At 58.1% G+C, this 112716-nt stretch carries 115 protein-coding genes (2 of these 115 only partly in view); 49 read left to right on the forward strand and 66 right to left on the reverse strand.

What is annotated here, in order from left to right; translation table 11 throughout:
- A protein-coding gene (gene accC / locus ACR0L9_RS12785) for an acetyl-CoA carboxylase biotin carboxylase subunit (RefSeq protein ID WP_170397180.1) crosses the window boundary here: on the forward strand, positions 1-219 show its end. Its footprint begins 1128 nt before the window's first position; only the last 219 of its 1347 coding nucleotides appear in the window; its start codon lies beyond the left edge, outside the window; it ends in the stop codon at positions 217-219.
- A gap of 51 nt (positions 220-270) precedes the next feature.
- Complete coding sequence (aat, locus tag ACR0L9_RS12790; RefSeq protein WP_480895809.1) at positions 271-903, forward strand: leucyl/phenylalanyl-tRNA--protein transferase; 633 nt, start codon at positions 271-273, stop codon at positions 901-903.
- Here aat and ACR0L9_RS12795 read toward each other — a convergent pair.
- From ACR0L9_RS12795 to ACR0L9_RS12820, 6 genes are all read right to left on the reverse strand, one after another.
- Positions 867-1226 carry a DUF2155 domain-containing protein gene (locus ACR0L9_RS12795; RefSeq protein ID WP_170424191.1) on the reverse strand — a complete coding sequence of 120 codons (360 nt, stop codon included), beginning with the start codon at positions 1224-1226 and terminating at the stop codon, positions 867-869. The genes aat and ACR0L9_RS12795 overlap by 37 nt on opposite strands.
- Entirely contained in the window at positions 1223-1675 is a 453-nt protein-coding gene (gene mlaD / locus ACR0L9_RS12800) for an outer membrane lipid asymmetry maintenance protein MlaD (RefSeq protein WP_480895810.1), read from the reverse strand. Before mlaD ends, ACR0L9_RS12795 begins: the two co-directional genes overlap by 4 nt.
- A 10-nt stretch (positions 1676-1685) precedes the next feature.
- Complete coding sequence (locus ACR0L9_RS12805) at positions 1686-2069, reverse strand: NADH:ubiquinone oxidoreductase subunit NDUFA12 (RefSeq protein ID WP_010443266.1); 384 nt, start codon at positions 2067-2069, stop codon at positions 1686-1688.
- A gap of 79 nt (positions 2070-2148) precedes the next feature.
- Positions 2149-2511 (reverse strand): RidA family protein, encoded by a 363-nt coding sequence (locus ACR0L9_RS12810; RefSeq protein ID WP_170397754.1) that lies wholly within the window; start codon positions 2509-2511, stop codon positions 2149-2151.
- A gap of 62 nt (positions 2512-2573) precedes the next feature.
- Complete coding sequence (gene clpX, locus ACR0L9_RS12815) at positions 2574-3839, reverse strand: ATP-dependent Clp protease ATP-binding subunit ClpX (RefSeq protein WP_170397188.1); 1266 nt, start codon at positions 3837-3839, stop codon at positions 2574-2576.
- 136 nt (positions 3840-3975) lie between these two features.
- The gene (locus tag ACR0L9_RS12820) at positions 3976-4608 is read right to left on the reverse strand and encodes an ATP-dependent Clp protease proteolytic subunit (protein ID WP_170564807.1); all 633 of its coding nucleotides are present in this window, start codon (positions 4606-4608) and stop codon (positions 3976-3978) included.
- A gap of 309 nt (positions 4609-4917) precedes the next feature.
- Between ACR0L9_RS12820 and ACR0L9_RS12825 the strand changes: the two genes are divergently transcribed.
- The 3 genes from ACR0L9_RS12825 (at position 4918) to ACR0L9_RS12835 (ending at position 6753) form a co-directional block, all read left to right on the forward strand.
- Positions 4918-5259: an ArsR/SmtB family transcription factor gene (locus ACR0L9_RS12825; protein ID WP_170397190.1), complete on the forward strand. Its 342-nt coding sequence runs from the start codon at positions 4918-4920 to the stop codon at positions 5257-5259.
- Between the two features lie 99 nt (positions 5260-5358).
- Positions 5359-5496 (forward strand): entericidin A/B family lipoprotein, encoded by a 138-nt coding sequence (locus ACR0L9_RS12830; RefSeq protein WP_010443271.1) that lies wholly within the window; start codon positions 5359-5361, stop codon positions 5494-5496.
- Between the two features lie 828 nt (positions 5497-6324).
- Positions 6325-6753 (forward strand): hypothetical protein, encoded by a 429-nt coding sequence (locus tag ACR0L9_RS12835; RefSeq protein ID WP_480895811.1) that lies wholly within the window; start codon positions 6325-6327, stop codon positions 6751-6753.
- Positions 6754-6835: 82 nt separating this feature from the next.
- Here the strand turns inward: ACR0L9_RS12835 and ACR0L9_RS12840 are convergent, their stop codons facing one another.
- The 4 genes from ACR0L9_RS12840 to ACR0L9_RS12855 all read right to left on the reverse strand — a co-directional run bounded on the left by ACR0L9_RS12840 (position 6836) and on the right by ACR0L9_RS12855 (position 11608).
- A complete protein-coding gene (locus ACR0L9_RS12840; protein WP_480895812.1) occupies positions 6836-7285 on the reverse strand; it encodes a hypothetical protein in 450 nt (149 codons plus the stop codon).
- 886 nt (positions 7286-8171) lie between these two features.
- Positions 8172-9074 (reverse strand): DUF2971 domain-containing protein, encoded by a 903-nt coding sequence (locus ACR0L9_RS12845; protein ID WP_170466101.1) that lies wholly within the window; start codon positions 9072-9074, stop codon positions 8172-8174.
- Between the two features lie 92 nt (positions 9075-9166).
- Positions 9167-10966 (reverse strand): translation elongation factor 4, encoded by a 1800-nt coding sequence (lepA, locus tag ACR0L9_RS12850; RefSeq protein ID WP_170424201.1) that lies wholly within the window; start codon positions 10964-10966, stop codon positions 9167-9169.
- An 87-nt stretch (positions 10967-11053) separates the two neighbouring features.
- Positions 11054-11608, reverse strand: coding sequence for an RNA ligase family protein (locus ACR0L9_RS12855; RefSeq protein ID WP_480453898.1), 555 nt, complete (start codon positions 11606-11608; stop codon positions 11054-11056).
- Between the two features lie 244 nt (positions 11609-11852).
- Here ACR0L9_RS12855 and ACR0L9_RS12860 point away from each other — a divergent pair, with 244 nt between their 5' ends.
- Together ACR0L9_RS12860 and ACR0L9_RS12865 are read left to right on the forward strand one after the other, a co-directional pair.
- Positions 11853-12161: a hypothetical protein gene (locus tag ACR0L9_RS12860; protein WP_170404173.1), complete on the forward strand. Its 309-nt coding sequence runs from the start codon at positions 11853-11855 to the stop codon at positions 12159-12161.
- Positions 12162-12226: 65 nt separating this feature from the next.
- Positions 12227-13168: a LysR family transcriptional regulator gene (locus tag ACR0L9_RS12865; protein WP_170404783.1), complete on the forward strand. Its 942-nt coding sequence runs from the start codon at positions 12227-12229 to the stop codon at positions 13166-13168.
- Positions 13169-13274: 106 nt separating this feature from the next.
- On the opposite strand, the gene ACR0L9_RS12870 is transcribed toward ACR0L9_RS12865, so the two are convergent.
- Both ACR0L9_RS12870 and ACR0L9_RS12875 read right to left on the reverse strand, forming a co-directional pair.
- Positions 13275-14141 carry an FkbM family methyltransferase gene (locus ACR0L9_RS12870; protein WP_480895813.1) on the reverse strand — a complete coding sequence of 289 codons (867 nt, stop codon included), beginning with the start codon at positions 14139-14141 and terminating at the stop codon, positions 13275-13277.
- 357 nt (positions 14142-14498) lie between these two features.
- Positions 14499-14948: a low molecular weight protein-tyrosine-phosphatase gene (locus ACR0L9_RS12875; RefSeq protein ID WP_170612177.1), complete on the reverse strand. Its 450-nt coding sequence runs from the start codon at positions 14946-14948 to the stop codon at positions 14499-14501.
- Between the two features lie 28 nt (positions 14949-14976).
- Here ACR0L9_RS12875 and ACR0L9_RS12880 point away from each other — a divergent pair, with 28 nt between their 5' ends.
- Positions 14977-15675 carry an NAD-dependent deacylase gene (locus tag ACR0L9_RS12880; protein WP_480895900.1) on the forward strand — a complete coding sequence of 233 codons (699 nt, stop codon included), beginning with the start codon at positions 14977-14979 and terminating at the stop codon, positions 15673-15675.
- A gap of 61 nt (positions 15676-15736) precedes the next feature.
- Entirely contained in the window at positions 15737-16345 is a 609-nt protein-coding gene (locus ACR0L9_RS12885; RefSeq protein ID WP_170397206.1) for an HdeD family acid-resistance protein, read from the forward strand.
- 68 nt (positions 16346-16413) lie between these two features.
- On the opposite strand, the gene ACR0L9_RS12890 is transcribed toward ACR0L9_RS12885, so the two are convergent.
- The 5 genes from ACR0L9_RS12890 to meaB form a co-directional block, all read right to left on the reverse strand.
- Positions 16414-16878: a copper chaperone PCu(A)C gene (locus ACR0L9_RS12890; protein ID WP_170397208.1), complete on the reverse strand. Its 465-nt coding sequence runs from the start codon at positions 16876-16878 to the stop codon at positions 16414-16416.
- 45 nt (positions 16879-16923) lie between these two features.
- Positions 16924-17274, reverse strand: a complete 351-nt coding sequence (locus ACR0L9_RS12895; protein WP_480895814.1) for a hypothetical protein — start codon at positions 17272-17274, stop codon at positions 16924-16926.
- 405 nt (positions 17275-17679) lie between these two features.
- Positions 17680-17967 carry a 50S ribosomal protein L28 gene (gene rpmB, locus ACR0L9_RS12900; RefSeq protein ID WP_008756960.1) on the reverse strand — a complete coding sequence of 96 codons (288 nt, stop codon included), beginning with the start codon at positions 17965-17967 and terminating at the stop codon, positions 17680-17682.
- Positions 17968-18086: 119 nt separating this feature from the next.
- Positions 18087-19280: a Hint domain-containing protein gene (locus tag ACR0L9_RS12905; RefSeq protein ID WP_480895816.1), complete on the reverse strand. Its 1194-nt coding sequence runs from the start codon at positions 19278-19280 to the stop codon at positions 18087-18089.
- Positions 19281-19450: 170 nt separating this feature from the next.
- Positions 19451-20428 carry a methylmalonyl Co-A mutase-associated GTPase MeaB gene (gene meaB, locus ACR0L9_RS12910; protein WP_170404199.1) on the reverse strand — a complete coding sequence of 326 codons (978 nt, stop codon included), beginning with the start codon at positions 20426-20428 and terminating at the stop codon, positions 19451-19453.
- Positions 20429-20548: 120 nt separating this feature from the next.
- Here meaB and hrpB point away from each other — a divergent pair, with 120 nt between their 5' ends.
- The 3 genes from hrpB (at position 20549) to ACR0L9_RS12925 (ending at position 25208) form a co-directional block, all read left to right on the forward strand.
- Entirely contained in the window at positions 20549-22987 is a 2439-nt protein-coding gene (gene hrpB / locus ACR0L9_RS12915; protein ID WP_480895817.1) for an ATP-dependent helicase HrpB, read from the forward strand.
- A gap of 194 nt (positions 22988-23181) precedes the next feature.
- A complete protein-coding gene (locus ACR0L9_RS12920; protein WP_170511319.1) occupies positions 23182-23640 on the forward strand; it encodes an NUDIX hydrolase in 459 nt (152 codons plus the stop codon).
- 89 nt (positions 23641-23729) lie between these two features.
- Positions 23730-25208, forward strand: a complete 1479-nt coding sequence (locus ACR0L9_RS12925; RefSeq protein ID WP_170397220.1) for an inorganic phosphate transporter — start codon at positions 23730-23732, stop codon at positions 25206-25208.
- Between the two features lie 61 nt (positions 25209-25269).
- Here ACR0L9_RS12925 and ACR0L9_RS12930 read toward each other — a convergent pair whose 3' ends face one another.
- On the reverse strand, positions 25270-26244 hold the full coding sequence (locus ACR0L9_RS12930) for a 2-dehydropantoate 2-reductase (protein WP_480895818.1): 975 nt from the start codon (positions 26242-26244) through the stop codon (positions 25270-25272).
- A 65-nt stretch (positions 26245-26309) separates the two neighbouring features.
- Positions 26310-27275, reverse strand: coding sequence for a pirin family protein (locus ACR0L9_RS12935; protein WP_170424227.1), 966 nt, complete (start codon positions 27273-27275; stop codon positions 26310-26312).
- A gap of 256 nt (positions 27276-27531) precedes the next feature.
- Between ACR0L9_RS12935 and ACR0L9_RS12940 the strand changes: the two genes are divergently transcribed.
- Entirely contained in the window at positions 27532-28020 is a 489-nt protein-coding gene (locus tag ACR0L9_RS12940; protein WP_170397223.1) for a peptidase associated/transthyretin-like domain-containing protein, read from the forward strand.
- Positions 28021-28026: 6 nt separating this feature from the next.
- On the forward strand, positions 28027-28623 hold the full coding sequence (locus ACR0L9_RS12945; protein WP_480503800.1) for a ferric reductase-like transmembrane domain-containing protein: 597 nt from the start codon (positions 28027-28029) through the stop codon (positions 28621-28623).
- A 27-nt stretch (positions 28624-28650) separates the two neighbouring features.
- Here ACR0L9_RS12945 and ACR0L9_RS12950 read toward each other — a convergent pair whose 3' ends face one another.
- From ACR0L9_RS12950 to ACR0L9_RS12960, 3 genes are read right to left on the reverse strand one after another with little or no spacing between them, the layout of a single operon-like run.
- Entirely contained in the window at positions 28651-28995 is a 345-nt protein-coding gene (locus ACR0L9_RS12950) for a 5-carboxymethyl-2-hydroxymuconate Delta-isomerase (RefSeq protein WP_480895819.1), read from the reverse strand.
- Between the two features lie 56 nt (positions 28996-29051).
- Positions 29052-29978 (reverse strand): ornithine carbamoyltransferase, encoded by a 927-nt coding sequence (gene argF / locus ACR0L9_RS12955; RefSeq protein ID WP_170404219.1) that lies wholly within the window; start codon positions 29976-29978, stop codon positions 29052-29054.
- Positions 29979-30005: 27 nt separating this feature from the next.
- Positions 30006-31193, reverse strand: coding sequence for an aspartate aminotransferase family protein (locus ACR0L9_RS12960; RefSeq protein ID WP_170404221.1), 1188 nt, complete (start codon positions 31191-31193; stop codon positions 30006-30008).
- Positions 31194-31487: 294 nt separating this feature from the next.
- Here ACR0L9_RS12960 and ACR0L9_RS12965 point away from each other — a divergent pair, with 294 nt between their 5' ends.
- Positions 31488-32378 (forward strand): DMT family transporter, encoded by an 891-nt coding sequence (locus tag ACR0L9_RS12965; RefSeq protein WP_480895820.1) that lies wholly within the window; start codon positions 31488-31490, stop codon positions 32376-32378.
- Here ACR0L9_RS12965 and ACR0L9_RS12970 read toward each other — a convergent pair.
- The gene (locus ACR0L9_RS12970; RefSeq protein ID WP_170397238.1) at positions 32360-33163 is read right to left on the reverse strand and encodes an ABC transporter permease; all 804 of its coding nucleotides are present in this window, start codon (positions 33161-33163) and stop codon (positions 32360-32362) included. The two genes, ACR0L9_RS12965 and ACR0L9_RS12970, sit on opposite strands and share 19 nt — an antisense overlap.
- A 126-nt stretch (positions 33164-33289) precedes the next feature.
- On the opposite strand from ACR0L9_RS12970, the gene ACR0L9_RS12975 reads away from it, so the two are divergent.
- Entirely contained in the window at positions 33290-33859 is a 570-nt protein-coding gene (locus tag ACR0L9_RS12975) for a GcrA family cell cycle regulator (protein ID WP_170397240.1), read from the forward strand.
- Positions 33860-34073: 214 nt separating this feature from the next.
- Here ACR0L9_RS12975 and ACR0L9_RS12980 read toward each other — a convergent pair whose 3' ends face one another.
- The 3 genes from ACR0L9_RS12980 to ACR0L9_RS12990 form a co-directional block, all read right to left on the reverse strand.
- Positions 34074-34970, reverse strand: a complete 897-nt coding sequence (locus ACR0L9_RS12980) for a hypothetical protein (protein ID WP_170799870.1) — start codon at positions 34968-34970, stop codon at positions 34074-34076.
- A gap of 175 nt (positions 34971-35145) precedes the next feature.
- Positions 35146-36222, reverse strand: a complete 1077-nt coding sequence (locus ACR0L9_RS12985; RefSeq protein WP_480895821.1) for a DUF2235 domain-containing protein — start codon at positions 36220-36222, stop codon at positions 35146-35148.
- A complete protein-coding gene (locus tag ACR0L9_RS12990; RefSeq protein WP_480895822.1) occupies positions 36200-38491 on the reverse strand; it encodes a xanthine dehydrogenase family protein molybdopterin-binding subunit in 2292 nt (763 codons plus the stop codon). Before ACR0L9_RS12990 ends, ACR0L9_RS12985 begins: the two co-directional genes overlap by 23 nt.
- 177 nt (positions 38492-38668) lie before the next feature.
- On the opposite strand from ACR0L9_RS12990, the gene ACR0L9_RS12995 reads away from it, so the two are divergent.
- The 4 genes from ACR0L9_RS12995 (at position 38669) to ACR0L9_RS13010 (ending at position 44502) form a co-directional block, all read left to right on the forward strand.
- Positions 38669-39568, forward strand: a complete 900-nt coding sequence (locus ACR0L9_RS12995; RefSeq protein ID WP_170404230.1) for a phytanoyl-CoA dioxygenase family protein — start codon at positions 38669-38671, stop codon at positions 39566-39568.
- 93 nt (positions 39569-39661) lie between these two features.
- Positions 39662-42823 (forward strand): valine--tRNA ligase, encoded by a 3162-nt coding sequence (locus ACR0L9_RS13000; protein ID WP_480895823.1) that lies wholly within the window; start codon positions 39662-39664, stop codon positions 42821-42823.
- A gap of 146 nt (positions 42824-42969) precedes the next feature.
- Positions 42970-44130, forward strand: a complete 1161-nt coding sequence (locus ACR0L9_RS13005; protein ID WP_480895824.1) for a benzoate/H(+) symporter BenE family transporter — start codon at positions 42970-42972, stop codon at positions 44128-44130.
- Between the two features lie 39 nt (positions 44131-44169).
- A complete protein-coding gene (locus tag ACR0L9_RS13010) occupies positions 44170-44502 on the forward strand; it encodes a DnaJ family domain-containing protein (RefSeq protein ID WP_170424253.1) in 333 nt (110 codons plus the stop codon).
- On the opposite strand, the gene ACR0L9_RS13015 is transcribed toward ACR0L9_RS13010, so the two are convergent.
- Positions 44503-45285: a crotonase/enoyl-CoA hydratase family protein gene (locus tag ACR0L9_RS13015; RefSeq protein WP_170424255.1), complete on the reverse strand. Its 783-nt coding sequence runs from the start codon at positions 45283-45285 to the stop codon at positions 44503-44505.
- Between the two features lie 149 nt (positions 45286-45434).
- On the opposite strand from ACR0L9_RS13015, the gene ACR0L9_RS13020 reads away from it, so the two are divergent.
- Complete coding sequence (locus tag ACR0L9_RS13020; protein WP_170818062.1) at positions 45435-46535, forward strand: pyridoxal phosphate-dependent aminotransferase; 1101 nt, start codon at positions 45435-45437, stop codon at positions 46533-46535.
- Positions 46536-46625: 90 nt separating this feature from the next.
- Here ACR0L9_RS13020 and ACR0L9_RS13025 read toward each other — a convergent pair whose 3' ends face one another.
- The 6 genes from ACR0L9_RS13025 to ACR0L9_RS13050 form a co-directional block, all read right to left on the reverse strand.
- A complete protein-coding gene (locus ACR0L9_RS13025; RefSeq protein WP_480895825.1) occupies positions 46626-47816 on the reverse strand; it encodes a pyridoxal-phosphate-dependent aminotransferase family protein in 1191 nt (396 codons plus the stop codon).
- 51 nt (positions 47817-47867) lie between these two features.
- Entirely contained in the window at positions 47868-48500 is a 633-nt protein-coding gene (gene eda, locus ACR0L9_RS13030; RefSeq protein ID WP_223117696.1) for a bifunctional 4-hydroxy-2-oxoglutarate aldolase/2-dehydro-3-deoxy-phosphogluconate aldolase, read from the reverse strand.
- 4 nt (positions 48501-48504) lie between these two features.
- Positions 48505-50310 carry a phosphogluconate dehydratase gene (edd, locus tag ACR0L9_RS13035; RefSeq protein ID WP_480895826.1) on the reverse strand — a complete coding sequence of 602 codons (1806 nt, stop codon included), beginning with the start codon at positions 50308-50310 and terminating at the stop codon, positions 48505-48507.
- Between the two features lie 2 nt (positions 50311-50312).
- Positions 50313-51758: a glucose-6-phosphate dehydrogenase gene (gene zwf, locus ACR0L9_RS13040; RefSeq protein WP_480895827.1), complete on the reverse strand. Its 1446-nt coding sequence runs from the start codon at positions 51756-51758 to the stop codon at positions 50313-50315.
- Between the two features lie 165 nt (positions 51759-51923).
- Entirely contained in the window at positions 51924-54167 is a 2244-nt protein-coding gene (gene ptsP / locus ACR0L9_RS13045) for a phosphoenolpyruvate--protein phosphotransferase (RefSeq protein WP_170397273.1), read from the reverse strand.
- Between the two features lie 45 nt (positions 54168-54212).
- Positions 54213-55451, reverse strand: a complete 1239-nt coding sequence (locus ACR0L9_RS13050) for an aspartate kinase (RefSeq protein WP_170397275.1) — start codon at positions 55449-55451, stop codon at positions 54213-54215.
- A gap of 155 nt (positions 55452-55606) precedes the next feature.
- Between ACR0L9_RS13050 and ACR0L9_RS13055 the strand changes: the two genes are divergently transcribed.
- Positions 55607-55963, forward strand: a complete 357-nt coding sequence (locus tag ACR0L9_RS13055; RefSeq protein ID WP_170397277.1) for a hypothetical protein — start codon at positions 55607-55609, stop codon at positions 55961-55963.
- Here ACR0L9_RS13055 and ACR0L9_RS13060 read toward each other — a convergent pair.
- From ACR0L9_RS13060 to ACR0L9_RS13080, 5 genes are all read right to left on the reverse strand, one after another.
- A complete protein-coding gene (locus ACR0L9_RS13060; RefSeq protein WP_480895828.1) occupies positions 55957-56595 on the reverse strand; it encodes an SDR family NAD(P)-dependent oxidoreductase in 639 nt (212 codons plus the stop codon). The genes ACR0L9_RS13055 and ACR0L9_RS13060 overlap by 7 nt on opposite strands.
- A 3-nt stretch (positions 56596-56598) precedes the next feature.
- Positions 56599-57054, reverse strand: coding sequence for a DUF1178 family protein (locus tag ACR0L9_RS13065; protein ID WP_170564749.1), 456 nt, complete (start codon positions 57052-57054; stop codon positions 56599-56601).
- A gap of 71 nt (positions 57055-57125) precedes the next feature.
- Positions 57126-57611 (reverse strand): NUDIX hydrolase, encoded by a 486-nt coding sequence (locus ACR0L9_RS13070; RefSeq protein WP_480895829.1) that lies wholly within the window; start codon positions 57609-57611, stop codon positions 57126-57128.
- 80 nt (positions 57612-57691) lie between these two features.
- Complete coding sequence (locus ACR0L9_RS13075) at positions 57692-58459, reverse strand: EcsC family protein (RefSeq protein WP_170397285.1); 768 nt, start codon at positions 58457-58459, stop codon at positions 57692-57694.
- Positions 58460-58512: 53 nt separating this feature from the next.
- Positions 58513-59007 carry a GNAT family N-acetyltransferase gene (locus tag ACR0L9_RS13080; protein ID WP_170397287.1) on the reverse strand — a complete coding sequence of 165 codons (495 nt, stop codon included), beginning with the start codon at positions 59005-59007 and terminating at the stop codon, positions 58513-58515.
- Positions 59008-59079: 72 nt separating this feature from the next.
- On the opposite strand from ACR0L9_RS13080, the gene ACR0L9_RS13085 reads away from it, so the two are divergent.
- Together ACR0L9_RS13085 and ACR0L9_RS13090 are read left to right on the forward strand one after the other, a co-directional pair.
- Positions 59080-59685, forward strand: a complete 606-nt coding sequence (locus ACR0L9_RS13085; protein ID WP_170511439.1) for a flavin reductase family protein — start codon at positions 59080-59082, stop codon at positions 59683-59685.
- On the forward strand, positions 59685-60329 hold the full coding sequence (locus ACR0L9_RS13090; RefSeq protein ID WP_480895830.1) for a CatB-related O-acetyltransferase: 645 nt from the start codon (positions 59685-59687) through the stop codon (positions 60327-60329). The genes ACR0L9_RS13085 and ACR0L9_RS13090 overlap by 1 nt, the downstream gene beginning before the upstream one ends.
- Before the next feature lie 30 nt (positions 60330-60359).
- Here the strand turns inward: ACR0L9_RS13090 and ACR0L9_RS13095 are convergent, their stop codons facing one another.
- Positions 60360-61994, reverse strand: coding sequence for a SulP family inorganic anion transporter (locus tag ACR0L9_RS13095; protein ID WP_170818066.1), 1635 nt, complete (start codon positions 61992-61994; stop codon positions 60360-60362).
- Positions 61995-62199: 205 nt separating this feature from the next.
- Between ACR0L9_RS13095 and ACR0L9_RS13100 the strand changes: the two genes are divergently transcribed.
- Entirely contained in the window at positions 62200-63072 is an 873-nt protein-coding gene (locus ACR0L9_RS13100; protein ID WP_480895831.1) for an S-methyl-5'-thioadenosine phosphorylase, read from the forward strand.
- 2 nt (positions 63073-63074) lie between these two features.
- Here the strand turns inward: ACR0L9_RS13100 and ACR0L9_RS13105 are convergent, their stop codons facing one another.
- Positions 63075-63932 carry an alpha/beta hydrolase gene (locus ACR0L9_RS13105; RefSeq protein WP_480570857.1) on the reverse strand — a complete coding sequence of 286 codons (858 nt, stop codon included), beginning with the start codon at positions 63930-63932 and terminating at the stop codon, positions 63075-63077.
- Positions 63933-64216: 284 nt separating this feature from the next.
- Here ACR0L9_RS13105 and ACR0L9_RS13110 point away from each other — a divergent pair, with 284 nt between their 5' ends.
- Positions 64217-64846: a LysE family translocator gene (locus ACR0L9_RS13110; protein WP_170397298.1), complete on the forward strand. Its 630-nt coding sequence runs from the start codon at positions 64217-64219 to the stop codon at positions 64844-64846.
- Positions 64847-64848: 2 nt separating this feature from the next.
- Here the strand turns inward: ACR0L9_RS13110 and ACR0L9_RS13115 are convergent, their stop codons facing one another.
- Complete coding sequence (locus tag ACR0L9_RS13115) at positions 64849-65022, reverse strand: hypothetical protein (RefSeq protein ID WP_170397300.1); 174 nt, start codon at positions 65020-65022, stop codon at positions 64849-64851.
- 107 nt (positions 65023-65129) lie between these two features.
- Between ACR0L9_RS13115 and ACR0L9_RS13120 the strand changes: the two genes are divergently transcribed.
- The 3 genes from ACR0L9_RS13120 to ACR0L9_RS13130 all read left to right on the forward strand — a co-directional run bounded on the left by ACR0L9_RS13120 (position 65130) and on the right by ACR0L9_RS13130 (position 66540).
- Complete coding sequence (locus ACR0L9_RS13120; RefSeq protein ID WP_255612018.1) at positions 65130-65264, forward strand: hypothetical protein; 135 nt, start codon at positions 65130-65132, stop codon at positions 65262-65264.
- An 82-nt stretch (positions 65265-65346) separates the two neighbouring features.
- A complete protein-coding gene (locus ACR0L9_RS13125; RefSeq protein WP_010441681.1) occupies positions 65347-65886 on the forward strand; it encodes an adenine phosphoribosyltransferase in 540 nt (179 codons plus the stop codon).
- Between the two features lie 171 nt (positions 65887-66057).
- Positions 66058-66540: a fasciclin domain-containing protein gene (locus ACR0L9_RS13130; RefSeq protein ID WP_170424274.1), complete on the forward strand. Its 483-nt coding sequence runs from the start codon at positions 66058-66060 to the stop codon at positions 66538-66540.
- A gap of 39 nt (positions 66541-66579) precedes the next feature.
- Here ACR0L9_RS13130 and ACR0L9_RS13135 read toward each other — a convergent pair whose 3' ends face one another.
- The 11 genes from ACR0L9_RS13135 to coxB form a co-directional block, all read right to left on the reverse strand.
- Positions 66580-67992, reverse strand: coding sequence for an FAD-binding oxidoreductase (locus ACR0L9_RS13135; RefSeq protein WP_480895832.1), 1413 nt, complete (start codon positions 67990-67992; stop codon positions 66580-66582).
- Positions 67993-68030: 38 nt separating this feature from the next.
- Positions 68031-68822, reverse strand: a complete 792-nt coding sequence (locus ACR0L9_RS13140; RefSeq protein WP_255612132.1) for an MBL fold metallo-hydrolase — start codon at positions 68820-68822, stop codon at positions 68031-68033.
- 128 nt (positions 68823-68950) lie between these two features.
- Positions 68951-69535, reverse strand: a complete 585-nt coding sequence (locus ACR0L9_RS13145; protein ID WP_170397308.1) for a GNAT family N-acetyltransferase — start codon at positions 69533-69535, stop codon at positions 68951-68953.
- Positions 69535-70797, reverse strand: a complete 1263-nt coding sequence (locus ACR0L9_RS13150) for a M16 family metallopeptidase (protein WP_170626462.1) — start codon at positions 70795-70797, stop codon at positions 69535-69537. Before ACR0L9_RS13150 ends, ACR0L9_RS13145 begins: the two co-directional genes overlap by 1 nt.
- Complete coding sequence (gene thrC, locus ACR0L9_RS13155; protein WP_170397312.1) at positions 70794-72182, reverse strand: threonine synthase; 1389 nt, start codon at positions 72180-72182, stop codon at positions 70794-70796. Before thrC ends, ACR0L9_RS13150 begins: the two co-directional genes overlap by 4 nt.
- Complete coding sequence (locus ACR0L9_RS13160; RefSeq protein WP_480895833.1) at positions 72179-72856, reverse strand: SURF1 family protein; 678 nt, start codon at positions 72854-72856, stop codon at positions 72179-72181. The genes thrC and ACR0L9_RS13160 overlap by 4 nt, the downstream gene beginning before the upstream one ends.
- A gap of 156 nt (positions 72857-73012) precedes the next feature.
- Complete coding sequence (locus ACR0L9_RS13165) at positions 73013-73828, reverse strand: cytochrome c oxidase subunit 3 (RefSeq protein ID WP_170612133.1); 816 nt, start codon at positions 73826-73828, stop codon at positions 73013-73015.
- Between the two features lie 22 nt (positions 73829-73850).
- On the reverse strand, positions 73851-74426 hold the full coding sequence (locus tag ACR0L9_RS13170; RefSeq protein ID WP_170397318.1) for a cytochrome c oxidase assembly protein: 576 nt from the start codon (positions 74424-74426) through the stop codon (positions 73851-73853).
- Entirely contained in the window at positions 74426-74587 is a 162-nt protein-coding gene (locus tag ACR0L9_RS13175; protein ID WP_170397320.1) for a hypothetical protein, read from the reverse strand. The genes ACR0L9_RS13170 and ACR0L9_RS13175 overlap by 1 nt, the downstream gene beginning before the upstream one ends.
- Positions 74584-75540, reverse strand: a complete 957-nt coding sequence (gene cyoE, locus ACR0L9_RS13180) for a heme o synthase (protein ID WP_170612131.1) — start codon at positions 75538-75540, stop codon at positions 74584-74586. The genes ACR0L9_RS13175 and cyoE overlap by 4 nt, the downstream gene beginning before the upstream one ends.
- Before the next feature lie 74 nt (positions 75541-75614).
- A complete protein-coding gene (gene coxB / locus ACR0L9_RS13185; RefSeq protein ID WP_170397324.1) occupies positions 75615-76526 on the reverse strand; it encodes a cytochrome c oxidase subunit II in 912 nt (303 codons plus the stop codon).
- Positions 76527-76702: 176 nt separating this feature from the next.
- Here coxB and tldD point away from each other — a divergent pair, with 176 nt between their 5' ends.
- The 5 genes from tldD to ACR0L9_RS13210 all read left to right on the forward strand — a co-directional run bounded on the left by tldD (position 76703) and on the right by ACR0L9_RS13210 (position 83718).
- Positions 76703-78124, forward strand: coding sequence for a metalloprotease TldD (gene tldD / locus ACR0L9_RS13190; protein ID WP_170612129.1), 1422 nt, complete (start codon positions 76703-76705; stop codon positions 78122-78124).
- 240 nt (positions 78125-78364) lie between these two features.
- Complete coding sequence (dprA, locus tag ACR0L9_RS13195; protein ID WP_480895834.1) at positions 78365-79501, forward strand: DNA-processing protein DprA; 1137 nt, start codon at positions 78365-78367, stop codon at positions 79499-79501.
- Between the two features lie 169 nt (positions 79502-79670).
- Positions 79671-82295 carry a type I DNA topoisomerase gene (gene topA / locus ACR0L9_RS13200; protein ID WP_480895835.1) on the forward strand — a complete coding sequence of 875 codons (2625 nt, stop codon included), beginning with the start codon at positions 79671-79673 and terminating at the stop codon, positions 82293-82295.
- 92 nt (positions 82296-82387) lie between these two features.
- Positions 82388-83092 (forward strand): CoA transferase subunit A, encoded by a 705-nt coding sequence (locus tag ACR0L9_RS13205; protein WP_480758474.1) that lies wholly within the window; start codon positions 82388-82390, stop codon positions 83090-83092.
- Positions 83092-83718, forward strand: a complete 627-nt coding sequence (locus ACR0L9_RS13210; protein WP_170397333.1) for a 3-oxoacid CoA-transferase subunit B — start codon at positions 83092-83094, stop codon at positions 83716-83718. Before ACR0L9_RS13205 ends, ACR0L9_RS13210 begins: the two co-directional genes overlap by 1 nt.
- A gap of 45 nt (positions 83719-83763) precedes the next feature.
- Here the strand turns inward: ACR0L9_RS13210 and ACR0L9_RS13215 are convergent, their stop codons facing one another.
- Positions 83764-84630, reverse strand: a complete 867-nt coding sequence (locus ACR0L9_RS13215; protein WP_480758472.1) for a lytic transglycosylase domain-containing protein — start codon at positions 84628-84630, stop codon at positions 83764-83766.
- Between the two features lie 352 nt (positions 84631-84982).
- Between ACR0L9_RS13215 and ACR0L9_RS13220 the strand changes: the two genes are divergently transcribed.
- From ACR0L9_RS13220 to pdeM, 15 genes are all read left to right on the forward strand, one after another.
- Positions 84983-85180, forward strand: a complete 198-nt coding sequence (locus tag ACR0L9_RS13220; protein WP_480570881.1) for a hypothetical protein — start codon at positions 84983-84985, stop codon at positions 85178-85180.
- A gap of 94 nt (positions 85181-85274) precedes the next feature.
- Positions 85275-85457, forward strand: coding sequence for a hypothetical protein (locus ACR0L9_RS13225; protein WP_480570884.1), 183 nt, complete (start codon positions 85275-85277; stop codon positions 85455-85457).
- A gap of 166 nt (positions 85458-85623) precedes the next feature.
- Positions 85624-86505: a Flp pilus assembly protein CpaB gene (gene cpaB / locus ACR0L9_RS13230; RefSeq protein WP_170424295.1), complete on the forward strand. Its 882-nt coding sequence runs from the start codon at positions 85624-85626 to the stop codon at positions 86503-86505.
- A 196-nt stretch (positions 86506-86701) separates the two neighbouring features.
- On the forward strand, positions 86702-88108 hold the full coding sequence (locus tag ACR0L9_RS13235) for a type II and III secretion system protein family protein (protein WP_170397343.1): 1407 nt from the start codon (positions 86702-86704) through the stop codon (positions 88106-88108).
- Between the two features lie 17 nt (positions 88109-88125).
- On the forward strand, positions 88126-88752 hold the full coding sequence (locus ACR0L9_RS13240; protein ID WP_480570887.1) for an OmpA family protein: 627 nt from the start codon (positions 88126-88128) through the stop codon (positions 88750-88752).
- A gap of 201 nt (positions 88753-88953) precedes the next feature.
- Positions 88954-90186: an AAA family ATPase gene (locus ACR0L9_RS13245; RefSeq protein ID WP_170397347.1), complete on the forward strand. Its 1233-nt coding sequence runs from the start codon at positions 88954-88956 to the stop codon at positions 90184-90186.
- A 17-nt stretch (positions 90187-90203) separates the two neighbouring features.
- Positions 90204-91643, forward strand: a complete 1440-nt coding sequence (locus ACR0L9_RS13250; RefSeq protein WP_480895836.1) for a TadA family conjugal transfer-associated ATPase — start codon at positions 90204-90206, stop codon at positions 91641-91643.
- Between the two features lie 12 nt (positions 91644-91655).
- A complete protein-coding gene (locus ACR0L9_RS13255) occupies positions 91656-92624 on the forward strand; it encodes a type II secretion system F family protein (protein WP_480895837.1) in 969 nt (322 codons plus the stop codon).
- Positions 92625-92635: 11 nt separating this feature from the next.
- Positions 92636-93613: a type II secretion system F family protein gene (locus ACR0L9_RS13260; protein WP_170397360.1), complete on the forward strand. Its 978-nt coding sequence runs from the start codon at positions 92636-92638 to the stop codon at positions 93611-93613.
- 52 nt (positions 93614-93665) lie between these two features.
- A complete protein-coding gene (locus ACR0L9_RS13265; protein ID WP_370644360.1) occupies positions 93666-94208 on the forward strand; it encodes a tetratricopeptide repeat protein in 543 nt (180 codons plus the stop codon).
- 30 nt (positions 94209-94238) lie between these two features.
- Entirely contained in the window at positions 94239-95090 is an 852-nt protein-coding gene (locus tag ACR0L9_RS13270) for a tetratricopeptide repeat protein (protein ID WP_170397362.1), read from the forward strand.
- A gap of 3 nt (positions 95091-95093) precedes the next feature.
- Positions 95094-95639 (forward strand): prepilin peptidase, encoded by a 546-nt coding sequence (locus ACR0L9_RS13275; RefSeq protein ID WP_170564705.1) that lies wholly within the window; start codon positions 95094-95096, stop codon positions 95637-95639.
- 116 nt (positions 95640-95755) lie between these two features.
- The gene (locus ACR0L9_RS13280) at positions 95756-97063 is read left to right on the forward strand and encodes an ATPase (protein WP_170397365.1); all 1308 of its coding nucleotides are present in this window, start codon (positions 95756-95758) and stop codon (positions 97061-97063) included.
- Between the two features lie 49 nt (positions 97064-97112).
- Positions 97113-99524, forward strand: a complete 2412-nt coding sequence (locus tag ACR0L9_RS13285; RefSeq protein ID WP_480895838.1) for a ligase-associated DNA damage response DEXH box helicase — start codon at positions 97113-97115, stop codon at positions 99522-99524.
- A gap of 40 nt (positions 99525-99564) precedes the next feature.
- On the forward strand, positions 99565-100227 hold the full coding sequence (gene pdeM, locus ACR0L9_RS13290; protein ID WP_170596986.1) for a ligase-associated DNA damage response endonuclease PdeM: 663 nt from the start codon (positions 99565-99567) through the stop codon (positions 100225-100227).
- Positions 100228-100230: 3 nt separating this feature from the next.
- Here the strand turns inward: pdeM and ACR0L9_RS13295 are convergent, their stop codons facing one another.
- The 13 genes from ACR0L9_RS13295 to tolQ all read right to left on the reverse strand — a co-directional run.
- Positions 100231-100860 (reverse strand): LytTR family DNA-binding domain-containing protein, encoded by a 630-nt coding sequence (locus tag ACR0L9_RS13295; protein ID WP_480459686.1) that lies wholly within the window; start codon positions 100858-100860, stop codon positions 100231-100233.
- A 329-nt stretch (positions 100861-101189) separates the two neighbouring features.
- On the reverse strand, positions 101190-102080 hold the full coding sequence (gene folD / locus ACR0L9_RS13300) for a bifunctional methylenetetrahydrofolate dehydrogenase/methenyltetrahydrofolate cyclohydrolase FolD (RefSeq protein WP_480895839.1): 891 nt from the start codon (positions 102078-102080) through the stop codon (positions 101190-101192).
- 53 nt (positions 102081-102133) lie between these two features.
- Positions 102134-102439: a chorismate mutase gene (locus ACR0L9_RS13305; RefSeq protein WP_170404363.1), complete on the reverse strand. Its 306-nt coding sequence runs from the start codon at positions 102437-102439 to the stop codon at positions 102134-102136.
- Between the two features lie 57 nt (positions 102440-102496).
- Positions 102497-104173, reverse strand: coding sequence for a formate--tetrahydrofolate ligase (locus tag ACR0L9_RS13310; protein ID WP_170397376.1), 1677 nt, complete (start codon positions 104171-104173; stop codon positions 102497-102499).
- Positions 104174-104339: 166 nt separating this feature from the next.
- A complete protein-coding gene (locus ACR0L9_RS13315) occupies positions 104340-104915 on the reverse strand; it encodes an MOSC domain-containing protein (RefSeq protein ID WP_480895840.1) in 576 nt (191 codons plus the stop codon).
- 95 nt (positions 104916-105010) lie between these two features.
- Positions 105011-106927, reverse strand: a complete 1917-nt coding sequence (gene ftsH / locus ACR0L9_RS13320; protein WP_170424311.1) for an ATP-dependent zinc metalloprotease FtsH — start codon at positions 106925-106927, stop codon at positions 105011-105013.
- Positions 106928-107004: 77 nt separating this feature from the next.
- Positions 107005-108258: a tRNA lysidine(34) synthetase TilS gene (gene tilS / locus ACR0L9_RS13325; protein ID WP_480895841.1), complete on the reverse strand. Its 1254-nt coding sequence runs from the start codon at positions 108256-108258 to the stop codon at positions 107005-107007.
- Positions 108255-109085: a tol-pal system protein YbgF gene (ybgF, locus tag ACR0L9_RS13330; RefSeq protein ID WP_170404791.1), complete on the reverse strand. Its 831-nt coding sequence runs from the start codon at positions 109083-109085 to the stop codon at positions 108255-108257. The genes tilS and ybgF overlap by 4 nt, the downstream gene beginning before the upstream one ends.
- A gap of 4 nt (positions 109086-109089) precedes the next feature.
- The gene (gene pal / locus ACR0L9_RS13335; protein WP_170397385.1) at positions 109090-109593 is read right to left on the reverse strand and encodes a peptidoglycan-associated lipoprotein Pal; all 504 of its coding nucleotides are present in this window, start codon (positions 109591-109593) and stop codon (positions 109090-109092) included.
- 86 nt (positions 109594-109679) lie between these two features.
- The gene (gene tolB, locus ACR0L9_RS13340) at positions 109680-110999 is read right to left on the reverse strand and encodes a Tol-Pal system beta propeller repeat protein TolB (RefSeq protein ID WP_480587074.1); all 1320 of its coding nucleotides are present in this window, start codon (positions 110997-110999) and stop codon (positions 109680-109682) included.
- Positions 110996-112099, reverse strand: coding sequence for an energy transducer TonB (locus ACR0L9_RS13345; RefSeq protein ID WP_480895842.1), 1104 nt, complete (start codon positions 112097-112099; stop codon positions 110996-110998). Before ACR0L9_RS13345 ends, tolB begins: the two co-directional genes overlap by 4 nt.
- 15 nt (positions 112100-112114) lie before the next feature.
- The gene (gene tolR, locus ACR0L9_RS13350) at positions 112115-112585 is read right to left on the reverse strand and encodes a protein TolR (protein WP_170424320.1); all 471 of its coding nucleotides are present in this window, start codon (positions 112583-112585) and stop codon (positions 112115-112117) included.
- Between the two features lie 2 nt (positions 112586-112587).
- Positions 112588-112716, reverse strand: the end of a protein-coding gene (gene tolQ, locus ACR0L9_RS13355; RefSeq protein ID WP_170397391.1) for a protein TolQ. The gene runs 567 nt beyond the window's last position; 129 of the gene's 696 nt are visible here — the last part of the coding sequence; the start codon falls outside the window, past its right edge — the gene reads right to left on this strand; it ends in the stop codon at positions 112588-112590.

Raw genomic sequence — 112716 nt, forward strand, 5'->3', positions numbered from 1 at the left:
CCGCCATATTACGACTCGTTGATCGCCAAACTGATCGTTCAGGGCCGTGACCGGGCTGAAGCTTTGGCCCGTCTGGAACGTGCTTTGGGCGAGTTGATCGTCGACGGTATCGACACCACCGTGCCGCTGTTCCACGCCCTGCTGCAGGAACCCGACCTGCACAGCGGCGAGTACAACATCCACTGGCTGGAGCACTGGCTTGCGGAGAACATGGCCTAATCTGACCAAAGGGCCGAAGGATAACCCCCCTTCGGCCCCGAGGCACCCGGCATGAGCCTTTCCCCTGAACTTCTGCTCCATGGCTATTCCATCGGCATTTTTCCGATGGCTGAGCATCGCGACGACCCCGAGTTGTTCTGGGTCGACCCGAAGTTTCGCGGCGTGTTCCCGCTGGATGGGTTCCACATCTCCCGCAGCCTAGCGCGGCGTATCCGGACCTGTGGGTTTTCGGTAAGCATCAATCGCGATTTTGCGGGCGTCGTGGATGGCTGCGCCGACCGATCGGATACCTGGATCAATCCCGAACTGCGCCGTCTGTATCAGGAACTAAACCGGACCGGCCGCGCGCATTCCCTCGAAGTCTGGGACGGCGCTTCACTGATTGGCGGCGTTTACGGTGTAGTCCTCGGCGCGGCCTTTTTTGGCGAAAGCATGTTCTCGCGTCGCACGGACGCATCGAAGATTGCACTTGCCTATCTGGTGGATCGACTGCGCCAAACCGGGTTCACGCTGTTCGATACGCAGTTTCTGACGGCGCATCTGGCCTCGTTAGGCGCGATTGAGATCCCGCGTGCGGTTTATCATAGCGAATTGAAACAAGCGCTTGACCTGAAAGCAGATTTCACCGCTGATCTGCAGCAGACCCCTCAGGGTGTGATACATCGGATCACCCAGACATCGTAGCGGGCGTGATCCAACGCGTTCAGCGCGGGTGAGGTCGCAATCATCCAGCCATCAAACAGCTGCTGCGCCTTACCCTGCTCCCAGATGGTCAGATAGGCAAAGGCGTCACCTGTCGGGTTTTCGGCTGGATAGCGACAATCACCCAGCGCGACATCCAGACCAAAGACCGACGTGGTCTCGCCGTTCTGCATTTCGATGTCCACCGTCTGCCCGCTGACCTTGTCCAACCCGCGCAACATTGCGCCAGGGCCGGATTCGACCTTTTGCTGCGCAGCAGCTCCGGTTGCGGTGACTATCAGAGCCACCAGTGCAGGGCGGATCATTCGCTTCCGTCCCCGGCCACGAATTTGACCAGCAACGAGATCAGGCTGACCGCGCCTTGCGTATCGGTAATCTCATCACCCGCCTCAAAATAGAACGGGGAACCGCCCGGCATAACCTCAACAAAGTTGCCACCCAGCAAGCCTTCGGAAGAAATCACAACGGCGCTGTCGTCTGGAATAAGAATACCATCTGCCACGGAAAACTGAGTATCCGCGCGGTACGTGTCCGAGTTCAGCGTAACGCCCGTCACAGTCCCGATCTTGACGCCGGCAAGGCGGACATCGGTGCCGACGCCGACACCTTCCAGCGAGCGGAAAGACGCGCCCAGCTCGTATCCTGCGCCGGATTGAGACAGGCCTGTGGATTGGCTGGCGTAAACACCGAACGCAATGGCGCAGGCCAGCACGGCACCGCCGACGATAACTTCGGTCTTCGTATGATTAGACATCTGGCCTCGCTTATTCCGGGCTCCACGCCTCGTAATCGCTACGTTCAACCGGATCGGCACGACGCAGAGAACCGGCAGGTGCATAGGCCAGCGCGGTGCCGGTCAGATTCTCCTGATGCGGTTTTTCCCAGGACTTGTGCGCCAGAGGTTTATCGGTTGGCGGTTCATCCCATGTGCGGTGCAGCCAGCCATGCCAATCGGGATCGATCCGGCTGGCCTCGGCTTCGCCATTGAAAATCACCCAGCGCTTGCTGTCGTCGGCATTGCGATAGAACACGTTGCCCTCGTCGTCCTCACCGACCTTGATCCCCTTGCGCGCAGTGTAGAACTGCGTGTTCAGGGTGGCCCCGTTCCACCAGGTCACGGCCCGCAAAAGACTGTTCAGGATTCCCATCGGCTGCCTCCGGCATTTCTGTCCCCGAAGATATGGACCAAAGGCACGCTAAGGTCCAGTACTGCCAGCGCTACCTGCGTCATTCCGGCAGGATAGCGGTGACTTCAATTTCAATCCGGTATTTCGGATCGATCAATCCACATTCGATCATCGTCGCTGCAGGAGGGTTCGCACCAAAGGTTTCGGCCAGAATGGGCCAGCAAGGTTCAAATTCGGTTCGATCCGGCAGCATATAAGTGATGCGCACGACATCAGAGAATGAAGCACCCGCCTCGGCCAGCGCGTTTTCGATGATAGACAGCGCCGAGCGGCATTGCTCCACGACCGTTTCACCTTGCCCAACAGTTCCCGCAACATGAACCCAACCACCCGCGACAACCGCGCGGCAATAGCCAACCTTGGCTTCAAACTCACCACCCGAAGAGATACGTCTTACTGTCATCGTGTCCTCAAACGAAAACGGCGCGGACATTGCCGCGCCGTGTGTGCATTAATCTATGCGGTTCAACCCGCCGAAGCCGATTCCGCCGCGTCTGCGTAGATGATCAAAGGCTGAGAGTCCGACGTCACAGCCTCTTCGTTGACCACAACTTCGGTCACGTTCTTCATGCCCGGCAGTTCGAACATTGTATCCAGCAGGATGTCTTCCAGGATAGAACGCAGACCACGTGCACCGGTTTTACGCTCGATCGCTTTCTTGGCGATCGCCTTCAGCGCATCATCAGTAAAGGCCAGTTCCGCATCTTCCAACTCAAACAACCGCTGGTATTGCTTGACCAGAGCGTTCTTCGGGCTGGTCAGGATGGTGACCAAAGCGTCTTCGTCCAGATCTTCCAGCGTCGCCAGAACCGGCAGTCGGCCGACGAATTCGGGGATCAGGCCAAATTTCAGCAGGTCTTCGGGTTCCAGATCCTTGAAGATCTCGCCCACGCCGCGCTCGTCATTGTCACGCACGTCGGCACCAAAGCCCATGGCCGAGCCTTTGCCACGCTGTGCAATGATCTTGTCTAGTCCGGCGAATGCACCGCCACAGATGAACAGGATGTTCGTGGTATCCACCTGCAGGAATTCCTGCTGCGGATGTTTGCGCCCACCCTGCGGCGGAACGCTGGCCACGGTGCCTTCCATCAGTTTCAGCAGGGCCTGCTGAACGCCCTCGCCCGATACGTCGCGGGTGATCGAAGGGTTTTCAGACTTGCGGGTGATCTTATCGACCTCGTCAATATAGACGATGCCGCGCTGTGCGCGTTCGACATTGTATTCGCTGGCCTGCAGCAGTTTGAGGATGATGTTTTCAACATCTTCACCCACATAACCGGCTTCGGTAAGCGTGGTCGCGTCCGCCATCGTAAACGGCACGTCCAGAATCCGCGCCAGCGTTTGCGCCAGCAGGGTTTTGCCGCAGCCGGTGGGGCCAATCAGCAAGATGTTGGATTTTGCCAGTTCTATATCGCTGCCCGCTTTCTGGGCATGATTGAGACGCTTGTAGTGGTTATGTACCGCAACCGACAGCACCCGCTTGGCGGTGGCCTGACCGATCACATAGTCATCCAGCACTTCGCAGATATCCTTGGGTGTTGGCACACCGTCCGAGGATTTCAGACCGCTGGCCTTGGTTTCCTCGCGAATGATATCCATGCACAGCTCGACACACTCATCGCAGATGAACACGGTCGGGCCTGCGATCAGCTTACGCACCTCATGCTGGCTTTTGCCGCAAAAGCTGCAATAGAGCGTGTTCTTGCCGTCACCGCCTGAATTCGTCGCCATGCTTTACCCCTCGGGCTCCGTCTCAGCGGCCCCTCTCAAGGACCGCGCTTGCCGTATATGCCTGCAGCTTAGGCCAGCGTTCTGGCAGCTACAATCTCAAAATCATCCCTCACGCCGGACGCGCGCGGATTTGAACCTAGGCCTCTTCACCATCCATCTTGGCGCGGTTCTCGACGATCTCGTCGATATGGCCCCAATCCTTGGCCTCTTCCGGGCTCATGAAGTTGTCACGATCCAGCGCCTTTTCAACCGCCTTTTTGGTCTGCCCGGTATGGCGCACATAGATGTCATACAGGCGATCTTTCAGCTTTTGCGTCTCGGCCGCGTGGATCATGATGTCGCTCGCCTGGCCCTGATAACCGCCGCTGGGCTGGTGCACCATGATCCGGCTGTTAGGCAGCGAAAAGCGCATTCCCTTCTCGCCCCCGGCCAGCAGAACCGAACCCATCGACGCCGCCTGACCGATCACCAATGTGGAACATTTCGGCTTGATATACTGCATTGTGTCGTAAATCGACAAACCACTGGTGACCACGCCACCGGGAGAGTTGATGTAGATCGAGATTTCCTTGTTCGGATTTTCCGCCTCAAGGTGCAGCAGCTGAGCGACCACCAAATGGCTCATACCGTCATGGATGGGGCCGTTGATGAAAATGATCCGCTCTTTCAGAAGGCGCGAGAAGATGTCGTATGCGCGCTCGCCTCGGCTGGTCTGCTCGACGACCATGGGGACGAGTGTGTTCATATATGTATCAACTGGATCGAACATTCGGAACCTGCCTGTTTTGCGATGGATCGGGACATTACCCGAAGAGTAGTTACCCGAGTCTTAGTGCCGCCACAGGGGGGCTGCAAGGGGGGCCGAACGTTCCCACGAATTCCGTCTACCTGCACGACCCGAATGCACACGCCGCTACAGGTCGGTTGACGGATTGCGCGGAAACGTGCTGGTTACATCACGCTATTTTGATCCATGCATATGGAAATACATGCCTGGAAATTGTACCAAGAGTTCTCGCTGCGGATGCGGCGCCGGTCAGGCGTCGGGATTCGGCGGCACTAACGAGGGAATACGATCATGGCTTTTCCGCAAATGACCGAGGATATGTCACCCGGCGACCTTGACCGGATGGTTGAAAACGCAACGCGCGCGTCGAACTTTCTGAAAGCCATAAGCCACGAAGGGCGTTTGATGATCCTGTGTCACCTCGTCTCGGGCGAGAAATCCGTTACTGAACTGGAACAATTGCTATCGGCCCGCCAAGCCGCCGTTTCTCAGCAACTGTCGCGGCTCAGACTTGAGGGGCTGGTTGTTCCTCGTCGCGAAGGCAAGGCGATATATTACCGGCTGGCAGATGATCGACCAGCCCGAATACTGGAAGTGGTGTACGAACTGTTTTGCGCTCAGGATGCGACCTGAGCCTAGTTTTTAGCCCTTCGAAATCGGCCATGCAAAACCTGTAGCTATGGCCCGGGAAAGCTGCTAGTCAATTCGAAACAAGCACTTATGGAGCAACCGATGATCCGCGCAATTCTGATTGGCCTGGCCCTGTTCACCTTGACCGCATGCGAAACCGCAAAGGGCGCTGGCAAAGATATCGAAAACGCCGGAGATGCCATCCAGAACGCGGCCGAGGACGTGCAGGAAAACATCTGATCGTGACGGGATGTTGCGTTCAGGCAACGCTTACCCGCAATATGTAGTTGCCACGCCGACTCAACCCGAGTAGTGTGCCGGTACAGGTGCATAGACGCGGCATTGCATTTCTGACACTTTGACGGGGTTCTTTTGCGCAAGCGAAAGAACCCCGTTCTGGTCCGGAGGGTGGTGCGTGGTAGCCTGTATGAACCTTGGGTTCTCAAAAAGGAAAAGGCGTCAGGTGCTCAGACGCGGTCTTTGCATGCATCCTTGCGGACACTCCTGACGCCTTGCCGGTCCGTTCCGCCCGAGGGGCTTCCCGGTCCAGTTGCCTCGGCCCCCGAAGGGACTTTGGCCACTGCCACACGCGCTATGTCGCGTCGCAGTCCGCGCGGACCTTCTGAGAGGCTGAGCATTTAACCCGAACCGAAGCCCAGACCACTTGCTCCACCACCGGTAAGCCATTGCAACTAAAAACAAATCCTAAAATCCGCCTTCGTTGCTGTGGCCCCCCTGGCCCTTGCGTCCCGCCCCTGTTCCGAAGATCAGAAGCAGTAACCAGACTGTTACATCAGCGTCATGATCCGGCAAGAAAATAGCACTGCAGCATAAAAATTAAACGGGGATAAGCTGTTGATATCCGCCGGGAGAGCCATGTGGATAACCCGAGAATTCGCGTCATCGCGCAGGCTTGGGGATGGAAAAAGTCAAATATGGATCGCCGACCAGAATTCGCTTGGTTTCTGCACCTGCGAAGGTCCCGTGCGCTGAATTAGGGGGGTATTGTCCGAGTTGTACAACACTCAAGCCCCCAATCTTTCGAATCGTACAACCGGAGATTCGCCTATGCGCCTGACCATTTCTCAAGCCCGCGCCCGTTTGGGCGAACTGGCCACCTTGTCGCAAGACCCCCGGCAAGTGATCGTGCTGACCCGTTATGACAAACCGATCGCCGCACTGGTGTCGATGAACGAGGCGCAGCGGATTTGGGAGTTACTGGATGATGACACCATCGGACGCAAACACCCGCTCAGCGGGGTGCGAGGATGGTGGTCGAAGGGGCGTGGTATTCCGGGGATGGAACCTGGGCCGGACGGTTCTTACCTCACCGCGCGCGACGCCGCGCTGAAGGTCCGCGAGATCCAGATGACCCGTGCCGAGGAACGCCGCATTCTCAAGCGCGGGGGTCTGGACCCTGTCGCGGGCGGCGAGATCGCCGCCCGGCCCGTCGCCTCCCTGTGGAGACAGTTGTTTATGAGAAGCGCTCCGACCTGACCGGGGTACCTACTACTCCTGCCGCAGTCACAAATCTCAGCGGCATTAACCCCCTTTAACATCCGATCGGGCCGGAAACGCTTCAGTTCACCTGACGTTCCAGAACTGTGCTGTAGGTCGTTCCGTTCCGCAGGCTACGGAAATCGGCAAAGATCTTGCCGTCCTCGTACCGCGCATCGATCAACGCATTGGCGCCAATCACCAGCGGGGAAGTTTCAACGATGCCGATCGAGCCAGACCCATCGAGGCTGATGGTTCCAGTGGCCTCGTATTCATTCCATTCAGTGTCGCCATCCCGACGCCACTTGCTGGGCCCCCAGAAGACATTGTCTTCCTGCATCTGGACGTCGAGCATCCATTCGGCCTGATTAAAGCGGGGCTGATCACCTTTGTAATAATGGCTGGGCTGCACGGTCGTATAACTCCCCAACCACGTGCCGCGCAGGTCCGGCGTAGTGTCGGCCAATGCAGCGGTTCCGAGGGTGAGGCTGGTGGCCAGAGCGGCGGCTCCGGCAGTCATGTATCTGGTCATGGGCTTTCCTCCTGAATGCGACCCTTTAGGGTTCGAAAGCGAACATCCTTGCTGTGGCCTACAGATTGGGAGGGGGTGCGCCGGTTACAACTTACCTAAGGGAAACTTCATAAAGCGTTTAGACTGGCGTTAGATGGCGCAGCAGACGGAGCCCCCGTAGGGCGGGCTTCAGCCCGCCACCCCCGAATCCCACGGTGTTCAAGTGATGGGTGTAAACACCCCCCCCACGTAGGGTGGGCTTCCAACCCACCAAACCATCCGACCCATGCGCGTTGGATCTGGTCGAGCGAATGGCGGGCTGAAGCCCGCCCTACAATACTATCTGAATCTTCTGATCAGATAAATTCCTATGGGGTAACCTGTATAAACAACCCATACAAAAAACACCCAGCCACCAATCCAGACGGAGGTGAACCCGTCCTCTGCAAAATGGCTTTCGACCCAAGTCAAAAGGTGACCCAAGAGAAAGTAAGATAACACCGTGAGAGCGATTGTCCTGATGGGCCAACGATACAAGATGGTTCGAAAATTCAACGTCATAGCAAAAATCTAGTTGAGCAACGCAGGGTTTACCAGACGTTCGATCAACAGAACTGAGGGCAGCGCCGGCCCGAGGGGGTGAGGCCCGTCTTAGAAACGGTCCGGTGGACCGTTTCAGGGCCGAACGGGCGGAGCCCCGGGGCGCAAACGCGCCTTCAACGATTGATCTAAAAAGATGAGGGCAGCGCCGGCCCGAGGGGAGGCGCAAACGCGCCGCCCCATGGGGGCGGGTCGGCGCGGCCCGGCGGTGCTGCCGGGCGGGTGAGTTGAAAGAAGATTCGACTTTTAGCTTCATTGTTAGGATTGAAGCCACGGGAGGTCGAGCAGTGATCGAAGTTCAGCTTAATTAACTTGCAAACTCTAATCCATATGAATGCGCCGAGAGCTTCAATTCGCGTATCGCAAAAGCACTTCCCAAGGTCTCAGAAACAAGTTCTTTGAGTTGCTGACCAGCATTGATGCCAAATACCACCGACTTAAGATAATATGGCCCGACAGAGTAATACCCGGGACCATCTGTAAGCGGCCGAATAGACCTCCACTCGTTCTCATGCTGCCATTCTTTAGATTTAGCTAGCACTAGGGCATCGGTCATTTTTTGTTCTTCTTCACCGGAAGCCGTTAGCTCCCTCGACCTCGGCAGGTTGTCTTTGCGACTACTCCTAACCATCCAACGAATTGCTTCCACCGTCGAAATATTTGGACGATCAGCCAAGTATTTAACCTCACCTATAGTTCTTTTTGCGTCACTCAGTTTCTCTTGCGCGCAAGCAAATTCATAGCAGAAAGATTGGTGAGAAGAGGAATAGTAGGCCCACATCAAAGTGCTTTTTGGGTTATCCGTGAAACAGCAAATTACCTGTCGCTTTCGAGAATCCTCAAGTGTTTTTGGGACACTGGAATTTAGTCTATCCGGATCAAAAAATTGTTCTCTAAACCGTTTTACCGGAATGCTGAGCTTTTTTGCGGCCTGTTTGAAGTCAGTGCCTGAAAACCCGACATAACTACCATATTCTCTTTGAAATGCATTCAACGCTCTTTTCACTTCGGCACGGCTGGATTCCACAATAGCCGGATATGTATCGAGTGGATCATTTTGATCGCTCAATCGCGAAAACCAAACGCTACCCTCTTTTGCAGCGCTCAGTTCACTGATTAACCTTTGCCTCTTAGAGTGGTCTTGCAAGTCGTGATTAGTGTAACCTCGGTGGCGGTAGATCAGTTCTGGCACACAACGTCTTTTTTTCATTAATCTCCAAAACCAATTCCAAAGCAGATACAATTTATTAGGATCCCGCTTGACGGAACTAAAGGCCTTCTCTTACCCCCAGTTAAGCTGACCTAAGAATCCATCTTCAACGCTGAAATAAACGCCTCCTGAGGGATATCGACCTTCCCGAACTGACGCATCTTTTTCTTACCGGCCTTCTGCTTATCCAGCAGTTTGCGTTTCCGCGTGGCGTCGCCTCCGTAGCATTTGGCGGTCACGTCCTTGCGCAAGGCCGAGAGGGTCTCGCGGGCGATGACCTTGCCTCCGATGGCGGCCTGGATCGGGATTTTGAACATGTGGCGCGGGATCAGGTCCTTGAGCTTTTCGCACATCGCCCGGCCCCGCATCTCGGCCCGGTCGCGGTGAACCATGGTCGACAGCGCGTCAACGGGTTCGTCATTCACCAGCACCGACATCTTGACCAGATTGTCCTCGGTATAGCCTGTCATCTGGTAGTCGAACGAGGCATAGCCCTTGGTCACCGATTTCAGGCGGTCGTAGAAGTCAAAGACGACCTCGTTCAGCGGCAGGTCATAGACGACCATGGCGCGGGTGCCCGCATATGTCAGGTCCAGCTGGATGCCACGGCGGTCCTGGCAGAGTTTCAGCACGTCGCCGAGGTATTCGTCGGGCACCAGAATGGTCGCCTTGATGCGCGGTTCCTCGATATGGTCGACCTTTGACGGGTCGGGCATGTCGGCGGGGTTGTGCAGCTCGATCATCTCGCCGTCTTTCATGTAGACGTGATAGATCACCGACGGCGCGGTGGTGATCAGCTCGATATCGTATTCGCGTTCGATGCGGTCGCGGATGACCTCAAGGTGCAACAGGCCAAGGAAGCCGCAGCGGAAGCCAAAGCCCAACGCGGCCGAGGTCTCCATTTCAAAGCTGAAGCTGGCGTCGTTCAGGGCCAATTTGTCGATCGCATCGCGCAGGTCTTCGAATTCGGAGCTGTCAACGGGGAAGAGGCCGCAGAACACCACCGGCTGCGCGGGTTTGAAGCCTGTCAGAGCCTCTTCGGTGCCGTTGCGGTCATTGGTGATAGTGTCGCCGACGCGGGTGTCGCGGACCTGCTTGATCGAAGCGGTGAGAAAGCCGATTTCACCGGGGCCAAGCGAGTCGACCATCTCCATCTCGGGCCGGAAGACACCAACGCGGTCGACATGGTGCAGGGTGTTGTTCGACATGAACTTGACCCGCATCCCCTTTTTCAGCGTGCCGTCCATGATGCGGACCAGAACGATGACGCCGAGATAGGCGTCGTACCAGGAATCCACCAGCATCGCCTTGAGCGGCGCGTCCAAGTTGCCTTGCGGCGCGGGCAGCTGCTGCACAATGGCCTCAAGTGTTTCGTGGATGCCCTGCCCCGTCTTGGCACTGACCTGAATGGCGTCGGTCGCGTCGATGCCGATCACATCCTCGATCTGTTCGGCCACGCGGTCACAATCGGACGCGGGCAGGTCGATCTTGTTCAGCACCGGCACGATTTCGTGGTCGGCGTCGATGGCCTGATACACATTCGCCAGCGTCTGCGCCTCAACCCCCTGGGTCGAGTCGACAACCAACAGCGACCCCTCGACCGCACGCATGGAGCGGCTGACCTCATAGGCAAAGTCCACGTGGCCGGGGGTGTCGATCAGGTTCAGCACATATTGCTCGCCATTGTCGGCGGTATAGTCGATGCGAACCGTGTTGGCCTTGATGGTGATGCCGCGTTCACGCTCGATATCCATGCTGTCGAGCAGCTGTTCCTTCATGTCGCGATCCTTAACCGTTCCGGTCTCTTGGATGAGCCGGTCAGCAAGGGTGGATTTGCCATGGTCGATATGCGCGACGATGGAGAAATTGCGGATATGAGCGAGGTCTGTCATGGGTTGGGGATATGCGTCGGAAATGGGCTGTGGTCAAGGTGGGACGAAGCCCCAGCGAAACCCTTTGATTGCGAGGCCTCTGACCGTTCAGAGCAACCTGTTTTTGACCAACTCCGCGTTCATCCAATGCGTATCACTCTGCACGTGACCCTCGCGCACGTATTTCGCGTGGTGAGTGGGCATGTCTTCTTCGTTAAACGCTGCAGTTGTGCGAACGACAAAACCCTCCTGAGTATCCAGATCCAGGCCCGCGATCACATCTGCCAGAACCTTAACAGAGAACCGTCCGCGATAGAGTTCGGGAACGGCAGCAATCCCCAGCTCGAGAAAGCGTGAAAGCGTCGCGTCCCACGATTGCACGCGCTTTGCCTTGATCCAGGCGAAGCCCAGGAAATAAGTCGGCAACGCCGAGTACGCTATCGAGTGGCGCGCAAACAGATATTCACCGACTATGCGCTCATCTTCGTCAAGCTGTGGCGAAATTCCGGTAGCGAAGGCCTTCATCCAATCTCGGGACGGGTGGTAACGCGCGTCAATACTGCGGGGGTGGCAGCCCTGACTATGAATCGTTGTATTCTCACCGTCCAGTTTTTCGGTGAAGACGACCTCATCAGCCGAAGCCAGTTTATCAACGCTGGACATGATCTTATCATCGCTGGTCGCCCCGGGAGACTCCGGCAGATGGAAGTGCGCCCGTATTTCTTAAGCATAGTGGTCTCATGAAAGAGATTTAAACAATGTCTGGCCAGAAAACGCGACATCCCAGCCGCGTGCAATCACTTTTTCGAGCCACCCAATTGATCCCGAATCCACTTTGATTCATACTCCGCCGCAGACCGAGAGGGGCATAAGACCCGTCCGGGCAGGCAAAAAACGAGGCTCGAGTATGAAACAGTTCCTCTTAATCGCATTTTGTGCGGCATCGCTGACGTCGGTGGCCCACACAGTGGACGCGGCGCAGATCAAGCGGGCGTGTCTGGCATCAGACCGTGAAGCGGCGACGCGGGCGCGGTGCCGGTGTATTCAGCGCGTGGCGGATCAGGCGCTGACGCGTAGTGATCAGAAGACCGTCGCCAAGTGGTTCACCAACCCGCATCAGGCGCAGGAGTTGAAGATGTCGCAGACCGCGCGCGATGATGCGCTGTGGGATCGGTATCAGAACTTTGGCCAGATGGCGCAAGCGATCTGCAACTGAGCCCTGTCAATCCTTGACCTGATGCCCGCTGCGCCTCAGAAATGGCGCAGCGAAAGGTATGTGCGATGGTGATGAAAGGGCTGACCCTGCGGGGCCTTGAGGTGTTCGAGGCGCTGGCACGGACCGGATCGGTGGCGCAGGCGGCCGAGATCACGGGGCTCAGCCAGCCCTCGGTTTCCCAGCAATTGCGCAATCTGGAAAAGGCTTTGGGCACCGATCTGGTGGATCACGGGCGGCGACCGATGCGACTGACGCAGGCCGGCCGCAGTTTCCTGGCGCGGGCCGAGGCAGTGCTGGCCGAGTTGCAGATGGCGCAAGGCGAACTGGCGGTGATGGATCTGGGGCATCTGACCACCCTGTCCATCGGCTTGATCGACGATTTCGACAACGACCTGACGCCGCGATTGGCGACGTTGCTGGCCGACAGTCTGACCCGGTCGAAATTCAAGCTGATCACGCTGCCCAGTCTGGACCTGTTTGCCGAGCTGGAAGCGCAGCGCCTGCACATGGCGGTCTCGGCCCATTCTGGCGAGGTGCTGGAGGGCGTGGTCGAATATCCGCTGGTGCAGGATCCGTTCATTCTGGTCGCGCCTAAGGGCGTTGCGCAACCAGTGCAGGATCTGCCCTTTCTGCGCTATGCCCGCGAGCAATTGATCAGCCGTCAGATCGAAAGCCATCTGGCCCGGCAGCAGCTGGAGTTCGAGGAACGGTTCGAAATCGGCTCACACCTCGCGCTGATGGCGATGGTTGCGCGCGGCCTCGGCTGGGCGATTACCACGCCGCTGGGCTATATGCGCGCCGCCCGCTTCCACGACGGGATGGAGGCGCACCCTGCCCCGTTCGGTGAATTCGCACGCACCATTTCCTTGTTTACACGGACCGACTGGTCCGATCAGGTACCGCAGGAAGTGGCCGACATGATCCGACGTCTGATGCGCAGCCAGATCGTTGATCCAGCGATTGCGCAATTGCCGTGGTTAGCTGGTCAGTTGAAGGTGGTGGGGTGAACCGGAAAGTGAGCATCCAGGCTCTTTTATTTGAGCCATTCGTGATCCGTCCTGCAAACCAAAAGACGTTTAATGAGCGTTAGTATGTCCGGAATAAAGGCTGTTCTTACCTGCTGAATTCAGCTTCTACTAACGCCTCGTAGGCGTCCAGTTCAGCCTCTTTGACAACGTCGCGATCAGCCAGCACTTCCAGAGCCATAAGTGCGACATCGGGGCTTTGAAACACTGCGTCCGCCAGGATCGCAAGATGTTTCAAGCTTTCTGTCGGTATGTCCTCAAGTGCGAAGAACCTTTTCAGGAACACAGCGTCGCCATCAATGGCCTGATTGCGCATAGCGCGCATCTTCAGGCGGGACGAGGCACGGGTCTTGACCGCCATAGACTTTAGAAAAAGAAACTTGTGGAAATGAAATCCCTGCGCAGACAACTCGCTCATTTGTGAGTCAAGCAGTGGCTGACCCTTGTAAAGCGGAACCATGGCGATTTCAGATATCACAGCGACCGCATTCTTGAGTTTTTCGCGCGCATTCCTGAATACGTCCAATTCTCCGCCCTGCACGTCAATCTTCAGCAGATCGAACTCTGGCAGCTCTTTCAGGTCGTCCAGCCGATGGGTGGTTATTGGTACAACTTCTTCGACCCGCATTTGCCTGGGCCACCTTCCCATAACTCTGATGAAGTCGGGGTTGGGCTCGAATAGCGAAGTGAAGCCACTTCCCTTGCAAACATGAAGGCGCTCACTTCCTCCTCTGCCGATCGCATAAGGAAGATAGGTTTCATTTTCTCCTCCCTCTTCAGAGAGCCGTGCAAATGCATCTTGCTGTGGTTCGAAACCCCAGACATCGCATATGCGGTTCTTCAGGAGGGTTGAATATGGGGTAGCGCCAAGAGGATTGGCACCCACATCCACCACCCGCGTCAGTCTTTCCGGTGACAGAACTTCGTGCAGGAACAGTGCGCGCTCGTCATTCATTTTTTGTCACTAACCTTTGGGGTATTCAGCTGGTTAATCGTGCCTGTGATCATATGTCTAACTCAGTTGGATTAACGGGCGGCAGTCGCTCTTGGAGCTTGGAGATTTATGTGTGCTGATGACAGCCTCATGCGTGCATCAGGAATTTGTATCATTCCATCAAATGACCATTGGGGATCGGATTACTATTCCATGCACTTAATGCGACTATCTGCATAGGCACAAGGGTATGCGCTTAGAAGGCGGATGGTTTGACCCCTGTCGCTGATTGCGATGCAGCCTGCGGAGGCCGAATAAACGTTGGTTTTGGGCTCAAACATGCTGTCGCTCTGGATTGATTGAATACGCAAGGCAAAACTACCACTGAGCCCGTACATGCGCATCCAGCCCCGCCACGGCCTCTTCGATCAGGTCCAGAACGCCGTCGAAATCCCGGGTGTAGTACGGGTCAGGCACATGGTCGGCACCGGTATGGGGGGCGAAATCGGTCAACAGGCGGACCGGGGTGTCGTTGCCGTCCGGGCGCAAATCTTCGATGTTCGCGATGTTTTCTGCGTCCATTCCGATGATCAGGTCGAAGTGGTTGAAATCCTCGGCCACGAACTGGCGCGCGCGTAGGTCGCTGAGATCGATATCACGCGCGCGGGCGGCCTTTTGCATCGGGCCATAAGGCGGGCTGCCAATATGCCAGCCCGAGGTTCCGGCGCTGTCGGTGATATGCCCCGGCGCCCGGGCGCGGAACACACCCTCGGCAGCGGGTGAGCGGCAGATATTGCCCAGGCAGACGAAAAGGATACGGTGTGTCATGGGAACGGGTGTAACGCGTGAGGCGGGTATGGAAAAGATCGTCATTCTGACCGGGGCCGGGATTTCCGCCGAAAGCGGATTGGGCACGTTCCGCGATGAAGGGGGCCTGTGGGCGCAGCACCGGATCGAGGATGTGGCCACGCCCGAGGGCTTTGCCCGCAATCCGTCGCTGGTGCATCAGTTTTACAATGCCCGCCGAGTACAGGCCGCCATGGCGCAACCCAACGCGGCGCATCAGGCGCTGGCCCGGTTGCAGCAGGGCTGGCCTGGAGAGGTGATCCTTGTCACCCAGAATGTCGACAGCCTGCACGAGGCAGGAGGGGCCGCGCATGTGATCCATATGCATGGCACCTTGGCTGGGGCTTTGTGTGAGGCGTGCGGATATCGTTGGGCTTCGCCACCCGAAATGGATGTGGGTGAGCCCTGCCCGTCCTGTCACCAGCCCTCGGCTCGGCCCGACGTGGTATGGTTCGGCGAGATGCCATATTTCATGGATGAGATCTACGACCATCTGATGGAAGCATCGCTGTTCGCCTCGATCGGCACCTCGGGGCAGGTTTATCCGGCGGCAGGGTTTGTACAAGAGGCGCGGGCCGTGGGCGCGCGGACGATCGAATTGAACCTTGAGCCATCCGCCGGAATTTTTGATGAAACCCGGCTGGGGCCAGCCTCAGAGGCAGTACCGCGCTGGGTCGATGAGCTGTTGGCGCGAGGCAGCACGCGATAGGGGCAGACAGCGGCGCGTCTTCCCGTCTATGGTGCAGAAAACGCAAACCCGAGTGAGTGACATGACCGATCTACCGCCCAAAGACGGAGAAATCCTTGACGACAGCAGTATCGACGCGCGCGATACGTTAAGTACCAATCTGGCCAGCCTGTGGTGGACCTTTCTGCTGCGTGGAATTCTCGCAGGTCTGATCGGGATTGCAGCGCTGTTCTGGCCGACCAGCAGCATCTCATTACTGCTGCGATTGGTAGGGGCGCTGCTGATTCTGGATGGCGCGCTGACCTGGCTGGGTTTTGGGCGGCGCGGGCTGATCGGAGGCGTCGGGATCGGTGCCGCGCTGATCGGTTTGGTGTTGCTGATCTGGCCACAGGGCGTGGCCTGGCTGGCCTTCACCCTCATGGGGGCGATGGCGCTGTTCGTTGCGATCGGCTCGTTCATGGCGCTGCCGCAAATGCATCCACAAGACCCCGAGCGCGCAACGGTGCGTAATTCAGGTATCTTCGCACTCATCGTCGGGCTGGTGCTGATCTTCTGGCCCGGCAGCGGCATGGTGGCGTTGGGCTGGGCAATTGCCTTCTTCGCGCTGACCTCGGCGGTGGTGATGTTCTTTCTGGCGGCACGGTTCAAAAAAGCGGGCGATCGATTGGAGATGAAAACCGTCAACAGATGACGCAACAGGCCGGGCATTGCCCGGCCTGACGTATGGATGATGGCTGTACCACAGCCTGAAGACAGGCGTTAGTTCGAATGGCCGCCTTTGTCCTGGCGCTCAAGATCGACCGGGATCTCGACCGCGACCTCTCCGGCGTTTTCGAAGATCAGTGTGACGGGAACGCTCCCTCCCTGTTCGAAGGGCGCTGTCAGGCCCATGAACATGACGTGATCACCGCCGCGTTTCAGCATGTGGGTTTCGCCCGCCGGAATGGCGAAGCCTTCCTTCACATGCACCATCTTGGCGACACCGTTTTCGTCAACCTTATGAGTGTGCAGTTCCACTCGGGCAGCCGCATCCGAGGTCACGCCGATCAGGCGGTCATCGGTATCGCCTTGATTCTGGATCATCATGAAGGCGGCACCCGCCTTCGCGGTTTTGCCCGAAGACCGTGCATAAGGGTCTTCGACCGAGATGGTATCGGCAGCCAGCGCCGCACCGGTCAGCGAAAAGGTAGTCAGGACTGCAAGCAGGCTGGATTTGAGGGTCATTATGCCTCTCCTTGGTAACTGTCTGATAGAGTTTGGAAACTGGAATCAGGCAGAAACCGGCGGGGCACGAGCTGGGTGTCGCGGCAGCGGCGCGGCAATCAGATGCTGGGAAAGGAGCGACGGCGCGGGGAGCGCGCGCGGCGGGGCCGGAGGTACGGCAACCGAGGCTTCATGGATCGCGCCCAGCAGGTTGAGCGCATAGTCAGGGCAGTATTGCGGTGCGCGGGTCGGTTGGCCGTCTTCGTCCATATAGACGACGACCGGTCCGCTGCCGGTGCACAAAACCATCTGCCCGACCGCGCGCTCCATACCCCGCGACGCGGCCAGTCCCTGCCCGGTGAGGATCACCATCAAGGACAGCGTATAAGGCAGAAATGTGCGGAAAAAGCCTGTCATGTCAGCTTGGTATATACGCCGCCCACTGAACCGGCTTCAAGCGCAAAGCAGTGGCTGAGACAGTATGGCCTAGCTCAGCTTTTCGGCGGCCTGAACGCCTCGGCATTCATCCCCGTATGCAGTCGGTTTACCCGGCGCTGCATCCGGGTGCAGCGGATCACAGCTTTTGCAATTGATCGTGGCAGTAAAAACAGAAAATTCTTTGCTTTGAGTGACATGGTAACCCCCTCAACATGAATATGCATAAACATATGCGATATTCAGCAGGCGTTCTGTGAACAACGTCACGAAGCGGGGCGTTTTATTACCATTTCAGAGACAATCATTCGCACAGGGGCAGCGAATTCAAAAAAGAAAAGCCCCACACCGCAGGGTGCAGGGCTGAATTCTTGCGTGAGAAAGCGCTTAGGCCGAGGCTTGCGCCTTGGCGATTTCTTTCTTCACTTTCAGGGCGTTCGCCGACAGCTCGTCATCCTTGGCTTTGGCCAGGAACGCGTCCAGACCACCGCGGTGGTCGACCGAGCGCAGGGCAGCTGCCGAGATGCGCAGCTTGACGCCACGACCCAGAGTTTCCGACTGCAGGGTAACGTCGTTCAGGTTGGGCAGAAAACGGCGACGAGTTCTGTTTTTGGCGTGGCTGACATTGTTGCCAGTCATCGGGCCTTTTCCGGTCAGTTCGCAACGGCGCGACATGGTTTCTTCCTTTGTTTCTGGAGGCCGGGTACAAGACCCGCGGCCAAATCACAAGGGGCGCAACCCGAAGTCGCGCCCGAAAACTGGTTGGATGCGTTTAGTGGGAATCGCGCGAAGGGTCAAGACGGCTGCGGCGAAATCTTTGCACCCGAGTTGAATTCATTTGAGGTCAAGATCGGGGACATCCGCAACAGCGGCTTGTTATTCTTCAAATGCCGTGTGATCAACTGCGCTTGCAGCCGCCCGCCGGGGATCATGCGGGCCGGGTCGGCGCGGTAGGCAAGGTCTGTCAGTTCGGGAAAAATCTCGAATATCTCGCGACGCGACGCGGCGCTCAGCATTTTCAGCGCTTCGGGGCCGGTATAGAGGCTTTCGGTTGGCGCATCCTCGGCAAAGATCACCTGATGGCGGTCGAACAGAAGGTGGTAATACTCGACGCTTTCCACGCTTTCATCAACGTAGATATCCGGCATTGCGGTGAGTTTGATGGCCGGAATCAGAACCTCGGTCGTGCCGAACATGCGTTGGGCGATCTTTGAGTGCACCAGCATCCGATGCTGGCGCGAGACCAGCAGATCGCGATGCGGCAGCCCCTCACCCAATGCCCCTGCAAGGATACGCACAGGCCAGAGTCTGGGGTTGGCTTCAAGCTGGAAGCGATCAAATTCACGCCGCCCGATCCAACGGATCGGGTGCAGGCCCTGCCCCAGCGTGGGGATCAGGTCACCGGTGCACAGCGACTGGATGGGGGTCTGGCCCTGCTGCGTCGTGATCAATGTATCGCGCGTGAAACAGGGCATACCCGACCCGTTCTCGAACGCTGAATACGTGACGGTGATGCCTGAAGGCAGGGTAAATGTGCCGCTAGAGACTGAATAACCAACCCCGTCTTCGACCGTAATCACCCCGAAAGTATCGTCCGTGATAACAGTGCCCTCAGGGAGGTTCAGCGTGTCGGTTCCGCTGCCGCCGCGAATGTCACCCGACACCGTGGTGCTGGTGAAATTCAGCGTGTCATTACCGGCACCAAGCCGGATATCGCCGACGGTTGACCCGCTGATATCAACCGTATCCGCATCGGACCCGCTAGCGATGCGCCCGCCAACCGTGCTGTTGGTGACAATGATCGTGTCGGTGCCTGCATTGCCCAGGACATTGTTGGCAATGGTGCTATTGGTGATGGTGATATCGTCATCGCCGCCACGGCCACGGATACCGGTCACCGGAGGCGTCGCCGGGTTTCCGTTCAGAGTACCGTTGTCATTTGTGACATCGATATCGTCGTCGCCGTTGGTACCATTGATATTGGGCATTCTGACGTGTCCCGTTCCTCGGAGAATCCGGGCACGATCCGAGCTGACCAAGCCCTTTCTCAACCCGGTTCAAACGCAGTGACTTACACTCAAACACAACAATATATGTAGCTTTAATACACGATTAGCGGTCAGCGCACCAGCCGCGCACGCATCATAACGCCAGAGCGTTACGCGTCGGACAGCCCGGAGAGGATTTGTTCGGCCGCCGCCGATGGGCTGAGGTGGCCCGCACTGACCTGAGCGCCAAGATCGCTCATCCGACTGCGCATCTGTGGCGTTTCGAGACGCGCAAGCAATGCGTGGCGTACCTCTTGCTCGAACCAGTATTGTGCCTGTGTGGCGCGGTTCGATACCCAATGCCCGGCTTCGCGCCGCCAGGTTGTCAGGGCCTGCATCTCGTCCCAGGCCTGTTCCAGCCCATGCTCTTCAACCGCTGAAACGGTCATGGCCTTGGGAAACCCTTCGGGGTCCTGCGGGCGTTTGCGCAGCAGACGCAGCGCGCCCGCGTAATCGGCGCAGGTGCGGGTGGCAGTCGCTTTCAGGTCGCCATCGGCCTTGTTGATCAGGATCATGTCGGCCATCTCCATGATGCCGCGCTTGACGCCCTGCAACTCATCTCCGCCCGCCGGGGCCAGCAGCAGCAGGAACAGGTCAGACATCTCGGCCACAACGGTTTCCGATTGGCCCACACCCACGGTTTCAATCAGCACGACGTCAAAACCAGCCGCCTCACAAAGTGCAATCGCTTCGCGTGTGCGGCGCGCCACGCCACCAAGATGGCTCTGGCTGGGGGACGGGCGGATAAAGGCGTCTTTCTCGCGGCTCAGTCTTTCCATGCGGGTCTTATCGCCCAGGATCGAGCCCCCCGAACGGGCCGAGCTGGGGTCAACTGCAAGAACCGCAACACGCAGCCCCTGCCCCGTCAGCATCATGCCGAAGCTTTCGATAAAGGTCGATTTGCCCACACCCGGCGTGCCCGACAGGCCGATCCGCAACGCCTGGCGTCCGGCGCCGCTCAATTGATCCAGCAGCGCGGTTGCCTGCGCTCGATGATCTTCACGCCCGCTTTCGACCAGTGTGATCGCACGGGCCAATGCCCTGCGCTCTCCGTTCAAGATCCTGTCGCCAAGCTCGGCAATGTTCATCGGTAAGTCCCCGGCTGGAATTTGCCCTAGATGAGGGGGGATGACCCGGTTTGTCCAGCCCCAACCGGAGCCCAGTTTGGCGACGCTGGACCTTGGCCGAGGCTTTGGCGATAAGGCGATATGACCCGGTTGCCCATTGATGACGCCATTCCCGATCTTCTGAACGCCTTGCGAACGCATGGGCGCGCGGTGCTGCAGGCGCCGCCGGGTGCGGGCAAGACAACCCGCGTGCCGCTTGAGATGCTGCAGGCCGGTCTGTGCGAGGGCCGGATCGTCATGCTGGAACCCCGGCGGCTGGCCGCCCGTGCCGCCGCCGAACGCATGGCCGAGACGCTGGGTGAACCCGTGGGCCAGACCGTGGGCTATCGTGTCCGTGGAGACGTGAAAGTTTCAAAGGCGACGCGCATCGAGGTTGTGACCGAAGGTATCCTGACACGGATGCTGCAATCCGAACCCGATCTGCCCCGCGTGGGTGCGGTGATATTCGATGAATTCCACGAACGGTCCCTGAACGCCGATCTTGGGCTTGCACTGTGCCTTGAAGTGACTGGAGCGTTGCGCGATGACCTGATCTTGCTGGCGATGTCCGCGACGCTGGATGCTGAACCGGTGGGCCAGCTGATGAACGCGCCTCTGGTGACATCCGAAGGGCGCAGCTATCCGGTCGAGACCCGCTGGTTGGACCGGCCTTTGGGGCCGCAGGCGCGACGACTGGATGCGCTGATCGATCTGGTGGTGCGAGCCGAACGGGAAACCAAAGGGGGCATGCTGGTGTTCCTGCCCGGTGAAGGTGAAATTCGGCGGGCCGAGGCGGCTTTGGCCAGCCGTCTACCCGACACCTGTTCAGTGCGGCCTTTGTTCGGAGCACTGCCCTTTGCCGCCCAGCGCGCGGCGATTGCGCCGGTTAAGCAAGGTCGCAAGGTGGTTCTGGCGACGTCGATTGCCGAAACCTCGTTGACTATTCCCGAAATCCGAGTGGTGGTCGATATGGGGCAAGCCCGGCGGGCGCGGTTCGATCCCGGATCAGGCATGTCGCGGCTGGTGACCGAGCGGGTGACGCGGGCCGAAGCGACGCAGCGCACAGGCCGTGCGGGGCGTGTGGCCGAAGGTGTCTGCTATCGGTTGTGGTCCAAGGGCGAAGAAGGTGCACTGGTCGCCTACCCGCCTGCCGAAATCGAGGCTGCCGATCTGACCGGGCTGGCGTTAGAATTGTCGCTCTGGGGCGCAGAACCGGGTGATCTTGCATTTCTGACCGCGCCGCCCGAAGGCACGCTGGCTGAGGCGCGCGCGTTGCTGGCGATGCTGGGTGCCCTGGATGGCAAAGGTAGGATCACCGAACATGGGCGGGCGCTGGCGGCGCTGCCGCTGCATCCTCGGCTGGGGCACATGCTGCTGCACGCGGGACCTGAGGCCGCGACACTGGCGGCGCTGATGGCGGAACGCGATCCGCTGCGGGGCGCGCCGGTCGATCTGTCTTTGAGGCTTGAGGTGCTGCGGGACGTGCGCGCGTTTCAGCGCAATCGGGTCTGGCAGGTCAACATGGGCGCGCTGGATCGGATCAAGGGCGAAGCAAAACGGTTGCGCGCGCAATCTAAGGATGCGGGCGGTCTGAGCCCGGCAGCGATGGCGGCGCTGGCCTATCCCGATCGCATCGGACAGCGACGCAAGGGAGATGTCCCGCGTTATGTCCTGTCGGGTGGCAAAGGCGTCGTGCTGGAAGCCGGTGATACGTTGGCGGGTGCACCCTATCTTGTGGTGACGGATACGGATGGGAACCCGCGTGAAGCGCGCGTGCGCATGGCAGCGCAGATTTCCGATGGAGAAATTCGCGATCTATTCGGCGATCAGATCGCGTGGGTCGACAGCTGCGACTGGTCGAAACGCGAACGCCGTGTGGTGGCGCGCAGGCAAGAGCGGTTCGGAGCGATCACGCTGGACGACCGCATCTGGAAAGATGTCCCCGGGGATGCATTGGCGCAGGCGATGTTGGACGGGGTGCGCGATCTGGGTGTGCGGCTGACCGGGGCCGCAGCGCGATTGGCCGCTCGGGTCGAGTTGATCCGCGCGGAAGGCGCTGATCTGCCGGACTTCTCGGAAACCGGGCTGATGGATACGCTGGAAGACTGGCTGCTGCCGATGCTCTCGGGCGTGCGCAATGCCGATGACTGGAAGCGGTTCGACCTGCTGCCCGCGCTGCGTGACCGGCTGGACTGGGACCAGATGCATGAACTGGATCGGCGGGCGCCGGGCTCGTTTGTGACTCCGTTGGGCCGCAAGCTGCCAATTGACTATGGCGGTGCGGTGCCCGAAATCTCGGTTCGGCTACAAGAGGTATTCGGCGTTACGCAACATCCGGTGGTTGGGGGCGAGCCTTTGAAGATCACGCTGCTGTCACCGGCCCAGCGACCGATCCAGATCACCCGTGACCTGCCCGGATTCTGGGCCGGGTCTTATGCGGATGTGCGCAAGGACATGCGGGCGCAGTACCCAAAACATCCCTGGCCCGAAGATCCAACTCAGGCGGATCCGACGCTGCGCGCGAAGCGGCGCAAAGGCTGAGTTGATCAGGTGGGCGTTGATAAGCCTCATTGGCGGAAACAGTGCAAAGCGCACAAATTGCTGCAAAAATACACGAAACACTGAAAGTTCAGGCCATATTTTGCGGTTATCCGAGGGCGGTATTGTTAACTCAGCAATACATGATTATGTAACTTCTTCGAATTACAAAAAGAATACGCCCGAGCAGGCCTGACATGACGACATGGATACGCAACATCTGGGAAGAGGTCGCGCGACCGCTGATCCAGCGCCCAAGCCGGGTGCAGGTTGCTGCGTTGTGCACCCGCAAGGCAGGTCCCGGTGACGACGTTCTGTTGATCACCAGTCGGGGCACCGGACGCTGGATTATCCCCAAAGGCTGGCCCATTGATGGGCTCAACGGGCCGGAAACCGCATTGCGGGAAGCCTGGGAAGAGGCTGGAGTGCGCGCGACTGAGGTGCAGAAAGATCCCGTTGGTCATTACTCTTACGACAAAAGGTTGGATGACGGCACGGCGTTGCCGGTTATCACCAGCGTTTATCGGATCGAGGTGACCGGACTGGCGGATGTATTCCCGGAATCCGATCAGCGTAAGCGCTGCTGGGTGTCCCCGAAGGTGGCCGCCGAACGCGTGCAAGAGCCGGAATTGCGCGACTTGCTACTGCAATTGTAACAATATTGTAAAAAACTGATGACAAAGGTTGCCGCGCCCATTGGAACCGTTTAGCGGCGGGCATCATTCAAAACAGCCGTTGTGAACCGATGTCAGACCACCCCACCAAAGCCCGTTGGCACGCACTGGACCGTGACCTACAGCGTATCTCGCGCGTTGAGCACGCCAATGCCCAAGTATCGCGTCCTCTGTTGGCCCCCGGAATTGCACTGGCCTTTATCGCGCTGGCAGGTTTGGCTGCGGCGCTTCTGTTCGGACGGGCCGATGGTGGCGTGATCGTTGTCGCAGCTGCGGCATTCGGCGCTTACATGGCGATCAATATCGGTGCCAACGACGTGGCCAACAATATGGGCCCGGCAGTGGGGGCCAATGCTCTGACCATGGGCGGAGCCATCCTGATTGCCGCCATCGCAGAAAGCGCAGGCGCATTGCTGGCAGGGGGGGATGTGGTTTCGACCATCTCTAAGGGCATCATCGATCCGATGTCGGTGCAGAACAGCAATGTGTTCATCTGGGCGATGATGGCGGCCCTGATATCGTCCGCACTGTGGGTCAATCTGGCTACCTGGGTCGGGGCACCGGTTTCGACCACGCATTCGGTGGTCGGCGGCGTGATGGGTGCCGGCATTGCTGCGGCGGGCCTAAGTGCGGTGAGCTGGGGCACGATGAGCGCGATTGCCGCCAGTTGGGTGATCTCACCCGTTTTGGGCGGGATGATTGCAGCCGCCTTTCTGGCATTGATCAAACACAAGATCCAGTATCAGGACGACAAGATCGCGGCAGCGCGGCGCTGGGTGCCCATTCTGGTTGCCGTGATGGCAGGGGCGTTTGCCACCTACTTGTCGGTCAAAGGCCTGAAGCGGATCGTCAAAATTGATCTTCAATTTGCCCTTTTGATCGGCCTGACCTTTGGCGGCCTGGTCTGGGCTGCGACGGTACCGTGGGTCAAGCGCAAGTCTGAAGGGTTGGAGAACCGGACCCGGTCGTTGAAGACGTTGTTTGGCCTGCCTCTGGTGATTTCGGCCACATTTCTGAGCTTTGCGCATGGGGCCAATGATGTGGCCAATGCGGTGGGTCCACTGGCGGCGATCGTGCATGCGGCCGAGTTCGGAGATTTTGCCACGAAAGTCTCGATCCCGACATGGGTCATGGTGATCGGCGCGTTTGGCATCTCGTTCGGCCTATTCCTGTTCGGTCCCAAGCTGATCCGTATGGTCGGCAGCCAGATCACCAAGCTGAACCCGATGCGGGCGTTCTGTGTCGCGCTATCGGCGGCGATCACGGTCATCGTCGCCAGTTGGCTGGGTCTGCCGGTCAGTTCGACTCATATCGCGGTTGGGGCCGTCTTTGGTGTTGGCTTCTATCGGGAGTGGCATGCAGAACGGCGGTGGAAATACTCGAACCGCCAGCGACCGGCAGAGCTGCGACTGGCGCGCGAGGAACGGCGGCGGCGCAAGCTGGTGCGGCGGTCGCATTTCATGACCATCGTGGCGGCCTGGGTGATCACGGTACCGGCAGCGGCAGTGATGTCGGCGCTAATTTTCTGGGTTTTGACTGCGTTCGCTTGATCGGATTTTGCGAGGCTCTGCCTCGCGCTCCGAGGTATTTTGGGCCAGATGAAGAGACGGATCAGGTTATGATCTGGTCGACTGTGAGCGGCGTGTCCGGTGATTGGTGGATGAGTTGAGAGACTCGGCTATTGATCGGGGTTGGGATCGCGTACTGTTGGCCGAGTTTGATGATTTCGCCCTGTAGACTGTCGATTTCGGTCGGGCGACTCGCCGTCAGATCATAAGCCATCGAGGTGCGCGCGTTTGGGTCGATGGTCAGCATTTTTGCCGCAATTCGTGTAAAAATTGGCGTTGGCAGACGTAGAATGTGCGGTGTCATCCATGCGGGTAGTGGCGTTGTGGAGGTGGCCTCGATCTCGGCGACTTTCAAAACACGCTGCGCCTCGGCCATCTGATCAGCCATCAGGCGACGCCAGTTTCGGTCGAGCAGTTGGTTTTGCAAGGTCAGGCCGGACAATGCGTTCAATGCATTGTTGAGGTTGATCACCAGCTTACCCCATTGCACTGCCTCGATCTGGTCGCTTTCGCTGACGGGTAGATCTGGGGCGCTTAGGCGTTCAGCCAGAGACCGGGAGCCACGCTCGATGACGATCTCGCCCGATGTGGCGCGGTGATAGGTTGCCGGGCCCGTCGGCACCACGTTGAAGGGCACCATTCCAGCCCGAACGTCGCGTCCGGGAAGAGCGGTGCGCAGGGTGCGGGCGTTCTCGAGCCCATTCTGCCAAGACAGAACCGGGGCCGTTTCCGTGGCGTGTGCGGCGATCAGCGTTGCCATCTCGGCGGTCGCGCCTGTTTTTACCGTGACGATGACTAACTCGGCATCCCCAAGACAGGCAGGGTCTTCGCTGAGCGTGAGTTGTACGGCGGCGACGTGACGATGCAGGTTCGAGAAATCTGTCACCGTCAGCCCTTGTCCCCGGATGGCGTTCAGCACCCGCGCGCGACCCAGCAGTGTCACGCTGTGTCCAGCTGCGGCCAGCAATGCGCCGCAAAAGCAGCCAATGCTGCCTGCACCGGCGATGACAATATTCATGGCTTACCTCCGCTGTGCCTCCAAGGATCGCCGGGATCGTTCAACGGAGCCAGCGTGACGTGAGGTCAGACGCGGGCGCGTCTGGGTCGGGTGCGTTCGAGGTCTTCCGAGATCGGAATGAACTCCTGATCATCACCGGGCGGCAGGTGGAAGGCGCCGTTCGCCCAGTCGGCAGTTTTCCATTCGCGTGTGGCGGTTTCTATCTTCTCCTTCGAAGAGGAGACGAAGTTCCACCAGATGTAGCGATCTTCGTTCAGGGTCGCGCCACCCAGCAACAACAGCCGCGCACCCAGTGGTCCGGCCTTCACGGACAGGTGATCGCCGGGGCGGAAGACCATCATGCGACCCGCCTCGAAGCTGTCGCCTGCGATCTCGACCGAGCCTGTGGTGACATAGACACCGCGATCCTCGTGATTGTCGGGCAGCGGGAAGGAGGCACCCGGTTCGAGCTGGACGTCGAGATAAAAGGTCTCGGACAGCATGGTGACCGGGCTGGTTTCGCCATAGGCCGAGCCCAGGATGAGGCGGGCGCTGACGCCTGCATCCTGAATATGAGGCAACGCGCCCTGTTTGTGGTGTTCGAAATCGGGAGCCATATCTTCGTGCGTTTCGGGTAAGGCGATCCAGGTCTGGATGCCAAACAGGCTGTGTTTCTTGCCGCGTGTTTGGTCACTGGTACGTTCGGAATGGGTCACGCCACGCCCAGCAACCATCCAGTTGACCTCGCCGGGATAGATCATCTGATGCGTGCCGAGACTGTCGCGGTGTTCAAACTCGCCCTGATATAAATAGGTCACGGTACCCAATCCGATATGGGGATGCGGCCGTACGTCAATACCGCCTTCGGTGATAAATTCGGCCGGACCCATTTGGTCGAAGAAGATGAAGGGGCCGACCAGTTGCCGTTTGACCGAGGGTAGCGCGCGGCGCACCTCGAACCCGCCCAGATCACGGGCACGGGGGATGATCAGGCTGTCCAGCGCCGGGTTCTCGGACCGGCAGTCGGGTGTATGGGTCGGATTCCAGCTCATTCTCGCTCTCCCTTAGGTCAGGATCTGGCTTGGGCTTCAATATGTTTGATTATGTGGAATATAGTATGATTTATTGTCGGGCATAGCGCATGAGTGCACATATACAGTGCAGGATGGGCGGAAACGGCGGCAACGCTCACGTGACGGTGATGAAATGACCCGATCTTCAGACCAGCTTAACTCGGCTTTCGCAACAAACGTGCTAGATTGAGTGTCAGGCCAGACACCATGCCCGTTATCGAAAGGAGCCCTCTCGATGTCGCACGTTCTTCTTACCCGCCGCAGCGCGTTGGTTACGGCGGGCTGTTTTGCAGCGCTAGGCACGGCCGGGCTGACCACGCCCGCGCGGGCGCAGGGCGTTGCACCGACCCCGTCCATGCGGGGCGGATCGAACAACTATCGCCCCGGCGCCCCTATTGTGCAGCGCATCGGCGGCGGAGGTTTCTGGATGACCGGCACCGTGCGCCGCGCAGGCGACGGTGCCCCCTTGCCCGGCCAACGTATCCAGATCTGGGCGCATACGACCGAGGGGCACGAGCGCGACCAGCGCAGCCATGGGGCGACGCTGACGGATGCGAACGGTGAATTTCGGCTTGAGATGCCACAAATCGTGCCCGCCTTTGGCCAACCGCACGGGCATCTGGCCTATGACAGCGGCGAATTCGAAACGGTTTTCCTACGCCCGGTGATGTCGAGCGCGAAGGATAAAACGCTTGCCGCGCATTTCGTCTTGCAGCCTGCCTGATACGTGTTGAGGCGCATACTGATCTGGGCAGCGTTGATTGTCGCCCTTCTGGTGCCGGTTATCGCGGCAGCATTCAGCCCTTATCTGGCGTGGCGCGAGCCGATCTACATCCTAGCCGGGTTTGCGGGCATCGTCGGGATGTGCCTTCTGCTGATGCAACCCTTGCTGGCCGGACGCTGGTTGCCTGGGCTTTCACCTGTGCGCAGCCGCTTATGGCACAGGCGGTGCGGTCTGGCCCTTGTCGCAGCGATCGTAATCCATGTGGGCGGTTTGTGGATCACGAGCCCGCCGGATGTCGTGGACGCGCTTCTATTCGTATCAGCCACACCCTTTTCCGTCTGGGGTGTGATCGCGATGTGGACGGGTTTTGCTGCAGCAACGATGGGCGTTCTGCGGCTACGCCTGAACCTGCGATTTCGGCTCTGGCGTCTGGGTCACGCCGGACTGGCAGTGGTGACCATACTGGGCAGTGTCGTACACGCCCTGATGATTGAGGGCACGATGGAGATCATGACCAAGATCGCATTGTGTGTGCTGGTAGTTCTGGCGTGCGTCGCTACGCTCGCCAGATTACGGGTCTGGGAAGTGTCCCGACGCGTTTAGTCCTCCCATACGCATACCGGGGCCGCGTCAGGCTGACAGGCGTTTGGCATAGGTCGCGCGATCTATTTCAACATCCCGCACGGTGATGCTGCCGACCGTGGGCGCAGACGCAGCCAGAACATTCAGAATGATCGCGTTCAACTCGGCGCGCGTTGCCCCATCTCGGCCTTGCAACAACAAGAGCGTGGCATGAATGAAGGTCTGCGGTTCGGTCCCGATGCGGAAATACGGAAACGAGGTGGCACGGATTTTGAATGTTGGGGCATCGAATTCTTCATGCGCGGCGAGCTCGGAATAGAGCTGCTCACAGATGGCTTGAAAATCATGAGTTTTTTCGAGCCCGGCAGAGAATTCCAGAGTGATGTGTGGCATTGGTTGCTCCGAGATTTAAGAGAGCCATCTATGGCTCTCCCAGATTGCTGTCGGCCTCAGACGCCCAGACACCAGCGCATCACGGCTTTTTGCGCATGTAGGCGGTTTTCGGCCTCGTCAAAGATCACCGAGTTCGGGCCGTCCATGACCTCGGATGTGGCCTCTTCTTCGCGGTGCGCAGGCAGGCAGTGCATGAACAACGCGTCTGGCTTGGCATGCGACATCAGCTCGGCGTTGACCTGATAGGGGCGCAGCATGTTGTGGCGGCGCTCCTTCGCGGATTGAGAATCGTGCATTGAGACCCAAGTATCGGCGACCACGAGGTCGGCCCCTTCAACAGCTTTGTGCGGGTCCCGTTCGATCACGATTTTCGAGCCCTTCTGGCGTGCAAGCCCCATGAATTCTTCTTCCGGGTCCAGCTGCGCCGGGCCGGTGAATGTCAGGTCGAAACCGAATTGACCGGCGGCATGCAGAAATGAAGCGCAGACATTGTTGCCGTCGCCGGTCCAAACGACCTTTTTTCCTGCGATGGGGCCGCGATGCTCTTCATAGGTCAGCACATCGGCCATGATTTGGCAGGGATGTGTACGATCGGTCAGACCATTGATGACGGGAACGTCCGAGTATTCGGACATCTCGGTCAGGATGGTTTCATCAAAGGTTCGGATCATGATCATGTCGACATAGCGCGACAGGACCCGTGCAGTGTCGGCGATGGTCTCGCCATGGCCCAGCTGCATGTCCTTGCCGGACAGTACCATGGTCTGCCCGCCCATTTGGCGCACGCCAACATCGAAGGACACGCGGGTCCGCGTTGATGGCTTTTCAAAGATCAGCGCAACCATGCGGCCTGCCAGAGGCTGCTCGTCGTCGGGGGCGGCTTTGGGACGCCCAAGGCGCGCCTGTTTCATCGCGCTGGCCTGATCGATCATGTTCCGCAGATCACCTGCGTCAGTTTTGTGGATATCAAGGAAGTGGTTCATTTTAATTCACTTTTTAATCAGGCGAGTTCAGGCCGAAGCCATTGCGTTTTCGACTTGTGCCGCAGTTTTCTCGAGGCGGATCAGGGCTTGTGCGATGTCATCCTCGGTGAGGGTCAGCGGCGGCAGCAGGCGGATCACGTTATCTGCGGCGGGGACCGTTATGACCTCGTTGTCATAGCCAGCGTTGACCACGTCGATATTGGCGGGTTTGCATTTCAGGCCAAGCATCAAACCTGAGCCGCGCACCTCCTCGAATACTTCGGGGTGGTCCGCGATCAGGCCTTCGAGCTTCTGACGCAGCAGGCCCGCCTTGCGATTCACCCCTTCGAGGAAGGCCGGAGTGGCGACCTGATCGATCACCGCGCAGCCTACAGCGCAGCCCAAGGGGTTGCCGCCATAGGTCGAGCCGTGGGTGCCTGCCGTCATGCCGCTGGCGGCCTCTTCGGTGGCCAGAACCGCACCCAGAGGAAAACCGCCGCCGATGCCTTTGGCGACCATCATGATATCCGGCGTGATGCCGGCCCATTCATGGGCAAAGAGTTTGCCGGTCCGCCCAACGCCGCATTGGACCTCATCGAGGATCAGCAAAAGGCCGTTATCATCGCAAATCTGGCGCAAGGCTTTCAGCTCTGCATCCGGAACTGGGCGGATGCCGCCTTCGCCCTGAACCGGTTCGATCAGGATGGCTGCCGTGGTGTCGGTGATAGCGTTGGTGACACCGTCGAGGTCTCCGAATGTCAGATGGACAAAGCCTGGCAGCAGCGGGCCGAAACCTTTGGTCATTTTCTCGGACCCGGCGGCGGCGATACCCGCCGATGACCGGCCATGGAATGAGCCGTCGAAAGTGATGATCTCGACCTTCTCGGGCTGACCTTTGTCATAGAAATACTTGCGGGCCATTTTGACGGCCAATTCGCAGGATTCGGTGCCCGAATTGGTGAAGAACACAGTATCGGCAAAGGTGTGTTCCACCAGCTTGTCCGCCAGTGCCTGCTGTTGCGGGATGTTATAGAGGTTTGAAACATGCCACAGCGCATGCGCCTGTTCCGTCAGGGCCGCCACCAGCGCCGGATGTGCATGACCCAGCGCGTTCACCGCTATGCCCGCGCCCAGATCCAGAAAACGTCGGCCATCCGCCTCGGTCAGCCAGGCGCCTTCGCCCTTCACGAATGTCAGGGGCGCGCGGTTATAGGTCGGCAGAACGGACGGGATCATCGGATCATCCTTTTCGAATAGCTTGAGCCCTGTGAGTGATACACTGGGGCCATGGTCGTCAACTGATTTGGTGGGGTTTGCGCGGATTTGGACAGCGCAAATGGATCAAACGGGCCGGTTATGCGGTCAGGCGTCGGCGTCGGAGGCGCAGGATATGTGCGGTATTGATCATGTGAGGCCGTATAGCGGGGTGCACCGGGTCTGAAAACCCCGTTTTTGCGATCGGGGCAAAAATCATTCTGAGACCGTGATTTACCGCTTGTCATTTACCCGACGCTGGCGCACGGCTGAACCATGACACCGATACGTCAGAATCCTGCCCTTGCGGCCCTGCTGATCCTTGCGGCCAGCGCCCTTCTCGCAGGGACCACATTGCTGGCGAAAGCACTCGGGACGGATGTGCTTGGCCCCGCCCTGCATCCGATGCAGATCAGCCATGGACGGTTTCTGTTTGCCTTTCTGGCAATCGTGACGGCCGTCGGCATCATGCGCCCCCGCCTGAGCCGCCCGCATTGGGGTCTGCATATCGGACGGACAAGCTTTGGCTGGCTGGGGATCACGCTGATGTTTGCATCCGTTGCTTTCATACCGATTGCGGATGCGACGGCGATCTCGTTCCTGAATCCGGTCTTTGCCATGATGTTGGCGATCCCGCTGCTGAAAGAAGGTGTCGGCCCGTGGCGCTGGTTGGCCGCCATCGTGGCCTTGATCGGTGCTTTGGTTCTGTTGCGTCCGACGCCCGCTAGCTTTCAACCCGCTGCATTACTGGCCCTGACCGCAGCAGTGATAATTGGGATGGAACTGATCTTTATCAAAAAGCTCTCGGGCCGAGAAATACCAATCCAGATTCTGCTGATCAACAATGCGATGGGTCTGACCATTGCGACAGTCGCGGTAAGTTTCGTTTTCCAGATGCCGACGCCTCAGCAATGGGCGGCGCTGGCCTCGATTGGTGTGCTAATGGCCTGTGCGCAGGCTTGTTTCGTCAACGGAATGGCGCGGGCGGATGCCTCTTTTGTGGCACCGATCAGCTACGCCACCCTGATCTTCGCTGCCGTCTACGATTTCGCGGTATTCAAGGTGATACCGGATGGGATCAGCCTGATCGGCTCGGCCATCATCCTGACCGGAGGTCTGATTCTGGTCTGGCGCGAGGCGATACACCGTCAGGCCTTGAGCCGGTAGCCGGTGCGCAACATCTGCCAGGTCAATCCTCCAACCAACAATGTCGCGCTGGCGCAGATCGCCATGCCCAACCAAGGAGAGCTGTCGGACACGCCGATCATCCCATAGCGCAACCCGTCTATCAGATAGAAGACCGGGTTCGCATGGCTTAGCCGATTGAGCACTGGCGGCAGCGCCTGCACAGAATAGAAGGTGCCGGACAAGAAAGCCAAAGGCGTGACGATGAAGTTGGTGATCGCCGCCATCTGGTCAAACTTGTTGGCAAAAATCCCGGCAAAAAGCCCAAGCGCGCCCATGAACGCGCCACCTAAAACCACGAATATCAGTGCGATCAGCGGGTTCTGCGGCACGATGCCCAGAACCAACGCCAGAGCGATTGCGACAACAAGGGCGATCAGGATACCGCGGGCGATGCCTCCGGCCAGATAACCCAACAGGATTTCCAGCGGCGATAGCGGCGGCATCAGCGTATCGACGATATTGCCCTGAACCTTGGCGATCACCATCGATGACGATGTATTGGCAAAGGCGTTCTGAATCACGGTCATCATCATGATGCCCGGTGCCAGAAAGGTCAGAAACGGCACCCCCATCACATCCGGTCGGCTGGGACCAATGGCAATGTTGAAGATCAGCAGGAACAGGCCTGCCGTCACCAGCGGTGCCAGCAGGGTCTGCGTCCACACGGCCAGAAAGCGCAGGGTTTCGCGCTGCGCCAGTGTATAGAGACCCATCCAATTCACCGCGCCAAAGCGGCGTGCGTCGTGATCCATGAGATTATGCATGCTCTGCCCCATACCTGATTCGAAGACCGCTTGTAACTCGGGCCGCAGTGTTTAGAATAGGGCGCTGAGATGATTTCCCAAGGCGGCCCGAATCCGGGGCCGCTTTCCGCTTTTGAAAGGCAAATGATGTCCTGGACTGACGAGCGTGTAGAGCTGCTGAAAAAGATGTGGGGCGAGGGCCAGTCGGCCAGCCAGATCGCCAAGGAACTGGGCGGCGTGACCCGCAATGCGGTGATCGGCAAGGTTCACCGTCTGGGCCTGTCGAACCGCGCCACCGGTGCAAGCCCGGCAAAGGCCGAGCCTAAGGAAAAACCGGCCCCAGCGCCCAAGGCCGAGGCCAAACCGAAACCGACACCCAAGACCGAACCGGCCCGTCCGGTACCAGCCCCCGAGGCCAAACCGGTCACCCCGGCCCGTCGCCAGATCATACCCGCCGGCCAGCCGCTGCCTCCGCAACCGTCGGCCAATGAGATCAGCCCCGAGGCTTTGGCCAAGGTCAACGAGATTGAAAAGAAGGCCAAGAAGCTGTCTTTGATGGAGCTGACCGAAAAGACCTGCAAATGGCCTGTCGGCGACCCCGCGACCGAGGATTTCTGGTTCTGCGGCCTGCCCGTCGAGGCAGGCAAACCCTATTGCGAAGCGCATGTGGGCGTGGCGTTCCAGCCGATGAGCTCGCGCCGCGACCGTCGGCGGTGATTGGGAACACAAGAACCTAAATCTTTACTATAGAACGTGAAAAGGGCGCAGGCGTTTCGCCACGCCTCTTACCGGAAGCGCTGCATAGTCGGGAACGACACAAGGCGTAACGAGCTTTTACAAAGAAAACACCCTCGCTGAAAACTGCGAGGGTGTTTTAGACTGGAACGCCGGCTGTGCGGGACGAACCGGCCGATTGATGCGCAAAGCGCGTTCAACGTGTATTGACGACAGGCGGGTTTTTGCAACGGCCCAGACAGTAGTGAACTCCCGCGGCCGCGTCAGAATCAAGCTTCTCAGGCACAATTGGTCCCGGGAACATCATGTCGACACAGGCATCCGGATTGGACCTAAAGTAATCCCTAATGCGCCAAGGACCACCCGAGGTTTTCGTATAAGCCCTCCATACAATAGGATCCTTGTCATCTTTCTCGTTGGCTTCCCAATAATTAACGATTTCGATATTTGCACCATGCGCATATAGTTTGCGGTCAAACCCTTCTGCCATGCCTTTCGAAACTTCGAGGCCCGTGGCCTGCGCCGCATCTGGGAACACGTTGTCCTCGTTGGTTAAGTCCTTTTCATCGACCATCGCGGAGGTGGCCTCGATATGGAAATATTGGTATCGGACCTTCTCATTGTCGTTCTGAGCATTGGCTATGATTGTGCGCATGATCACGCATAGGCGCAAATTGCCATCTTTGTAGTGATAGCCCGGAATATTCGTATGGAGGCATTCATCTAGGATCTGACCCTTTACTTTTACATCCCATTTGTTTTGCGTGTTTCTACCTCCTTGCGCGGTTCGAAGAAGAGCTCTGCCGGTGATACCGGACAAACTATTTTTGAACGCACGGCCGCCCCAAATACCCCCGCGGCGCTTAGCACATTTCGCAATGTTCTCTCTCGCGCCACAGTTCATTACAGTTTTGAATTGCTGATCCGTCAGATCGCGTACCGAAACCATTTTGGGATTTCCGGCCCCAAGTCCGCCAACCATGAATTTCTGATCTGGTACATTTTTGAAATCGATTGATCTGACTGTCTTCGGGGGCTTTACCGTTGGTGCACAAGCGCCTAGGAGAATTGCAGCAGAAATGGTCGCGGTCATGATCGAAAGGAATTTTCGCACCTTTGGCTCCAAATAATTGTATCCAATGTGGCACAATAACATGGAAATGGCGCGCAAACGAAGTTTTTCTTGGAAAGCACGAATGGCGCAAAAGGGCTCGAACCTGACATTGAAGTGCCGGTGATCTTGGAACCGCTGGTATATGACTAGCCTTTCACTGCGCTGGATGTGACGGCAAATCCGGCATCGGAACCCAGCCGGGCAGTTCATCGGGTGAGACCGAGACATGCAACTTTTCTGACCGGTCGCGCCCCACCTTTCGATGCTTGCGTAGCAGGAAAATCTTACCCCAGCCGCGCCATGTGCCCACGGATTGCGCATGCGGATCGGTAGGGAAACGGTCGCGCCAGCCCTCGGGCAATGGCAGGTCGTGCAGCTCGGCCTTGTCCAGCATCCAGATCAGGGAGATGTTGCTGAGGGGGCGGGCCTCTTCGAACCCGTTCAGCTGGCCACCAACATCGCCGTGGGTGCCGCGGAACCAAACCTGCTCGATATGGCCTTTGAAGTCAGGCGTGCATTTCCACAGCACCGGCTCGAACACCTCGCGGGTCTCGTCCAGCGCCATGGCGTGATAGCCGTGGCGGGTGGCCGGGCCAAGCTGGTGGTTGTGGAAGGCATGGCGTTCCTCGGCCCAGCGCCAGAGCAGCGGAAGGCGCAGGCCCAGCGCCTTGACCGTGTCCCAGACGCCGACCATCTCGATGGCGACATCTTCGTGACAGAACTCCCGACGAAAGACCGCCGCCGCTTCGCCATTGGCGTTACATTCATAGTGTCGATAGGCCTGTTTGATATTGCGGACAGTGGCGTGTTCGGCCTTGAGCAACCCGATAGCATCGATCACGCCCGCAAGGCTGCGGACCCCGTATGCGCCGCGTGAATAGCCGATGAAAAAGATCTTATCACCGGGTTTGTAACGCGAAGCCAAATAACCATAGGCCCGACGAATCTGACGGTTGATACCCCGCCCCATCATCACGTCCATAGTCGACTTCCAGCTTTCCCACTGCACGCCGGATTCGTAGAAAACCGAAACCTGGCTGCCCATCTCGCAGCACAGACGCAGGGTCTGGCCCGCGTGGGTTTCCCGCCCTGCTTCCAGCGTCGACATGGTGCCGTCAAGAATGATGACATGGCTGACAGGTTCGCGGTGGCGCGTTTCGGCCGAGTGCTCGGACCGCAGAGGCCGTCCGAGCCATCCCAGTACCTTTCTACTCAGCCGCGACAGAACCATGCGTCAACAATTCCCAAACTTTGTGAGGTGTGAAAGGCATATCCGCCTGCCGCACCCCGTGATCCCAGAGCGCATCCTGTACCGCATTCGCCACTGCGGCCAGTGCGCCCACGGTGCCTGCCTCGCCACAGCCTTTCATCCCCATCGGGTTGGCGGTTGACGGAACCGGCGCCGAGGTAAACTCTATCATGGGTATCTCAGCAGCGCGGGGCAAGGCGTAGTCCATGAACGAAGCCGTGAGCAGTTGCCCCTCGGCATCATGAACAACATGCTCGGTCAGTGCTTGACCGATACCCTGCACTACCCCGCCATGCACCTGCCCCTCGGCCAGCATCGGGTTGATAAGATTGCCGAAATCATCCACCACCGTGTAGCGGTCGACCCATGTTTCACCAGTGAAAGAATCGATAACGACTTCGGCAACATGTGCACCATTGGGATAGCTGCGTGCATCTAGCGTGGCGCGGGCTTCGTGATGCAACAGATCCGTGCGTCCGTCCGCGCGCGCCATCTCGGCCGCCTCGGTCAGCGTGGGGGTCAGGTTGGACCCCGGCGCGCGGAAGGTTTCATGGTCGAAGGTCACATCGCTTTCCTCGACCCCCATCTTATCCGCAAGATAGGGCGTGAATGCGGCGATCATCGTATCAACTGTGACCAGTGTCGCGTTGCTTTGGGTCGTGACCGAGCGTGAACCGCCAGTCCCGCCGCCCTGCGCCAGCCTGTCCGTGTCGCCTTGCACAACATTGATCAGGTGTGAAGGAATCCCTGTCTGGTCCGATAGGAACTGGGCATAGACGGTCTCATGCCCTTGCCCATTGGACTGAGTGCCGACATAGAGGTTCACCGTTCCGTCCTCGCAAAACTCGATCTTCGCGCCTTCGGAAGGGTCTCCCAAAATACTTTCGATATAGTAACAAAGCCCCTGCCCCCGGATCAGGCCGTTTTCCGCATCCGCCGCCTTGCGGGCCTCGAAGCCCGTAGTCTGTTCGGCGGCGCGGCTGAGGACCATGTTGAACTCACCCACATCATAGGTTTCGCCGGTTGCGGTCTTATAGGGGAAGGCTTCGGGTCGGATGAAATTCTTGCGCCGCAACTCCCACGGATCAATCCCCAACTCACGCGCAGCACGGTCCATGACGCGTTCCAGCACATAGATCGCCTCGGGTCGCCCGGCACCGCGATAGGCGTCGACCTGCGTGGTGTTGGTGAAGAATCCTTCGACCCGCAAGTAGGTGGTCTGAACATCGTAGACACCCATCAAAACCTTACTGAACAGGCTGGTCTGGATCGCCTGCGCGAAATGGCTGTTATAAGCGCCAAGGTTGATCTTGCTGTGGACCCGGTAAGCAGTGATCTTGTGATCGGCATCAAAGGCGAGCTCCGCCAGTGAGGTCAGGTCGCGGCCGTGGTGATCGGACAACATCGCTTCGGACCGGTCCGACATCCAGTGCACCGGCTGGCCCAGTTTCATGGCAGCAACAGCAACGGTGAAATATTCGGGATAAGGCATCGCCTTCATACCAAATCCGCCGCCGACATCTGGCGTAGTGACGCGGATCGCCTCGGGGTCCAGTTTCAGCTTTTGTGCCAGTTGCGCTTTCATCCCCCAGACACCCTGCCCGCCATATGAGAAATGCATACGGCCACCCGACCAATCGGCCTGACAGCCACGCGGTTCGATCGAGCTCACGATGACCCGGTTGTCATGCACGTTCAGCGCGACGGTGCGCGCCGCTGCATGAAAGGCGGCATTGGTCGCTTTCTCATCACCCAAGCCCCAGTCAAAGGCGCGGTTGTCGGGGGCTTGTGGATGCAAAGGTTCCCCACCCGCAGCGACATCCATCTTGACCGGCAGGTCCTCGGTTTCCATCCAGATCAATTCGGCTGCATCGCGGGCCTGTAACAACGAGTCGGCAATGACGACCGCAACGGGTTCTCCGACGAAACGCACGCGGTCCTTGGCCAGCATGTTCCGCTCGGACGCAGCGCCTTGACTGCCGTCGCGGTTGGCGACTGTAGTCGCGTTCATCACCGTATCGATCCCGGCAGCAGTCAGATCTTCCAGCGTCATGACCAAGCGCACCCCATCCGCTGTACGTGCATCTTCAAGGTCCAGCGACGTGATCGTGGCATGCGCCACCGGGCTGCGAAAGAATGCTGCGAACAGCGCATTCTCGGGCACAGAATCGTCCATGTATTGTCCCTGCCCGGTCAGAAACCGCTGGTCCTCGGTCCGTTTGATGGGCTGGCTTTTGCCGAATTTTTCCATGAGATGATCCTCTGGCTGCCTGAATGCGCGACCCTAGCGTGAAGCAGGACCTTGTCCAGTGGCTGAGAAAATTAACCCCGCACGGTCTGAAAGCGACATTCATGTCTGGAAACAGCGTTGCGCGCCGATCTGGGCCGCGCCTAGGCTGAACCTAAATTCAGTCGAGTGGAGGTTTCCATGCCCAAAGAAATCAAGCTGACGAATGGCCGATTGGACAGCCAAAGTGCCGAGGCCTATTGGGATGATGGGTTTATATTTCCGATCCCCGTGTTCTCTGCCGCAGAAGCCGCCGGGTACCGTGCCGAGTTGGAAGATGTCGAGGCCAGCTGGCGCGAGGCTGACCTGCCGCTACCCCTGAACATGTACAAACGCATCAACGCGCATGTGGTGATGCCATTTGCCACTCGCATCGCGTTGGACCCGCGCGTTTTGGACGTTGTCGAAGGTGTTTTGGGCCCAGACCTGCTGTTGTGGTCGGCTGAGCTGTTCATCAAGGAACCGCGCACGACGCAAGTGGTGGGCATGCATCAGGACCTGACATATTGGGGTATGGGTGAAACCTCGGACCAGTTGACCGCCTGGATCGCCCTATCCCCTGCGACGGTTGAGAGTGGCTGCATGGATTTCGTGAAGGCCAGCCACAAGAACCCGATCCTGCCGCATAATGATACGTTTTCCGACAACAACCTTCTGTCGCGTGGGCAAGAGGTAGCAGTCGATGTCGCGGAGGAAGACAAAACCCATATCGAGTTGCAGCCCGGCCAGATGTCGCTGCACCATGGGCTGACCATTCACGGGTCAGGGCCGAACGTATCTGATGATCGTCGAATTGGCCTGGCTATCCGTTATCTCAACCCCAATGCGCAGCAAAAAGTGGCGGATCGCGACTATGCCATTCTGGCGCGGGGCGAGGACCGGGTGGGAAATTTCATCCATATCCCTGAGCCGACCGAGCTGTTTGCTCCTGAGGCGCTGGACCTGCACGCGCGCATCCGCAGCGATCAGGCCAAGGCGATGGGGCAAGGGGCCAGCGAAAAGCTGGATCTTTATGCGCCCGCCCCATCAAATCCCGGCTGATCATTGCAGGACCGCCGCGCAGGGCCTTCCCCTTCCTGCGTCCATTCGCTATTGCAGGCGCTGACCCGATATTGTTGACGCAGGACGCATCCCATGGCGATGGAAAAGACATTCAACGCGGCCGAGGCCGAGGCCCGCATCTATCAGGCCTGGGAAGCGGCCGGAGCCTTCAAGGCAGGCGCGAACAAATCGCGCGACGAGAGCTTTACCATCATGATCCCGCCACCGAACGTGACGGGTGCGCTGCATGTGGGCCACGCGTTCAACAACACACTGCAGGATATACTAACCCGCTGGCACCGGATGCGCGGGTTCGACACGCTATGGCAGCCCGGTCAGGACCACGCTGGTATCGCCACGCAGATGCAGGTGGAAAAGATGTTGGCCAACACCCAGCAGCCGGGACGTCGTGAGCTGGGACGTGAGGCGTTTCTGGACAAGGTCTGGGAATGGAAGGGAGAATACGGCGGCACGATCATCGAGCAGCTCAAGCGCCTGGGCTCGTCCTGTGATTGGTCGCGCAACGCCTTCACCATGGCGGGTGCGCCGCGTGACCCGCGCACGGGCCACGAAAATTCTGCGAATTTTCACGACGCGGTGATCAAGGTCTTTGTCGACATGTACGAAAAGGGCCTTATCTATCGCGGCAAGCGGCTGGTCAACTGGGACCCACATTTTGAAACCGCGATCTCGGACCTCGAAGTCGAGAATATCGAAGTTGCGGGCCATATGTGGCACTTCAAGTATCCGCTGGCGGGCGGTGAGACCTATACCTACGTCGAGAAAGATGAGGACGGGAATATCGTGCTGGAGGAAGAGCGCGACTATATCTCGATCGCCACGACTCGCCCCGAAACCATGCTCGGCGACGGCGCAGTTGCGGTTCACCCATCGGATGAGCGCTATGCGCCCATCGTCGGAAAACTTTGCGAAATCCCGGTTGGCCCGAAAGAGCATCGCCGTCAGATCCCGATCATCACCGATGATTACCCTGATCCAGATTTCGGCTCGGGCGCGGTGAAAATCACCGGTGCACATGACTTCAACGACAATATGGTCGCCAAGCGCGGCGGCATTCCAATGTATCGCCTGATGGACACCAAAGGCGCAATGCGCGCCGATGGTGCGCCTTATGCCGAAGAGGCGGACAAGGCGCAGGAATACGCGCGCGGGCGTGAGTTCACCGAGAACGAGATCGACGCGATCAACCTGATCCCTGATCATCTGCGCGGTCTCGACCGGTTCGAGGCACGTGCGAAGGTGGTTGAGGAGATCACTGCAGACGGTCTGGCTGTCATGACTCGCGCCGATGACCCACGTCTGGGTTCGACCGCTTTAAAGCCGGAACACGAAGGCGCGGACAAGCTGGTGCCGCTGGTCGAAAGCAAACCGATCATGCAGCCCTTCGGCGACCGCTCGAAAGTCGTCATCGAGCCGATGTTCACCGACCAATGGTTCGTCGACGCCGCCAAGGTCGTCGGCCCTGCGCTGGACGCGGTCAAGGACGGCACTGTCAAGATCATCCCCGAGTCGGGCGAGAAGACCTATTACCACTGGCTGGAAAACATCGAGCCGTGGTGCATCTCGCGCCAGCTATGGTGGGGGCATCAGATACCGGTTTGGTATGGCCTCGATCTCTCGGCTGAGAATTTCAAGGACGACGAAAACGACGGCGACCTTGATTTGGTCGAATTGGGTCGTTTGCTGAACGAAGGCGGCATGCTGCATCGTGGCAATGTCATGGAATGCGCGGCAAGCCTTGAGGCCGTTACAGAGAAATTCCTCGACGACAATGCCAATATACCCAGCCCGCTGAGCCACGCGACGGTCATCGAAGTTGCCGATAAGCAGGAAGCGATCCATCAGTTCGCCGAAAGCCTTGCCCTATACGCAGTCGAACAAGACCCGACCAAGCTGGTCTACCCGGTCTGGCGCGACCCCGACGTGCTCGACACATGGTTCTCTTCCGGCCTCTGGCCTATCGGCACGCTGGGCTGGCCCGAAAAGACCGAAGAGTTAGAGCGCTATTTCCCAACCGATGTGTTGATCACCGGCTTTGACATCCTGTTCTTCTGGGTCGCGCGGATGATGATGATGCAACTGGCGGTGGTGAACGAAATCCCGTTCCACACCGTGTATCTGCACCAGCTCGTCCGCGACGAGAAGGGCAAGAAGATGTCCAAAACCACCGGCAACGTGATCGACCCGTTGGAGATCGTGGACGAATTCGGTGCTGACGCGCTGCGCTTTACCAATGCCTCGATGGCGGCTATTGGCGGGGTACTGAAACTTTCGCGCGAGCGCATCACAGGTTACCGTAACTTCGGCACCAAACTGTGGAACGCCGTCCGCTTTGCCGAGATGAATGAGGTCTTCACCGACGCTGTCCCGCAACTGGACGTGGCTGACCTGAAACCCAAAGCCGCCGTGAACCGCTGGATCATCGGTGAAACCGCCCGTGTGCGGGAAGAGGTCGACGCGGCGCTGGAAAGCTATCGTTTCAACGACGCGGCCAACGGGCTTTATGCCTTTGTCTGGGGCAAGGTCTGCGACTGGTACGTGGAACTCTCTAAACCCTTGCTGCAAGGCGATGACGCCGAGGCACAGGCCGAGACCCGCGCCACCATGCGCTGGGTTCTGGATCAGTGCATGGTTCTGCTGCACCCGATCATGCCTTTCATCACCGAAGAGCTGTGGGGCCTGACCGGTAAGCGTGCCAAAATGGTCGTACACGCAGATTGGCCGACCTATGCCGCTGCCGACCTGATCGACGCGGATGCGGATCGAGAAATGAACTGGGTGATCTCGGTGATCGAAAACACCCGCTCGGCCCGCGCGCAGATGCGAGTTCCTGCTGGCCTCTACGTGCCGATGCTGGTGACTGAGATTGACACGCACGGCCAAGCGGCATGGGACCGCAACGAAGCGCTGATCAAACGTCTGGCGCGGATCGACAGCCTGACCAAGGCGGATGAACTGCCAAAGGGCACGATCTCGATTGCCGCCCCCGGTGCCTCCTTTGGCCTGCCACTGGCGGACATCATCGACATTGGTGCGGAAAAGGAACGGCTGGAAAAAGCCAAAGGCAAGTTGGCCAAGGAACTCGGCGGTCTGCGCGGACGCCTGAACAACCCGAAATTCGTGGCATCGGCCCCGGAAGAGGTTGTTGCGGAAGCCAAAGCTAACCTTGCCGCCCGCGAAGAAGAAGAAGCCAAGCTAAACGAAGCTCTCGCCCGTTTGGCTGAAATCGCCTGATCTTTTTCCTGCTGCTGATATATAGAAAATGAACCTCACCACCCAACCGGCGGTGAGGTTTTTCTTTACCCTCAGAGCTTTCCCCTTGTTCACGCCACGCCCCGCTTGTTAGCACTTCGGCGACACAACCTGGCGAGGCACTGACGATGCGATCTTTCCCTCCGATGCAGACAGTCTCAACCGGGTTGGTTGTGGCCATTGTCGGATTCTTCAGCTCGTTTCCCATCGTATTGCAGGGGTTGGGCGCGATGGGAGCTTCATCGCAGGAAGCCGCCTCGGGTCTGATGAGTGCGGCGATTGCCATGGGGCTTGCAGCCATCGTCCTCAGCCTGCGGTACAAAATGCCGATCAGCGTTGCGTGGTCGACCCCGGGGGCCGCTCTGTTAGCTGTCTCGGCCACCCCGGTCGAGGGATTTTCAGGCGCGATTGGTGCGTTCCTGTGCGCCGGAGCATTAACGGTTCTGGCAGGGCTGTGGAAGCCGCTGGGACGATTGGCAGCAGCAATTCCCACAACACTGGCGCAAGCAATGCTGGCAGGTGTGCTATTGCCACTATGCCTTGTGCCCTTCCAGGCGGCGGTCGAGATTCCATGGCAGGCGTTGCCGGTGATCCTGACGTGGTTTGTCGCGGGCCGTTTCAATCGGTTGATCGCGGTTCCGGCAGCTGTGGTCGCGGCGGCTGTCATTGTGTCGCTGAACGCAGGAGATGCCCAATTGATGCCGGATCGTTTGATCGCGGCTCCGATCTGGACCATGCCATCATTCTCGGTCGCGTCGGCCATCGGGATCGGCGTACCGCTGTTTGTCGTCACGATGGCGACACAGAATATCCCCGGCGTCGCGGTGATGCGCAGCTTTGGCTTTGATCCTGTTCCCGGCCGGTTGTTTTCATCCGTCGGTGGCGCAAGCATGCTTTCGGCCCCATTCGGGGCGCCCGCAACCTGCCTGGCCGCGATCACCGCCGCGATGTGTTCCAACGAGGAAAGCCACCCCGATCCGGCGCAGCGTTATTGGTCGGCAATCATGGGTGGCGTGTTCTACTGCCTCTTCGGTATCTTTGCCGTGGCGATCACCAGTTTTGCCGCCCATGCCGACCCGCTGCTTATGGGCACTCTGGCAGGTGTGGCCCTGATCGGGGTCCTGGCCAATGCCATGCATGCCGCACTGGACGTCCCTGTCGAGCGCGAAGCGGCTATTTTGACACTGGCCATCACAGCCTCTGGAATAACGGTTTTTGGGTTGGGCGCGGCAGTCTGGGGGCTGTTGGCTGGAGGTATCGCATATCTGGCAACAAACCGAGTGCGCTGAGCCCTTTCATCAGAACCCCTCAGGCGGTAAAATGAGCGCATGTTCGGATCGCTTGGAAAACTGATTGAACGCCAGATCAAAAAGGCGCAGGCCGAAGGCCAACTGCAGGGTCTTGAAGGCGAAGGTGCCCCGTTACCCGACCGCTCGGGCGAGGCACAAGGCGATCCCGCCATTGCTGCGGGTCATCGGATCATGGCGCAGGCCGGAGTGCTACCCGAGGAGTTCGACATCAAGAAACAGCTCGACGCCGCCCGCAAGGAGTTTGCAGCGCTGCCTGACAATCAGGACCGCAGGGCCGCAATGAAAAAGATTGCTGATCTTGAGATGCGATACAACATGGCCCGTGATGCACGGCGCGCATTCATGCGGTGATCATTTGAACTCGGGCTTTCGGCCCTGCATCTGTGCCATGACAACTTCCATTTGATCCGACTTACCGATCAGGTCGACCTGTTCGGTAGACTCGGCCAACAGCACATCAGCACGGTCACGGGTTTCGGCCACATCAATCAACCGTTTGGCGGCGCGGATGGCGGACGGGCTTTTACCCGCGATGTCCTCGGCCAGCGCCAGCGCTTCGGTCAGGGGATCATCCGACAGTTTGGTAACAAGCCCCCAATCTGCCGCCTGTGGCGCTCCGATAGGGCGGGCGGTATAGGTCAGCAGGCGCAGCACGTCCGAGCGCACGAGCTCTGGCAGCAGAACCATGCCGCCCATGTCGGGGATAATGCCCCATTTCATCTCCATCACTGCCAGCTTGGCTTCGGGATGCACGATGCGGATGTCGGCACCCAGCGCGATCTGTAGCCCACCGCCATAGGCGACGCCTTGAATAGCGCAGATCACCGGCACTGGGACGCGCCGCCAGATCAAGGCAAGTTCCTGCATTTCGTTGGCATCTTCGTGGCTGCGGGTCATCAGCCATTCGGTTGGGTCTGTGTGTGCCATGCTGGCAAAGCTGGCCATATCGAGCCCTGCGCAAAAGCTCTTGCCCTCTCCCGATAGCACCACGGCGCGGATATCGGCTGCGGCGACTTCTTGGCCGGCCGAAAGGATCGCCTTGATCATCGCATCGTCCAGCGCGTTCATCTTGTCGCCGCGAGTCAGCGTGACATGGGCGATGTGGTCTTTGTATTCGACGGATACGCGGGACATGGGACCTCCGGGGCGTGATTTGCTGTATAAACATGCCAGCAAGACGCCAGCAGCGCCACAGCGACGTCAGGGCAAACCGCACATCCGAAGCCTCCTTTGAACTTCTGGCAAGGCTTGCCCCGCCTGATCGGTTGCGCTTATCTGCGGCCATGACTGGTCCTCGTTATACCCCGCTTGCCCTCACGCTGCCCGCGACCGTGCCTTTTGTCGGCCCCGAAACGCAGGAGCGCCAACGTGGCGCGCCCTTCGTGGCCCGGATCGGTGCGAATGAAAGCGTGTTTGGCCCGTCCCCGCGCGCCATCGATGCAATGCAACGGGCCGCGGGCGAGATATGGATGTATGGCGATCCCGAGAATTACGAACTACGCCATGCGCTGGCGGTACATCATGGGGTCGCGCCTGAAAACATCGTGGTTGGCGAAGGCATTGACGGGTTGCTGGGCTATCTGGTGCGCCTGCTGGTTGGTCACGGCGATGCAGTTGTGACTTCGGATGGAGCTTATCCGACTTTCAATTACCACGTGGCCGGGTTTGGTGGGGTATTGCACAAGGTCCCCTACCGCGACGATCACGAGGACCCGACGGCACTGTTCGCCAAAGCGGCGGAGGTAGACGCCAAGTTGGTCTATCTGGCCAACCCGGACAACCCGATGGGAACATGGCATTCAGGTGAGGATATCGTGTCCGCTCTGGAGGCTTTGCCAGAGGGCTGTTTGGTGGTTCTTGACGAGGCATATGTCGAATGCGCGCCCGAGGGGACCGCTGCACCTGTCGCTGCTGATGATTCACGTGTGATCCGGATGCGAACGTTTTCCAAGGTTTATGGCATGGCCGGGGCGCGGGTAGGCTACGCTATCGGCTCGTCCGAGTTGATTGCGAGCTTCAACAAAGTGCGCAACCATTTCGGCATGAACCGAGCCGCGCAGGCAGGGGCATTGGCCGCGCTAAAAGATGAAGATTGGCTGACGCATGTGCAGCAAAGGATTGCCGGGTCCCGGAACCGCATCGAAGAGATTTCACGGTCGAATGGTCTGGTGCCTTTGCCGTCTGCGACAAACTTTGTGGCGATTGATTGTGGGCGCGATGGGGTGTTTGCCAAGGCCGTGTTGGACACGCTCGTTGAACAAGGCGTGTTCGTGCGGATGCCATTTGCCGCGCCCCAGAACCGGTGCATTCGGGTCAGCTGCGGAGGTGAGGCGGAAATGGCGGCGTTTGAAGCTGCTCTGCCCACGGCCTTGGCAAAAGCCTGAGCCTCGTAAAGGGGGCTGTCTGCCCCCGATCGCGCCCAAGCGCGATTTCCCCCGAAGTTGTTTATGGCCAGATGAAGAGGCGGATCGGGCTTATCCGGCCAGCTTCGCGGCGGCGGCTTCGAGCGCGCCCTGACCACGGGGGATATCGAGCGCAGCCATAGCGGTTTCGACGCCACCCAGCATGGCCATGACCATTTGAGCGTTTACGTGCCCCATGTGGCCAAGGCGGAAGCAGCCGTCCCAATCCTCCATTCCCAGACCGATGCCCAGCGTCAGACCCAGTTGGGTTTCGGTATAGCTGCGCAGCGGCGTGCCGCGCCCCTCGGTCAAGCGGAGGGCAGTGACCGCGTGGCTGCGATGGGCCGGGTCGGCGACGTTGAAATGCAGCGCGCCACCTTGCGCCCAGATTTCACAGGCGGCCCAGATGGCCTTTGCCAGGTGTTCGTGGCGGGCCCAGACCTGTTCGATCCCTTCGCCATGGATCAGGTCGAGCGCGGCGCGCAGGCCATACAGGTGGTGGGTTGGCGCGGTGCCGTTGAAATACTGATAGAACAGATCTGGTTTGGCGCGCGGCTGCCAGTCCCAATAATGCGAGACGCGGGGCATTGTGGCGCGCTTGGCTTGCGCCTTGTCGTTGAAGAAGACAAAGCCGGTGCCCGCCGGGGTCATAAGCCCCTTTTGGCAAGCCGTGACAGTGACGTCGACACCCCAGGCATCCATCTCGAACCGGTCGCAGCCCATCGACGCGATGCAGTCAGCCATCAGCAAGGCTGGGTGGTCAAGGTCGTCGAGCAACGCTCGCAGAGCCGGGATATCGTTGCGGATCGATGTGGACGTATCGACGTGGACCGCAAGGACCGCTTTGATCTTGTGGCTGGTATCGTTACGCAGGGCCTCGGCGATGCGGTCAAGATCCCAGGGCGAGGACATTCCGAAATCGATCAGGTCAACCTTGGCGCCGATTCCTTCGGCCATCTCGGCCCAACCGTGGGTGAATCGGCCAGAGGCCGGGGCAAGCACGGTTTCACCGGTTGCAATGACGTTGGAAAGCGCAGCCTCCCATGTACCGTGGCCGTTGGCGATATAGATGGCGACGTTGTGCTGGGTTCCGGCAACGCGTTTCAAGTCTCGGGTGAGCGCGGGCATCATCTCGATCAATTCGCCGTCATAGATATTGGGCGACGGACGGTGCATCGCCTGCAGCACCGTATCGGGCATGACCGAAGGGCCGGGGATGGCCAGATACTCGCGCCCATGCGCGAGGGAGGTTTGGTTTGTCATGAGGGCAACCTGTTTGAATTGAGGCCTACCCTAGCGTCTTGCCCTGCGGCGTCAATCCAGCAGACTGGCGGCCTCGCGGGCAAGTGTTTCGATCCCGGACCAATCACCGTTTTGAACCATCTGCTTGGGCGCGACCCAGCTGCCGCCGGCGCAGACAACATTCGACAGCGACAGGTAATCGAGGGCATTTGACGGCGATACGCCACCAGTTGGGCAGAAGGTGATCTGCGGTAGCGGTGCGCCGATGGCTTTTAGGGCGGGAGCCCCTCCTGAGGCCTCGGCGGGGAAGAATTTCAGCATGTCATAGCCCTTTTCCAGCAGAGCCATGGCTTCGCTTGCAGTAGCCGCACCGGGGAGAAGGGGCAGACCTTCGGCTTCGCAGGCGGCGATCAGGGCATCGGTCGCACCGGGGGAGACGCCGAACTGAGCGCCAGCCTCTTTGGCAGCGCGGACATCTTCGGGCGTGACCAGTGTACCCGCCCCGACAACACCGCCGGGGACGTTGGCCATGGCGCGGATCGCGGCGAGCGCGGCGGGAGTGCGCAAGGTGACTTCAAGCGCCGGGAGGCCACCTGCGACCAAAGCTTCGGCCAACGGGCGCGCATGGGCCGCGTCGTCGACGACCAGGACTGGAACAATCGGGGCCAGCGCGCAGATCTCGCGGGTGCGTTGGGTTTTGGACATTGGGTTACACTCCGAAAATGCTGGCGCCGGTGTCGGCTGAGCCGACATTCTGACGGAAGGCGCCGAAGAGGTCACGGCCAACGCCGTGTTGGTTTGCCGTAAGGTCGGCGGTAGCCGGATTGCGGTCGAGAACACCGGGGGTCAGGATTTCCAACTCGCCCTTGACCGCATCAACGCGCAACTGGTCACCGTCTTGCAGATAGGCGATCGGTCCACCATCCAGCGCCTCGGGGCAGACATGGATGGCGGCGGGCACTTTGCCTGATGCGCCCGACATACGGCCATCGGTGACCAGAGCCACCTTCTGCCCCCTGCCCTGCAGGATCGACAGGATCGGCGTCAGCGAATGAAGTTCAGGCATACCGTTGGCTTTTGGCCCTTGGAAGCGAACAACAACGATGACGTCATCGGTGAATTCTCCGGCTTTGAAAGCGGCTTTTACGGCGTTCTGGTCGTGGAATACACGCACGGGCGCTTCGACCACTTGGTGTTCAGGTGCTACAGCCGACACCTTCATGACCCCTGTGCCCAGATTGCCTGTCAAGCGAGAGAGCCCGCCCGTGGGTTGGAACGGGTCTTTGGCCGGGCGAACGATCTTTTCGTTCAGACTGTGGCCCGCGCCCTCTTCCCAGACCAACTCGCCGTCTTTCAGCTTGGGTTCTTTGGTGTAGTTGTGCAGGCCCTGCCCCGCGACAGTCAGCGTATCGGGGTGCAGCAAGCCATCTTCCAGCAGCGTGCCGATGGCAAAGCCCAGGCCACCCGCAGCGTGGAAGTGGTTCACGTCTGCCAGACCGTTGGGATAGACGCGCGCGACCAAAGGCACGACAGCGGAGATGTCGGAAAAATCCTCCCAGTCCAGCACGATACCACCGGCACGCGCCATGGCGATCAGGTGGATCAGTAGGTTAGTGGAACCGCCGGTGGCCATCAGGCCGACGATGCCATTGACGAAAGCGCGCTCATCAAGGATCTGGCAGACCGGTGTGTAGTGATTGCCTAGTGCACTAAGGGAAAGGGCGCGGCGCGCACCTTCTTCGGTCAGCGCATCGCGCAGGGGCGTGTTGGGATTGACGAAGCTGGAGCCCGGCAGGTGCAGACCCATGAACTCCATCAGCATCTGATTGGTGTTGGCGGTGCCGTAGAAGGTGCAGGTGCCGGGGCCATGATAAGCGGCCATCTCGGCCTTCATCAATTCATCGCGGCCGACTTCTCCGGCAGCGAATTTTTGGCGGACCTTGGCCTTTTCGTCATTCGGCAGGCCACTGGTCATCGGACCTGCAGGCAGGAAGACGGCAGGAAGATGCCCAAAGGCTTGCGCGCCGATGATTAGGCCGGGCACGATCTTGTCACAGACGCCCAGGAAAACGGCGGCGTCATAAGTGTTGTGGCTTAGCGCCACTCCGGTCGCCAGCGCGATCACATCGCGCGAGAACAGAGATAGTTCCATCCCCGCCTCGCCTTGCGTGACGCCGTCGCACATGGCTGGCACGCCGCCTGCAACCTGCGCTGTGCCGCCTGCTGCGCGGATCGCATCGCGGATCAGGGCCGGGTAGCGTTCGAAAGGCTGATGGGCCGAGAGCATATCGTTATAGGCGGTAACGATCCCCAGATTGCCAGCCGTGCCGGTGGCCATGGAGTCCTGATCTTCGCCCGCCCCGGCATAGGCGTGGGCCTGCCCGCTGCAGGACAGGTGCGCACGCGCAGGGCCCTTGGATTTGGCCTGCTCCATTCGTTCAAGATGCGGGCCACGCAGATCGGCGCTGCGGTCGATGATGCGTTTGGTGACGTCGGATATAACTGTGTTGACCATGATTACCCTCCGATCTGACGCCAGCGGCGTCCATCGCGATGCATCAGCATCAATGCTTCTTCAGGCCCCGAACTGCCCTGATCGTATTTCGCGGGCTTATCTCCACGCTCTTCCCAGCCGTGAATGATGGGATCGACCCAGGCCCATGCGGCCTCGGCTTCATCCCCGCGCATGAACAAAGTCTGGTCGCCGCGGATGACATCCATGATCAAGCGTTCATAGGCATCCGGGGATTGGCCGTCATCGCCCAGCGCATCAGCGAAACTCATATCGAGTGCAACGTCGGACAGGCGGAACCCGCCCTGCCCCGGTTCCTTGATGGTGGTGCGGAGCGTGATGCCTTCATCCGGTTGCAGGCGGATCACCAGCACGTTGCCATGCAATGGTCCGACATTCGGAAAAATCGTATGCGGCGGGTCGCGGAAGAACACTGCAATCTCGGATTCACGTGCGCGCAGGCGCTTGCCGGTCCGCAGATAAAACGGGACACCGGCCCAGCGCCAGTTGCCGATATGCGCCTTCAGCGCAATGAAGCTTTCGGTACGGCTGGCGGGGTTGCCGACGTGATCCAGATAGCCATCGCCCCCTTTTTCGGTGCGGTACTGACCACGAGCGATATCCTTGGGTTCCACCGACTCCAGCGCTTCGATCACTTTGACTTTCTCATCGCGCACCGCGTTGGGTGAGAATTTCGAAGGCGGTTCCATCGCTGTCAGGCACAGCAATTGAACCAGATGGTTCTGGATCATGTCCCGCATCGCGCCGGATTGATCGTAATAAGCACCGCGCCCTTCGACGCCCACGGTTTCGGCCACGGTGATCTGGACGTTATCAACATGAGTGGCGTTCCAGAGCGGTTCGAAAAGCGAGTTGGCAAAGCGCAGCGCCATCAGGTTCTGCACGGTTTCCTTGCCCAGATAATGATCGATCCGGTAAATCTGATGTTCTTCAAAACAGGCCCGCAGCCCTTCGTTCAACGCTTTGGCTGATGCCAGATCGTGACCAAAGGGTTTCTCGACCACGATACGACTGTCAGGTGTGGACAGGCCGTGCTCGTTCAGACGTTGGGCGATGCCCGAGAAAAGGCTTGGGCCTACTGACAGATAGAAGGCGCGTACCACATCCGGTCGCAGCGTTTTCGCTAGGTCAGACCAACCCGCATCGCCAAGCGCATCTACCGGAACATACTCGACGCGGGTCAGAAAGCGATCAAGCGTATCCTTTTTGAAACCCGGCGCAAACTCTTGCATCGACGCACGCAGCTGTTCACGGAACCCGTCGCTGTCCATGTCGGATCGGGCGGTTCCAATGATGCGCGCATCCTCAGGCATCTGGCCGACTTCGAAGCGATGATAGAGGCCCGGCAGGATTTTACGCTGCGCCAGATCGCCCGTCGCGCCGAACAACACAAGGTCGAACGGATCTACCGGAATTACGCGTGAAACCATTGCAAGGCTCCTTTCGAATTCCCCGCCAGCATAAGCGAGGTTTCAGCCCGGGATTAAAACGCATGTGCGTCATTAGCTATGTTATCGCTAACATTCACCGGCTGAATAGAAAACCTGAGCGCAAAAATCAAGCGCGGATTTGCAGCTGGCATCGCGGAAGATCAGTCAGGACTGCGTCCGCAGCCAGTCCATCACCGCCGGACGCACGGATTGTTCTCCACGATGGCGGGCATCGGCGATAATTTTACGCACATCCTGAAGGTTCGACCGCAACAACAGGCTTTTGACCGGCCCGATTGAGGCCGGGCGCATCGAAAGGGTACGGATGCCCATGGCCGCGAGACACAGCGCCTCGACCGGGCGGCCGGCATCTTCGCCACAGAAGCTGAGCGGTGTGTCCGAGATCGAGCATCTCTCAACGATACGTTCAATGAAACTCAGAAAGCTGACATTCAGCGTATCGTAGCGACGGCGAACCAGTTCATTTTCGCGGTCGGCGGCGAAGAAAAACTGTTTCAGGTCGTTCCCACCGATCGAGATAAAACCGACTTCGTCAAAGAACTTCTGCGGCGCAAAGGCCAGCGAAGGCGTTTCCAGCATCGCCCCCACTTCGAGCGATTCAGGCAGAACATGGCCCAGACGCCGTTCACGCTCGATCGTTTTCTTGACCTCCCAGCGCGCCTCGCGAAACTCGTCAGCCTGCGCGACAAAGGGGAACATGATGGTCAGGGGGCGGCCATCAGCGGCACGGATCAGCGCCTGCAACTGCATCCGCATCACGCCGCGCTTGTCCAGACCCACCCGGATCGCCCGCCAGCCCAGCGCAGGGTTCGGTTCTTCCACATGCTTCATATAGGGCAGAACTTTATCTGACCCGATATCGAGTGTACGGAACACCACACGCTTTTCGCCCGCAGCATCCAGAACCCGTTTGTATTGCGTCACCAGCTCGGATCGCTTGGGCATCTGATTGCGGATCAGAAACTGCAGTTCGGTGCGGAACAGGCCCACGCCCTCGGCACCAGAATTGCTAAGTGAGGGCAGATCGGCCATCAGGCCCGCATTCATCACCATGTTGATTCGCGCACCATCCTGAGTAACGGTGGGCGTTTCACGGATCGAGGCGTAGCGCTCCTGCGCCTTGGCTTCCATCGCGATTTTGTCACGGAACGCACTAACGACAGTGTCTTCGGGGCGCAGATGAACGACACCGCTATCGCCATCAACCAGAATGTGATCGCCGTTCAGGGCTTCGGTGGTGATGCGGCCTACATGCACCACCAGTGGGATCGCCAACGCGCGCGCCACGATAGTGGCATGGCTTCCGACCGAGCCTTCTTCCAACACGATCCCTTTGAGAGAACGGCCATATTCCAGCAGATCACCGGGGCCGATATTTCGCGCAATTAGGATCGGATCGGGCGGCAGGTCAGCCCCATTTCCGTTACCCTGTCCAGTCAAAATTCGCAGCAACCGATTGCTGAGGTCGTCCAGATCGGCCAACCGTTCACGTAAATACGGATCGGTAACCTGCCCCATGCGAGCCCGCGCCTGAGATTGTTCTTTCTCGACCGCCGCCTCTGCGCTGAGACCAAGAGCGATGTCCTCCTCCATCCGGCGCATCCAACCCTTGGAGTTGGCGAACATCCGGTAGGCTTCCAGAACCTGCAACTGCTCTTTGTCGCCGCCCTGAGAAATCTCAAGCATCTTGTCGACGCCGACGCGTAGCTCTTCAACGGCCTCGGTCAGCCGCTCACGCTCACGATGCGGGTCTTCGGCAATGGGATTGGTGACAACAACACGAGGTTCATGCAGCCAGACATGGCCTTCAGCAGATCCCTCCTGCGCCGGGCCACCGGTAAGTTGCACCGATTGCTGGTGCAGCGGTGACAAGGCCGCGCCTTCGCCGACGAACGCGCCCAGTTCGGCCATTTCGGCCAGAACCATCGCGACAACTTCCAGCGCATAAACCTCATCCGCCGAAAACTCGCGCGCGTCCCGGGACTGAACCACCAGCACGCCCAGTTTCTGACCCAGACGCTGTACCGGCACACCAAGAAAGGACGAATACCGTTCCTCGCCAGTTTCCGGCATGTACCGAAAGCCCTTGGCCGAGGGCGCGTCCGCCGTATTCACCACCTTGCCAGATTTTGCGACGCGACCGACCAGCCCTTCGCCCATACGCATCCGCGTCTTGTGTACCGCTTCTGGGGACAGACCTTCGGTGGCGCACAGTTCAAGCGTATCCTCATCCCGAAACAGGTAGATCGAGCAAACTTCGCGACCGGTACTGTCGGCGATCAGGTGCGTGATCCGGTCAAGACGTTCCTGACCGGCGGCTTCGCTCGCCATTTCTTCGCGCAGCCGTCCCAGCAACTTGCGAGATTCTGTTTCCGTGCCTTCCGCCATGGCCCACCCACGTTACGGTTTCAGACAGGACACTTGGCTGAAAGCTCAGGCCGCCTTGTCCAGTTCAAAGGCATCATGCAGTGCCTGAACCGCAAGTTCCATGTATTTCCTGTCGATCAGGACGGAAATTTTAATCTCGGAGGTTGTAATGACCTTGATGTTAATCCCCTCATCCGAGAGAATCTTGAACATCTTGGCCGCAACACCGGATTGCGAACGCATGCCGATCCCGACAACTGAGACCTTGCAAACGTCCTCATCCGCAACCAGTTCGGCGTAGTTCAGCTCACCCTGATCCTTGATCGCCAGCAATGCCTTTTCGGCGCGGGAGACCTGATTGGTCGGACAGGAGAAGGTCATGTCGGTGCGCCCTTCGTCCGAGATATTCTGGACGATCATGTCCACGTTCACACCCTCGTCGCTGAGCGCGGTAAAGATGATCGAGGCGATGCCGGGGCGGTCCGCCACGGAAACGACGGTCATCTTGGCTTCGTCGCGGGAATAGGCCACACCGGCCACAACATTGGATTCCATGATATCCTCCTCGTCGCAGACCAGTGTACCGGCCTCGTCGGATTGTTCCTCAAAGCTTGAAAGAACGCGCAGTTTCACCTTGTAGCGCATCGCCAGCTCGACCGAGCGGGTTTGAAGCACTTTGGCCCCCAGCGAGGCCAGTTCGAGCATTTCCTCGAACGAGATTTTGTCCAGCTTGCGCGCTTTTTCACAGATGCGCGGGTCGGTCGTATAGACACCGTCCACATCCGTATAGATGTCGCAGCGCTCGGCTTCGAAAGCGGCAGCAAAAGCCACGGCGGTGGTGTCCGAACCGCCCCGACCCAGCGTGGTGATGCGACCTTCGGGGCTGATGCCCTGGAAGCCCGCGACCACCGCAACGCGCATCCCTTCGCCGAATTTCTGGTTGATATTCTCGGGCGGGATTTCTTCGATCCGGGCCGCTGAATGGGCACCGTTGGTGATCAGCGGCACCTGCCAACCCTGCCAGCTGCGCGCCGGGATGTCCATTTCCTGCAGGGTCAGCGCCATCAGGCCAGCTGTAACGTTTTCACCAGAGGAGACAACGGCATCATATTCGCGCGCGTCATAGAGCGGAGAGATTTCATCGACCCAGCCCACCAGCTCGTTGGTCTTGCCGGACATCGCTGAAACGATGACGATGACGTCATAGCCTTTGGCTACCTCGACACCAACCCGTTTGGCAGCACGGCGGATCCGGTCCAGATTGGCGACCGATGTGCCGCCGAATTTCATCACGAGTACGGGCATGGGGGCTAGTGTCTCCGCGCCTTGAATTTCTGATCCCGTGCCTCTTATGCGAGGGGGGGCGCAAGGGCAAGTGGGCAAAGTCTGCACCGCAGTGCTTTACTTTGGTCGTGCGTGGTGTAAGCGTTCGGTCAAAGTCTTATTCCACGAGGATTTCAATGTTCCGCTTTGCCCTTGCCCTAAGCCTGGTCTCGACTGCCGCAAATGCCCAAGTGGCAACCTTATCGGGAACGGATGGCGAGAACTCATTAGGCACCGTTCCATGCGCTGCATTGGCAGGTGATACACTGGCCAGTTGTCCGGCCGAATTGCGGAAGCGCGAAGATGGAACGGCGACGTTGGCGGTTCAGTTGAACACTGGCGAGGTTCGGCGGATTTACTTCACCAAAGGTGTGCCGGATTCCAGCAGTTCGACATCGAAACTGACCTATGAGACACGCGGTGATATCATGGTGATCTTCATTGATCCCGGTGAAGTCTACGAAATCCCCAAGGCGGCCCTGAACTCTCAGTAAGGGTGCGCCCGACCATCCCAGGTTTCAAAACAACCGGTAGTATCGAGCGAGAGAGCCGCAAATCGCTCGATCAAGCCGTTTGCCGCCTGATCGACCGTGATCTCTGCCGCAGCTCCGCCCATGTCCGTCTGTACCCAGCCCGGATGGTAGATTCCCACCGCAATGCCATCCGCCTGTAGGTCAGTCGCCAGGTTGCGGCCCAAATTCAGCGCCGCCGCCTTTGACGCACGGTAGATATAGCTGCCACCCGGCGCGCGCGTATGTGACGCCATCTGAGACGAAACGATGGCGATCCGGCCCCGCGCGGTTCGCAGGTTCGGCAACAAGGACTGGATGGTCAGAAACACGCCTGTCACGTTGGCGGCGAAGCTTTGCGCCCACATCTCGGCGGGATAGCCACTAATGTCGTGTCCTTTGTCCAGATAAACGCCCGCATTGCAGATCAGCAGGTCAATCTGGCGGCCTCGCAGTTGCTCGGCCATTGCAGCGTGCTGTTCTGGGTCCGTGACATCCAGCACGATATCTGCGCTACCGTCTCGGGCAGTTCCGGTCACTTCATGACCTTCTGCACGGTATTGATCCGCAACGGTTTTCCCGATCCCTCGGTTCGCGCCCGTAACAACGATGTGCATGGGTCAGTTGGTCTTGCGGCTAGGAACAAAAGGCAACGGTGCGACCGGCACGCCGTCTTCAATCAGCGATTGCGCCTCTTCGGGCTTGGCCTCACCATAGATCGCACGCTCGGGCGCATCGCCGAGATGGATTTTGCGGGCTTCTTTGGCGAAATCCTTGCCCACATAGTCCGAGTTTTCCTCGACCTTTCGACGCAGTTCGCTGAGGACCTCAGCGATCTCGGGCGAAGGTGTTGCCATGCTGATCTCATCCGCAGAAGGCTGCGCTGGTGCAACCTCGGTCACCGTCTTGCGCGCAGGCCGGACACGCGGTGTCATCACCGCCTTTTCCACCTTGTCGCAGCCGCAGACCGCGCAGGTTACCAACCCGGCCGCTGACAGTTTGTCAAAGCCGGCTGCGGATTGAAACCAACTGTCAAAGCTGTGGTCATTGCTGCATTTCAATGCGTATTGAATCATATCACATCCAAAATCCGGTTGGCGAATAGATACCGACCAACATGGCAATATCAAGTCTTGATCTTGTCGCGCTACTGCCGGTGCAGCCCGAATCCACCCAAAAGCGCGGCGAGATCAGGCGACGCCACTTTCGATGACGCCTTTTTGGGCGAAACCCATTTGCGCCTGCGCTCACCCGCTTCGGGAAAATGCGCCTCGGATCGCTGCACATGCAGCGGAAACACATCAACTAGACACAGCGCCGATGGCTTGCCAGGCCGGTTCTTGATATAGGCAAACCGACCAAGGCTTTCGCTTCCGCACTGCCCCAAAACACCAGCCTCTTCCCAGGCCTCGCGGGCGGCTGTTTCAGACGGGGTCAGCCCGTTGATCAACCACCCCTTCGGGATGATCCAGCGCCGCGCCCTGCGCGTTGTGATCAACAAAATCTCTGGCAGGCCATCATTGGTTCGATAGCAAAGCGCAGCGGATTGAGCATAAACAGGCAGCGCCCCGGAAAGGGAGAGGTTTTCTGCCGAAAGCCCGGCAATCGCACCACTACTGCGCCCGTCAAACACGGTTCATATCCACTGCTCGCTCCGCTTATGTTGCGGTTTATAAAGTGATATTTATCATATCCGGCAGAGTCTGCCAAGCTTTACGGGAAAGCCCCCTTGTTCAGAGCCATCCGCCCCGACAAACGCCGCACCAACTCCTCATGAGGGATGTCGGCATCAATCGCCAATCGACGCAGCCCAAAATGCACATGCGCGATCTGCTGGTAGTAGCGGGTATAGACAAAATTTGTACCGCCCCCAGCAAGCGCCCCAAGCAACGGTACAGACTGCGCCGCCAGCTTCTGGCCCAGCACTACGGACAGGCGCGGCGCCACCATCGCAATGAGGCGTTGCATAGTCGGTCCGGTCAGGGTCATGCGCATTGAGAAAAAGCCCAGATCAGCCCCGTCATCCTCGGCCAAAGGACCTGCGGCTGACAACACTCGGATCGAGTCGAATTTCACGTTCTCGGCGGTCGGATCAAATCCTTCCCGCATCGCTGCGCCTTGGATCGCGCGCAGCATCATGGCGGTTGTCGCGGGCAGCTCGACAAGTGCTGTGGACACTCCACCCAGACCTCCGGCTGCGCCCATGGCAGTAGTCAAGGCTGTGTTGACCCATGGTTTCTGGTCCGGCACGGCACGCCGAGAGCCTTCGGCCGCATGCATGGCAAGCCAAAGCGCCTGTTCGGTTGCTTCGGTCAGACCTTCTCGCACCGGCTTAGGTAACTGATCCAATAAGGATTCCGCCGAACCACCAAGCTTGTTCAGCAGATTCACTCCTGCGCCACCTGCCGCACCGTACAGCTGCGCAAGCCGATCAAGCTCGGCCTCAGGATCGAGTTTTTCGACAAGAACCACGTCCTGCATCTGTGCCCTCCTGTCCTGAAAACATCGGGACTTTGCAGCGGGTTTTCAATGGGTCAACGGGTCCAGCGACTAACAAGCCCCTGAATTTCGGACCAAACTCCGGGGGTCAGTTCCAAACCCAGTATGCGATCAGGGTTGGTGGGCGGGGGCATTTCGACACCCGTCAGCGGGGTGAACCCGAACCGGGCATAATAGGGCGCATCGCCCACAAGCATGACGCGATCCCACCCTTTGGCGCGTCCGGCCTCTACCCCCTGATGGATCAGATATCCGCCCAACCCTTCGCCTTGATGGGTCGGGTGGACCGCCACTGGACCTAGCAGCAGCGCGTCATGTTCACCCACATGCACGGGCCAAAACCGGATTGCACCAGCCAGAATGCCCTGCCCATCGCGCGCGACCTGCGACAGGCCAGCGACAGGCGGCACGTCATCGCGCAGACGATAAGACGACAACGCCTCGCGCCCCGGAGCAAAGCACAGGTCATAGAGCGCTTCGACCTCCCACCAGTCTTCCGGCTCTTCCGGCCTGATCTTGAATTGCTGCACGCGCGCCCTCTTATCCTTGCTGGAAATCGCCCTAGCACTTCGATAGGCCTTGGGCAAACGCTTGGAGTCCATATGTTCTATCGCCCCGAAGACGGCCACGGCCTGCCGCACAACCCCTTCAACGCCATCATAACCCCACGCCCGATCGGCTGGATTTCGACGCGCGATGCTGACGGGATCAACAATCTGGCCCCGTATTCCTTCTTCAATGGTGTCGCTTATACACCGCCTCAGGTGATGTTCGCCTCAACCGGCTCCAAACACGATCAGGATGGCGGCAAGGACAGCATCGCCAATATCGAGGCCACGAAGGTATTCTGCGTCAACGTGGTGGCCCATGCGCATCGCGACGCAATGAATGCCAGCTCAGAGGGTTTGGAAAAGCACGTCGACGAGTTCACTCATGCTGGGCTGACACCCGTTGAATGCGAAACCATCAATTGCTCTCGGGTCGAGGGAGCGCCCGCAGCGCTGGAATGCAAACTTACCCAGATCGTAACTCTGCCGGGTGAGTCCAATCGGGTGGTGTTCGGAGAGGTCACTGGTGTGCACCTGCACGATGACCACATCCGTGACGGCAAATTTGACGTGACCTCATTCAACCCGCTCGCGCGGTTGGGTTATCGGGACTATTCTGTGGTGACAGAATTGTTCAGCCTTTCACGCCCGGATGACTAATGCCACTGCCTGATCCTACACGCAGATATCCGATTGTTCTGCCCGACGGCTCTAGCCACAACGGAACAGTGTTTCTGTCTCAGGTCATCGATCATCCCCGCTTTGAGGCAGGAGCTTACACTTATGCTTCGGATTTCGATGCACCGAAGGACTGGGCGCAGCGGCTTGCACCGTATCTGTTTCCCTTTTCAGAAGAAAAGCTGATGCTGGGCAAGTTCTGCCAAATCGCTCATGGAGTAAGGTTTATCACTGCCTCCGCAAATCACGCGACCGATGGCTTGACCTGCTTTCCATTTCCAATCTTCGATCCGGATCGCATGTCAGGCTACCAGCCTAATACACGTGATACCGTTATCGGGCACGATGTCTGGATCGGTTACGGAGCTTTGATTTTACCCGGAGCGCAGATCGGAAATGGCGCGATTGTTGGCGCAGGCTCGGTCGTGCGGGGTCAGGTTCCACCCTATGCAGTCGTTACCGGCAATCCGGCAAAAGTCCGGCGCTATCGTTTTGATCGCGATGTGATTGAAAGGCTGCAAGACTTGCGATGGTGGGATTGGCCCGCAGAAACCACCACTCGGGCCGAAGATGCCTTGCTTTCAGGCAATATCGATGCGTTGGAGCGCATTGCTTCTGAGATATAAGGCGGCCAATCCGGCCGCCCTTTCGCGTATTCAGTGCCCGCCCAGAATACCGGTGCGGACCGAATAATCCACAGCCAGTTCGTAATCCGGGTCATCATCGCTGTCGACCATCAGATGGCCGGCCTTGTTCAGCAGTGTATGACAGTCACGGCTCAGGTGCCGCAGCATGACGCGTTTGCCAGCAGCTTCGTATTTGGCGGCGATGTTTTCGATAGCCTGCAGCGCGGATTGGTCCACCACACGGCTGGCTGCAAAGTCGATGATGACGGTCTCGGGGTCGTTTGTTACGTCGAACAGCTCCACGAAGCCCTCGGACGAACCAAAGAACAGCGGGCCCTGAATTTCATAGACCTTCGCCCCTTCTTCCGTTTCCGAGTCGCGCGTAACCGCGTGGATGCGTTTGGCGTTATTCCATGCATAAGCCAGGGCAGAGACAATCACACCGACCACAACAGCCACCGCGAGGTCTTCCATCACGGTGACGACTGTCACCAGTACGATCACGAACGCATCCATCAAAGGCACCTTGCGCATGATCTTCAGCGAATTCCAGGCGAAGGTTCCGATCACCACCATGAACATCACACCGACAAGTGCGGCCAGTGGAATCTGCTCGATCAGAGGCGAACCCACCAGGATGAAGAGCAACAGAAACAGCGCTGCAGCGATACCTGCGATACGCGTGCGCCCGCCTGACTTCACGTTGATCATCGACTGACCGATCATCGCACAACCGCCCATACCACCAAAGAAACCGGTGACTACGTTCGCTGTGCCTTGCGCGATACATTCCTGCGAGGCACCACCGCGCTTGCCGGTGATCTCACCCACAAGGTTCAGCGTCAGCAGGGATTCAATCAGACCGATTGCGGCAAGGATCAGGGCATAGGGCAGGATGATTTCAAAGGTCTCCCAGTTCAGCGGCACCATAGGTATATGGAAGCTGGGCAGGCCGCCTTCGATCGAAGCCAGATCACCGACACGCGGGACGTCCAGCCCAATGCCAATGACCAAAGCAGCGACAACAAAAATCCCGGCCAGAGGCGCTGGGATGACGCGGGTGATGCGGGGCATGATCCAGATCACAGCCATGGTCAGAGCGACCAGACCCAGCATTGTGTAGAGCTGTAGGCCCGAAAGCCACTCGCCACCGCCCATGCCGTGGCCGGTATTTTCCATGGTTCCGGGCACTTTGAATTGCCCCAGCTGCGCCAGAAAGATCACAATCGCCAGGCCGTTCACAAAGCCCAGCATCACCGGATGCGGCACAAGTCGGATGAACCGGCCCCAATGCATCGCACCTGCGATGATCTGCATAATCCCCATCAGCACCACCGTTGCGAACAGGTATTCGACCCCGTGTTGTGCGACCAGTGCGACCATGACAACCGCAAGCGCCCCGGTCGCGCCCGAGATCATGCCGGGGCGACCGCCGATCAAAGCAGTGATCAGACCGACCAGAAAAGCTGCGTAAAGCCCGACCAGAGGGTGCACCCCGGCGACAAAGGCAAAGGCCACGGCTTCGGGGACCAGCGCCAAGGCGACGGTGAGACCGGACAGCAACTCGATCCGCAGGCGCGAGACAGTCAGCCCCTCATCCGGAACCCAGCGCAGATCGGGTTTGGCTATACGATTGGCAAAGCTTGCCAGCATGGCTCGGGGCATGGATCGGTCCTGTTGGTCGGTTTTGTTCGCGCGAAAGGGGCCTTCTAGCGGTCAAACCGGTCTTGAGATACCGCGCCAGGCGGGACCCTGATATGCGCCCTGCGCATAGCTTGACCCAAGCACACACAAACCGTTGAACCCACTTGTCAAATGAAGCTGTGGCCCGCAGAACTCACACAGCAGGAATTTTCAATGGAGAGCACTCGTGACCCAAACAAAAATCGCCGTCATTGGAGGATCGGGCATTTATGACATCGATGGTCTGGAGAATGCCGAGTGGGTCACAGTAGAAACGCCATGGGGCGATCCGTCGGATCAGATATTGACCGGGTCGCTGGATGGTGTGGAAATGGCGTTTCTACCACGTCACGGGCGCGGCCACGTGCATTCACCAACCGACGTCCCCTATCGCGCCAATATCGATGCGCTCAAGCGGCTGAAGGTGACGGATGTGATCTCGGTTTCGGCCTGCGGATCGTTTCGTGAACACATGGCACCGGGCGATTTCGTAATCGTGGATCAGTTCATCGACCGGACTTTTGCCCGCGAGAAAAGCTTTTTCGGCACAGGATGTGTTGCCCATGTCAGCGTGGCGCATCCGACTTGCCCGCGCCTGTCGGACGCTTGTGAGACTGCTGGCAAGTCCGCAGGGATCAATATCCATCGCGGCGGCACCTATCTTGCGATGGAAGGGCCGCAGTTTTCATCGCTGGCGGAGTCGAAGATGTATCGCGAGCAATGGGGCTGTGACGTGATCGGTATGACTAACATGCCCGAGGCGAAACTCGCCCGCGAGGCAGAGCTTTGTTACGCCTCCATCGCCATGGTCACCGATTATGACAGCTGGCACCCGGATCATGGTGAGGTCGACGTGACCGCCATCATCGCCACCCTCACCGGAAACGCAGAAAAGGGCCGCGCGCTCGTCAAAGGTCTGCCTGCTTTGCTGGGGACCGACCGTGCGCCCTGCCCGCATGGCTGCGACCGGGCGCTGGAGTATGCCATCCTGACCGCGCCTGAAAAGCGCGATCCGGAATTGTTGGCCAAGCTGGATGCTGTGGCTGGGCGGGTGTTATAAACTCAGTACTGCGACAGTTTCTTTTGCACTTCGTCCCATAGGCCACGCGACCACAAATCGTTGTGGGTGCCGTCGGGGATCACGTAAATCTGCGCGGTATCAGACATCTCGGCCAGAGCTTTTCCGTGATGCAGTGGAATAGTTTCATCCTCGGTGCCGTGAAAAATCAACGTCGGCACCGAGATCTGTTCGATAAGATCACGTGTGGCGAACTGATCCCTCATCAAGGCTGAGACCGGCAGGAAAGGATAGCGTTCCGCCGCGACATCAACGGTTGCAGTGAACGGGGCCTCAAGCACCAGAAGTTCTGCATCAGGACGCTCGGCAGCCACAGCGGCGGCAATGCCGGTGCCAAGGCTCTGACCGTGCAGCACCACAGCTTCGCCTTGACCCGCCAGCCTGTCATAGAGCTGAACTCCATCAGAGATCAGCGCCAGTTCCGAGGGCTCGCCTTCGCTGCCCGGAAAGCCGCGATAGCTGGGGGCAAGCAGCCCGTAGCCCGAGTTGAGGATTTCGCGCAGCCGTTCAGCGCGGTCCCCCAGATTGCCGCTTTGGCCGTGGAAGAATAGGACGGTCGGTGCATCCGGGATTGCAGCGGGTGCAGCCCAGACCGTCAGGGCAGTACCATCAGCCATTGTCAGCGACAGCGCATCAACATCCGCCAACCCCACCGAAGCCGGATCCGGTAACGTACCTTCGGGTTTGTACAGCAGAGATTGCTGGTTGAAAAACATGTATCCGAGGACGCCCGCATACAAGATCGCCGCGGCCAACAGCAGTCCTACCAAGATTCTTTTGAGGCGCTCGACACCGGATCTGGCGCGGCCGGTATCGGCCTCAGCGTGTTGGGTTTGAACCATGGCTCCCTCCTTTGGGTCGCATTGCGAGAGTGGGGTACATTGGAGGCGTTTCAAGATGCATAAGCCAAGCTTCATCCAATCTTAAACCTGTTGCGGCAATCCCAGACCGCATTGCACGCCTGAATTCCCTGCCCCATGTCCTCGGTATTTAGGCGACCCCGGCTTCACAAATCCGAACGCCAACCCGTTGGAGTCGGTGTTTCACCACGAGAATGTGCCCGCAAAGCCTTGACCAATACGTCGTGCCAAGGCTTGCTGTGGGAAACACTCTAATAGGATACTCCATGTCCATTGAAATCTGGCTGGCCTTTGTGGCCGCTTCGACCGCGCTGTTGCTGATCCCAGGCCCGACCGTGTTGCTGGTGCTTAGCTATGCGCTGTCGAAAGGACGCAGTGTGGCGGTTGCCTCGGCCACTGGGGTCGCATTGGGGGATTTGGTGGCGATGACCGCGTCGCTGCTGGGGCTGGGGGCGCTGGTGCTGGCCTCTGCCACACTGTTTACCGTGCTGAAATGGGTTGGGGCAGCCTATCTTGTCTGGCTTGGTGTCAAACTCCTGCGCAGCGCGCCGTCGGGCGGGCTGCAAGCAATTGAAACCGAACGTGACGTGACCGCCCGCAGTGTTTTTGGCCATGCCGCTGCAGTCACCGCGCTGAACCCGAAGTCCATTGCCTTCTTCATCGCTTTCGTACCGCAATTCTTGCGTCCGGCCGAGCCTTTGGGTCCGCAATTCGCGATCCTGATCGCAACATTTGTGGGTCTCGCGGGGCTGAACGCGCTGGCCTATGCGCTGCTGGCGGACAAGCTGCGCCGTATGATCGGACGCGCAAATGTCATCACGACCATGACCCGGTTCGGAGGGTTGACCCTGATCGGAATGGGCATCGCCACAGCGGTTCTGCGCCGCCCGGCGTGATTTCAGTTTTCAGCGTTTTCCTTCATGAACCCCCGGATAAACCGGCGAATTTCCCGGGCGGCAGAGGTGTCTAGATCCCTGCACAGCTCGACGAATGCATCGCGCTCATCCTTGTCGAGGCGCAAAACCAACTGACTGTTTTTCTTGGTAGATTTCTTTCCATCTTTCTTGGTCACACGTCCAGTCCCCGTCCTGCCCTTGATTCTATGTGCGATGCATTGTATATACATAGAATATAAAATGTAGATATCGCGCACATAACAGCAAAAGTGAGATTAAAGCAATGAACCTTCATGTCGCGCAAGCCATTCTTCTTCGGGATCAACGCAACTGGCGCAAGCCGCACCTGTCCTGGCTTCCGAACGCGCTGTATCGCTACTACGGCCTGCCTAACGCCATGCGCGGCCGCAGCAAGTAGCCGCAGGGGCCAGAGTTCTCTTGCATGACCGCACCTTATGGGCGAAATACCCCGCGCGTGTTTGATGCCAAAGGGGTGGCCCATGTCCAGAAACAAAACGGTCAAGGATTACATTCGGACCATCGTCGATTTCCCGCATGAGGGGATCATGTTCCGCGATGTCACCACCCTGTTTGCCGACCCGCGTGGGTTCCGCATGGCAATTGACCAGATGTTGCACCCTTACGCGGGTGAGCGTATCGACAAGGTCGTTGGCCTTGAGGCGCGCGGCTTCATTCTAGGCGGTGCGATTGCCCACCAGCTGAGCGTTGGATTCGTGCCGATCCGCAAAAAGGGCAAACTGCCCGGCACCACGATCAGCCAGGACTACAAACTGGAATATGGCGAGGCGATCGTCGAAATTCACGATGACGCCATCCAGCCGGGTGAGAAGATCCTGGTCGTTGATGATCTTCTGGCTACCGGAGGCACCGCTGCGGCCGGGATCAAGCTGATCGAACGGCTGGGTGGCGAGATCATCTCATGCGCGTTCATCATCGATCTGCCCGAACTGGGTGGTCGCAAGGCACTGGAAGATTTGGGCATGGACGTGCACGTTCTGTGCGAGTTCGAAGGGCTCTGATCTCCACAAAATTCACAAACTCGTGACTGGAAATCGCGTGCGCCGCAGGCTTAGCGCGATTGGGGTCACATTCAAGAAACAGTTGCCTCTGGATTCTGTGATCTTGTCGCGACCTGACTGCGTACCCCGAATGATGCCACCTAAGGCATTCTCAACAAGGGAAATCATGTCATGTTGCGCAAATTCGCTGTTGCTGGAGTTGCCAGTCTTCTGTTGACCACCTCTGCTTTGGCAGATGGGCACGCCAAGGATATCGTCGATACTGCGGTGGGCGCGGGCAGTTTTGAAACGCTCGTCGCTGCCGTTCAGGCCGCCGAACTGGTTGAAACGCTGAAAGGCGAAGGGCCGTTCACCGTTTTCGCCCCAACGGATGAGGCTTTTGCAGCGCTGCCCGAGGGCACGGTCGAAAATCTTCTGAAGCCCGAAAACAAGGACCAGTTGGTTGCAGTGCTGACCTATCACGTTGTCCCGGGCAAAGTGATGTCGGGTGATCTGTCCGATGACATGACCGCCGCCACCGTGCAGGGCGGAGATATCACCATCGATCTCGACAATGGCGTCATGGTGAATGATGCCAACGTTGTGCAAGCCGATATCGAAGCCGAGAACGGTGTGATCCATGTGATCGACAAGGTCATTCTGCCCGCGTCGTAAAGAACCGCAGCGCCCCGGTATACGTCCGGGGCGCGTCTATTAGGCCAGAACCGCCCCGGGGTTCATAATCCCCTGAGGATCAAGCGCTGTTTTAATCGCCCTCATGGCCTGCAACTTGACCGGATCACCATAGCGTTCCAGATCATCTGTTTTGAGCCGACCCACACCGTGTTCGGCGCTGACCGATCCACCAAATTCATGAACCAGATCATGTACCGCGCGTTTGACCGCGCCCCGCTGTCCGACAAAATCCGCCTTATCCTGCCCGGCGGGTGGAAACACGTTATAGTGCAGATTACCGTCGCCCAGATGTCCAAAGCAGTTTACGCGAAACGGCCCCTGCCCGGCCACCACATCCGCACCGCGCCGAATGAACTCTGGAATGCGGGAAATCGGGACCGAGATATCATGGCTGGAAACTGATCCGATCAGCCGGTTGGCCTCGGGGATGCGCTCGCGCACGGCCCAGAGTTCGGACCGCTGTGCTTCGCTCTGCGCGATGACCGCATCGCGGACCAGATCGCGCTCATCAGCGGCGACATAAATCGCCTCAAGCATGTCCGAAGGGTCTTGGCCGACCGACAAGCCCAGCTCGATCAACACACTCCATTCCGGTGTTGCCTCAAAGGGTTGCCGCACGTCGGGCAAAACCTCGGTCAGGAATTCGAGGCCCTGCCCATGGATCAGCTCAAACGTACTGACCGCTTCCCCCACTTGATCCCGCGCCACTGACAACAGATCAATGGCAGCCCCGGGTGAGGAGACCTGAAACATTGCGGTTCCAACGCCCCTGGGTCGCGGGAACAGCTTCAACGCCGCCGCCGTAATTATGCCAAGTGTCCCTTCGGACCCGATCATCAGGTTACGCAGGTCATAACCGGTGTTGTCCTTACGCAACCGGCTAAGCCCATGCCAGATCTCACCACTGGGCAATACCACCTCAAGCCCCAGGCACAGATCGCGCGCATTGCCATAGCGCAGCACATTCACGCCACCCGCATTGGTGGCCAGATTGCCGCCAATCCGGCAAGAACCCTGCGCAGCCAGCGACAGGGGAAATAGACGGTCCGCGTCTTCAGCGGCAGTCTGGACGTCGGCCAGAATGGCACCGGCCTCGGCCACAAGTATGTTCTCGGTGGGGTAAGTCGCCCGTATCGCCGTCATCCGTTCCAGGGAAACGATCAAAGGGACAGGACCATCCGGAACAACCTGCCCTCCTACCAGGCCGGTGCCGCCGCCATAAGGGACAACAGGCACCCGAGCGTCTGCGGCCAATTGCACCAAAGCCGACACATCTTCCACAGTGCGCGGCAAGGCAAGCAAACCGGGCTGCCCGACAAACCGCTGACGCGGCTCTTCAAGGTAACGATCTGCAATCGGGCGCAAAACGTCAGCACCCAATCGGGCTCTGATTGCTTCGGCAAGGCGGCTGTCTGCAGGGTTCAGTTTCATGGCTCTTCCCTGCCAAAGGCCACGGGCCGCGACAAGCCCTATTCCAGCTCTATCAGGTACTGAGGCTCCAGCACCACAACCGTCGGCCTGTCGGGCAGCGTGCGCAACGAGACGACAATCTCGGACACCCCATCCCGTTCAACCGGGAATTCATCCCGAATATCCACCAAAAACCGCTGGAGCGAAAAGTCCGAGAACCAATGCATCGGGATAATGACCGAGCTTTTGAGGCGTTTCAGAACCTGAACCATCTCGGGCAAGGGCATCGTGGTGCCTCCGTCCACCGCCGCCATGACCACATCCAGCCGACCCAGTGCAGCGAATTGTTCATCCGACGGAATGTGATGCAGATGCCCCAGATGGCCGATGCACAACCCTTCGACCTCGAACACAAAGATCGAGTTTCCGCGATCTTCAATACCGCCATAGGCCGAACGGATATCGGTCGACACATTGCGAATCAGCATCTCACCCAGATCAAGATGGTGCTCGATGCCTTCGCCGAACTCGCCCCAGCCCGGCAAGACATACGGGATGGCCGGATCGGGATGGGCAGTCCAGTGGGTGCTGTGCGCATGGTTCATTGTGACCACGTCAGGAATTAGCGCAGCGCCTCCGATAAAACCGGTGAAATCGGTCACCGCGTTCAGCCCGCCCTGTGTCTGGATCAGAAACGATGCATGCGCGACATAGCTGATACGAACCGAAAACTCGGGCACGGGATCCTGCCACGCCGCTTTGTGAAGATATTCAATCCCCGGTGCCGCATCTGCGATGGCGATACAGTGACTAGGCCGCCGCTCCTGCGCCACAGCCCCGCCTGCAATCATCATCAGTCCCGCAACAAACCGCCACATAGGGCAAGTGTAGCGCAATGGGCCAACAAGTCATGCCCTTGTTGATCTGGCCACGGATATCTCCATGACAGGAGGCTTGCCATGCCTGGCGGCAGAGCCCTCTAGCCTGCCTCAGTCTTGCCCCGACGATCGGACCTTAGGCTGGCATACAGAACATGCGTTCGCCAGCGCCCATTGATCTGCAGATAAGACTGCGCCACGCCTTCGTATTTGAAGCCTGAGCTTTCCAGCAGACCGCGAGAGGCCTTGTTCTCAGGCAAACACGCGGCCTCGATCCGGCTTAAATCCAGACGGGTGAAGGCGTGATGAACAACGGCGCCAATTGCTTCGCGCATGAACCCCTGACGCGCAAAGGCCTGCCCGGTCCAATAGCCCAAGGTGCCAGCCTGCGCCGGACCACGGCGAACATTGTCCAACGTGATCGCCCCTAGCAGAATATTGTCTGTGCGACGAAACAGGAACAGAGGTATCGCCGTTCCACTCGCGACTGAGCGCTGGGCCCAATAGACCCGGTTGGTAAACGACTTTCGGCTCAGATGGTCCTTGGCCCAAACCGGCTCCCACGGCACCAGATAGTCCTTTGAAGCACGCCGCAAGGCGGTCCAGTCGTTGAAGTCGGAATGCATGGGCGGGCGCAGCGTCAAGCGCTCGGTTTCGAGTTTCAGCTTGCGTCTGCCTAACAGCATCACGCCGCACGCCTCTCCTGCAGATCCACCAGCGTCGGTGCGCCCGAGACCGGCCCATACAACGCCAGCGCTGCAGGGGCTTTGACTGCCATGTCTTCGGCAAAGGCACGCACGTCCTCGGTGCTGACCGCATCGATCTTGGCCACGGTGTCCTCAAGCGAGGGCACACGTCCCCAGATCTGCACCAGCCGCGCCAGCCGTTCGGCCCGGTTCGACGGGCTTTCCAGCCCCATCAGCATCCCGGCCTTCATCTGGGCCCGCGCACGGGCAACCTCTTCTGCGCTCATGTCTTCGGCAGCGCGCTTCATCTCGTCGATGGTAATCGTCGCCAATTCGCCCACCTGATCGGCCGAGGTGCCTGCGTAAATCGTTGTCGTACCGGTATCCGCATAAGCACCGGTCTGAGCAAAGATCGTATAACAAAGCCCGCGCGTTTCGCGCACTTCCTGAAACAGGCGCGAGGACATGCCTCCACCCAGAGCGGTCGAGTAAATCTGGGCCGTATAGATCGCATCATCGCGATAGCCCGGACTTTCCAGCGCCAGCGCGAAATGCGCCTGCTCCAGTTCTTTCTCCTGCCGCGCCTCACCACCAGTGAACCGCGCAGCGTCGGGGATCAGACCCTTGCGCGGCTGCAGGTGGCCGAACATCTCTTCGGCCAGTTTCATCAGCGCATCGTGGTCCACAGCTCCAGCTGCAGACAGGATCATCTGTTCCGGCCCATAGTGCTCAGCCACAAAACCCGACAAGTCCTCACGGGAAAACGCACTGACGCGCTCGGTCGGGCCCAGAATGGTGCGGCCAAGGGGTTGGTCGTGATAGCTCTGCTCTTGCAGCCAGTCAAAGATTACATCGTCAGGTGTGTCATAGGCCTGACCGATCTCCTGCAGGATCACTCCGCGCTCGACCTCGATCTCGCGCGGGTCGAACACCGGGTTCAGGACGATGTCGCCGATGACATCCATGGCCAGCGCCACATCGTCCTTCAGTACGCGTGCATAATAGGCCGTAACTTCGCGCGAAGTATAGGCGTTGATGTACCCGCCCACATCCTCGATCGCTTCGGCGATTTGCAGCGCAGAACGCCGCTGGGTTCCCTTGAACGCCATATGCTCAAGGAAATGCGCGATACCGTTCTGCTCGATCCGCTCGTGCCGCCCACCGGCGGTTACCCAGATGCCGATGGCCGCAGATTGCAGCCCCGGCATATGTTCACTGACGATACGAAATCCGTTCTTCAGTTGGTCCTGTCTGACTGTCACTCAGCAATATGCCTTCTGATATGATCCTCAAGGGCACCCAGATCGTTCGCAACGCGGGTCACCCGTTCCGGACGTTCATACAGATCAGACATGCGGGATGGAAGAGGCGGATGTTCGCCGCTTGCCTTCTCGACCGCCGCCGGGAACTTCGCGGGATGCGCGGTTGCGAGCGTGATCATGGGCACATCGGCAGCGCGGTGGTCTTCAGCCACTTTGATCCCAACGGCGGTGTGCGGACAAACCAACTCGGCGCTGTGGACCATCGTGCGCCTGATCGTCTCAAGCGTCTCGTCCTCAGAAACGCGGCCCGAGTCAAAGCTTTCTCGCAGAGCCTCCATCGCGCCTTGGCTGACATTGAAACCTCCGCTCTTGAGTTCGTCCATCAACTGAGCGACTGCGCCGCCATCTTCGCCATAGGCGTAGTACAGTGCGCGCTCAAAGTTCGAGCTAACCTGAATATCCATTGAAGGGCTGATTGAGGGGATTGTATCGCCCTTGAAATATCCCTCGCCGGAGAGACAGCGATGCAGAATATCGTTCTGGTTGGTCGCCACCACCAGACGATCGATGGGCAGCCCCATGCGTTTGGCCAGATAGCCTGCGAAGATATCGCCGAAATTCCCTGTCGGCACGGTGAAGCTGACCTTGCGATGTGGCGCGCCGAGGCTGACGGCGGCGGAGAAATAGTAAACGATCTGTGCCAACACGCGGGCGAAGTTGATCGAATTGACGCCTGCAAGTTTCACACCGTCGCGGAAATCAAAGTCGTTGAACATGTCTTTGAGCGCGGCCTGACAGTCATCGAAATCGCCGTCTACCGCCAAAGCGTGCACATTACTGTCTGCAGGCGTAGTCATCTGACGGCGCTGCACTTCGGACACACGGCCATGTGGGAACAGGATGAACACATCCACCGCATCCAGCCCACGGAACGCTTCGATTGCGGCTGAACCGGTGTCACCGCTCGTCGCGCCGACAATGGTCACGCGATCTTCGCGCCGTTTGAGCGCAACCTGGAACAGCTGGCCGATTAGCTGCATGGCAAAATCTTTGAAAGCCAGTGTGGGTCCGTGAAACAGCTCCAGCAGAAAATGGTTCTCGTTCAGCTGCTTCAAGGGCGCGCGGGCGTCATGGCCGAAGCCCTCATAAGCGCGCGCAATGATCTTTTTAAACTCATCATCAGAGAACGAGCCACTCACATAGGGCCACATCACGCGGAATGCGATTTCTTCGTAGGACAAGCCAGCCAACGCAGCAATTTCGTCCTGCGACATCACCGGAATTTCAGCGGGCAAGTACAGACCACCATCACGGGCCAGTCCGGTCAGCATCGCCTCTTCAAAGGTCAGTTCGGGCGCCTGCCCGCGGGTTGAGATGTATTTCATGTCGCGTCACTTTCGGAATTGGCACGGCTGCGCCACAGGAAGTATCCGGTCATTGCGGCCCAGACCAGAGCAAGACCAAACCAGATGATTGCATATTGCAAATGATCGTTGGGGATGCCCGCCGTATCCACCGGCATTGGCGTTACATTCGGATCGGTTTCCGAGCGGGCAATTAGCAACACCGGCTCAGCCCCCAGCGCGGCGGCCAGATTGGGCACATCACGGGCGAACCAGATGTTGCCGTCAATATCTGCGTCAGGCGTGTAGCCATCAACTTCATCGGGCCAGTGCAGGTTGCCGGTGATTTCCATCGGGCCAGTCAGGCGAACAGCCTGCTTGGCAGTGGTCGGCACAAAGCCGCGATCCACCAGAATAGTCCGGTCGTCGGTGGTAAAGGACTGGATGATCCGATACCCCGGCCCCACCTGCTTGACCGAAACCAAAACGTGGATCTCGCCCGGTTCGATCTCGCCTGTCACCGTCACCGGCAGGTATTTGTGCGCATCTTCGGACACCTGCAATGGCATGTCGACAGGATCGGCAGCGATGCGGCTTTCGATCTCGGCCAGCACCTCCTGTTTCCAGGTCAGCCGCTGCAGTTGCCAAGTGCCCAGCGACAGCAGCAGGCCCAGACCGGCAAAGCCGAAGATCAGCAGAAACAGAATGCGACGCATATTGGGATCAGACCTTGTTGCGTGAACCGGCGCCTTGTTAAGGGGCACGTGAACCGAAGTGCAACCATGTAATTGTATGGGGCGCAATCTTGCGCCCCTGATTGAGAAAAAGCCGCCCCATGGGGCGGCTTTTGCAATTGGATCACCTGCGTGGCGTTACATCAGCGGGGCCTGACCCCAGATGTAGACGGCGAAAAACAGGAACAGCCAGACGACGTCAACGAAGTGCCAATACCATGCGGCAGCCTCAAACCCGACGTGTTTCTCGGGCGTAAAGTCCCCCTTCAGGGCGCGGATCAGACAGACCGACAGGAAGATGGTGCCGATAATCACGTGCGCGCCGTGGAAACCGGTTGCCATGAAGAAGTTCGAATAGAACTGATCGCCACCGAACTTCCAGCCTTCATGGGCCAGCAGCTCATAATACTCATAGCCTTGCAGGAGGGTGAACGCTACGCCCAGTGCGATGCCGATGGACAACCCCTGTACCAGTGCCTTGCGGTCGTTATTGTGTACAAGAGCATGGTGGGCCCAAGTAATTGCGCAGCCCGACAGCAACAGGACCAAAGTGTTGATCAGTGGAAGGTGAAACGGATCAACGGCGTGGATATCCGGCTGGATGTATTCAGTACCGGCATAGTCGTACATCGGATACATGCGATGTTTGAAGAACGACCAGAACCAGGCGAAGAAGAACATCACCTCGGACATCACGAACAGGATAAAGCCATAGCGCAGGCCAATACGCACGACCGGCGTATGATCGCCCTGACGGCTTTCGACCACGACTTCGGACCACCATGCAAACATGGTATAAAGAACCCCGACCAGCCCCATCCAGAAGATCCACGGGGTAATCCCGTGCATCCAAAGAACGGCCCCGAACAGCATCACAAATCCGCTTACCGCGCCGATCAGTGGCCAGATTGACGGGTTCAGAATGTGGTAATCATGGTCTTTTGCGTGTGCCATCAGCGTCCCTCACCTACAGGCGTTAGTTCTTGTTTGTTTCAGCCTGCACATCAAGGGCGGCATAGCCCTCGGGCAGATCAATCTCATAGAATGTATACGACAGAGTGATCGTATGCACATATTTTGCTTCGGGATCTTCGATCAGTTCGGGATCGACGAAGAACGTAACGGGCATCTCGACTCGCTCACCCGGCTCCAACACCTGTTCATCGAAGCAGAAACAGGCGATTTTCTGAAAATACCCCCCGGCGGAATAGGGCGCCACGTTGTAGGACGCCTGCCCTGCGACGGGCTTGTCGGTTGGGTTGTACGCTTCGTAGAACGCCAGACCTGTCTCACCGATACGTATTTTCATCTCGCGTTCGACCGGCTTGAATTCCCACGGCATACCCTTGGCCTTGGAGGCATCAAATCGGACCGTAACCACTTGGTCGAGAATGTCATCAGGGGCTTTCTCGGCAACCCCCGTGGTCCCTCCATACCCCGTGACCCGGCAGAACCAATTATAAAACGGCACCGCTGCCCATGCCAAACCGCCCATAAGGACGACGACGCCGACCAGTTGCGCGACCGTTTTCTGTGGCCCCGTCAACTTCATCAGTTCTGCACCTGCTGCGTCGCCAGACTAAAATCTGTGTTCGAGACCTTGACGACTGTCAGGCCGAAGATGATCACGATAAACGCGGCCAGTGTCAGGCCGACGCCCAGATTGCGGCTGAACCGTCTTTGGTGAAGTTCGTGAGTTTTGCGCAGGCTCATGACCAGCCTCCTAATCCGTAAGGTTTCAACAGGGCCTCGACGAGAATCGCGCCGAAATGCAGAAACAGGTACAGCAGCGACAGTTTGAAGAAACTGCGTTCGACCTTGAAGTTGTCGGCCTCCGAATCGTCTTCGTTTCGACGAGAAATCTGCCAGGCCCCCCGCAGAAACAAACCATTCAGAACCAGCGCAACGACCAGATAAATCGGGCCTCCGATATCCGAGAACGCAGTCCCCACCGCCAGCATCGCCAGCAACGCGGTATAGACCAGAATGTGCCAGCGCGTTGCACGGCGGCCGTGCGTGACGGTCAACATCGGCACCCCGGCATCGTCATAGTCCGAGCGCATGAACAAGGCCAACGCCCAGAAATGCGGAGGTGTCCACATGAATGTCAGGGCAAACATCAACCACGGTTCGAGAGTCATCGAGCCAGTGGCCGCGACCCATCCGATGACCGGCGGGAACGCCCCCGCGGCACCACCAATGACGATGTTCTGAGGCGTCGAGCGTTTCAGCCACATCGTGTAGACGACAACATAGAAGAAAATAGTGAAGGCCAGAAACGCCCCTGCAAACCAGTTGGTTGCCAAACCCAGCATAATCACGGACAGGCCAGACAGAGCCAGACCCAGCGCCAATGCCTCGCCTACTTCAACTTTGCCAGAGGGGATTGGACGGCCTTTGGTGCGCTTCATCACGCGGTCGATATCCGCGTCCCACCACATGTTCAGCGCGCCGGATGCACCGCCACCAATAGCGATGAACAGGATGGCGCAGAAGCCAACAAAAGGATGTATCGGAACCGGAGCCGCAAGCAGTCCGACCAAAGCCGTGAATACGACCAGCGACATAACGCGCGGCTTCAGCAGGGCGAAATAATCGCCAAAGCTGGCCTCGTCCGCGCGGGTCTGCGCAGAGACGGTGCTGGCATTGAAGCTTGCGTCGCTCATATCCGGTCCTTTTCGGGGCAAAAGCTGCGCGATTTCCGCGCAGCCCGCATGTGTTTATCTAGGCCGCGAAGGGCTTAGTTCGAGGCCACTTGGTAGGAAGCAGGCTGACCTGCATATTCTTCAAGCGCGCCCTGCAGCCACTGTTCATATGCCTCTTCGCTGACCACTTTGACAGTGATTGGCATATAGGCATGGTCTTTACCGCACAGCTCAGAGCACTGTCCGAAATAGACGCCTTCCTTGTCTGCTTCGAACCACAGTTCGGCCAGACGACCAGGAACGCCGTCCTGCTTCACGCCGAACGAAGGAATGGTCCAGGAATGGATCACGTCCGATGCAGTAACCTGCATCACGACAATCTTGCCGACCGGAACAACGACCGCGGTGTCGGTGGCGAGCAGCCATTCGTCTTCGCCATAGCCTGCATCGGCCAGCTTCGCCCGCATCGCATCGTCCAGAACAAATGGGGTTACGTCGGCATCCGCCGGGCGCGCGCCCTCGTCGAGGGTGGCCGGGTGGCCCAGGAGATAGCTATCGAAGGCAAAGTCATGGTCGACATATTCATAGGTCCAGTACCACTGGTTCCCCACGACTTTGATGGTGATATCGCCTTCAGGAATTTCCTGCTGTTTGAACAGAACCGGCAGCGAGAACGCTCCGATGAAGACCAGAATCAGGATCGGGCCCAATGTCCATGCAATCTCAACCGGAGTGTAATGCGAGAACCGAGCCGGGTTCGGGTTTACGCGCTGGTTGTAGCGTACGATGCAGTAAACCAGCAGACCCGCAACAAACACACAGATCGCGGTGATGATCACCAGAATCATGTTGTCCAGCGACTGAATCCCTTCGGCAAGGCTGGTGGCAGCAGGCTGGAACCCCATGCCGCCGTCAACCGGCTTGCCAATAATCTCAAGCTCCTGAGCCATGGCGGGAAGGCTGGAGAGGGCCGTAGCAAGCCCGGAAAGCATCAAAGCATTCTTCATTTTCTGTCCTGATCGTTTGATCTTTGCGTCTCTCGCGAAAAGGTGTGAATCGGTCGCACCTCTCCCGTTGTCTTTGGCCGCGTTAAAAACCATATTCCGTCGGGTAGATAAAGCAAAATGCTTGCGTCAAACAGACGCTATTTTTGATCTGGATCAAACCCGAAAGGTCACAACTGATGACTCAGGCCCCGTTTCGCCCGTTTGAAAGCGTTCTTCCCAAGGATGAAGCGCTTGCTGTACTGAAGGCTGCAACTGATGGCGCCGAGGATGGGGAACTGTTCGTAGAACGGCGCAAATCCGAATCTTTGGTGTTTGATGACGGCCGATTGCGCACGGCCTCTTACGACGCTTCCGAGGGATTCGGTCTTCGCGCGGTGCAGGGTGAAGTGGCTGGATACGCGCATTCAACGGATGTTTCGATTCCCTCTCTGAAGCGTGCAGCCGAAACCGCGCGGTTGGCGGTCGGCGATGGTGGTGGGACGCTGGCCGGGCCACCACGTGCCACCAATACCAGGTTATATACCGATGAAGACCCGATCGAATCCGCCGCCTTCCCGGTCAAAATCGAGACACTGCGCGAGATAGACGCTTTTACCCGTGATCTGGATTCCCGGGTTGTGCAAGTCAGCGCCACGATTGCCGCTGCAGTGCAGGAGGTCGAGATTCTTCGCCCCGATGGTGTGCAGGTGCGCGATATACGCCCGATGACCCGCCTGAACATCTCGGTTATAGTAGAACAGAACGGCAGGCGCGAAAGCGGCTCTGCCGGAGGTGGCGGACGTGTTGGGCTGGATGGCTTGATCGATCCCTCAGACTGGCAAGATAAGGCGCGTGAGGCTCTGCGGATCGCGATGGTCAATCTGGATGCCGTCCCTGCACCTGCCGGCGTGATGGAAGTCGCGTTGGGCCCCGGTTGGCCCGGTATTCTGTTGCACGAGGCCATCGGCCACGGGCTTGAAGGTGATTTCAACCGCAAGGGCAGTTCCGCTTTTGCCGGGCTGATGGGGCAGCAGATCGCTTCGAAAGGTGTAACAGTCGTGGATGATGGGACGATTGCAGACCGACGCGGTTCGATATCAGTGGATGACGAGGGTACACCCAGTTCGCGTACAGTTCTGATCGAGGATGGAATCCTCACCGGATATATGCAGGACCGCCAGAACGCACGCCTGATGGGCGTTTCTCCAACCGGGAACGGCCGGCGTCAAAGCTATGCCCATAAACCGATGCCGCGCATGACCAATACGATCATGTTGGGTGGCGATGCCGATCCGGCCTCGTTGGTGGCAGATATCAAAGACGGCATCTGGGCTGTGGGCTTCGGCGGTGGCCAGGTCGACATCACCAACGGCAAGTTCGTGTTCTCCTGCACCGAGGCATATCGTGTCGAGAACGGCAAGATCGGCGCTCCGGTCAAAGGCGCGACGCTGATTGGCGACGGCCCCTCGGCGCTAAAACGCATTCGGGGACTGGGCAATGACATGGCGCTGGATCCCGGCATGGGCACATGTGGCAAGGATGGGCAATGGGTGCCGGTCGGTGTCGGCCAACCTACCGTTTTGATGGATGGGCTGACTGTGGGCGGCTCTGCCACCTGAGTCGGCCCAAAACGAGAATCGAGGCGCGAAGGGTTAACACACTACCCTTCGCGTCAAATCAAAAACTCATCCATGGATATGTGAGCCAAGATAATTCGCACGAATTTTCTTTCTTTCTTTCAATGACATAATCATCTCTCCGAGGGATGGGTTCGAAAAATACTGATCTAATTTTCTAAGATTCACAGGCTGTTAACCCGCTGCACCGTAAACCAGTTTTGCAATCAGGCGGAGCATCGGATGACCGAAGAGCAGCTTTCTTCCAATCACCCCCCACTCCCACCCACCACGGAAGAGGACCGGTTTTCCTGGCTCCGTCTGTTGCGCTCACGCAAAGTAGGGCCGGCAACATTCCGGCGCTTATTGCGCGAACATGGCTCGGCGCAGAACGCGCTGGCCGCGTTGCCGGAAATGGCGCGCGCTGCCGGGATCGAGGATTATGAAATCTGCCCGCCCGGCGTAATTGAGGCGGAGCTCAAGGCCGCAAAGGTCGCCAAAGCGCGGCTTTTGTGCCTTGGGGCCGCCGATTACCCTTACGCGTTATGTGACCTTTCGGATGCGCCCCCGATGCTTTGGGCAATCGGCGATCCGTCGATCTTGAAACGCCGGGCAATTGCCATGGTCGGGGCACGGAACTGTTCTTCGCTGGGCGCGCGCATGGCGCGGGCGTTGGCGACGGATCTGGGTAAGCAAGACTATGTCGTGGTCTCGGGGCTTGCCCGCGGCATTGACACCTCGGCGCACCTCGCCGCGTTGGCGACCGGTACTGTGGCAGTGTTGGCAGGTGGGGTTGATGTGATCTATCCGGCCGAAAATGCCGATCTGGCGCGAGATATCGCAGACACCGGACTTCGTCTGTCTGAACAACCGATGGGCACAACACCTCAGGCACGACATTTTCCGCGCCGCAATCGCGTTATCTCGGGTCTGGCGCAGGCAGTGGTCGTTGTCGAGGCCGCGGCGAAATCCGGCAGCTTGATCACCGCGCGGGACGCCCTGGACCAAGGGCGCGAGGTTCTGGCCGTGCCCGGCCATCCCTTTGACGCCCGCGCGGCAGGATGCAATCTGCTGATCCGAGACGGGGCGACACTCGTCCGCAATGCAGAAGACGTGATTGAAGCTTTGCCCAAGCAACAGCTACAATCTTCTGCCCAACAAATCCCACCGCTTGGACCCGAGGCAGACTCAGCCGAAATCACGCCCCAAGCCTTGCACGAGGCGATTCTGACTCGACTTGGCCCATCTCCGATCGCGGAAGACCAGTTGATCCGAGACATCGCTGCATCTGCGGGCGAAGTCGGCCCTGTGTTGGTCGATCTGGAGCTTGAGGGCAAGATTCAGCGGCAACCAGGCGGCCTGCTGTCACTTTGCGCCTAAGCTATCGAATGGATTCGGCACCTGATTCCGCGAGCGGCACGACCAGATCAGGCTTTAATACAAAGTATTTTTTGTGGTGAAAACGAACGCATTGACAATTCGATCTTGCCCCACACATTTTGCACGGTCATACAAAGCGCAAAATCCGTCGAGCGAGGATTCCTCTTAAATGCCCGTAGTTGTTGTAGAATCTCCGGCCAAAGCAAAAACGATCAATAAATATCTTGGCCCCGACTACACCGTTTTGGCCTCATATGGCCATGTGCGGGACCTGCCGCCGAAGGATGGGTCGGTCGATCCCGAGCATGAATTTTCAATGAAATGGGAGGTCGGCAATGACAGCCGTAAGCATGTCAAGGCGATCGCCGACGCTCTGAAAGAAGACAACGCACTGATCCTCGCGACTGACCCTGATCGCGAAGGCGAGGCAATCAGCTGGCACCTGCAAGAAGCGCTGACCAAGCGGCGTTCGATCAAGAAGGACACGCCAGTCAGCCGCGTGACGTTCAACGCGATCACCAAGGACGCCGTGACCGAGGCGATGCAGAACCCGCGTGAGGTCGATATGCCGCTGGTCGAGGCCTATCTGGCCCGCCGCGCGCTGGACTATCTGGTAGGGTTCAACCTGTCGCCCGTTCTGTGGCGCAAGTTGCCGGGTGCCCGTTCAGCGGGGCGCGTGCAATCGGTCTGCCTGCGCCTCATCGTCGAACGCGAGATGGAGATCGAAGCCTTCAAGCCGGTCGAATACTGGTCGGTCAAGGCTGTGTTCGAGACGCCTCGGGGCCAGACCTACGAGGCGCGTCTAGTCACGCTGGCAGGCAAGAAACTGGACAAGCACGATCTAGCGAATGCAACGCAAGCCGAACTGGCGGTTCAGGCGATCACCAGCCGTGATCTGAGCGTGACATCGGTCGAGGCCAAGCCTGCCGCGCGCAACCCGTCTGCCCCGTTCATGACGTCGACCTTACAGCAAGAAGCCAGCCGCAAGTTCGGCATGGGCGCACGCCATGCGATGCAGGTGGCCCAGCGGCTGTATGAGGCCGGATACATTACCTACATGCGAACCGACGGTATCGACATGGCCCCCGAGGCCGTGGCGGCAGCGCGCGATGCAATCGCCGACCGTTATGGTGCGGAATACGTGCCAGACAGCCCACGCATGTACAAAAACAAGGCCAAAAACGCTCAGGAAGCACACGAGTGTATTCGCCCGACAGATATGTCGCGCGATGCCAAGGCGCTGAAGGTGACCGATGAGGATCAGCGCAAGCTTTATGATCTGATCTGGAAACGCACCATTGCCTGTCAGATGGCTGCCGCACGACTTGAACGCACGACTGTTGAGATCACCAGCACGGACGGTCAGGTTGGCCTGCGCGCCACTGGTCAGGTGGTGCTGTTCGATGGCTTCATGCGCGTTTATGAAGAAGGCCGCGATGACGTGGTCGACGATGACGACAAGCGCTTGCCACAGATCATGCAGGGCGATCCCGCACGTTTTGCCAAGACCTCGCTGCGTGATCAGTTTGCCAAGGCCACCGCCGACTCGGAAAAGGCCGCCATTCTGGCCGAGAACGAATCCGTTCTGGCGCTGCAGCATCACACCCAACCGCCCCCGCGCTATACAGAGGCGACGCTGGTCAAACGGATGGAAGAGCTGGGGATCGGGCGTCCGTCGACCTATGCCTCGATTGTCACCACGATTCAGGATCGTGAATATGTACGTAAAGACAAGAATCGGCTGATCCCCGAAGAAAAGGGCCGGATCGTCACCATCTTCCTGCTGAATTTCTTTCGCCAGTATGTGGGCTACGAGTTCACCGCCAATCTGGAAGAAGAGCTTGACGACGTCAGCGCAGGTGAACGCGACTACAAGGATCTGCTGGGCAAGTTCTGGCGCGATTTCTCTGCCGCGATTGGTGAGACATCGGAGCTGCGTATCTCGGAAGTGCTGGACAAGCTGGACGAAGCGCTGGCACCGCAACTGTATCCGCCGCGTGAAGATGGCTCGGACCCGCGCATTTGCCCTAAATGCGGTGTTGGCCAGTTACATCTGAAAACTTCGCGCACCGGCGGGTTTGTCGGTTGTGGCAACTATCCTGAGTGCACTTATACCCGTCCGATCGCTGGTGAGGGCGCGGAAGGTGACGAGCGTTTGCTGGGCGAAGATGGGGGCGATGAGATCTGGCTGAAATCCGGTCGATTTGGGCCATATGTCCAGCGCGGAGAGCCCACGCCTGAGAACAAGAAGCCTCCTCGTGCGTCCCTGCCCCGTGGCTGGAGCAAAGACGACATGGATCTGGAGAAAGCGCTGACTCTTCTGTCCTTGCCCCGTCAGATCGGCGAGCACCCCGAAGGCGGCATGATCAGTTCGAACTTTGGTCGCTTTGGACCTTATCTAATGCATCAGTTGGCCGACGAGGCAAAGCCCGTCTACGCCAACCTCAAAGACCCGAACGATGTGTTTGAGATCGGCATGAACCGCGCCGTCGAACTGTTGGCCGAAAAACGCGCCAATCCAGGTCGCGGACGTCGGGCGGCCGCGAAGCCGCTGAAAGAGCTGGGCGACCATCCCGACGGCGGCGCGATGCAGGTGTTGGACGGGCGCTATGGGCCGTATGTGAAATGGGAAAAGGTCAACGCGACGATCCCCAAAGACATCAAACCCGAGGATGTGACCCAGAAAATGGCCATCGAACTGGTCAATGAACGCGCGGCCAAGAAAGGCACAAAGAAAAAGGCAGCCCCCAAGAAGAAAGCTGCTGCCAAGAAGACCACCAAGAAAGCAAGTTAGGTAGAAATACCACCTGACCCTTGGATTCGTTGACTTCCCCGTGACGTGGCGGCACAAATCGGCCCAACACCATGTCATTGGGGGAGTTTTCCATGAAGAAAATCTATGACAATGCCGATGAGGCGCTCGATGGGGTGATATCGGACGGCATGCTGATCGCTGCGGGCGGCTTTGGGCTGTGCGGTATCCCGGAAATGCTGCTTGAAGCAATCAAGGCCTCAGGCGCGAAGGATCTGACATTTGCCTCGAATAACGCAGGTGTGGATGATTTTGGCATCGGCATCCTACTGCAAACCAAGCAGGTCAAAAAGATGATCAGCTCTTACGTTGGGGAAAACGCCGAATTCATGCGCCAGTATCTGAGTGGAGAACTGGAGCTGGAATTCAATCCACAAGGCACACTGGCCGAGCGGATGCGGGCCGGTGGCGCTGGCATCCCCGGGTTTTACACCAAGACGGGCGTGGGAACGGTGATCGCGGAAGGCAAAGAGCACAAGGAATTCAACGGCGAGACCTATATCATGGAGGAAGGCATCTTCGCCGACCTCGCGATCGTAAAGGCGTGGAAAGCCGATGACACCGGAAACCTCGTGTTCCGCAAGACCGCCCGCAACTTTAACGTGCCCGCAGCGACTTGCGGCAAGATTTGTGTGGCTGAGGTTGAAGAAATCGTCCCGCGCGGCTCGCTGGACCCGGATGGCATCCACCTGCCCGGCATCTATGTGCATCGCATTATCCAAGGCAGCCACGAAAAGCGCATCGAACAGCGCACCACCCGCAAGAAGGAGGACGCATAATGCCCTGGGATCGCAATCAGATGGCCGCACGTGCGGCAGAAGAGCTGGAAGACGGCATGTATGTGAACCTCGGCATCGGTATTCCGACGCTGGTGGCGAACTATGTAGGGGACAAGGACATCACCCTACAGTCCGAAAACGGTATGCTGGGCATGGGGCCTTTCCCGTTTGAGGGCGAGGAAGACGCTGACCTGATCAACGCGGGCAAGCAGACGATTACCGAACTGTCCCGCACCTCTTACTTCGATAGCGCGACCTCGTTCGCCATGATCCGAGGCGGCAAGATCGCCGCTGCGATTTTGGGTGCGATGGAAGTGGACGAGAAAGGAGACCTGGCCAACTGGATGATTCCCGGCAAGCTGGTCAAAGGCATGGGCGGCGCGATGGATCTGGTCGCTGGCGTTGGTCGCGTGATCGTAGTGATGGATCACACCAACAAGCATGGTGATTCAAAAGTGCTGAAGGAATGCACGCTGCCTCTGACTGGCCAAGGCGTTGTGGATCGCATCATCACCAATCTGGGTGTTCTGGATGTCGTCGAAGGCGGCCTGAAGATCGTCGAACTGGCCGATGGTGTCAGCGAGGACGAGATGCGAGGAGCGACTCAGGCAACAATCGTAGATTGACCTCAGGCCAATGAAACATAAGGCCCGCTGCGATGCGGGCCTTTTTTAGTTCGAAGTCTGAAAAATGCAGGGGTCCGAAACGAACTGCGGTGTTGTTGTACATAGAGCACTCGCGACCTGAAACGCGGCCAGAACCTTGGGCACGTAGTCTCTGGTCTCGGCATAAGGTGGCACACCACTATGCTTGCGCACGGCCCCTTCGCCCGCATTGTAGCCTGCCAATACGAGAATCGGGTCATTGTCGAACTCGTTCATAAGCCAATGCAGGTATTTGACCCCACCTTCGATATTCTGTTCAGGTTTCAGGCTGTCCTCTACCCCAAAACGTTCGGCGGTAGCTGGCATCAATTGCATCAGGCCCTGCGCCCCGGCAGAACTGACAGCCTGTGTGCGGCCCGCAGATTCTACCGAGATAACGGCCAGGACAAGTGCGGGTGAGACATTGGTCCCTACGGTCGAACGTAGAATATCCACACCTCGCTTTTCTGCGATGTCTTGCAAGGTCTGCAGACGCGGCGCCGCGACACCCGTGGCAGTAAGCGCTTGAACGGCCTCTCTCAGCCTACCTGCGCTGGCCTGCGCCAGATCGGGGGATACCCGGCTCCAGAATGCTCTATAAGAGCCAACTGGCTTGGTCGCCGCCGCAATCTTCTGAGGAACCGATGGGGGCGGCTTTGCGATAGCGGCAATCTCAGGCACTTCCAGCTTGGCGCCAGTGCTGGGGGCTGATGGTGATGCTGCATGTTGTTCGGGCGTGATCTGAATCGTCACGCGCGGACGTGTCCCCGGTTTAGGGGCCTTTATGCGCTTATAGACGCCGCGCGGCTCGGTTTCGGTTGCAGTGACAGGAATCGCACCCGCCATCAGAAACACCGCTGCACCGGCGCATAATACTGCGTCCCGGAAATACATTTGCCTGCCTCGATTTCTTATCTTTTGAAGCATTTTGAACATCATAACGGCCCGCAACACCAGAAAAACCAAGCGAATTGGGGCAATTTCGCCTCAATTGCCGCCATTTTGCATCGCCCACACAACGGAAGCACAAAAAAGGTGTGATTTTTTTTATTTATTTCCAATTAGTTACCAAATTCACCAACAAAAAATTAAGCTTTGAGCAAAAAAATATTGGTTTGGCCCAATTCCTGCCACGCACAGGGGTCAAACATATATCCATACCGAGACGATCGGGAGCGGACTGAGAGAGAAAGCTCTGAAAGACGCCGAGGTTAATTAATTTTTGATCCTTTAGGAGGGACATAACATGATCAAGTTCATCAAGAACTTCCGCAAAGACGAAGACGGCGCCGTAACTGTAGACTGGGTCGTTCTGACCGCAGCTGTTGTTGGCCTGGCAGCCGTTGCTTACAACCAGATCCACAATGGTGCCAGCAGCCTGGCAGGCAACATCGATGACGCTCTGGGCTCTGCAACTGTGACGCTGCCGACGACCAACAACTAAGACTTAATCGGTCTAGTCTTAAAATTTAGGGCCATGTCTTTACACAAAGACGTGGTCCTTTTGTTTTCAAACAAGATTGATCCGGTGTAAATCAATGTTGAACAAGTTAAAGAGTTTCAGAACTGACGAGATTGGCGCAGTTGCGGTAGACTGGGTCGTCCTGACTGCTGTAGTCACAGGCCTTGCCGCAACGATGTATTTCTTCCTGAGTCAATCACTTCAGAACGCAGGACAACCAATCGTTGGTGTCGAAGTTGAAGAAATCGAGTTTGACTAACGTGAACCCGCAACAATCCGTTTTCTCTCCGTCGCTCTGCGCGAATTCACCTTTTTAAGGAATTGCAGCGGGATTGTCCGCTTTTTCGACACAATTCAAAAGTAACTTGGATGCTGAATCACTGTGACTTCGATTGTCATGGTCCAGAGAAGAAAAAGAGGGACAAATGCGAGCTGTTTTTGGACTTGTTCTTATCATCGGGGTCGCGTTGGCCGGTGGTGCTGTCTATATGGCACGCGAATACATCACGGACAATCAGGCCAAACTTGCTCAGGAACGCAAGTTGCGCGAAGAGGCGCTTGCCAATGCGCAGGCGGGCATCGTCCCGACCGTAGGCGTTTTGGTTTCGAATCGCTCCTTCAAATACGGCGAACGTTTGAACCAGGAAGATATCCGCGTCGTTCAGTGGCCTGAGGATGCGATTCCCGAGGGTGCCTTCGTGGACATGACAACCCTATTCCCGGAAATCAAAAACAATGAACGATTCGTTCTCCGCGCGATGGAGAAAGACGAAGCGATTATGGAAGTCAAAGTCACCAATCCAGGCGAGACTGCTGGCCTCAGATCACAATTGCCCAAGGGAATGCGCGCATTTGCGATAAGCGTTGATGTGGCATCTGGCGTATCGGGCTTTTTGCGCCCAGGCGATACGGTGGACGTGTATTGGACCGGCTCATTACGTGGCACCAGCGATTCTGGCCGCGGTGAGATTACTCGTTTGGTACTGACGAACATCGAATTGGTCGCTGTTGATCAGTCGGCGGGTCTGGATGTGACCGGCACAACCATTGCTCGCACGGTCACAGTTGCAGCGACGCCACAACAGATCGCCGCTCTGGCACAGGCTCAGAACACGGGTCGCATGTCGCTGGCACTGGTTGGCGCTCAAGATGACAAGGTGGCAGAGGTGGTTGAAGTCGATCAGCAGTCTTTGCTTGGCATTGAAGAGAGGGCCCCGGCCCCCGTCGCGGCTCCGGAGAAGGTCTGCACAATCCGCACCCGTCGTGGCGGCGAGACGGTAGAGACCCCAATTCCCTGCACAAACTAACTAATTTTCAGACCTTTACGAGACAAAGACCGCGCATTTTGCGCGGTCTCTTTCTTTGTGTTGTTGCGCATAATCCACATAAGGAACTTTCCAGAAACCATTGATTATTGCAATAAATCTGGTTCTGTCGCAGGGTTTCATAGCATAGGGCATAAGACCCAAAAAAAATCGAGTGGTGATCGGAGAGGCAGGTCACATGACAATACGTTCCTGGATCAGCGCAACCCTGCTGGGGTTGTCGCTAGTTGTGAGCCCAATCGGCGATGCCGCTTGGGCCCAAAATCTTCGCGTGGTTAAAAAGGGTACGGCGGAAACGCTGGATGTCCCCGTAAATCGCGCAATCGTGGTGGAGAGCGAACAGCCGTTCGCAGACATCAGCATTGCTAACGCAGGCATAGCGGATATTTCGACCCTGTCGGACCGCACTATCTATGTTCTCGGTCGGGCACCGGGTACAACCACCCTGACAATGTTCGACGGCGCGGGTAATCTGATTACCAACGTGCGTGTGCGTGTTTCCCCTGATGTTTCGGAATTCAAAGAACGCTTGCGTCAGATTCTTCCCAGTGAGCGAATCGAGGTTCGGACCGCCAATGATGGGATCGTCTTGTCAGGAACAGTTTCCAGCAGTGCCAAACTGGCGCGTGCGCTTGAGTTGGCAGAACGGTATGCCCCTGAACGTGTATCGAACCTGATGAATGTCGGTGGCGTGCAGCAGGTCATGCTGAAAGTGCGCTTTGCGGAAATGAACCGCTCTGTAGCCAAAAACTTGTCGGCATCGTTGGGCTTTGGCGGTGGCGACACCACTGCGGGCTTCAATTCCTTGAATAACCAGGGCGCACTGAACAACGCACTGGCGAACAACATCCCGTTTGTTCAGACAAATTCTGGTGCCATTCTCTTCGGTTTCGGCGCGGGGTCGACACAGGTTAGACTGCTTTTGGAAGCCCTTGAAACCAAGGGTTTGGTTCGCAGCTTGGCAGAACCGAATCTTTCTGCACTGTCTGGCCAAGAGGCGGAGTTCCTTGCCGGTGGTGAGGTACCAATCCCAGTACCCCAAGGCGACGGTGTCGTTGCGATTGAGTATCGTCAGTTTGGCGTACAGCTGCTGTTTGTTCCGCGCGTCGTCGATGGCAACCTGATCAACCTGGAACTGGGTGCATCAGTATCGAGCATCGACCAGAGTGCGAACTTCACGATCAACGGCGACAATGTTCCCAGCTTCATCACGCGTCAAACCCGGACAACCATCGAGTTGCGCGACGGTGAGAGCTTTGCCATTGCGGGCCTAATCCAGGATGATTTCACGGATCTGAACAGCCAGGTTCCCTGGCTTGGCGATGTGCCTGTATTGGGCGCGTTGTTCAGGAGCGCTCAGTATCAGCGTGAGCAGAGTGAATTGATCATCATCATTACCGCGCATCTGGTGTCGCCCACTCGTGGCGAGGCGCTTGCCCTGCCGACCGATCGTGTGAAACCGCCCAGCGAGTTCGATCTGTTCGTAAACGGCAAGATCTCTCGGACTGAACGCGCCGGAAATGGTGCAGCCTCTGAAGTTGCCAATCAGGATTTTGGCACCTCTTACGGCTACGTGCTGGACTGATAGAGAGGATAGAACCAATGGAAAAGTGGATCATCACACTGGGTCTTTCGGTTGCTGTCGCCGGTTGTACACGCGAGGCCGGGTACGAAATCGATCAGGGCACGTTTGGTAACGCTACACTGAACAACATTCAGGTCATGAATGGTGAGTTGACGTATGGCCAGATCCTCGCGCGGCGTTTCGCTGCCGAGGTGCCAACACAGATCAACTTTGCATTCGATAGCGCGCAATTGGACGCTTCGGCGCAACGAATCCTGTTGCAGCAGGCGGCCTGGATCAAACAGTTCCCCGAGGCGCGGTTCCGTGTCTATGGGCACACGGATGCCGTTGGCTCTGAGGCATATAACAAGCGATTGGGCCAGCGCCGCGCCAATGCCGCCGTTGCATTCCTGACACGACAAGGAATATCGCGCTCACGGTTGGAAGCCGTTGTTTCTTTTGGTAAATCCAGGCCGTTGGTTGCCACCCAAGATCGGGATCGACGCAATCGGCGGACAGTGACCGAGGTATCCGGCTTCTTCGACCGGCATCCAAATATTCTGGATGGAAAATATGCGGACGTGATCTATCGCGAATACATCTCAAGCGCGATCCCGCAAAGCTATATCCAACGGCAAGAAGACGCCGGCGGCACCGACAACTAATATACCGAAAATGGGCGGCATTGTCGCCCATTTCCCTACAATTGGTTCTTTTGCGCCCAATTCTTGCCTAACTTCCAAGCCACTTTGTGAACAATTGGGTGACCTGCGGCCAAAATCGACCGCATCGGGCGACAGCATACCAGAACTGAATCTTCTCGCGTTCAAATGGTTTGCTCAGCCCTCTCGATGAGGATTGTGTTAATGACAAGCGCGACGCCGCAAGACGATAATAACGCCATTTTGGCCTGTACCATCAGCCGTGATGTCCAGAACTTCGACCTTTTGATCGAGGATATGGAAGCTGCGCTGGGCGAACGCTGGGGTGATCTTGGATTTGCCGAAGCGCTTGCGTTCTTTAGCCAACCCGAAGCCAAGACGCTTCAATTTGTAGCGCTGGCGCTGGACGGCGATGATGAAGACAACCTGACACTGATGGGTGAGATCATCACTCAGGCCAAGGAAAAAGGCATCAAAGTTGTCTTGATCGCCGAGGATGTCACCCCTGCCGCATTGCATCAGCTGCTACGCAGAGGTGCGGACGAGTTTGTCCCCTACCCGCTTCCCGAAAATGAACTTCAGGAAGCAATCGATCGTATGCAACAACCCGATCCGGTTGTGGCACCACAAGCAGCGCCTACTGCGACGAACGGCTCCTCGAAAGAAGGGGCGCTTTTTGTCGTACAGGGTCTGGCAGGTGGTGTCGGTTCTACAACCATGGCGGTCAATCTGGCATGGGAACTTGTAACGGTTTCAGCCAAAGAAGCCCCGAAAGTGTGCCTGATCGACCTGGATCTGCAATACGGCACTGTTTCGACCTATTTGGATCTGCCTCGTCATGAAGCCGTGTTCGAAATGCTCTCAGACACGGATTCGATGGACGAAGACTCCTTTGGACAAGCGCTCCAGACGTTTGAAGAGAAGCTGCAAGTTCTAACGGCACCATCTGACATGGTGCCGCTGGACATCATCACGCCTGAGGACATTCAGCGAGTGATCGACACCGCACGCGCGAATTTTGATTATGTCGTCATAGACATGCCAAAAACACTTGTTCACTGGTCAGAAACGGTTCTGCAGGCCGCCCATGTCTATTTTGCGTTGCTTGAGCTGGATATGCGCTCGGCCCAGAACGCATTGCGTCTGAAACGGGCACTGCAGGCCGAAGAATTACCCTTCAACAAACTGCGGTTTGCTATGAATCGGGCTCCGAAATTTACCGATCTCAACGGTAAAAGCCGGGTGAAACGTATGGGCGAAAGTCTGGGTATTTCCATTGATTTGCTTCTGCCCGATGGCGGCAAACCCGTCATGCAAAGCGGCGACCACGGTTTACCGCTGGCAAATTCAGCGGCCAAGAACCCGCTGCGCCGGGAAATCGCCAAATTGGCTCAATCGCTTCATAGCCTTGGCAGTAGTGACGCCGAAGCCGCATAACTCAAAGGGGAGCTGCCGTGTTTTCAAGATACAAAAAACAGCCTTCGGCGCAGCCGGTTGAAACCCAGGCGTCGATAGTCGAGGCCCCGGCAGCGGCAGCTGCGGCACCAGCTGCCAACGCAATTGCGCGCAAGCCGGTCAAGAAAAAGGCAGCAGAAGTTGTTGGAAACGACAAGGAACGCAAACGCAAGGAACGGCTGGGCGAAATCAAGCTTGAGCTGCACCGTGAGCTTCTTGAAAACCTGAACCTCGCAGCCCTTGAAAAAGCTGAAGAATCCGAGCTGCGGACAGAAATCAGCGCGATTGCCAGCGAAGTTCTGGAAGCCCGCAACATCGTTCTGAACCGTGAAGACCGCAGCCAGCTAAACAAAGAGCTTTATGACGAGGTCACGGGTCTCGGGCCGCTGGAAGCGCTGCTACAAGACGACTCGGTCAACGATATTCTGGTCAACGGCCCCCAGCAGATTTTTGTCGAACGGGCCGGTAAGCTTGAGATTAGCGACATCACGTTCAAAGACGAAAAGCACCTGATGCGGATCATCGACAAGATCGTTTCTGCCGTTGGTCGCCGTGTCGATGAATCCAACCCGTATGTTGACGCCCGCTTGGCTGATGGCTCACGTTTCAATGCGATGGTGCCGCCGATCGCGGTGGATGGTTCGCTTGTTTCCATTCGTAAGTTTAAGAAAGACAAGCTCGGCATCGACGATCTTGTCAATTTCGGTGCGTTTACCGAAGAAATGGCAGCCTATCTGCAAGCCGCCGTGTCGACTCGTCTGAATATCATTGTTTCGGGCGGTACCGGTTCCGGTAAAACGACAACGCTGAACGCGCTGTCGAGCTTTATCGACGACGCCGAGCGCATTCTGACCATTGAGGATACCGCGGAACTTCAGCTGCAGCAGACCCATGTGGGTCGGATGGAAAGCCGTCCGCCCAACGTTGAAGGCAAAGGCGAGGTCAGTCCGCGCGATTGTTTGAAAAACGCCCTGCGGATGCGCCCCGACCGCATCATCGTGGGCGAGACCCGTGGCGCCGAAGTGATCGATATGCTGCAGGCCATGAATACCGGCCACGACGGATCAATGACCACGATCCACGCCAACTCGGCCCGTGACGGTATCTCGCGTCTTGAAAACATGATCGCCATGGCGGGGATCGAAATGCCGATCAAAGCGGTCCGCAGCCAGATCTCGTCGGCTGTGAATCTGATCGTTCAGGCCAGCCGTCTGCAGGATGGTTCGCGCCGGATGACATCAATCACCGAAATTACCGGCATGGAAGGTGACGTCATCTCGATGCAGGAAATATTTAAATTTCAACGTGTTGGCCTGACCCCCGACAACAAGATCATCGGTCATTTCACCGCCACAGGTGTGCGCAGCCACTATTCCGAGCGCTTCCGTCTGTGGGGCTTCGATCTGCCCGCCTCGATCTACGATCCAACCACGATGTAGGAGAACCAAGATATGCAACTGCCTGTCGAGGCGCTCATCTACATCGTGATTTTCGTCGGGGTCTTTGCCCTGGTCGAAGGTATCTATCTCGTCGCATTCGGAAAATCGATCAGCCTGAACAGCCGCGTCAATCGCAGGCTGGACATGATCGATAAGGGCGTCGGGCGCGAGCAAGTACTGGAGCAGCTGCGCAAGGAAATGCAGCAGCACATGAAATCGCAGAGCATACCGCTCTACTCGCTTTTGGCGGACAAGGCGCAGAAGGCGGCGATCGCCTTCTCTCCTCGGCAGTTGATTGTGATCATGGCACTGGTTTCAGGGCTGGCTTTTGTAGGTTTGAGCGTAGGAACAGCGACCGAACCGACGCTTCGGGCGGCTCTATCGGTCGCGATCGGGGTCGGAGCGGTGTACGCTTGGGTCAATAACAAAGCCAATAAACGTATGGCCTTGATTGAAGAACAATTGCCCGACGCGGTGGAACTGATGGTTCGGTCACTTCGCGTCGGAAACCCATTTGTTTCCTCGATCCAAATCGTTGCTAACGAGGTCGAGGACCCCCTTGCGACAGAGTTCGGCGTTATCTCGGATGAATCCGCTTATGGCCGGGATGTCGGTGAAGCACTCAAGGACATGGCAGAGCGGCTGGATATGCAGGATCTTCGGTTTTTGGCTGTCGCCGTTTCGATCCAGCAGCAATCGGGGGGTAACCTTGCCGATATTTTGGCCGGATTGGCCAAGGTGATCCGCGCACGTTTCCGACTGTTCCGCCGGGTGAGCGCCATCACCGCAGAAGCCAAATGGTCAGGCAAATTCCTGTCGGGTTTCCCGGTCGCCTGTCTTCTGTTCATCATGGTTAAGGACCCGAACTACTACGACGCCGTAATCGACGATCCGCTTTTCATTCCGGCATGTTTCTTTGTCGGCATCACGCTGACCCTGAACCTGATCGTCATGCGTATCCTGACCGACATTAAGGTTTAAGAGGCCCAAAGATGGAATTTTTGAACCAGATCAATGAGCTGTTGAAGCAGAACTTGGGTGAATTCGGTCCGCTGATTGTCGTGGGCGTTTTGGGATTGTTCATGATCCTGGTCACAATCCCGCTGATGCTGAACCAGCCGGAAGACCCACTAAAGAAGTTGCAGCGGTCAAATTCACCGCCAAAAAACAACAAGAAAGAAAAGAAGGAGCGTCTCAGAACAGCCAGCCGGAACGAACAGCTTGAGAAGTTCGCCAACTTTCTCGAACCAAAGAACGAAGAAGAGTATACCGCCGTTCAACTCAAGTTGAGGCAAGCCGGCTATCAGTCCAAGGACGCGGTTCGTTTCTATCACTTCGCTCAGTTCGCATTGGGCATAATCGGAATCCTGATCGGCGTCTCGCTGGTTACCGTGTTTGCGGGCGATCAGGAATTTGACTCGACACAAATCCTCATTCGCGTTCTGGGACCTGGTATTGCGGGTTACTTCGTGCCCAAATACTGGATCACGCGGCGCGTAGAGGAACGCAAGGAAGCGATCGTAAATGGTTTCCCTGATACGCTCGATCTGATGTTGGTTTGCGTCGAGGCCGGGCAGTCCTTGGATCAGGCCATTGTACGGGTCGCGTCTGAGATGAAAGCATCTTACCCAGACATCGCGCTTGAGTTCGAGGTTGTCGCCTACGAAATGAAAGCCGGTAAAGAAAAGGACACCGTTTTGCGCGACTTCGCGACGCGATGCGGCGTTCAGGACGTTAGCGCATTCGTCACCGTGATGATCCAATCAGCGACATTCGGGACCTCCATTGCCGAAGCTTTGCGGGTTTATGCCGATGAAATGCGTGACAAACGCGTGATGCGCGCCGAAGAGGCAGCGAATAAGTTGCCAACCAAAATGACCCTTGCGACAATGATGTTGACCGTCCCTCCTCTGCTGGTCATCCTTGTTGGACCTTCGGCAAAAGGTATTATGGAGTTTGGAAACCGATAACGCCTTCCCGCTTCTTCGCTGGGTTGCCAAATCAGGTTGTTGGCACCTTCGTATGACAATTCAGGCCGCCATGGTTTTCACCATGGTGGCCTCTTGCACTGAAACAGGCGCGACAGACGATCCGTTTGCCCCTGGCGTCGACCCAGATGGGCCTGCGGTAGATGAGGTGACCGTCGGAAACCGATTGATGGCGGCGGGCGAATATGAGCTTGCACTTGAATCCTTCACCCGTGCCGCGTTGCAACAGGGTATGACCCCGCAAATCCTGACTTCGCTTGGGACAGCTAATTTGGGATTGCGCCGGATTGGCCAAGCTGAACCGCTACTGCGTCGTGCTGTCGAGGACGATCCCGAGTGGCCTGTGGCATGGAACAACCTGGGTGTCTTCTTGGTGGAAACGGGCGAATATGCCGAAGCCGCGCAGATGTTCCGCAGAGCCTATGCGCTGGACAATGGCGAAAGTGACGCAATCCGCGACAATCTGCGGTTAGCACTCGCAAAAATGGAAAATCCTGTTAATAATACCCCTCAAGAACAAGAATTTGAACTGGAGCAGCGCGGCAACGGGCAATTTGTTCTGCGTAAAATCCAGTAATAGAGGCAGAGCAGTAAAGGACGCACAAAAATGCGCCAACCCTTCTTGATTCCGACGATGCTGGCGTGCGGGCTGGTTTTGGCCGCCTGCGCAAAGGAAACCGAAGAGGAAAAGGTTGAACGTACTTTTCAGGAAGTGAACGTTATCGACGAGACCAACCTGAATGACGTGATGCTGAATGCGGCCGATCCCAATGAGGCGGTGACCTATTTCCAAAGTGCGGCCGCCAAGAACCCCGACCGCATCGACCTGCAACGAGGACTAGCGATCACGCTGACCCGTGCCAAGCGCAGCACTGAAGCTTCCGCCGCGTGGAAACGAGTGCTGAGCATGAAAGGGGCCAACAACGCCGACCGTGTCGAATACGCTGATGCGCAGATTCGCAGCGGCAACTGGGACGGCGCAAAGGCGACATTGGACAAGATCCCCCCTACATATGAAACCTTTAAACGGTATCGGCTTGAAGCGCTGGTGGCAGATGCCAAAAAAGACTGGAATCGCGCCGACCATTACTACGAAACCGCGGTGGGCCTGACGACCCGCCCTGCCGGAGTCATGAACAACTGGGGCTATTCCAAACTAACGCGCGGGCAATATGCGGAAGCCGAGCGGCTGTTTACCGACGCCATTAGGCAGGACAATTCTATGTTCACCGCCAAGAACAACCTTGTTCTGGCGCGCAGCGCGCAAGGCAACTACAGCGTCCCTGTTGTCCCAATGACGCAGACCGAACGGGCGAAACTGTTGAACACCATGGCCATTTCAGCCGTGAAACAGGGGAATATCAACCTGGCCAAGAACCTCTATCGCGAGGCGATTTCCACCCACCCGCAGCATTATGACGAGGCGGTCCGCTCGCTTCGGGCCCTTGAGGACGCCTGATCCATGATCATACCAGCGGCAGCGGCGGCCTGGTTTCTACCTTTTGTTCTGCCGATCTGTTTCTACGTTGCCTTTACGGATATGCGTGAGATGCGGATCAAGAACCACGCGGTCATCGCGCTGGCGGTTGTTTATCTCATCGTCGGGCTTATCGCATTGCCACCGTGGTCCGGTCCGTGGATCCCCGGCAACATCGGGCCGTTAACCCTGACCCTGCCTGTCTACGGATGGCAGCTGCTTCACATGGTTGTCGTTCTTGTTATCGGCATCGTGCTAAATGCAGCTGGGGTGATGGGGGCCGGAGACGCGAAGTTCTGTGCCGCAGCCGCAGCGTTTGTCTGGGTCGGTGACCTGATGTGGGTCATGGTGATTCTGACGGCAACTCTGCTGGGAGCGTTCTTTGCCCACCGGCTGGCGAAATACACCCGGCTACGCCAGATCGCGCCACATTGGGAAAGCTGGGATCGCGGCAAACAGTTCCCTATGGGTCTGACGCTGGCTGGCAGCCTCGTTGTTTATTTGATTTTGGGCATAATCCACGGATCGTGAACAATCATCAGCGCGCCTTGCCCGCGCCTTTGTCCTGCCACAAATCCGCGCCAAATTCTTCCAAAGCGGCCCCGCAAGGGCCTTTTGCGTGATTTTTGGATGGACGAGCCCCGCTCATGAATATGCAGACCTCCTCTGTGATTGCCCCCCCTGCCCCTAAAGGCCTGGGAGAAATGCAACTTCCGCTGGTGATGATGCGGGACATTCTGTTGAAGACCGTCTTTCGCAAGAACGTGGATACGGTCAGCGAAATCGCGGGTGCCATCTGTCTGCCCGGGTCCGTGACACAGGAACTAGTTGATATCGCACGCGAGCAGAAACTGCTTGAAGCGACCGGGACTCTGAACGCCAACTCCGGCAATGAAATGGGCTATCAGCTGACCGATGCGGGCAAAGCGCGGGCGTTGGACGCGTTGAGCCAGTCTGAATATTTCGGTGCGATGCCGGTGCCGCTCGATGTTTACCGCGAGCAGGTCAAGCGCCAGTCGATCCGCAACATTCAAGTCACCCGCGACCAGCTAACCGGCGCGATGGGCCATCTTGTTCTGCCCGACAGCCTGCTGGATCATCTGGGCCCGGCGGTCAGCGCCGGTCGCTCAATTCTGATGTATGGCCCTCCGGGCAATGGTAAATCCTCGATCTCGAACGGCATTCGTGATGCTTTGGGGGACAACGTCTATGTTCCGCGCGCAATCGAATATGCCGGTCAGGTGATTACGGTCTACGACCCGATCGTGCACACCGCGATCGAGCAAGAAGAGGACGATCCCAACAGTCTGCGCCGTCGCAAGCGGTTCGACACTCGCTATGTTCAATGCGAACGTCCCACCGTTGTGACTGGTGGTGAACTGTCACTGAGCATGCTGGATTTGGTCTACAACCCCACTGCGCGTACTTATCAGGCGCCTCTGCAGCTGAAATCCACCGGCGGCATCTTCATCGTGGACGACCTTGGACGTCAGGCAGAGCCCCCTCAGGCCCTGATCAACCGCTGGATTGTTCCGCTTGAAGAAAGCAAGGATATCCTTGGCCTGCAATCGGGTGAGAAGTTCGAAGTACCATTCGACACGCTGGTTATATTTTCGACCAACTTCCACCCGAATGAGATTTTCGACCAAGCGGCCCTGCGCCGGATTTTCTTCAAGATCAAAATCGACGGCCCGAACCAAGAGAATTTCCTGAAGATCTTTGCCATGGTCGCCCGCAAGCGCGGTATGCCACTAGACGAGGCGGCGTTGGTGCATTTGCTGAAGGTCAAATACCCAACCATCAACAACATCTACGCCAACTATCAGCCGATCTTCCTGATCGACCAGATGATCTCAATCTGCGAGTTTGAGGGTATCCCGTATCAGATGAGTCCGGACCTGATCGACCGAGCCTGGGCCAACATGTTCGTGAAGGAAGAAAAGATCATTCACTGATCCCCTTGTCCTGGTTTCCATGGCCTGAGGGCTGCGCTAGGTTTGCCGGATGGTGCAGATTCCCCCGGCAATCCAAAACTGGTTTTCGAACAAAGGCTGGTCGATTCATCCGCATCAGCAGGAAATGTTTGAGCGGGCGAATGATCCCGCGACCCTTCTTATCGCTCCAACTGGTGGCGGCAAAACCATGGCCGGTTTTCTGCCTTCCCTGGCCGAGTTGGCGCAGGGGCAGCATGACGGATTGCACACGCTTTATGTGTCTCCTCTAAAGGCGCTGGCAGCGGATATCAGGCGAAATCTGCGCGTTCCCGTCGAGGAAATCGGCCTACCAATTCGGATCGAAGATCGCACCGGCGACACATCGGCCACGCAGAAGAAACGCCAGCGCGCCGATCCTCCACATATCCTGCTGACCACGCCCGAAAGTCTGGCGTTACTTACTTCATACGAAGATGCTCCGCGCATGTTTGCTGGGGTCCAGCGCATTGTTGTCGACGAGATACATGCACTGGCAGAAAGCAAACGGGGGGATCAATTGATGCTGGCGCTGGCACGATTGCAGACACTCTGCCCCGATCTGCGCCGCGTAGGCTTGTCCGCCACGGTTGAAGACCCCGAAGGCATCGCACGATTTCTAGCCCGCAATCCCGATCCTTGCCGAGTTATTCAGGCTGATCCCGGCCCTGACCCCGATATCTCGATGCTGCAAACACAAGAGATGCCGCCATGGTCGGGCGGTGGCGCAGCCTATTCCATCCCCGCTGTGATGGAGCAGATCAAAAAGCACAAGACGACACTTATCTTTCACAATACTCGGGCGCAGGCCGAGATTTTCTTTCACAACCTCTGGCTCGCCAACGACGACGCTCTGCCCATCGGCATTCACCACGGCAGCCTGGATCGGCAACAACGCGAACGGGTCGAGGCTGCGATGGTCAGGGGTGATCTGAGGGCAATTGTCTGCACCGGCAGCCTCGATCTGGGGATCGACTGGGGCGATGTGGATCTGGTGATTCAGATCGGCGCGCCGAAGAACGTCAAGCGGCTAGTGCAGCGGATCGGGCGCGCAAATCACCGCTACAATGCCCCTTCCAAAGCTATTCTCGTCCCAGCCAACCGGTTCGAAGTGGTCGAATGTGTTGCTGCACTGGAAGCTGTGCAAGAACATGATCTGGATGGCGACCCCCGCGGGCCAGGACCCAGGGACGTTTTGTGCCAGCATATTCTGATCGCCGCCGCAGCGGGACCGTTTGATGCAGATGCACTCTACGCCGAAATGACGGCTGCCGGGCCTTATGCGCAGATCACCCGTGCTGAATTCGATGCCTGTTTGGAATTCTGCGCCACCGGTGGATATGCCCTGCGAGCCTATGATCGGTGGCAGAGGCTACAGCAGCGTCCGGATGGAGCCTGGCAATTGCGCGACCCGAGGGCGGCACAGCGTATCCGCATGAACCTTGGCACGATTCAGGACACCGACACGCTGAAGGTTCGGCTTAAGCGCAATCGCGGGGGCAAGCCTCTGGGTGAGGTAGAGGAGGGATTCGCGGCCTCGCTAACCCCTGGTGATACCTTTCTGATCGGTGGTCAGATCGTCCGCTATGAGGGTCTGCGAGAGATGGTGGTCGAGGTCAGCCGCCGCGCTGACCGCAAGCCCAAGATCGCGACCTTTTCGGGTACTAAGTTCGCCACGTCCACCCAGCTGAGCGACCGAATCCTACGGATGTTCGCACAGCCGGATTGGCCTCAACTGCCCGGACATACTGCCGAATGGCTGGGTCTTCAGCGCGAGATATCACGCCTGCCGCAAAGTGACCGCCTGTTGATTGAGAGCTTCCCTGACAGGGGGCGCGAGCATCTATGCGTCTACGGATTTGCCGGCCGCAATGCGCAACAGACGCTGGGCTTGCTGTTGACCAAACGCATGGAGGAAACCGGCCTTGCGCCGCTGGGATTTGTAGCCACTGACTATGCCACCTTAATCTGGGGGCTGGATGCGGTGACCGATCCGCGCCCACTATTTCAGTTGGACGCGCTACGAGAAGGATTGGAGACTTGGCTGGCGGGTAACGCCGTGATGAAACGCACATTTCGTGCTTCGGCCACAATCGCGGGGTTGATCGAACGCAACACTGGTGGGCAGCGCAAGAGTGGTCGGCAGGCGACATTTTCGTCAGATATCCTCTATGACACCTTGCTGAAATACGATCCTGACCATCTGCTGATGCAAATCACCCGCGAAGAGGCCATGCGCGGGTTGGTCGATTTCGGACGGATCGAAGCCATGGTCGCCCGGATCGGAGACCGGATTGACCTGCTGCGGCTAGACCGCGTCTCACCCCTGGCGGCGCCTCTGTTCCTCGAAGTTGGCAAAGTCCCCGTCAAGGGCGAAGCCGAGGAACGCCTGCTTGCGGAAGAAAGTGCCCGTTTACTGCAGGCCGCCGGATTGCAACCGGCATAAACCACTTGCGCGCTCCGCAAAATCGTATGAAGAACGGATCATGAACAAGATCGCGTTTTCATTTTCCGGCCAAGACCTGACTGCGCTTGGGTCGGGCGCACTATGGTGGCCGGAACAGGGCTTGCTCTGTGTTTCCGATCTGCATTTAGGCAAATCCGAACGGATCGCCCGCAGAGGCGGCCCGACCTTGCCGCCGTATGACAGCCGCGAAACATTGACCCGATTGGCAAGTGATCTTGCCCGTACCGGTGCCACGACGGTCATCTGTTTGGGGGACAGCTTTGACGATCTCGATGCCTCGAGCGCGTTGGCTGCCGAGGATAGGCAACAGATCACAGCAATGCAGGCTGGGCGGCGTTGGATCTGGATTGAAGGGAACCATGACCCCGGCCCGGTAGAAATGGGCGGCACACATCTGTCCGAGTGGGCTTGCCACGATCTGATTTTTCGCCATATCGCCCAGCAAAACAGCGCAGGTGAAATCTCGGGCCACTACCACCCCAAAGTTAACCTGAATGCCCGAGGGCGCTCGATCACCCGCCCGGCTTTTTTGCTGGATCAATCACGTCTGATCCTTCCAGCTTATGGCGCTTACACTGGGGGGTTGCGCAGTTCAGCAGAGGCTCTGAGCGGCATCATGGCACCGGATGCGCGGGCAATTCTGACCGGTGCGCAGCCTCAACTCATCCCGATGCCCCGATAGGTTCTAGAGCAACCCGTCGTCCACGAGCTGTTGCTTGTATTTCCTGCTGACAGGAACCTGATCGCCGTTGCTGAGGTGCAAAAAGGATTTTCCCTTTTCTTTTTCGACCCCAACAATCGCCGAATCCACAACCCAGTGTGAACGGTGCGTACAATGGCCTTGTACCGGCTCCATCTCGGCAATCGCGTCGGTAAAGCGCGAGCGGATTGTAAACGTGCCATCGGACGTGACCACGTCGACATAGTGATCGCGCACGGTCAACCGATAAACCTGCCCCTCGAACTTGGCAGGCAAACGATTGAAAAGACGTGGTCTGGGTTCGTATAGCGGTGCTGCGGTTTCTTCCCGCTGACGCACCAGCAAAAGTCCGGTGGCGAAGAGAAGACCATAAGGGGCGACTTTCAATATGCCCGGTGCCATCAATCCATTTAGCGTGAACAGAATCCAGGTCAGCAACCACAGCGATGGGGCAAACAATGTCAGGATCAACAGGACGAAGGCAAAATCACGCACCAGCAATCCTGATCGATTGAGCCGTTCGCGTACCAGCTTTCCAGCCGACCAAGTCGCTGCAAGCGCGAGCAGCATAACACCTGTCCAGAACACCATCCGCTGACTGAATGGCAGTGTCATATCCCGAAAGGGGGCAAAGGAATACGCCAATAAAGGAATAAAAACGAGGCCCGCCACTAACCGTTGAAGGCTTACTAACGAGAAGATCGGACTCAGCTTCATCATACCAGGTAACGCACCTCGCCAAAGGCAAAACCATGAAACACGAACAGACAGGATTATAACCCCTTAAACGGCTGGAATAGAAGGATTATCACCGACCGACGCCAGGTCAAGTCAAGATGTAGTTATATAAATATCCTAATCTAATGAAAAAGGCCGGAGAGCTTTTCGCTCTCCGGCCAATTCAATCATTGACCTTGCGCCCGAATTGAACCCGGAGGTTGCAATTAGGCAGTCAGGCCTTCCGGTTCAGGCAAGCCGTTTGCGCGGCAAGCCGCGGTGAGCGTGTTCGCAAGAAGGCAGGCGATCGTCATAGGGCCAACTCCGCCGGGAACAGGGGTAATCGCACCAGCGCGTTCTGCCGCAGTGGCGTAGTCAACGTCGCCAACCAGCTTGTTCTTGCCGTCGCGTTCGATCCGGTTGATGCCGACATCGATCACGGTTGCGCCTTCCTTGATCCAGTCACCCGGAACCATCTCGGGGCGACCAACTGCGGCGACCACAATATCAGCACGGCGCACAACATCGGGAAGGTCTTTGGTGCGGCTATGCGCGATGGTCACGGTGCAGCTGTCGCCCAGAAGCAACTGCGCCATCGGCTTACCCACGATGTTCGACCGACCGATCACTACAGCATCCATGCCGGACAAAGAGCCGTGGTGATCGCGCAACATCATCAGACAGCCCAGCGGAGTGCACGGCACCATTGACTTCTGACCTGTTCCCAGCAGGCCCACATTCGAGATGTGGAACCCGTCCACATCCTTTGCCGGATCGATCGTGTTGATCATCAGATCTTCGTTCAGATGCTTGGGCAGCGGCAGTTGCACCAGAATGCCGTGCACCGCAGGGTCATTGTTCAGTTTGTCAATCAGCGCCAGTAGGTCCGCCTCGGACGTGTCCACATCCAGCTTGTGCTCGTACGAGTTCATGCCGACCTCGACGGTCATCTTGCCCTTAGAACGGACATAGACCTGGCTGGCCGGGTCTTCGCCCACCAGAACCACCGCCAGACCGGGGGTGATGCCGTTCTCTTCTTTCAGCTTTGCAACCTGGTCAGCCACCTGCGCGCGCACTTTGGCGGCAAAGGCCTTTCCGTCGATAACCTGCGCTACCATTCTTTGATCCCTTCTTTCACAAAACGGATCGGGCGCACTAGGCGCCCGTTTCTTCAGTCTGGGCCGAGCACGCGTTCTTCGCGGGCAATCGACCAATCAATCAGTATACGCCAGAGCTTTTCGGCAAGATCGGGGTCCATACCCAACTCATCCGAGCTCTTGCGGACGCGCTGCACCACATCTTCGACACGTTCCGGGATGCGGGCGGGCAGGCCCTCGCCGGGTTTCAGCTGCGACGCGCGGTCGATATAGGTTGCGCGCGTTACCAGCAATCCAATCAATTGGCGGTCCAGCTTGTCGATCTGAGGCCGCAATTCCTGCATCGAATGACAGTCTTGCGGAGGTATCAGAGTGGGCATTTTGGTCTCCTGCGGCCCGGGGATATCCCCGGACCACGAGATGTCTTATTTGAGCGCTTAGAACAAGCCCTCGATCTCACCTGCGTCGTTAAGGCAGATGGTTTCGGCGGCCGGTTTGCGCGGCAGACCGGGCATGGTCATGATCTCACCGCAGACAACGACGATGAAACCAGCGCCGGCGCTCAGGCGCACCTCACGCACCGGAACCGAATGGCCGGTGGGCGCGCCACGCAGGGTTGGGTCGGTCGAGAACGAGTACTGTGTTTTCGCCATGCAGACCGGCAGGTTGCCATAGCCTGCTTCTTCCCATTCGCGCAGCTGGTTGCGGATCTTGTTGTCGGCCAGAACTTCGTCGGCGCGATAGATACGCTTGGCGATGGTTTCGATCTTCTCGAACAGCGACATGTCGTCTGGGTAGATCGGTGAGAAGTTCGCGGCACCATTTTCGACGATTTCGACAACTTTTTCGGCCAGAGGCGCAGAGCCATCCGAACCCAGCTCCCAGTGACGCGACAGGATTGCCTCAACACCATGCTCGCCGCAGTAGTCCTTGACCGCCTGAACTTCGTCATCGGTGTCGGTGACGAAGTGGTTGATCGCGACGACAACCGGAACACCGAAGGATTTGACGTTTTCGATGTGGCGACCCAGGTTGGCACAACCTGACTTCACAGCGTCAACGTTTTCCGCACCCAAGTCAGCCTTGGCCACGCCGCCATTCATTTTCATCGCGCGCACGGTGGCAACCAGTACCACTGCCGACGGAGCAATACCCGCCTTGCGGCACTTAATGTTCATGAACTTCTCGGCACCGAGGTCAGCACCAAAGCCCGCTTCGGTGACAACATAGTCGGCCACTTTCAGAGCGGTTTTGGTTGCGATGACTGAGTTACAGCCGTGCGCGATGTTCGCGAACGGGCCGCCGTGGACGAAGGCCGGGTTGTTTTCCAGCGTCTGCACCAGGTTCGGCTGCATAGCGTCTTTCAGCAGAACCGTCATAGCGCCTTCTGCCTTGATGTCGCGGCAGTAAACCGGGGTCTTGTCGCGGCGGTAAGCAACAATAATGTCGCCCAGACGCTTCTCCAGATCTTTCAAGTCGTTTGCCAAGCAGAGGATCGCCATGACTTCGGACGCCACGGTGATGTCAAAGCCTGCTTCACGCGGGAAACCATTCGACACGCCGCCCAGAGACGCCGTGATCTGACGCAGAGCACGGTCATTCATGTCGACGACGCGGCGCCATGCAACGCGGCGTGTGTCGATTTCCTGCTCGTTACCCCAATAGATATGGTTGTCGATCATCGCCGACAGCAGCGAGTGGGCCGAGGTGATGGCGTGGAAGTCACCTGTGAAGTGCAGGTTCATTTCTTCCATCGGAACAACCTGCGCGTAACCGCCACCTGCGGCGCCGCCCTTCATGCCGAAGTTCGGGCCAAGCGAAGCTTCGCGGATACAGATCATCGCGTTCTTGCCGATGCGGTTCAAGCCGTCGCCCAGACCTACGGTGGTGGTGGTCTTGCCTTCACCTGCGGGGGTTGGGTTGATCGCGGTCACCAGGATCAGTTTGCCGTCTTCGCGGTCCTGTACCGAGTTGATAAAGTCCTGGCTGACTTTGGCCTTGTCATGGCCGTAAGGCAGCAGATCATCGCTGGAGATACCCAGCTTCGCGCCGATTTCCTGAATCGGCTTTTTGTTCGCCTCGCGGGCAATCTCAATGTCGGATTTGTAGCTCATTGGGCAGGGTCCCTGATTGAATTCCGTGCAAAACCGACGCACGGGCGTCGGCGCTGCGCAACATATACTGACGTACACAACTCTGATGGCTAAGGATTCCGACATTTTCATGCCGCGAAACGGCGTTGCGAGAAATCGTAATGCGCAAATCGGAAACGGATTGAACCTATGGGTTCCAAAGGGGCTGATCCGGCACAAACAATTGCATCTTGTCGCCGCGTTTCAGAGCCCCCGGGCGTTCGACCCAAGCCGTTATCCCGCGTCGCCCTTTGGCCGCAGGTTTGAATGCCGCCCCGTAACCAGTGTGATCCGCCTCGATCTCACGGCCCGGAAGAACGCAGGGGGCGTTTTCCATGTCCACAGTGATCGTTAAACCGCGCTCGGCCTGCAACCGCGAAGATGGAGGGATATGAGAGAAATCGGGAATGCCCTTCAGGACAATCGAAGCCCCAAGGTAAGACGGATCAAGCGTTGCCAACTCCATCTCAGCCGCAATATCACCCAATTCCTCTGCCGACAGCACTGACAGTTGCCGCACATTCCGGATCTCGGTGCCCTTTGGATAGAGATTCGCTACCCGAACACAGGACGCCCGATTGAGCCCCTGATGCCGTTCCCCCTGAACGCCATCGAAGCTCAGGTCCAAAACATTGACAGGCTTGGCCCGCAAAGACTGGCCTGCTGGCACATGGCCCAGCCATACCACCTCGGCCGAATATTCAGTTTCACATAAGAACGGCATGAGATGCCCCCATTCATCTGCAGGTTTGTAGGCATAATGCCCGGCAACGCCCTGATGAAAAGAGAAAACCCGGAGGCTGGCTCCGGGTTTTGCAATTATGCGGTGGGTTCTGGTTCCATCCCGCCATCTGGCGGCGATTTCTTGGACTTGGTCTTCGGGATGGCAGTCACGCTGGGGGCGTTGCCCTCATCGGGGCTGTCGCCCTCATCATCGCTTTCGGTGGGCGGTTCGCCATTCATGACGCGCTTGATCTCATCGCCGGTCAGGGTTTCGTATTCCAGCAAACCTTGCGCCAGACGCTCCCATTCCTCGTTCTTATCGGTCAGGATCTTGTGCGCGCGCTCATAGCCTTGCTGGATCAGGCGCTTCACCTCTTCTTCGATCAGCTCTTTGGTATGAGCGGAAACGGAGAAACCGGCAGTATTGCCCTGATAGCCTTCATGCGCCTCGGCATAATCGATATTGCCGACCTTGTCCGACATGCCCCAGCGCATCACCATGGCGCGCGCCAGTTGGCTGGCCTGCATGATATCGCCCGCAGGGCCGTTCGACACGTGATCTTCGCCGTATTTAATCACCTCGGCGGCCTTGCCTGCCATAGTCATGGCCAGCTTCTGCTCACACTCATCGCGGTGATAGTTCAGACGATCCATTTCGGGCAGTGACACAACCATACCCAGCGCACCACCGCGCGGAATGATGGTCGCCTTATAGACCGGATCGCACAGCGGCAGTTCCAGACCCACAACGGCATGGCCGGCCTCGTGATAGGCAGTTTTTTCCTTCTGGTCCTGCGTCAGCACCATCGAACGGCGCTCGGCCCCCATCATCACCTTGTCTTTGGCGTTCTCAAAGTCCTCCATGGTGACAAAGCGACGACCCACACGCGCGGCCATCAAAGCTGCCTCGTTCACGAGGTTCGCCAGATCGGCACCCGAAAAGCCCGGCGTGCCGCGCGCGATGATGCGTAGATCGACATCGGGGCCCAGTGGTGTCTTGCGGGCGTGAACGCCCAGAATCTTCTCACGCCCTTTGATATCGGGGTTGCCAACGGTCACGTTGCGGTCAAACCGGCCCGGACGCAGCAGCGCAGGGTCCAGCACGTCCTTACGGTTGGTGGCCGCCAGAATGATCACGCCTTCATTGGCCTCGAACCCGTCCATCTCGACCAGCAGCTGGTTGAGGGTCTGTTCGCGTTCGTCGTTACCGCCGCCATAGCCAGCACCACGATGGCGCCCTACGGCGTCAATTTCGTCGATGAAAACGATACAAGGCGCGTTCTTCTTGGCTTGTTCGAACATGTCACGCACACGCGATGCACCAACACCCACGAACATCTCAACAAAATCCGAGCCCGAAATGGTAAAGAACGGCACGCCCGCCTCACCTGCAATGGCGCGAGCCAGCAGCGTCTTACCAGTACCCGGAGGGCCAACAAGCAGCGCACCTTTTGGTATCTTGCCACCGAGTCGTGAGAATTTCTGCGGGTTGCGCAGGAATTCCACGATCTCTTCCAGTTCTTCCTTGGCTTCATCGATGCCCGCAACGTCGTCAAAGGTCACGCGGCCATGCTTTTCGGTCAGCATCTTGGCCTTAGACTTGCCAAAGCCCATCGCGCCGCCTTTGCCGCCACCTTGCATCCGGTTCATGAAATAGACCCAGACGCCGATCAGCAGCAGGAAGGGCAGCAGCGTGATCAGGAACGACTGGAAACCCGACTGCTGCTGTTTTTCAGCACGTACGGGGATGTTCTTGTCGATCAGCAGCTTCGTCACCTCGGCATCGGTGGGTTTGATGGTGACAAAGTCCTGATTCTCATTCGTGCGATAGCGGATTTGTTCGCCATCCAGCGTCACGCTGGTGACATCTCCGGCGTCCACGGCGCTGACGAATTCGGAATAGGTGCGTTCATTGTTCTGAAGCGACCCGCTGGGTCCACTGAACAGGTTGAACAGTGCCAGGATCAGCAGAAACAGAACGACCCAGAAGGCGATGTTGCGAGCGTTGCCCAAGGAAAATCTCCCGAAAGGTTTCGGCAGGTGGGGACCTGCCGGGGTTGTTCCTTAAAATAGAGAGGATTGTGGCAGGTTCAATGAGATAAAATCACCGCATCGAAGTCAGACCTTTCTGGAAGCAGTTCGGCCCGCCATTCATTTGCAAAACCGGCCAGAGGTGCTGCCACTAGCGTGCCTTCAACCCAGACCGAAGGCGTCGACAGCACGGCAGCGCGAGGTTTTCCCGCAGAGCGCCAGTTTTCCAGCTGCAAAATACCATCCTCACCAAGTGCCCGAATTTCTGCATCTTCAGTTTTGGGCCCGGAAAGAATCCACCGCCGGTCCCATGGTTCTGACAGTCGCGCGCGCTGATTGGTGACGGCGTTTAGCTCTCTGCAAATCCAAGTTTTTTTGCCTTCCGGGATTAAAATGCAGCCCCCCAGGGTGGCGGTCTTAGCAGACGATATCGCATCCAGCACCTGATCCACCGCTTTATGTCGTGGCGGATACTCTCCCCCTGCGATCCATGAAACAGACGCAATTACAAGCCGACGACGGATTTCTTCGGGCAGAGTTTCGAACCCATCGCGATCAATGCAAAGATCGCCATCCGTGACCGTGAAGAACCGGAGAGCGGATTCCTGCGCGTATTGCGCCAATGCTTCACGCGCTTGTGCCATATTTTCAGCGACCCGTGATAATGACTCTGCCGTGATCCCGATTTGATTTAATCCGGAAAGTGCCTGGCGTGCTTTGATCCGGTCAAAATGTGGGTCCTGATTCGACGGATCATCAATCCACGAAATACCCTGCACAGTCAGATATTCCCGAAGGTCGGAGCGTGTCGTGGACAGCAATGGGCGCAGCAATGTGACCCGACCTTCTTTTCGCGATATAGCCATGGCCGAAAGCCCCGAAACGCCCGAAGCACGGGCCAGTCGCATCAGTACCGTTTCTGCCTGATCATCCTCCGTGTGGCCCAGCGCAACTGCCTCTAGGCCCTTCGATTCGGCCCACGCGACCAGCAACCGGTATCTCGCACGCCGCGCCTGATCCTGCAGATTTCCGGATCCATCCCACCCCTGCCATTTCAGCGTTTCATGAGGAATGCCTAAGCGCTGCGCCAGGGTTGCGACAGCCAAGGCCTCTGACGCAGATTCAGGTCGCAGACCGTGGTCAACGGTCGCTGCAAACAACTCGATATTCTCTTGTCGCGCAATATCAACCAGCAAATGCAACAGGGCGGTCGAATCGCTGCCCCCTGATACCGCCACCCCCAGCCGGCGCGGTGGTGGATCCGGCAGACCCGCCCGCAAATTGGCCCGAAGCGTATCGGCGTCAGAGGTCAAGAACAGCCCAGCGTTGCCATTTCCTGTGTGGCCGAAGCAGCTGGTGCCGATGCCGGAAATCGTACGCCAACTTCGCCGAGAGTGATGCAAGCCTGATCGGTTTGGCCCAGCTGTCCAAGAGCTGCGCCCAACTCAAACAACGCCTCGGGTGCCAGAGGCCCTTCGGAGTCGCCCGTGAAGCTGGCCAGAAAGGCGCGCGCCGCTTCGCGTGTATCACCCACCCCTTTCAGCGCCTGCCCGCGCCGCAGGTTGGCTTGGCTCGCCAGCGGGCTGCCCGGATAGGACTGGTCGAATTGCGCAAACAGATCGGCCGCGGTCTGGAAATCTCCATCCACCAGGGCCTGCGAAGCGGCATCAAAATCCGCTTGTTCACCGACTGCAAGCTCCCCCTGATCAGTGACCGTGGGTTGCGTAGGGTTGGGGGTGGGTGCCACAGCCACATCGGTCGATGTCTCACCACCCAGCGTTGAGGTTTCGCCCAGCGCGCTCAGATCACCGCCTTCAAGTTCAACCAGACGAAACTCCAAATCACCGATACGGTTGGTGCCATCGGTCACGACATTCTGCACCCGTTGGTTCAACTGCTCGGTCTGACGTGTCAGGCGCTGTAGTTCGGCCTCGATCGCATCAACGCGCTCAAGCACGGAACTGCCGGACAGGTTTGGCGCGGGGGACCCAGTGGTTGAAAACTCGCGCTTGAGGCGCTGGATTTCCACGTGAAGCACCGTCAGCTCCTGACGGATATCCGCCAAAGTCTGCTGATCCTGAGCCTGTGCCATACCAGCGACGGTCACGACCGCTGCCAGAACCAAACCTGCAATTCGCATCATCTTACCCCAAGGTTGAACCGGTCAGCACCGTCACCGCGCGGCGGTTTTTCGAATAGCAATCCTCGGTGCTGCAAATTTCGATCGGGCGTTCTTTGCCATAGCTTACGGTGGTCAACCGGTTGCCTGCCACCCCGCGTGAGATCAGATACTCCCGCGCCGCATTGGCCCGACGAGCTCCAAGCGCAAGGTTGTATTCGCGCGTGCCCTGCTCGTCCGCATGGCCTTCGATATTGGCGACAAAATCCGGATTGGCGAGCAGCCAATCGGCCTGCCCTTGCAGAATCGTCTGCGCCTGCGGGCTGAGCGTGGACTGATCGACTGCGAACAGGACCCGGTCACCAACTGTCTGCTGGAAATAGGCTGGCGAACGTGGATCACTGGGTGAGCCCGGAACCAGCGCGCCGCTGCCACCAGCGCCGCCACCCAGAGCCGACGGATCATTATTGGAACAGGCCGCAATCAGGGTCAGCGCCCCAATTGCCGCGACTTTGCTCAACAGTTTCATCTCAAGTGCCTCGTGTTTCGTTGTTTATTGCCGCGCTTCTATCACATTGCGGGTTTGTTGTGAACTTTACCTGCTGTCTGTTCCGATCAATTCTGCAGTGGCCCCCAAGACGGGTCGCTACCGCCATCCGGCGTTCTAACAGGACGCAAGTTACGGCCCGAAATATCCACAGAGTAAAGCGTCGATCGACCGCTTGCACCCTGCGTTTCGCGGGTGAACATGATGACCCGCCCGTTTGGCGACCAAGTGGGACCTTCGTCCAGGAACGAGGCGGTCAAAAGGCGCTCTTCGCTGCCATCCGTGCGCATAACACCGATGTGGAAGCGACCTTTGTTCTGCTTGGTAAAGGCAATCAAGTCACCACGCGGAGACCAGACCGGCGTGCCATAGCGGCCTTGCCCAAAACTGATCCGCGTTGCCTCGCCTCCGTTGGCGGGCATGATGTAAAGCTGCGGAGTGCCCGACCGGTCGCTTTCGAACACAATCCGGCTGCCATCCGGCGCATAGCTGGGGGCAGTTTCAATTGCCGGCGTGTTGGTCAGCCGCACGCTCTGGCCCGAGGCCAGGTCCATCTTCCACAGATCGGTGTTTCCGCCCTGGGTCAGAGAATAAACGATCGAACGGCCATCGGGTGAGAAACGTGGCGAAAAGCTCATGGTGCCTTCCTGCGTCGGCAATTCCTGCCGTTTCACACGGCCTACATCCAGTAGATAGATACGCGGCTGACCGGTTTCATAGCTGGTGTACAGCAGCCGGTCGCCGGTTGGCGAAAAGCGCGGAGCCAACACGATGGCGGCACTGTCGGTCAGATACTGCACATTCGCGCCGTCATAATCCATGATCGCCAACCGCTTGCGCCGCTGATCCTTAGGGCCGCTTTCCGACACGAACGCGACTCGGCTGTCAAAGTAAGCACCCTCGCCGGTGATCCGGGTATAGACCTGATCGGCCACCTTATGCGCCATGCGACGCCAGCCGTCGGTGGTGCCCGCAAACTGCAACCCATTGCCCAGTTCCTGACCCGAGAACACGTCCCAAACCCGGAACCGCACCGTCAGCCGTTTGCCCGAAACATTGACCGCCCCTGTCACCAGTGCCTGCGCGTTGATCGCTTTCCAATCGGCAAACTGCACCGGGGCATCAAAACTGCTGACCCGGCTGATGAATGCATCCGACGAGATTTCGCGGAACAAACCCGTTCCCGTCAGGTCCGATACCACCACGCGCGAGATGTCTTGCGCATATTGTGCGGCCGAAGGTCCGTCCGGCACAAAGCTCGGTACCGCAAATGGCATCGGCTCGATGATCCCTTCATCGATTTCCAGACGCAGCGGGCCACTTTGGGCGTAGGCCGAGGTCGAAAGAAGGGTCAGGCCAATTAAGAGGCTGGTCAGAAGTTTCATCATTTGATCCGCATCCTCTCGGGATTGAATGTAATCTCAATATCCTGCCATTGATCGTATTTGTCAGCAGGTAGGTCATATCCTTTAGACCCACAGCGCAAAATTGCGCGCCGCGCGGCTTCGTAGGCTTGTTTTGCTGATGCGGCCGAGCCGCCTGTACTGTCGAGTAGCTGCAAACTGCCGCCAACCACTTTGCCATCTCTGGTTAACGAAAACCCGACAACAACCACGGTTTCCAGCGCATCCGTCGACAGGGACCCGACATTCCAACACCGCGACACCGCAACCCGCATCGCGTCTTTTTCACCGCTTGTCAGTGGTGGCCCCGAAGGTTCGGTGCCATTGCCCAATGCTTCGGCCAAGGCGTCATTTATCGCTTGCTCGTTTTGCGCAGGTTCAGTCGGCGCGGGCTCGGGCGTTTCTGCAACCTCAGGCTCTGGCTGGGGTGCCGGTCGGTTCGGGCGTACGCGCGGACGAGGAGAGGTTCGCGGGGCCGGATCTTCGACTTCTTCCGCCTCGGTCACGATCTCGGGCGCGGCCTCTTCTGGTGCCGTTTGATCCTGCTGTTCTTGTTGGATTTCCGCCCCTTCATCCAGCGAAACCGGAGGGGTTTCAATGTCATCCGGCTTGGCCTCGGGCGGAGGAGGAGCAATCTGCTCGGGCGCGATCTTATCCGCAGGGCTTGGTTCGGCCTCTGGGCCCGGAGGCGCAGGAAGCGCCGCCAGCTCAGGCTCGGGCTCTTCAAGCATTGGAGGCTGTTCTATCAGTTCGGGTTCAGGTGGGATTTCCACTGTTTCTGGTTCTGGTTCCGGTTCCGGATCCGGTTCGGGTTGAGCAACCTGCTCAGGTTCGGGCGTATCTTCCGGCGTCGGGTCCAGTATTTCGATCTCATCAGGTTCTGCAGGCTGTTGCAGTTCAGCCGGGTCAGTCGGCACCTCGGGTGCCTCGCGTTGCGCGGTCATGGCCGCAAACTGCTCAGCCGAGATCACCGAGACATCCTGTACAGCCATCGGCAGCGGCTCGGACCGGAAGGTCCCGCCGATCAGCGCCCAGCCAATCAGGCTGACATGCGCAATTGCCGAAATCTTGGTGCCGGTATCCACCGCGCAGCCTCACTCTCACCCTTCGTCCAGCGTTGGCCCGCCGGTATCGGTCACAAGGCCAACGTTGGAAAACCCGCCCGCGTTCAAAGCACCCATGACCTGCATCACTTGCGCATATGGAATCGCGCCGTCGGCACGCAAGAACACGCGGTCGCTGCTGCGCTCAGCTGCGATCGCGCGCAGCTTACCGATCAGTTCTTCGCGCAGCACATCCGTGGTCTGGATCTGCACGCGCCCATCTGCGGTCAGGGTCACAGTCAGCGGCTCTTCGTTGTCACCGGGTAAGGCACTTGCGGCAGTCTTGGGCAGATCGACAGGTACGCCGACGGTCAACAATGGGGCCGCCACCATAAAGATGATCAGCAACACTAGCATGACATCAACAAAGGGCGTCACGTTGATCTCGGCCATCGGTTGGGCGCGCCCGCGCCGCCGTCCGCGCCTACGTCCGTTCCCGCCCGAGCTTTGCTGAACTGCCGCACCCATCGTCAGCTATCCAACTGACGCGACAGGATAGTGGCGAATTCATCGGCAAAGGCCTCGTAGCCGCCGACGATGCGGTCACTGTCTGCGCTGAGTTTATTATAGAATATCACCGCCGGGATCGCGGCCAGCAA

It is taken from the genome of Ruegeria sp. I3, assembly GCF_056532525.1.

What these genes read in the sequence shown, in the direction of transcription:
- aat (WP_480895809.1), top strand. Translation starts at nt 271, where the DNA reads ATGAGCCTTTCCCCTGAACTTCTGCTCCATGGCTATTCCATCGGCATT.
- ACR0L9_RS12795 (WP_170424191.1), bottom strand. Translation starts at nt 1,226, where the DNA reads ATGATCCGCCCTGCACTGGTGGCTCTGATAGTCACCGCAACCGGAGCT.
- mlaD (WP_480895810.1), bottom strand. Translation starts at nt 1,675, where the DNA reads ATGTCTAATCATACGAAGACCGAAGTTATCGTCGGCGGTGCCGTGCTG.
- ACR0L9_RS12805 (WP_010443266.1), bottom strand. Translation starts at nt 2,069, where the DNA reads ATGGGAATCCTGAACAGTCTTTTGCGGGCCGTGACCTGGTGGAACGGG.
- ACR0L9_RS12810 (WP_170397754.1), bottom strand. Translation starts at nt 2,511, where the DNA reads ATGACAGTAAGACGTATCTCTTCGGGTGGTGAGTTTGAAGCCAAGGTT.
- clpX (WP_170397188.1), bottom strand. Translation starts at nt 3,839, where the DNA reads ATGGCGACGAATTCAGGCGGTGACGGCAAGAACACGCTCTATTGCAGC.
- ACR0L9_RS12820 (WP_170564807.1), bottom strand. Translation starts at nt 4,608, where the DNA reads ATGTTCGATCCAGTTGATACATATATGAACACACTCGTCCCCATGGTC.
- ACR0L9_RS12825 (WP_170397190.1), top strand. Translation starts at nt 4,918, where the DNA reads ATGGCTTTTCCGCAAATGACCGAGGATATGTCACCCGGCGACCTTGAC.
- ACR0L9_RS12830 (WP_010443271.1), top strand. Translation starts at nt 5,359, where the DNA reads ATGATCCGCGCAATTCTGATTGGCCTGGCCCTGTTCACCTTGACCGCA.
- ACR0L9_RS12835 (WP_480895811.1), top strand. Translation starts at nt 6,325, where the DNA reads ATGCGCCTGACCATTTCTCAAGCCCGCGCCCGTTTGGGCGAACTGGCC.
- ACR0L9_RS12840 (WP_480895812.1), bottom strand. Translation starts at nt 7,285, where the DNA reads ATGACCAGATACATGACTGCCGGAGCCGCCGCTCTGGCCACCAGCCTC.
- ACR0L9_RS12845 (WP_170466101.1), bottom strand. Translation starts at nt 9,074, where the DNA reads ATGAAAAAAAGACGTTGTGTGCCAGAACTGATCTACCGCCACCGAGGT.
- lepA (WP_170424201.1), bottom strand. Translation starts at nt 10,966, where the DNA reads ATGACAGACCTCGCTCATATCCGCAATTTCTCCATCGTCGCGCATATC.
- ACR0L9_RS12855 (WP_480453898.1), bottom strand. Translation starts at nt 11,608, where the DNA reads ATGTCCAGCGTTGATAAACTGGCTTCGGCTGATGAGGTCGTCTTCACC.
- ACR0L9_RS12860 (WP_170404173.1), top strand. Translation starts at nt 11,853, where the DNA reads ATGAAACAGTTCCTCTTAATCGCATTTTGTGCGGCATCGCTGACGTCG.
- ACR0L9_RS12865 (WP_170404783.1), top strand. Translation starts at nt 12,227, where the DNA reads ATGGTGATGAAAGGGCTGACCCTGCGGGGCCTTGAGGTGTTCGAGGCG.
- ACR0L9_RS12870 (WP_480895813.1), bottom strand. Translation starts at nt 14,141, where the DNA reads ATGAATGACGAGCGCGCACTGTTCCTGCACGAAGTTCTGTCACCGGAA.
- ACR0L9_RS12875 (WP_170612177.1), bottom strand. Translation starts at nt 14,948, where the DNA reads ATGACACACCGTATCCTTTTCGTCTGCCTGGGCAATATCTGCCGCTCA.
- ACR0L9_RS12880 (WP_480895900.1), top strand. Translation starts at nt 14,977, where the DNA reads ATGGAAAAGATCGTCATTCTGACCGGGGCCGGGATTTCCGCCGAAAGC.
- ACR0L9_RS12885 (WP_170397206.1), top strand. Translation starts at nt 15,737, where the DNA reads ATGACCGATCTACCGCCCAAAGACGGAGAAATCCTTGACGACAGCAGT.
- ACR0L9_RS12890 (WP_170397208.1), bottom strand. Translation starts at nt 16,878, where the DNA reads ATGACCCTCAAATCCAGCCTGCTTGCAGTCCTGACTACCTTTTCGCTG.
- ACR0L9_RS12895 (WP_480895814.1), bottom strand. Translation starts at nt 17,274, where the DNA reads ATGACAGGCTTTTTCCGCACATTTCTGCCTTATACGCTGTCCTTGATG.
- rpmB (WP_008756960.1), bottom strand. Translation starts at nt 17,967, where the DNA reads ATGTCGCGCCGTTGCGAACTGACCGGAAAAGGCCCGATGACTGGCAAC.
- ACR0L9_RS12905 (WP_480895816.1), bottom strand. Translation starts at nt 19,280, where the DNA reads ATGCCCAATATCAATGGTACCAACGGCGACGACGATATCGATGTCACA.
- meaB (WP_170404199.1), bottom strand. Translation starts at nt 20,428, where the DNA reads ATGAACATTGCCGAGCTTGGCGACAGGATCTTGAACGGAGAGCGCAGG.
- hrpB (WP_480895817.1), top strand. Translation starts at nt 20,549, where the DNA reads ATGACCCGGTTGCCCATTGATGACGCCATTCCCGATCTTCTGAACGCC.
- ACR0L9_RS12920 (WP_170511319.1), top strand. Translation starts at nt 23,182, where the DNA reads ATGACGACATGGATACGCAACATCTGGGAAGAGGTCGCGCGACCGCTG.
- ACR0L9_RS12925 (WP_170397220.1), top strand. Translation starts at nt 23,730, where the DNA reads ATGTCAGACCACCCCACCAAAGCCCGTTGGCACGCACTGGACCGTGAC.
- ACR0L9_RS12930 (WP_480895818.1), bottom strand. Translation starts at nt 26,244, where the DNA reads ATGAATATTGTCATCGCCGGTGCAGGCAGCATTGGCTGCTTTTGCGGC.
- ACR0L9_RS12935 (WP_170424227.1), bottom strand. Translation starts at nt 27,275, where the DNA reads ATGAGCTGGAATCCGACCCATACACCCGACTGCCGGTCCGAGAACCCG.
- ACR0L9_RS12940 (WP_170397223.1), top strand. Translation starts at nt 27,532, where the DNA reads ATGTCGCACGTTCTTCTTACCCGCCGCAGCGCGTTGGTTACGGCGGGC.
- ACR0L9_RS12950 (WP_480895819.1), bottom strand. Translation starts at nt 28,995, where the DNA reads ATGCCACACATCACTCTGGAATTCTCTGCCGGGCTCGAAAAAACTCAT.
- argF (WP_170404219.1), bottom strand. Translation starts at nt 29,978, where the DNA reads ATGAACCACTTCCTTGATATCCACAAAACTGACGCAGGTGATCTGCGG.
- ACR0L9_RS12960 (WP_170404221.1), bottom strand. Translation starts at nt 31,193, where the DNA reads ATGATCCCGTCCGTTCTGCCGACCTATAACCGCGCGCCCCTGACATTC.
- ACR0L9_RS12965 (WP_480895820.1), top strand. Translation starts at nt 31,488, where the DNA reads ATGACACCGATACGTCAGAATCCTGCCCTTGCGGCCCTGCTGATCCTT.
- ACR0L9_RS12970 (WP_170397238.1), bottom strand. Translation starts at nt 33,163, where the DNA reads ATGCATAATCTCATGGATCACGACGCACGCCGCTTTGGCGCGGTGAAT.
- ACR0L9_RS12975 (WP_170397240.1), top strand. Translation starts at nt 33,290, where the DNA reads ATGTCCTGGACTGACGAGCGTGTAGAGCTGCTGAAAAAGATGTGGGGC.
- ACR0L9_RS12980 (WP_170799870.1), bottom strand. Translation starts at nt 34,970, where the DNA reads ATGACCGCGACCATTTCTGCTGCAATTCTCCTAGGCGCTTGTGCACCA.
- ACR0L9_RS12985 (WP_480895821.1), bottom strand. Translation starts at nt 36,222, where the DNA reads ATGGTTCTGTCGCGGCTGAGTAGAAAGGTACTGGGATGGCTCGGACGG.
- ACR0L9_RS12990 (WP_480895822.1), bottom strand. Translation starts at nt 38,491, where the DNA reads ATGGAAAAATTCGGCAAAAGCCAGCCCATCAAACGGACCGAGGACCAG.
- ACR0L9_RS12995 (WP_170404230.1), top strand. Translation starts at nt 38,669, where the DNA reads ATGCCCAAAGAAATCAAGCTGACGAATGGCCGATTGGACAGCCAAAGT.
- ACR0L9_RS13000 (WP_480895823.1), top strand. Translation starts at nt 39,662, where the DNA reads ATGGCGATGGAAAAGACATTCAACGCGGCCGAGGCCGAGGCCCGCATC.
- ACR0L9_RS13005 (WP_480895824.1), top strand. Translation starts at nt 42,970, where the DNA reads ATGCGATCTTTCCCTCCGATGCAGACAGTCTCAACCGGGTTGGTTGTG.
- ACR0L9_RS13010 (WP_170424253.1), top strand. Translation starts at nt 44,170, where the DNA reads ATGTTCGGATCGCTTGGAAAACTGATTGAACGCCAGATCAAAAAGGCG.
- ACR0L9_RS13015 (WP_170424255.1), bottom strand. Translation starts at nt 45,285, where the DNA reads ATGTCCCGCGTATCCGTCGAATACAAAGACCACATCGCCCATGTCACG.
- ACR0L9_RS13020 (WP_170818062.1), top strand. Translation starts at nt 45,435, where the DNA reads ATGACTGGTCCTCGTTATACCCCGCTTGCCCTCACGCTGCCCGCGACC.
- ACR0L9_RS13025 (WP_480895825.1), bottom strand. Translation starts at nt 47,816, where the DNA reads ATGACAAACCAAACCTCCCTCGCGCATGGGCGCGAGTATCTGGCCATC.
- eda (WP_223117696.1), bottom strand. Translation starts at nt 48,500, where the DNA reads ATGTCCAAAACCCAACGCACCCGCGAGATCTGCGCGCTGGCCCCGATT.
- edd (WP_480895826.1), bottom strand. Translation starts at nt 50,310, where the DNA reads ATGGTCAACACAGTTATATCCGACGTCACCAAACGCATCATCGACCGC.
- zwf (WP_480895827.1), bottom strand. Translation starts at nt 51,758, where the DNA reads ATGGTTTCACGCGTAATTCCGGTAGATCCGTTCGACCTTGTGTTGTTC.
- ptsP (WP_170397273.1), bottom strand. Translation starts at nt 54,167, where the DNA reads ATGGCGGAAGGCACGGAAACAGAATCTCGCAAGTTGCTGGGACGGCTG.
- ACR0L9_RS13050 (WP_170397275.1), bottom strand. Translation starts at nt 55,451, where the DNA reads ATGCCCGTACTCGTGATGAAATTCGGCGGCACATCGGTCGCCAATCTG.
- ACR0L9_RS13055 (WP_170397277.1), top strand. Translation starts at nt 55,607, where the DNA reads ATGTTCCGCTTTGCCCTTGCCCTAAGCCTGGTCTCGACTGCCGCAAAT.
- ACR0L9_RS13060 (WP_480895828.1), bottom strand. Translation starts at nt 56,595, where the DNA reads ATGCACATCGTTGTTACGGGCGCGAACCGAGGGATCGGGAAAACCGTT.
- ACR0L9_RS13065 (WP_170564749.1), bottom strand. Translation starts at nt 57,054, where the DNA reads ATGATTCAATACGCATTGAAATGCAGCAATGACCACAGCTTTGACAGT.
- ACR0L9_RS13075 (WP_170397285.1), bottom strand. Translation starts at nt 58,459, where the DNA reads ATGCAGGACGTGGTTCTTGTCGAAAAACTCGATCCTGAGGCCGAGCTT.
- ACR0L9_RS13085 (WP_170511439.1), top strand. Translation starts at nt 59,080, where the DNA reads ATGTTCTATCGCCCCGAAGACGGCCACGGCCTGCCGCACAACCCCTTC.
- ACR0L9_RS13090 (WP_480895830.1), top strand. Translation starts at nt 59,685, where the DNA reads ATGCCACTGCCTGATCCTACACGCAGATATCCGATTGTTCTGCCCGAC.
- ACR0L9_RS13095 (WP_170818066.1), bottom strand. Translation starts at nt 61,994, where the DNA reads ATGCCCCGAGCCATGCTGGCAAGCTTTGCCAATCGTATAGCCAAACCC.
- ACR0L9_RS13105 (WP_480570857.1), bottom strand. Translation starts at nt 63,932, where the DNA reads ATGGTTCAAACCCAACACGCTGAGGCCGATACCGGCCGCGCCAGATCC.
- ACR0L9_RS13110 (WP_170397298.1), top strand. Translation starts at nt 64,217, where the DNA reads ATGTCCATTGAAATCTGGCTGGCCTTTGTGGCCGCTTCGACCGCGCTG.
- ACR0L9_RS13120 (WP_255612018.1), top strand. Translation starts at nt 65,130, where the DNA reads ATGAACCTTCATGTCGCGCAAGCCATTCTTCTTCGGGATCAACGCAAC.
- ACR0L9_RS13125 (WP_010441681.1), top strand. Translation starts at nt 65,347, where the DNA reads ATGTCCAGAAACAAAACGGTCAAGGATTACATTCGGACCATCGTCGAT.
- ACR0L9_RS13130 (WP_170424274.1), top strand. Translation starts at nt 66,058, where the DNA reads ATGTTGCGCAAATTCGCTGTTGCTGGAGTTGCCAGTCTTCTGTTGACC.
- ACR0L9_RS13135 (WP_480895832.1), bottom strand. Translation starts at nt 67,992, where the DNA reads ATGAAACTGAACCCTGCAGACAGCCGCCTTGCCGAAGCAATCAGAGCC.
- ACR0L9_RS13140 (WP_255612132.1), bottom strand. Translation starts at nt 68,822, where the DNA reads ATGATTGCAGGCGGGGCTGTGGCGCAGGAGCGGCGGCCTAGTCACTGT.
- ACR0L9_RS13145 (WP_170397308.1), bottom strand. Translation starts at nt 69,535, where the DNA reads ATGCTGTTAGGCAGACGCAAGCTGAAACTCGAAACCGAGCGCTTGACG.
- thrC (WP_170397312.1), bottom strand. Translation starts at nt 72,182, where the DNA reads ATGAAATACATCTCAACCCGCGGGCAGGCGCCCGAACTGACCTTTGAA.
- ACR0L9_RS13160 (WP_480895833.1), bottom strand. Translation starts at nt 72,856, where the DNA reads ATGCGTCGCATTCTGTTTCTGCTGATCTTCGGCTTTGCCGGTCTGGGC.
- ACR0L9_RS13165 (WP_170612133.1), bottom strand. Translation starts at nt 73,828, where the DNA reads ATGGCACACGCAAAAGACCATGATTACCACATTCTGAACCCGTCAATC.
- ACR0L9_RS13170 (WP_170397318.1), bottom strand. Translation starts at nt 74,426, where the DNA reads ATGAAGTTGACGGGGCCACAGAAAACGGTCGCGCAACTGGTCGGCGTC.
- ACR0L9_RS13175 (WP_170397320.1), bottom strand. Translation starts at nt 74,587, where the DNA reads ATGAGCCTGCGCAAAACTCACGAACTTCACCAAAGACGGTTCAGCCGC.
- cyoE (WP_170612131.1), bottom strand. Translation starts at nt 75,540, where the DNA reads ATGAGCGACGCAAGCTTCAATGCCAGCACCGTCTCTGCGCAGACCCGC.
- coxB (WP_170397324.1), bottom strand. Translation starts at nt 76,526, where the DNA reads ATGAAGAATGCTTTGATGCTTTCCGGGCTTGCTACGGCCCTCTCCAGC.
- tldD (WP_170612129.1), top strand. Translation starts at nt 76,703, where the DNA reads ATGACTCAGGCCCCGTTTCGCCCGTTTGAAAGCGTTCTTCCCAAGGAT.
- dprA (WP_480895834.1), top strand. Translation starts at nt 78,365, where the DNA reads ATGACCGAAGAGCAGCTTTCTTCCAATCACCCCCCACTCCCACCCACC.
- topA (WP_480895835.1), top strand. Translation starts at nt 79,671, where the DNA reads ATGCCCGTAGTTGTTGTAGAATCTCCGGCCAAAGCAAAAACGATCAAT.
- ACR0L9_RS13205 (WP_480758474.1), top strand. Translation starts at nt 82,388, where the DNA reads ATGAAGAAAATCTATGACAATGCCGATGAGGCGCTCGATGGGGTGATA.
- ACR0L9_RS13210 (WP_170397333.1), top strand. Translation starts at nt 83,092, where the DNA reads ATGCCCTGGGATCGCAATCAGATGGCCGCACGTGCGGCAGAAGAGCTG.
- ACR0L9_RS13215 (WP_480758472.1), bottom strand. Translation starts at nt 84,630, where the DNA reads ATGTATTTCCGGGACGCAGTATTATGCGCCGGTGCAGCGGTGTTTCTG.
- ACR0L9_RS13220 (WP_480570881.1), top strand. Translation starts at nt 84,983, where the DNA reads ATGATCAAGTTCATCAAGAACTTCCGCAAAGACGAAGACGGCGCCGTA.
- ACR0L9_RS13225 (WP_480570884.1), top strand. Translation starts at nt 85,275, where the DNA reads ATGTTGAACAAGTTAAAGAGTTTCAGAACTGACGAGATTGGCGCAGTT.
- cpaB (WP_170424295.1), top strand. Translation starts at nt 85,624, where the DNA reads ATGCGAGCTGTTTTTGGACTTGTTCTTATCATCGGGGTCGCGTTGGCC.
- ACR0L9_RS13235 (WP_170397343.1), top strand. Translation starts at nt 86,702, where the DNA reads ATGACAATACGTTCCTGGATCAGCGCAACCCTGCTGGGGTTGTCGCTA.
- ACR0L9_RS13240 (WP_480570887.1), top strand. Translation starts at nt 88,126, where the DNA reads ATGGAAAAGTGGATCATCACACTGGGTCTTTCGGTTGCTGTCGCCGGT.
- ACR0L9_RS13245 (WP_170397347.1), top strand. Translation starts at nt 88,954, where the DNA reads ATGACAAGCGCGACGCCGCAAGACGATAATAACGCCATTTTGGCCTGT.
- ACR0L9_RS13255 (WP_480895837.1), top strand. Translation starts at nt 91,656, where the DNA reads ATGCAACTGCCTGTCGAGGCGCTCATCTACATCGTGATTTTCGTCGGG.
- ACR0L9_RS13260 (WP_170397360.1), top strand. Translation starts at nt 92,636, where the DNA reads ATGGAATTTTTGAACCAGATCAATGAGCTGTTGAAGCAGAACTTGGGT.
- ACR0L9_RS13265 (WP_370644360.1), top strand. Translation starts at nt 93,666, where the DNA reads ATGACAATTCAGGCCGCCATGGTTTTCACCATGGTGGCCTCTTGCACT.
- ACR0L9_RS13270 (WP_170397362.1), top strand. Translation starts at nt 94,239, where the DNA reads ATGCGCCAACCCTTCTTGATTCCGACGATGCTGGCGTGCGGGCTGGTT.
- ACR0L9_RS13275 (WP_170564705.1), top strand. Translation starts at nt 95,094, where the DNA reads ATGATCATACCAGCGGCAGCGGCGGCCTGGTTTCTACCTTTTGTTCTG.
- ACR0L9_RS13280 (WP_170397365.1), top strand. Translation starts at nt 95,756, where the DNA reads ATGAATATGCAGACCTCCTCTGTGATTGCCCCCCCTGCCCCTAAAGGC.
- ACR0L9_RS13285 (WP_480895838.1), top strand. Translation starts at nt 97,113, where the DNA reads ATGGTGCAGATTCCCCCGGCAATCCAAAACTGGTTTTCGAACAAAGGC.
- pdeM (WP_170596986.1), top strand. Translation starts at nt 99,565, where the DNA reads ATGAACAAGATCGCGTTTTCATTTTCCGGCCAAGACCTGACTGCGCTT.
- ACR0L9_RS13295 (WP_480459686.1), bottom strand. Translation starts at nt 100,860, where the DNA reads ATGACACTGCCATTCAGTCAGCGGATGGTGTTCTGGACAGGTGTTATG.
- folD (WP_480895839.1), bottom strand. Translation starts at nt 102,080, where the DNA reads ATGGTAGCGCAGGTTATCGACGGAAAGGCCTTTGCCGCCAAAGTGCGC.
- ACR0L9_RS13305 (WP_170404363.1), bottom strand. Translation starts at nt 102,439, where the DNA reads ATGCCCACTCTGATACCTCCGCAAGACTGTCATTCGATGCAGGAATTG.
- ACR0L9_RS13310 (WP_170397376.1), bottom strand. Translation starts at nt 104,173, where the DNA reads ATGAGCTACAAATCCGACATTGAGATTGCCCGCGAGGCGAACAAAAAG.
- ACR0L9_RS13315 (WP_480895840.1), bottom strand. Translation starts at nt 104,915, where the DNA reads ATGCCGTTCTTATGTGAAACTGAATATTCGGCCGAGGTGGTATGGCTG.
- ybgF (WP_170404791.1), bottom strand. Translation starts at nt 109,085, where the DNA reads ATGCGAATTGCAGGTTTGGTTCTGGCAGCGGTCGTGACCGTCGCTGGT.
- pal (WP_170397385.1), bottom strand. Translation starts at nt 109,593, where the DNA reads ATGAAACTGTTGAGCAAAGTCGCGGCAATTGGGGCGCTGACCCTGATT.
- tolB (WP_480587074.1), bottom strand. Translation starts at nt 110,999, where the DNA reads ATGATGAAACTTCTGACCAGCCTCTTAATTGGCCTGACCCTTCTTTCG.
- tolR (WP_170424320.1), bottom strand. Translation starts at nt 112,585, where the DNA reads ATGGGTGCGGCAGTTCAGCAAAGCTCGGGCGGGAACGGACGTAGGCGC.